The sequence below is a fragment of the Vreelandella arcis genome (assembly GCF_900103865.1).
Taxonomy (GTDB): Bacteria; Pseudomonadota; Gammaproteobacteria; order Pseudomonadales; family Halomonadaceae; genus Vreelandella; species Vreelandella arcis.
This window is the reverse complement of record NZ_FNII01000013.1, coordinates 1-114,950: the sequence shown is the minus strand read 5'-3', so window position 1 is coordinate 114,950 and position 114,950 is coordinate 1. Positions and strand designations below refer to the sequence as shown.

Genomic DNA, 114,950 nt, shown 5'->3' with positions numbered 1-114,950 from the left:
GGCTATCAAGTGGCTTGATGACGTTGAAGTAGGCCGGTACCGGCAATCCCGCGGTTCAACACCCCCATTCGGCTTCCTGATGAATGAGGCGGGATTATTACTCATTAACGGAGCACTTAATTATTCCTGAGTGTTTGTGCGTGGCTAAATCCAGCTGGGAAGAACTCTCAGAAGAAGATCAGGAGATTATTCGTGAGGTAGCTCAAGAGGCTTCTGAACGTCAGCGTGAACTGTGGGTAGAAAGCTCTGAGAAGAGTCGCCAAATCGTTCTCGACCATGGCGTTGAGATTAATGAAGTAAATGATAAAGCCGCCTTCCAAACGCTTATGGATCCGATGTATGAAGAGTTTATTGCCAATAACCCAGGCACAGGTGAGCTGATCGAGGAAATTCGCGCCGCCGAATAATGTTTTCACCCATACGCTCCCGGCAGTTAACCCCTGCCGGGAGTTGAAAAGGAAATGTGCCGTGAGTATCGAACTTGAATCGTCGGTCGATAAAGAAAACGTGGAACAAAGCGGCCCGCTGGATCGACTCTTAGATAGCGTCGCCAGCGTATGCATTCTGGTCGCGGGTATACTCTTAGTTGCCCTGATCGCTATATTTGGGTGGTTAGTCTTTGGCCGATATGTGCTAAATAACACGCCGACTTGGGTTGAGCAAGCCGCGTTATTAATGGTTGTTTATATTACCTGTTTAGGCGCAGCGGCAGGAGTTAGGCACCACAGCCATCTCAATATCGATTTTATTCGTGAGAGCTTTACCGGCCCTTTACGCGGTTTAATGTATCACCTTGCGGATCTTTTTATTCTATCGTTTGGTGGGTTTATGGCCTTCCAGGGTTGGATATTAGTGACCACAAACCTGAATAGAGCCATTCCCATGATAGGTATGTCAGAGAGTTGGCGTGCGGCCCCTCTTGTGATATGTGGTGTCTTAATTATGATTTTTTCAGCCGCTGATATAGCGCAGCGCTTAATGTCTCGAAAAGTTAAGAGGGTTTAAACGATGGGTCTTATTATTCTTTTCGGGATCTTTTTTCTAGGGCTTTTAGTCGGCACACCCGTGGCGTTTGCTGTTGGCTTGGCGGCGGTTGTTACCTTCCTTTATGAAGGTTTGCCACTGTTTGTTGCTTTCCAGCGTATTCTTTCCGGTGTTTCCGTTTTCTCATTGCTGGCTATTCCCTTCTTTATTTTTGCCGGGGAGTTAATGATGCACGGCGGCATCTCCAACCGCCTTGTGCGCTTGGCTTCGGCAATGGTGGGCAAAGTACGCGGTGGTTTGGGCATGGTGAATATTAGCTCTTCCATGCTGTTTGGGGGGATCTCCGGCTCTGCCGTGGCAGATACCTCGGCGCTAGGTTCTATCCTCATCCCGGTAATGAAAGAGAAAGGCTACGATGCCGACTATGCCGTCAACGTTACGGTCACCTCCTCGGTTGCCGGTGTGGTGATCCCCCCTAGTCATAATATGATTTTGTATGCGGTAGCGGCGGGTGGTGGTATCTCCGTTACCCAGTTGTTTATTGCCGGTATTGTTCCTGGCGTTTTAATGTGCCTTAGCTTAGCCGTTGCTGCCTATGTGGTAGCCGTAAAACGTGGCTATAAAGGCGAAGCATTCCCTGGCTGGTATGCCTTGATGATCAGCTTTTTCGCTTCTATACCAGGCCTAATGACCGCCGTGATTATTGTCGGCGGGGTGCTCTCGGGTATTTTAACCGTCACGGAGTCGGGTGCCTTCGGTGCGATCTACGCCATTGTGGTGACTGGTCTGGTTTACCGCGAATTGACCTGGGCCTCATTCAAAGCCGCTGTCGTTCAATCGGTAAAAACCACTTCATTGGTAATGATTTTGGTCGGGTGTGCATCGGCTTTTTCCTACCTGCTGGCGCTCTACAATGTTCCGGAAATGCTGACCACTGGGCTAATGGCTATTTCCGATAAGCCCGTGGTTATTTTCCTTATGCTTAATATCATTCTGTTGATTTTAGGCATGATTATGGACATGGCTGCGCTAATTCTTATCTGCACGCCTATTTTCCTGCCGGTTGCCATGCAGTTCGGTATGGATCCAATTCAATTTGGCATTATTCTGATGATGAACTTGGGGCTGGGCTTATGTACGCCCCCGGTAGGTGCCTGTCTGTTTGTTGGCTGCGTGATCGGAAAAATTAAAATCGAGGAAGCGGTGCGCACTATTTGGCCGTTCTTCTTAGCGCTGTTTGCAGCCTTAATGCTGGTGACTTACGTACCCGCTATTTCGTTAACGCTACCCAGCTTTTTCCAATAAGGGCGCTTTCAGTAAAGCCGCTAAAAGGGCAGATCGATTATGAAAGTCGTCGCTATAAACACCCATATCCTCGATTACCAACTTGATACGGCGTTTGAGAGTGCCTCAATGCACTTTTCGCGCCGCCAACACTGTCTGGTCGAAATCGTCTGCGACGATGGCACCATCGGCTGGGGCGAGTGCTTAGGACCTGCAAAGCCTAATGCTGCGATCGTTGAGGTCTACGCGCAATCGCTAATCGGTGAAGATCCGCTGCAGACGGAGAAAATCTGGCTAACCCTGTATAACCGGCTACGCGACCAAGGCCAGCGCGGGTTAACCGTGACGGCTTTGAGCGGGATTGATATTGCGCTTTGGGATATCAAAGGCAAGCACTTTGGCGTGCCGATCTCGACGCTGTTGGGCGGGCGCTTTCGCGAGAGTGTACGTGCTTACGCCACGGGTTCGTTCGCCCGGGCAGGGGTTGATCGGGTCACCGATATTGCCGCTGAAGTGGCGGGCTATCGTCGCGAAGGCTTTCACGCCGTCAAGATTAAAATCGGCTTCGACGTCGAAGAAGACCTGGCAGTGATTGCCGCCGTGCGCGATGCCATCGGTCCGGATATGCGCATGATGATCGATGCCAATCATGGTTATGACTACCTGGAAGCGATTGAGCTGGGGCATCGTGCATCGCCTTATGGTATCGACTGGTTTGAAGAGCCTGTGTTGCCGGAGCAAATTTCTACCTACGAAGCCGTTCGAGCCGGTCAGCCGATTCCCGTTGCCAGTGGTGAAAATTGGCACGGCCGTTATGCCATGCAGGAGCCGTTGGCTCGCCGTGTGGTAGATATTGTGCAACCGGATATTTGCGGCGTGGGTGGTTTTAGCGAAATGCGTCGGGTCGCTGATATGGCGGCCATGCACGGTGTGCGCTTGGTACCCCACGTATGGGGTACGGCAGTATGTTTGGCGGCAAGCCTGCAGTTTATGGCTGCTTTACCGCCCAACCCGCCACGTCGCAAGCCGATTGAGCCGATTATGGAGTTTGATCGTACCGAAAATCCTTTCCGTCAGGCTATCGTGCAAACACCTCTGGAGCATCACAAAGGCGTGATGACGATTCCCGATGGCCCAGGGTTGGGTATTGAAATTAACCGCGATGCGCTATCCACCTACGCACTCAGGGAGAAATAACGGTGTCTATCCCCGCTAACACACGCCCGCTAACCGGTTCGCCGCCACGCTTAAAAGCGCCGGCAGGGGCAACCGATTGCCATGTTCACCTATACCTACCTGGCTATGAAACGCAGCCAGGCGGCCCTAAAATTCCTGAACTGGCAACGGTCGCCGATTACCAAGCCCTTCAAAAGTGGCTCTCGCTAGAGCGCGTGGTGGTGACTCAGCCGAATGCCTACCAGTTTGATAACCGTGCGATTTTACAAGGCGTGGCAGAAATCGGCCAAGAGCACGCCCGGGCGATTGTGGTAGTGGCGCCGGATACGTCTGAATCAGAAATCGAAGCGATGCACACCCAAGGCGCGCGTGGGGCCAGGATTATGCAGCTACCCGGCGGCGCCGTGGGCATTGATAAGCTCGCTGAGGTTGAGGAACGTATACGTGCGTTTGGTTGGCACTTAATGGTGCAGTTTAATGGCCGTGAGTTAGACGACTACATGGCCACGCTAAAAGCGATCAAAACCGACTATATCATTGATCATATTGGCAAGTTTATGCCTCCCGTGGCTGCCGATGATGCCCGCGTTGATCAAATGCTGAGCTTGCTGGATCGTGGTAATGCGTGGATAAAAATCTGCGCGGGCTATGAAGCCAGCCTAAGCGGCGGGCCGGAGTATACCGATGTGGGGCCCATTGCCAAGCGGCTTATCCAACACGCCCCCGAGCGGGTTATCTGGGGAACGAACTGGCCCCATGTCGGCGTCCCACGTGAGCAGTACCCCGACGATGCCGAGCAGCTTGATGTGTTGCTGCATTGGGCGGACGAAAACACCCGTCAAAAGATTCTGGTGGATAACCCCGCTAAGCTCTATGGCTTTTAAATCGATGGTTTTCAAAACAGCTTGTTATGTTCGTTTTCACAGCGTGACGGTTGCCAACGTGGCTTTAAAAAGCACAGCTTTTATAAAATAGGAAGGAGTGAGTATGTTAAACCGTATTCTCGTTACCGGCGCTGCAGGTGGTTTGGGCAAAAGCCTGCGGCCTCATTTATCCAAACTCGCCAAACATGTTCGGCTTTCTGATATTGCTGATTTAGGCACGGCGGGTGAAGGAGAAGAGCTGGTTCAGGCCGATCTTAGCGATATGCAGGCCGTCGCTGATCTGGTGCGCGATTGCGACGGTATCGTTCATTTGGGCGGTATGTCGGTCGAGAGCCCCTGGGAGGCCATTTTGCAGGCCAATATCATGGGGACTTACCATCTTTATGAGGCGGCCCGGAAACAGGGTAAACCACGCATTGTGTTTGCCAGTTCCAACCACACCATCGGCTTTTATGAGCGTCATCAACGGATAGACTCTCAGGTAGTGCAAAAGCCGGACTCGCTGTATGGCGTGTCAAAGTGCTTTGGTGAAAACCTGGCTAGCTTTTATCACGACAAATTTGGCGTTGAGACGCTCAGCGTTAGAATTGGCTCCTGCTTCGATAAGCCTGCCGATACCCGCATGATGGCCACCTGGTTGAGTCTGGCGGATTTTGTCAGCCTGTTACAGCGTGCCTTTGTAACACCACGTTTAGGCTATACGGTGATCTACGGCGCGTCTGATAATGCGGAAAAATGGTGGGACAACTCCCATGCCGGTTTCTTGGGCTGGCGCCCGCAAGACAGCTCTGAGCCATGGCGGGAAGAGACCGAACAGCAGGATCGGGGCATTGATGGCAATGATTTAGCCGTACGCTATCAGGGCGGCAAGTTCACAAAAATAGGCCACCCTGACGACGTTTAATGGTACTCAAAAGCGCTAGGTTGTACGATATAATACAACTTAGACATTAAAAAAGGATTGCTTTCATGGCCAAAAACAGCGCAACGGCATCTGCCCTAAAACCGCTTCAAGTAAGTAAAGTGACGCAGCAGGGAAGCTTGTCCGTGCATGTGGCCGACCAATTGGAAGCGTTGATCACCCAGGGCAAGGTGGGGGTGGGGGAGAAACTGCCCACCGAGAACAGCCTGTGTGACTCTTTTGGGGTGAGTCGAACGGTGATCCGTGAGGCGATTACCCATCTTAAATCTCTGGGGCTGGTGGAGACCCGCCGTGGTGTCGGTACTTCGGTACTACGCTCTTCTACGGTAGAGGCCCGGCCTGCTGAGCGCATTAACCCCACCACGGTGGAAGATATCTTACACCTGCTGGAGCTTCGGTTAACCTTAGAGCCTGCGGCAGCTGAATTAGCTGCCTTACGCCATGATGATGAAGATCGTCAGCGGCTAGAGACTCAGCACCTTGCCTTCAGTAATGCGTTTGTCGCCAAAACCCAAGCTCGTGAAGAGGATTACCTGTTCCACTTTGCGATTGCCACCGCGACCAAAAACCCTTTCTTTCAATCTTTTTATAAGCAGTGGAGTCAAAGCGTGATCCCCCGCGCCAAACTGCTGAGTACTGATATTAACCCGATCTCCTCAGAGCGGTACTTAGAGCGAGTTCAGGAAGAGCACACCTATATTCTCGAGGCTATTCTTTCCCGCGATGCGCAAGCCGCCCGCGAAACGATGTTTCAGCACCTTAACCGGGCGCGCAACACCTATGCCCAGTATCGCGACCAGTGATATCACTGACCTATATGAGGAGCGATGTATGACGATTCGAGGCGAAATGCTGATCGGTCAGCAAACAGTGACCGGTACTCAAGCCAATATCCAAGCCGTTAACCCCGCTACCGGCGAAAAGCTAGACCCCATCTACGTCGGTGGCAGTCGAGCCCACGTTGAGCAGGCCACTGAGCTGGCTGAAACGGCGTATGCCACCTACCGCGAAACGTCGCTCGAAGAGCGCGCTACGTTTCTTGAAACTATCGCCAGCGAAATTGAAGCGATCGGCAGCGAGCTGGTTGAGCGTGCCATGGCCGAAACCGGGCTGCCCCAGGCGCGCATCGAGGGCGAGCGGGGCAGAACCTGCGGGCAACTGCGGCTATTCGCCTCTGTTGTGCGTGCCGGTGAGTGGTTAGATGTACGCATTGACCCGGCCATGCCGGATCGCCAGCCGATGCCCCGCGCCGATCTGCGCCAACGCCATATTGCGCTAGGCCCCGTAGCGGTGTTCGGTGCCAGCAACTTTCCGCTGGCGTTCTCAGTGGCGGGTGGCGATACCGCATCAGCCTTAGCGGCTGGCTGCCCGGTGGTGGTGAAAGGCCACTCTGCGCACCCAGGCACCTCTGAGTTGGTCGGTCAGGCGATTCAAAAAGCCGTGAAAGCTTGCCACTTGCCGGAAGGCGTTTTCTCACTGCTGTTTGGTGCCGGTAACGAAATCGGCCAGGCGCTGGTCGATGATCCGCGCATCCAGGCAGTTGGTTTCACTGGCTCACGCAGTGGCGGCATGGCGCTGATGAAAACCGCCCAGGCACGCCCGCAGCCGATCCCGGTCTACGCCGAGATGAGCAGCATTAACCCCGTTTTCATATTACCGGCGGCGCTCAAGGCGCGCGGTAAAGAGCTGGGCGAAGCCTTCGTCGGTTCGCTCAATATGGGCGCGGGCCAGTTCTGCACCAACCCAGGTCTTGTCATCGCGGTGAAAGGCCCTGAGCTTGACGCTTTCACAGAAGCTGCAAAAGGCGCAGTGGAAGCTAGCGGCGCGCAGACCATGCTAACGCCGGGTATCCACAGTGCTTATCAAGGTGGCGTCGCAAGCCTAAGCGGTGCCACCAAGGTGCGTGAAATCGCACGTGGCCAAACCGGCGGCGACTATCAATGCCAGACCGGCCTGTTTGCCGCCTCAGCGAGTGACTTCCTCGCATCAAAAGCACTGCAAGCGGAAGTGTTCGGCGCCAGCTCGCTGATTGTCGAGTGCGCAGATGCGGCGGAAGTAAAACGCGTGGCTGAGCAGCTAGAGGGCCAGCTCACCGCAACATTGCATATGGACGACGCTGACTTGGATGCTGCTAAAGCATTACTGCCGACGCTTGAGCGCAAAGCAGGACGTATTCTCGCCAATGGCTGGCCCACCGGTGTTGAGGTATGCCATGCCATGGTGCACGGCGGGCCGTTCCCAGCAACGTCTGATTCGCGCACGACTTCCGTTGGCTCGGCGGCCATTCACCGCTTCCTACGGCCGGTTTGTTACCAGGCTCTGCCTGAAGGCCTGTTGCCCGATGCGCTAAAAGAGGGTAACCCGCTGAAGGTGTCGCGGTTAGTCGACGGCAAACGCGAACTGTAAAAGATAACTGGCCCTATTGCAGTTCAAAAGCAGGCAGTCATTGCCTGCTTTTTTTAATGCTTATTTAAAATAAAATTAATAAATAACAGTTGGTTAAATAATGCTATGAGTGATGATATTACGATTTCTCTAGAAGAAGCCGAAGCGCTGAGTAACAAGGTGCTCACCCATAACGGCTTTAGCCAGAACCATGCTGACGCGATTACGCGCAGCGTCATGGCGGCCCAGTGTGATGAGTGCCATTCCCACGGCTTATACCGGCTGATTGGCTGTGTCCAAACCGCCTTAAATGGCGGCGTGGATACCCAAGCCGAGCCGACTATCACTGATCAGGCAGCGAGCGTCGTCAACGTTAACGCCAATAAGGGCTGCTCACTGCTATCGTTTGAAATGGGTAAGCCCCATCTGATCGAGAAAGCGAAACGCAGTGGGATAGCGGCGCTTGCCATTAATAACAGTTTCCACTTCTCAGCCTTGTGGCCCGAGGTTGAAGCGCTTTCAGCAGAGAGGCTGGTGGCGTTAGCGATGACGCCGAGCCACGCCTTTGTGGCCCCGGCAGGCGGTACTTCGCCCCTCTTGGGCACCAATCCCATCGCTTTTTCGTGGCCACGCCCTGATGGCACACCCTATACGTTTGACTTTGCCACCAGCGTGGTCGCCCGCGGCGAGATAGAGCTACATCGGCGTGCGGGTAAATCGATCCCCGAAGGGTGGGCGATGGATAGTGAGGGGAATTCGACCACTGACCCAGTGGCAGCTCTCGCTGGCGCTATGTTGCCGTTTGGCAGTTATAAAGGCTCAGCGCTTTCCACCATGGTGGAACTGCTGGCGGGCCCACTGATTGGCGACCTGTTCGGTCATGAAACCCAGGCAGCGAATGCAGAGAAAACCGGCAAGCCGTTTCATGGCGAGCTGATTATCGCGATGTCGCCAGAGGCGTTTTTAGGCAAGGACGCTGAGAGCCATCTCAACCACGCTGAAGTCCTTTTCGAAAATATTCTAGGCCAAGGTGCGCGCTTGCCTTCCCAGCGACGCTTTGAGGCAAGAGCACGAAGCCGGGTTAATGGCATTACTTTCCCCAAAGCACTTTATGACGAGCTTAACGCGCTGGTAACTCAATCACAGCGATAAAAAAACATGAGGCATCGTTGGTGAGAGGGGACAACCATGCTTGAAATATTAGCCATTACCACACCGATCTTTTTAGTTATCGGTATGGGCTATGTGGCTATGTGGCTATGCGCGTGAGGATCATCAGCCGGGCGCAGATGCAGGGGGTCGGCAATTTCGTGATGTACTTTGCGCTACCTGCTCTGGTGATTCGTGCCCTGACGCAAAATCCGCTCGAAGAGGTGTTTAACGTAGATTATTTATTGGCCTATGGATTGGGCTCGGTGATTATCTTCTTCTTGGCCTTGTGGCTAGCCATTTTCATCAAGAAAAATAACCTGCAAACCGGGGCGATGTTTGCCCTGGGGATGTCGGCTTCCAATAGCGCCTTCACCGGCTATCCGGTAGCGGCAATGGTGATAGGGCCGCCGGCGGTCACCTTTCTGACCTTAAGTATGATTGTTGAGAATCTGCTGATCATACCCGCCGCATTGATACTGGCGGAGGTGGGGCGACAGTCGGGCAGTGGGCTTTCTAGTACTCTTAAGCAAACGGCTAGCCAGCTGATAAAAAATCCTGTCTTGATGGCCATTTTCATCGGTGTCGTGATCGCCATATCGGGGGTTAGCTTGCCGGGCCCAGTGACCAAGGCGATTGATATGGTGGCGAACGCGGCAGGGCCCGCGGCACTCTTTGCCATAGGGGGAACGCTCTACGGCCTTCATGTGCGCGGCGTAGTTATGGATGTTAGCCAAATCGTGGTGGGTAAACTCATTCTCCATCCGCTGGCGATCGTGCTGGCTTTTTTAATTATGCCCAAGTCAGATCCACTACTGCTAGTAGGCGCGATACTCTTTGCCGCTGCTCCCATGGCGAGTATCTATCCGCTGTTGGGCCAGCGTTACGGTATGGCAGACATTGCCGCAGGCGCCTTGATGGCCGCCATTCTGACGTCGTTTGTGACGTTCAGTATGGTGATAGGGCTGATGACCTATTTCGGATTGCTCTCCTAAGCTTTGTCTGAAAACCTGAATTTGCTAATGTTTTCTATGCAGCAGTTGCATAGGTAATGTATGGCATGACGTTACGAAATCTCTGACCAGGGCTGGGAGCTCATCAAAGATCTAGTGGTATCTCCAGCGAAAACGACTGGCCGTCCCCGTCGTGATGATCGCCAAATGTTAAACGGCATTTTTTGGATTCTTTGTTCTGGGGCAAAATGGCGGGATTTACCCGACCGCTATGGCTCTTGGGAAACGGTTTATGACCGATTCCGGCAATGGCGCGATGATGGCACTTTTAAAACGGTTTTAGCGCGCTTGCAGCTACGATTGCGAGAAGACGGTTTGATGGATCTAGATACATGGGTGATCGACTCAACATCAATTCGTGCCACACGCGCCGCCTTGGGAGGCGGCAAAAAGGGGGCCAGCAAGAATCCATAGATCATGCATTGGAACGTAGCCGAGGCGGCTAAACGACCAAAATTCATATGGTCTGTGATCGAAACGGCTGGCCTTTGGCATTTACGCTATCACCCGGACAGCATTCGGATACACAGCGCTTCATTTCCACTCTGGAATGTATACGTTTGCCCGGTTTCTCAAGGCGTCTTCGAAAACGCTGCCGGTTTCTCGTGGGCGATAAGGGCTACGACAGTGATTTTCTTCGCCGTTACTGTGATAGACGCGGGATAAAGCCCATCATTGCAAGCCGTAACATGCAGCGTAAGTCGCGCCCTGGACTGCCACGCGGCTTTGATAAGCCCAAATATCGAGAAAGAAATATCATTGAGCGCTGCATTGGGTGGGTGAAAGAACTGCGCCATATGATCCGCCCCGCTGATTCTGGACACCGCGTTAAGCTAGTACAATCACTTAACGAGGTGAACCGTTATGACCAAGCAACAACGCAACCGCTACTCCGACGAATTCAAGGCTGAGGCTCTCAAGCTGGCCGAGAATACCAGCGTGGCCAGTGCCGCCAGGAACTGGGGCTACACGAGTCGCAGATCTATGGCTTGCGCTCTGCCGCCAGGAAAAAGGCCCATTCTTCAAGTCGTGAAGCCGAGTTGGCCACTGAAAACGACCGGCTCAAGCGACAGCTATCGGAGCAGACAGAGGAGCTGGCCATCTTAAAAAAAGCGGCCACCTACTTCGCGGAAAACCAAAGATAGCGCGTTACCACTTCATGCACGAGCACAGTCAACGGTTTGCAGTCCTGCGGATGGCGGTTGTGCTCGGTGTGTCGCGAAGTGGGCTTTATCGTTGGCAGCAAATGCGCCACAACCCCAGCCTTGCCGCTCAGTCTCGGCAACGTCTGGGCGAGCAGGTCTTGCACACGTTTAAATTCAGCAAACAGCGCGATGGCGCTCGTCGCGTTCAGGCCGAATTGGCGTCTCCAGGCGAGCGCCACGACGTTAAAACGATTGGAGCCAGTATGCAGCGCCAGTCTCTGGTGCCGAAGGCGGCACGCAAGTTCAAAGTCACCACCGACAGCAATCACAGCTTGCCGGTATCGTCCAATCTGCTGGAGTAGAACTTAGAAGCTGCCGGGCCGAATGAGAAGTGGGCCGGCGACATCACTTATCTGATGACCAGTGAAGGCTGGCTTTACTTGGCAGTAATGATGGACCTGCATTCACGCACGGTGATCGGTTGGTCGATGTCCACCAGGATGACCGCGGGGCTGGTCTGTGACGCCCTGGAGATGGCGTTGTGGTGGCGGTCATCGTTCACAGCGACCGTGGCAGCCTACTGCTCTCATCGCTACCGCTATCTGATCCAGAAACACGCCTTACGCCAGAGCATGAGCCGCAGAGGCAGCTGTTGGGACAACGCCTGCGTGGAGAGCTTCTTCCATTCCATGAAAGTAGAGGTGATGCAGTACGAACCGCCCAGGCCCCGGATCGAGCTCCGACAACATCTGTTCGAATACATTGAAGTTGATTACAACCGCCAGAGGCGGCACAGTTCCTTGGGCTATCTCAGCCCCATGGATTATGAACAGGCAATCAGTGCTTAACTCAGTGTCCGTTATTGGTGGTGCAGATCAATATTTGCACGCGCTACGATAATCTCGAAAGCAGCTTCAAGGCCATGGTATGCCTAGATCGCTGCTTACGAGCTAACTTTTCAGACAAAGCCTAACTCTAAGAAGCTTCAAGAGAGGAAGAGTTACTTTCATTAAGGTCTGGCATCCTTTTGAGATGCCAGCCATGTTATCCATTGAGGTGTTTAGAGCAAGAACAAGGAGAGGCTCGGCATGTATGTGATCAGTAGCAGACCAATCAATGAAACTAACAGAAAGGGCAGTACGCCCAGGGCGATCTTGCCTAGTGGCAACTGGGTAATATTGGCGGCGACAAATAGGTTGATACCTACTGGGGGAGTAATCAGGCCGATTGATAAAGCCGTCATCAAAGCGACGCCGAACCAGGTCGGATCAAGACCTAGGCTGTCAATTACAGGTAGGAATATCGGCAGAGTAATGAACATGATGGTGATGGCATCCATGAACATTCCCGTCAGCAGCAAGATCAGCATCATTACCAGTACGATCATCCAAGTGCTGTCGCTTATGCCTAGCAGTGCATCTGAGTAATTGCTGACTAAACCATCGACAACTACCACCCAGCCGAACAGGCTGGCGAAGGCAACCACCAGCATGACTACCGCCGAAGAACCTGCCGAGTCAACTACACTGGTGAAAAGCGCCCTGAAGCTTAGAGATCGATAGACAACAAATCCCACGAACATAGCGTAAACGGTAGCGACTATCGCCGCTTCAGTGGGAGTAAACACTCCACCATAGATACCGCCGAGGATCACCACTGGCGTTAGCAGACCCCAAAATGCATCCTTGAAGGCGTATGCCAAGCGTTTACCGTAGGAGATGGTGTTGTCAGCCTCGGAGTCCCCGTACAGGTTCAAAGCTTCTTCGCTGGTGGGGTCTGCGTCGGTGAGAGGTGATAACTTGGCAAATGGCAGGGCGCATAGCATCAGACAGCCTAGCATCAGGCCGGGAACGATCGAAGCCAGGAAGAGGTCAGAGATCGAAGTTTGGGCAAGAATCCCGTAGATGACCAGGCCGATAGACGGCGGGATGATAAGGGATAAGGCTGCTCCAGTGCAGACTAGGCCGGCAGCAAATGGCCGTGAGTAGCCATCGGCTACCATGCCTCGTATTATCAGCGGGCCGATAGCTGCCACCGAGGCTGGGCCGGAACCGCTTACTGCCCCCCAGAATAGGCACACCACTGTTCCTACCACCCCCATGCCCCCAGGCAAACTACCCACTAGGATGCGAAAAAAATTGATCATTTTGCCAGCAATTCCGGTGATTCCCATGATGTTGCCGGCTAGGATAAAGAAAGGAATTGCTAGTAGTGAGTACTTGGCGATCCCCGAGATGATTAAATCGCCTACCATGTCCAACCCAAAGTCCATCTGATACATGGCATACATTGCCGACAATGCAAGACTGAAGGCGACAGGGACACGCAGCAGTACGAACACAAAGAAAAGCACAATCATCTGTGTTCCGGACGTTAGCTCCATCATCATTGGCTTGCCCCCAGTTGTTGGAACTCGACCACCGCCAGCTCAATCTGGCGGATAAGGAGCATCACGAACCCGAAGGGTACGATCAGTGTGTAGTGCCATTGAGGAATCTGTAGGGCGCTGGAAACGACGCCGCTATCGTACTGATTAGCGAGCAGGTTGTAAGTGAACCAGCTGCACAGCACTAGGGTAACAATGACCAGTAGCGTCGATATTAGCACCAAAGTTCGCTTGAAGGCGCGAGGTACATTCTCGTAGAGCACGGTCACCGCCAAGTGTTGGCCGTGCTTGGCGGCGATCGCAGCACCGAAAACAGTTAGTACCACCATGCCATTGATTACTAGCTCTTGGGTCGAAGCCAGCGAAAAGTTGGTAAGAGTGCGCACCACCACATTAACAAAGCCCAAGAGAGTCATGCATAGAAAGACGATTCCACAGATGACCTCCTCGAAGTGGCGCCAGAGTATCTTTGTCATTGTAATTCTCCTCTCCTGGGCTGTCAGCGGTTACTGCTCTTGCTTGACAGCATCCTCAAATGTCTGCACAAGGTCTTGGCCCACCTTCTTGGCCCAACTTTCGTAGACTGGCTGAGTAGCATCACGGAAAGCCTGCAGCTGTTCCTCGGAGAGGGTAGTGATTTGCATGCCGTGCTCCTTAAGCGTTTGAATACCCGATTTTGTCTTTTCGCGAGAGATATCGACCTGGTATTGCATAGCCTGGTCAGCTGCTTCCTGAACTGTAGTGCGAGTATCTTCGCTCCAGCTCTCCCAGAGCTGCTCACTTACGCCAACAAAGATAGGATCATATGAGTAATGCCACTCGGTCAGGTAATCCTGCACCTCATAGATACGTTGGGGCACAATGATGGATCCTACAGGATTCTCCTGAGCGTCAACGACACCCTGTTGCAATGCAGAGAAAGTTTCGGTCCATTGGATCTGCTGTGGGTTCGCGCCTAGGGCATTGAACACATCAATGTACATCGGAGCAGCGACGCGAACCTTCATCCCGTTAAGATCCTCGGGAGTCTCGACGGGGTGAACACTGTTGGACAGTTCACGAAAACCATTTTCCCCCCAAGCTAGGATTTTGATGCCTTTCTTTTCAGCAATTTCCTTCATCTTGTTGCCTGCCTCGCCTTGCACGGCAGCATCAACTTGATCATAGCTGGAGAAGAGATAAGGTAGAGAAAATGCTGCCATTTCGGGAATCAAAGGGGTGACATTGATCGCAGAAGTGATCACGAAATCAATGTCACCACGTCCAACCATCTCGGACTGCTTCATCTGGTCTCCACCAGCCAGAACTGCATTAGGAAAGACTTTAACGTTAACTTCGCCATCCGTTTTTTCATTCAGGATTTCACTGAATTTATCGGCACCCTGCTGCCAGGTCGTATTATTGGAAGTGTTATGAGTTAGCCGATAGGTCTCAGCATGGGACGTGGCTGCAAAGGCCAGGGAAGTGATAGAGAAAACTATTGGGAGTAACTGCTTCGGATGCATGGTGTACCTCACACAGAGTGATGGGCTGATTTTTGTTCTGCAATGTGGAAAGCATTTTGAATGCTTATTGGCGAGAGTGGCTCATAGGGCATGCGCTGACCATAAGACAAAGGTTGTAGAAATAGGAGGAAGCTAGAAATAAATTTATTATTTTTTTAATAAATTATATATATAACAGTAAGTTGTTATTTTTATTTAGTGAATGGTAATTTATGTTGCATGCTTTTGGGTGGCATAGACAAATGTTTCTAAAGTAAAAATTAGTTTTTATTTATTCCATAATGTGGATTGTTATTCTTTAGTTGCATTGTTCTGCTAATTGATGAGGACCACAATTGCTAGTGTCATCGCGTTTTCGCGGTTTTGACCATAATGTAGTTTCGATAAAACACAAAAATACAAAGGTGACGTATGGTGATTAATAAAAGAGTAACCGCTCCCATAATGGCGTGTTTGTGTGTATCCATTGCGGTAGCGGAGGTGGCGCAGGCAGAAACACTTAGGCTTTCTAGCGAAACAAGTGATTCAACAAGCCGTAATAAAGGCGCCGAACGATTTGCCGAGTTGGTTGAAAAGGCCACTGATGGTGAAAAGAAGGTTAAGGTGTTTGCGAATGCGGTACTGGCCGGTGGTGATCAGTTGAAACAGGCAGAGATGGTTGGGCGAGGGGATATTGATTTTCTTCTTTCGTCGGCGATTTCTGTATCACCGCTGATTCCAGAGATGTCGGTTTTCTCGCTGCCTTATCTCTATAACAACTACGATGAGGTTGATGCAACTCTGAATGGTGAGCCGGCGAAGGAGATGGAAGCCATTATGTCCGATCAGGGGCTTGTCGTCCTCGGCTGGGGTGAGAGTGGCTTTCGTGAGCTGACCAATAGCGTTCATCCCGTTAAGACACCAGCCGATCTGAGTGGCCTTAAAATTCGTGTCGCTGGGCCCATGTTTATTGATATTCTGGATGATCTCGGCGCTAATCCGCAGCAAATCCAGTGGACCGAGACCTTTTCAGCTCTGCAGCAGGGCGTTGTTGACGGCCAGGAGAATCCCATCGGTGCGGTTATTATTCCTCAGCGCATCTATGAAGTGCAGGATTACCTGACTGAGTGGCACTATTCATACGACCCAGCATTTTTGGCAGTCAGTAAGAAGCGCTGGGAATCTTGGGGCGAAGAGACCCAGGCGACGATGAAGCAGGCGGCCGAAGAGGCAATGGCCTATCAGAAACAACTCACTAGGGAGCAGACTGCCGAGGGTGTCGATCTGCTCAAGGAAAAAGGAATGGAAATTTATAGTCCTAGTGAAGAAGAGCTTCAGGCATTTCGCAATGCGACCCAAAGTGCCTTTGATACTTGGTCTCAAAAGGTCGGAGAGCCATTAGTAGAAACATTCCAGGCAAATATCGAGCAGTCAAGGCAATCACAATAAAGCCGGTCTGAACTTATCATCCAGCTTGGGCGATGTCGGCAAATAGAATGTCGGCATCGCAAGGAGACTTTAATGAAAGCCTTGATGCAAGATAGGCGCGTAGTAGTGGTCGGTGCTGGCTCCTGCGGCGAAGGGTGGGGTAACGGGAAGGCGGCTGCCGTACTCTATGCCCGGGAGGGTGCTCAAGTACTGGCCGTTGATCGTGATCCCATTGCTGCTGAGGAAACGCAGCGTATTATTCGTGAAGAGGGTGGCTCTTGTGATGTGGTCTCCGCTGACATTACGCGTGAAGAGGACGTAGTACGTCTAGTAGAGGCGGCTATGGATTATTATGGTGGCATTGATGTATTACACAATAATGTCGGCATCTCTATGACTGGTGGGCCTGAAGAAACTAGTGAAGAGGAATGGGAACGGTTAATTCGCATTAACCTGACCGGGGTGTTTTTGACCTGTAAGCAAGTGCTACCAATAATGAAGCTTCAGGGTAGTGGCAGCATTATTAATATTTCTTCAATTGCCGCGCTGCGTTGGATAGGCTTTCCCTACTCAGCGTATACTACATCCAAGGCTGCCATGTTGGCATTTACCGAAAACTTGGCTGCGCAGTACGCAATTTATGGTATACGGGCTAACTGCATCCTGCCGGGCCTGATGGATACACCAATGATCTACTCGCCGCTAACCAGCGCCTATGGCGGTGAAGTAGAGCAGATGCGTGAGAAGCGCAGCCGCCAGTGTCCTATGGGGTTCATGGGGGACGCTTGGGATATAGCCAATGCCTCGTTATTCCTAGCCTCCGACATGTCGCGTTACGTTACCGGGACACGGCTAGTGGTTGATGGTGGTCTGTCTTTAGGTGCCGTCAATCCTTGGTCGTGAGTTGAGTGGTGCGCCTCAGCGGCGCATCCGCTGTGCCTCGCAAATCTTTTCTTCTAGTGCTGCTGCCTCCTGCATCAGGAGCGGCCCTAGCTCTTGCTGACGGTCTGGCTGCAGGCGACTCGCGATGGCGGCGATAGTTAATGCACCCAGCACACATTTCTTGTCGTCGCGTACAACTGCACCAATCCCCCATGAGTCAGCGACTACCGATCCTCGGTTGATGCCGTAGCCGAGTGTACGGCACTCAGCTACGCGTGCCAGTTGGTCGGCGCGTTCGTCACCAGGAAAATGCTTGGCACGTTCCTCGGCATTTGCTGCCAGGCTCTTTTCAATCTCATTGTCATCAAGTGCTGCGAGCATGGCTATGCCTCCCCCACCTACTCCCAATGGTAGGCGCGTGCCGGGCTGCAGCACGTGTGTCTTGATCGGGTAATCACCATCCTCGCGGATAAGGCAGAGGGTGTGCCACTCACTGCGGATCGAGAAGAAGGCGCTATCGCCGCATTTGGCGGCGATTCGTGCCACCGTTCCTGAGGCGATCTGACTCAGACCATACCGTTGGTCGGCGATTACGCCGAGCATGTAGCACTCTGGGCCTAGTAAATAGCCCTCGTTATCAGACTTCTCCACCATCCCTTCAGCGACTAGGGCCTGCAATATTCGGTGGGCTGTTGGTTTGGTGAGTCCGGTTCGCAGGGTGATGTAAGAGAGTGTTGCTCCGAAGCCCTGTTTGCCAGCAATGGCGCGCAGCACTTGCATAGTGCGAGAGATGGCTTGAGCTCCTTTTACTGAAGACATTGAAAGGCCTCGTACTGTTCCATAATGTGGCCTGATACATTAGTCGACATTTCATTTTCTCGTGTTGAATCGCCTGTAATACGGGGATAGATTGATTAATAGGTTTTAAAGTTCATTCCATAATACGGAACATAGGTTTAGTATGTCAAATAAAGCCATGATAGTAGGTTGGTCGCATCTCCCCTTTGGAAAGCGTGAGGAGGCTGATACCGAGGCGATGATTTCTCAAGTTACGAGCAATGCCCTCGATCATGCTGGGGTGCCCGCTAGCGACGTGGACGGTATCTATTTAGGGGTGATGAATAACGGCTTTTCTAAACAGGACTTTCAGGCTGGCTTGGTTGCGTTGGTCGATCCTGCCCTTACCCATACACCGGCAACCCGTATAGAGAATGCCTGCGCCACTGGCTCAGCGGCGCTGCACGCAGCAATGGACTTCATCGAAGCTGGTCGTGGCCGCATCGCCCTGGTAGTAGGAGCAGAAAAAATGACCGGGTTACCTGCCCGTGAAGTAGGCGACGTACTGCTGGGAGCTAGCTACCGCAAAGAGGAGGTGACTGAGACCGGTTTTCCCGGCGTCTTCGGACGCATTGCCGAGGAGTACTTTGTCCGTTACGGCGATCGCCGAGAAGAACTGGCTCTGATCGCCGCCAAGAACCATAGGAACGGTGTGGCCAATCCTTACGCCCATGTGCGTAAGGATCTGGGGTTTGATTTTTGTAACACTGTTGGTGACAAGAACCCTCTGGTCGCTGGCCCGCTGCGGCGTACCGATTGTTCAATGATCTCCGATGGTGCTGCTGCGCTGGTGCTTACCGATGAGGCGACTGCACGCAGTATGGAGCGTGCTATTGCGTTCCGGGCTCGCACGCATGTCAATGACATACTGCCGCTCAGCCGCCGCGATCCACTCGCTTTTGCTGGTGCTGGCCGTGCCTGGCGTATGGCACTAGAGACGGCTGGCGTAAATCTTGATGACCTTGATCTCGTAGAAACCCATGACTGCTTCACCATCGCCGAGTTGATCGAGTATGAGGCGATGGGGTTGGTGCCACCAGGCGAGGGTTATCGAGTGCTTCGGGAAGGCTGGTCCTACAAGGGCGGCCGTCTGCCGATCAACCCCTCCGGCGGCCTCAAGGCTAAGGGGCATCCTGTCGGTGCCACCGGAGTGTCCATGCATGTCATGGCCTGCCTGCAACTTATGGGCGAAGCAGGCGACATGCAGATCCCCGGGGCTAATCTGGCAGGCGTGTTTAATATGGGGGGAGCTGCGGTCGCCAACTACGTCAGCATCATGGAGCGTAGCCAATGAGTCGGCACGTACAAGCCCCAGCCGGAGGAGTTATTCCGGCCAGCAAGCGAGTTATGAACCTTGCCTACTTCCTGACTCAGGCAGCGCGCCGCTTCCCGCATGGTGAAGCTTTGGTCATGGGTGACAACATCCTCACATGGGAAGAACTCGACCGCCGGGTTAATGCATTGGCATTGGCACTTCGCGCCCGAGGGGTTGAAAAGGGTGATCGTCTCCTCGTGCATAGCCGTAACGGCTTTGAAATGGTCGAGACTCAACTTGCTGCCTTTCGTCTGGGTGCCATATGGGCGCCGGCCAACTTTCGTATTTCGCCTGATGAGGCGGTATGGTTGGCGGAGTTGACTAGCGCTCGGGTAGTGATTATCGGTAGTGAGTTCGAAGCACACTACAAGACGCTGCGTGAAGCCAGCGATGACTTGAAACTTACTGTGCGCATTGGTGAAGGCGAGTTCGGTGATGTCGATTATGAAAGTTTTCTGCGTGAGTATGACGGGCAGTCATGCCGTAACACCGATGTAGAGCATGACGATCCTTGCTGGTTTTTCTTTACCTCGGGCACCACCGGGCGCTCCAAGGCTGCAGTGCTAACTCACGGTCAGATGGGGTTCATTACTACAAACCATCTCTGTGACTTGATGCCGGGCACTGAACATACGACCGATGCCAGCCTGGTAGTAGCGCCGCTCTCTCACGGATCAGGAATCCATTATCTGACGCAACTTGCCCGTGGTGTCAAAACCGTGCTGCCTAGCGGGGCAGGCTTCGATGCCGAAGAGATCTGGGCATTGATAGAGCGTCACAATATTACCAACGTGTTTACTGTGCCGACCATCGTCAAGATGCTAGTCGAGGATCCGGCTGTTAACCGTTACGATCATTCATCGCTGCGTTACGTTATCTACGCTGGCGCGCCGATGTACCGCGCCGACCAGAAGGTCGCCCTTGAGAAACTTGGCAAGGTCTTGGTGCAATACTACGGGTTGGGCGAGGTAACCGGCAACATCACCGTGCTGCCGCCGGGCCTGCATAGCGCTAATGACGAGGATATGAAGGTCGGTACCTGTGGCTATGACCGCACTGCTATGCAGGTTTCAATTCAAGATGAGGCGGGTAATGAGCTGACCCCTTTTGAGAGCGGGGAGATCTGCGTTTGTGGGCTAGGAGTGTTCGCTGGCTACTATGCTAACCCCGACGCCAACGAGAAGTCGTTCCGCAATGGCTGGTTCCTCACTGGCGACCTAGGCCATATTGATGATGAAGGCTGCCTTTATATTACTGGGCGTGCCTCCGATATGTTCATTTCTGGTGGCTCCAATATTTACCCCCGCGAGATCGAGGAGAAAATGCTGTCACACCCTGATATCAGTGAGGTGGCTGTGGTCGGCATGCCTGACGATCAGTGGGGCGAGATCGGTGTTGCTGCCGTGGTGCCCGGTGAGGGCAAAACACTTGATGCTGAGACACTGCGGGAGTGGGTCAAAACTAGGGTATCGAGCTACAAGGTACCGCGCCGATACCATTTCTTCGACGCTTTACCCAAGTCTAACTACGGCAAGATCACTAAAAAAATCATCAAGCAGGCAATTGAGGAACGGGAGAAGGCGTAATGACCCGTACTATTAAAACCGGCTATCACCATCCACGAATGCTTCGCCACGCAGGAAGCTTCAACCCAGTGCGCATCCAGAGTATGCACTACCAGAGCGGGCGCCATATCCGCCTGGAACTCACTCCTGGCCGTACTTTATATGATGCTCTAGTCGAGCCGCTTTACAAAATTGGCGTAACCAGTGCCTCGACGACAATCCTTGGTGGTTACTTCGATCACTTGGAGTACTGTGTGGCGCCCCCTGACTCCTCTGGAAAAGCGGTGATTGCTTACTCCAGCCCAATCGACGCTGGCGAAGCTTTTATGGTGTTTGGCAATGCCACTTTTGGTAAGGATATGGAGGGTCGTCCTCTGGTTCACTGCCATGCCACGTTGCGCACCGAAACTGGGCAGGTCAAGGGGGGCCACATCGTACCCCAGGCGTCTGTGATCGGCCCTACGCCACTGTCGGTGCTAGTGACGGCCATTGAGGGCTTCGAACTACGTCAGGCATTTGATGAGGAAACCAACATCCCGCTACTGAAGCCCCATAGGGAGTCATGATATGACAGCTGATAATCCGACACGACAGGCCCCCAGTCAAGTGGTAACCACAGAAACTGGACGTATGGGCCGCGTAGCTTATGCACGCATCGCACCAAATGAGGATCTAGTTCAGGGCATAGAGAAAATGTGTCTTGCCGAGGGTTTTGAGAATGCCTTTGTACGCGGTGGGCTGGGCAGTCTGGTCGACGCGTGCTTGGGTACTCTTGATGGTGGCTATCAGCAAGTTACTGGTCCTGCCGTTGAGGTAGTGAGTATGGCCGGCGAGGTGCGTTCTACTGAGAGTGGCACGCCGGTTGCTTCACTAGCCGGGATCGTTGCTGACACTGACGGCAACGTTTACGGCGGCCCTTTTTTGGCTGGCTGGAATCCGGTTTGCATGACCTTCGAGGTAACCCTAGAAGAATGGCTGCCAGATAATCCCGATACAGCCTGAGGTCACCCCTGCCGTCATGGGGCGGTGGGCTCCAATCCCAATAAGAGCTCTAGCTATGAATACAGTTTCCCGACCCGCAGTGGTTATCACCGGTGGCGCCTCTGGTATTGGTTTTGCCATAGCGCGTGCCCAGACGGCACGTGGTATTCCTGTATGTTTACTTGATTTATCTGCCGAAAAACTTGCCGAGGCGTGTCGAAAACTGGATCTCGATGCTGAGGACGGCCAAGTGTGCGATGTGACCAATGAGGATTCGGTGGAGGCCGCGATACGAGCAGCTGCCGCTCGCTATAAGATCGGCGGTGTGGTCAATTGCGCCGGCATTGGTATGGACTGTTTGACAGTTGAAACTGAGGTAGCAGCCTTCCGGAAGATCCTTGAAGTTAATGTGATTGGAACCTTCATCGTATCTCGTACCTTAGCGCGCCACTGGCTACTTGAAGGCCAACCGGGATGTATTGTCAACATCTCCTCAGTATCGGGACTATGCGGCAACAAGGGGCGCAGTGCCTACGGTGCCTCCAAGGCTGGGCAGAATGCTCTTACCTTGGTGATGGCCAACGAGCTGGGTGCCGCCGACATCCGCGTTAATGCGGTTGCACCGGGGCCTATTGACACGCCGTTAGCGCAGGAAATGCACACTCCAGAAGTACGCGAGCAATGGCACGCCCGAGTACCGATGAAGCGCTACGGTACGTCCGAAGAAGTTGCCTCGGCAGTAACTTTTCTACTTTCCGAGGAGTCGGGGTACATCAACGGTCAAGTGCTGGCTGTTGATGGCGGTTTTATCAATTCTGGACTGTTTAGCTGATATAGGTGCAAAAAATCCTATGATTTATACATTAGGTGAGCGAGTCCCCAATATTGATATTAATAGTTGGGTCGCGCCGACCGCTAGTGTAATCGGTAGTGTTCGCATCAATGCCCGGGCGAGTATCTGGTTTCAGGCGGTATTGCGAGGCGATAATGAGTGGATCACGGTTGGTCCACATAGTAATGTTCAGGATAGCGCTGTGTTACATACTGATCCGGGGCATCCGCTGATCCTGGGCAAAGGAGTAACAGTCGGCCATCAGGCGATGCTGCACGGCTGCGAGGTGGGGGATTATAGTCTGATTGGCATTCAAGCAGTGGTGCTTAATGGTGCTCGTATAGGAAGCTATTGTATCGTTGGTGCCAATGCCCTCGTCACTGAGGGGCAGGAGATACCAGATGGCTCGCTAGTGGTTGGCTCTCCAGCGCGGGTTGTTCGACAAGTAAGTGAGACGGAAAAGTGTGAGATGCTCGAAGCTAATGCCGCAGAATATGTTGAAAAGGCAGCCCACTACCACATTAAACTGAGTGAGTTTTGATGGTCTCAGTGTGTTGGTGTTGGAAGAGATAGCTTTGAATCGTGATTAGGGTCTGTTGATGTTTAACATGGGTAGCAAAAAAAGCCGCATGCCAATGAACTGCCCAACTATTGGGGTCAGTTCATTTTATGGAGGGTTTTTGTTTGAGTGGTGTGCCAAGCATGGCGCAAAGCACCTGACCGGCGCTGTTATGTGCTTCAGTTTTTGTAATAGCAATATGTGCAGGAGGTGTTTGACTCAACGCTTTGCCCTCATAAGTGCCTAGCCTAAAGTTTTCGGGCAATATCCATGCCAGGACTTCTGACACTGACGGAACTATGGAAAAACGCTTTGGCTGCCCCTCTCACTGAATCTGAACAACAGACGCTGGCCTCCGCCTATCACCTTGGCGAGAAGCGTGCTCTCCGTCGTCGGGCGCATGCCATTCTACTGAGTGACCAAGGCCACACTTATTAACCAAATCAGTGAGATACTGCAGGTTCGACGTCACCCCATCTTCAGTAACATCCGGGTTTAGAGTCAGAAATAACTCTATCGTGTTTTACCACCAGTTGATCAGCATAGTCTGAAGGTGTCAGCCCTCCAAGACTCCTCTTCGGTCTTTCTTCGTTGTACTCCCGTCGCCATGCCTCGATGACAACCTGGGTGTGCTGAAGGCTGGTGAACCAATGCTCATTTAGGTATTCATCTCGAAAGCGCCCATTGAACGGTTCGATGTAGGCGTTCTGGTGGGGGTTCCAGGTTCAATTAAAAATAGTGCAACGCCACGTAGATGAGCCCATGACAGCATGGCGCGCCCTCAGAATTCATTTCCATTATCCGTACGAATGGCGCTAGGTAGGCCACGGTGTAAAGCCAGGTGATCCAGAAGAGTACGTGTTAAAAACAGTCCGCCCATGGCACGTTCAGGCACGATAGCCACGGCTTCATGGGGAGCGTCATCGACAACAGTGAAGCTCTTTATCACTCGCCCGTCTGCTGTACGGTCAAACACAAAATCCATTGACCAGACCTGATTGGCGGCACCAGGGCGACCAAGTGGCTTTCGCTCAGACATGGGAACCTTCTTGCGCTTGCGACGCTTCACCTGCAAGCGAGCTTCGGATATAGACGAACACGCTTGTGATTGACCGGCTCTCCGGGCTGACGAAGCTTCAGATAGATCATGCCCGCCCCATAGCGACGGTGCCGATACGCGAGCGCCAGGATGCGTTCGCGTAAGCCCTGGTTGCGGTCCGGCATTCGCTGATAGCGTAACGTGCTGGCACTCATACGGATGACACGCATTGCTCAGCGCTCACTCAGGCCACGTGACACCATAAAGCGCACCACGTCTCGACGTGCAGGGGCGCTCACCACTTTTTTCTCAGCGCCTCGCGAGTGACCTCCATTTCCAGTAGCGACTCAGCGAGCAGCTTTTTCAAACGCACATTTTCAGCCTCGAGTTCTTTGATTCGCTTGGCATCGGGTACGCTCATGCCCCCAAACTTGCTCCGCCATAGATAGTAACTGCTTCTGAGAAGCCGTGCCGACGGCATAGCTCCTTGATGGGCAGTCCCGCTTCTGCTTCGCCCAGGAAACCAATGATCTGTTCTTCGCTGAAACGCTTCTTCATGTCCAATCTCCTTACGCATAGGATCGGACTCTAAAGTGTAGCGCCACTCAATCTGGGGGTGACGTCGGTTTTAATGCGCTTTATTTGGGCCTAGTTGAAAAACTGTCTAAAATCGTTGGATTGGCATCGCTGTTTAGGCGGGCTGACTCAGCACACCGGAATAGGGCACTGTTCTGGCTTTTTTAGGAACCCGAGTGTGAACAAAGAGCAAACTGGAGAGCATTCCCATGGAGACCCTCGAATTACTCATAGCCCCGCTGCGCGATGGTCTTTACGCCATCATGATGCCCGTCAGTAACTTTATCTGGAGCTACATTCTTGTTTATTTGCTGCTAGGCGCTGGCTTGCTGTTTACCATCATGACCCGAGGTATGCAGTTCCGGTTGTTTCGGCATATGGCCTACGTCACCTTCACTGCTCGGGGCGCCGGGGAAGGTGTTAGCGGCTTCCAGGCATTCGCCACGTCAATGGCGGCGAGGGTCGGCACTGGGAATCTAGCGGGGGTGGCGCTGGCGCTGTGGATTGGCGGCCCGGGGGCGATTTTCTGGATGTGGGTCACCGCGTTGCTTGGCTTTGCCACTGCTTTTATCGAGTCGACCCTAGCCCAGGTTTATAAGCATCGAAATGAAGATGGCGTATTCCGCGGCGGGCCTGCTTACTATATCGAGCGCTGCCTGGGATGGCGCTGGCTAGGCGCGCTGTTTGCAGTGTTCCTGGTTATTGCTTACGGCTTAGCGTTTAACGCGGCGCAATCGAATACCATTGCTCAAGGTATGAATGGCGCCTTTGGCATACCCAATTGGCTCACCGGCGTGGTGATTGCCATCTTGTCAGGCTTTGTCATTTATGGCGGCCTCAAATCGGTGGCGCGAACCGCTGAAAAAATTGTGCCAGCCATGGCAATTGCTTATCTGCTAGTGGCGCTATGGATCCTGGTGAATAACCTTTCTGCCGTGCCCGACATGCTCTCGCTGATTGTAATGAGTGCCTTTGGCCTTGGCCCTGCGGTGGGCGGTGCTGCCGGTTATGCTATCAAAGCGGCGATGGAAAATGGCGTCAAGCGCGGTCTATTTTCCAATGAGGCGGGTATGGGCTCAACGCCTAACGCAGCCGCCCAGGCGACAGTCAAACACCCGGCGGCCCAGGGGTTAGTGCAGTCATTTGGGGTGTTCGTGGATACCGTTGTGATCTGTAGCTGCACGGCCGTGGTGATTCTGCTTTCCGGCGTTTATGAACGCCTGCTATCCGAATCAGCGGGAGATAGTATCGAAGGCATTCAGCTGACGCAGGATGCCATGGTGGATCACCTGGGCAGTTTCGGTGAAATCTTTATTGCGCTGGCTATCCTGTTTTTTGCCTTCACCTCCATTTTAGCCAACTTCTCTTTCTCGTCGGTTAATATCGAATACCTATTCCGTCGTCATGCTAAAAAAGCGGTCAGTGTGTTTCGTGTGATTGTTTTGGCCATGGTGCTACTTGGCTCTGTGGCGGAACTCAGCGTGGTATGGGACTTTGCTGATCTGGCCATGGGGCTAATGGCCACCACCAACCTGTTTGCGATTCTAATCATGGGGCCGATCGCCGTATCAGTGCTGAAAGATTACGAGCGCCAACGCCGTGAGGGTATTAAGGAGCCGTTATTTGACCCTGCTATTCTCAAGCGCCCTGAGTTGGTCGACGACGATGTATGGCCTGTTAAAGAGGGATAAAGAAGAGTAGGGGGAGCTACCTACTATTCCGGCATGCTGGTTGGTTTTAACTTGCCGCCTCAAGAAACGCCTTCGCCCTGGCATCCTGCATATAAGCAACATTAAGGCGCAGCCAGGGCGTCGGTTGATGATCGGCAAAGAATAAATGCCCTGCTGATAGCGTGATTTCCCACTGGTTAGCTAGCTCGCTCAGTGTTTCGGGCGAGATGGCCTCTGGTGGCTTTGCCCACACGAACATGCCGCCCACCGGTTCGTTGAATATTTCCCACCCCGCCTGTTTTAGCATGCTTAGCGCTATGGCCATTTGGTCGGAAAGCTTGATTCTCAACCGCTCGGTTAGCTTTCGGTAACTGCCGTTTTGCAGCATGGTAGTGACCACCTGCTCTGCAAATCGCGAAGCAGAGATACTGGTCAACATCTTGATATCCACTAGGCGCTGTACCCAAGCTACTGGCGCGGCGATAAATCCCACGCGTAGCGAAGAAGAGAGGCTTTTGGAAAAACTGCCCAGGTAGATAACTCGGTCGAGCCCATCTAGTGCCGCCAGCCGAGTGGTGGGTGTGTGCTGAAAGTCAGCATAAATATCATCTTCGACAATCTGAATATCGTATTGATTGGCTAGTTGTAAAATACGGTGTGCAATGCCAGGGGTTATGGTGCTTCCCGTCGGGTTGTGAAACACACTATTGATAAAAAATAGCTTAGGACGGTGCTGGGCTAACAACGCCTCCAGGCGCTCGATGTCGGGCCCATCGGCTAATCGCGGTACGCCAATCACGCGGACTCGCTGCAAGTGCAGCAGGCCGAAAAGGTTGTAATAGCCCGGCGATTCCACAAAGACCACATCGCCGGGCTCAAGCAGCATCCGCACCAGTAAATCCAGCGAATGGCTGCCGCCACCGGTCATCACTATCTGCTGAGCGTCCGCGGCAATCGCTAATGGGCGTAAGCGTTCTTGTATCAAACCGCGCAAATCCAGCGGCCCTTGGGGAGTGCTGTACTCAAAAATGCCTGAACGGCTTTTGCGGGCGACTTGGCGGATGGCGTGAGTAAGGTCATCGCCTTCACGCCAATGGCTGGGTAGCCAACCGCAGCCCAGCTTGAGGGTGTGTTCCTCAGCGCTGAACAGTCCCCACATCCCGCTGGTGACGTCCTCCAGGGCTTGGGTCGCTGAAGGTTGTGATGCCAGGGATGCTGCATGATCAGCCACATAGAAACCTGAGCCGGGTTTTGAGCGTACTAATCCCGCTGCGACCAGTCGTTCGTAGGCTTCAATGACGGCGTTGCGGCTGATGCCATTTGTGGCTGCCAAACGACGTATAGACGGTAAACGTCGGCCACCGCCTGCGCCATGGTCCTGGATCCAATCGCGGATACCCTCTTCAAGCTGTTGGGTTATAGAGGTAGCAGCACGCCGGTCAACGTGTAGTTTCATAAAAGGCCCTGTTGCCCTCAACCGTTCGCAAAAAAAGCGGAACAGTGTCGCAATAATGATCGACAAGTGTACCTTACCCATCACTTATATGGATGCGAGCGTAACGGTTCAATCAGTCATTTCCAGGGACAGATCCATGAACCGATATAGCGCCGTCCGTTTATCGTTTGCACTATGCATGATCACCACCGCCGTTAATTTACAGGCGCCTCTTTACGATGTAATCGCAACGCGCGACGGCTTGGGTGTTGGGGCGAGTACTATTGCTTTCGCTTGCTATGTGGCGGGTATCATGCCGGTGTTGCTGGGCTTAAATGGATTAGCCGAAAGGGTAGGTCGCAAGCCCTTAATCATTACGGCATTGTTACTTAGTTTTTTAGCCACCGCGCTTACCCTAATCGCGCCGAGCCTGTTGGCGTTAGGCGTTGCGCGCTTTTTACTGGGTATTGGAACGGCGCTGATGTCAGCGGTCGCCCCCATTTATATGCAAATGTTGTTGAGCGGCGAAGATAAGCGTATTGCCACGAACTATGTCACGGCCAGCACGGCACTCGGGTTTGGTTTAGGAGCCGCCATTACCAGCCTGTTTATGCTCCAGGCAACCAGTGTGGCCCCACCTAGCCTATGGCTTTACCTGTGTGCTGCTGCGCTGGCGATTGTAATGGTTGCCACGCTTCCAGATCACACCGTTAAAACTTCCCAAGGTGCCATGTTACGTTTGCCGCGCTATCCCCATGGTGCCTTATATTACGGTTTAGCGATTATGCTGGCGTGGGCAGTGGTGGGGTTGGTAATAGCGATTCTTCCTTCGGCGTTGGATCAGCATGGTCTAGCCGCTTGGAGCGGATTTGCCACCTTTGGTATTTGCAGCTGCGGTGTGTTGTTTCAGCCCTGGGCGAGAAGGTTGTCACCCCGCAACGCCACCATAATGGGATTGCTTATTCTGCCTTTGGCGTATGCGCTAATTACATGGGGTGCGCTGCAAGGTCAATTAACAGCGGTACTACTCGGAACGTTTGCCGCTAGCAGTGCCTGCTATGGGTTTATTTACTTAGGTGGATTAAGTGGCGTGCTGGGTATTTCGGAGTCACTTTCCACACAGGCCAGCGCTGGGTATTTTTTAATGGCCTATCTAGGTTTCAGCCTTCCCGTGATAACAACGGGGTTACTGATTGATGCCGTGGGGCATACGGCGGCATTAACGCTGTTTGGGGCCGCGCTACTGATTGGTGTCATCATGGTCATCGGCTTGCTGTTAAAAACCAGCGTATACAGCGAAAGTAACGTCTGATGATAACTAACCTGTGGCCTAGCGCTGTTTTTCCACCAACTCGCCACAGGACGGTGCGGCCCAGCGTTTGTCAGCGGTGAAGACCACATCGCAGACCACTGGCGAGTAGCATTGGCGAATGTGTTGATCCAGTTGAGTGCGCAGGGCATCCAGGCCCACTACGCTGTTAAGCGAAGTGTTACTGGGTAACACCACGTGCACGATGACATACAGCATGCGGCCTGGGCGCACCATGCGTACGCGCACTTCTTCGGTTTCGACATCGGCCAGAGCTTGTTCGATGGCGTGATGAATGGGCCCGGTAAGCGCAGAGGGTGGGGTTTTGTTGAGCAGTTCGTGCAGCGCTTGAGTGGCCATGCGCACCGGCACGCCCATACACAGGAGCACAACGCCGATGACCAGCAGCGGATCGACGTAGGGCAGCACGGTGTGCCAGCCAAACGTGTCAAATAACAGCACCAGGCAGAACGCCGTCAATACCGACGCCGAAATCACGCTGTTGACGACCCAGTTCGATTTGTCGGCTTCTACCAGCGGGCTTTTGACAAAGCGCAAGCTGCGGTGCATCACCCAGGCGGTGAGCGAACAGGCGACCGTGGCAAATAGCGCATAGATGACCGCCACCCCGGCGGCAATGTCGCGCCCGCCGGTGAGCAGCGCGGCAATCGCATCGACCAAGGCGAATATCGACACGCCGAAAATCAGCAGGCCTTTGCATAGGTTGACCAGCGACTCAAAGTAGCTGTAGCCAAACGGGTAAGCCTCGCTATCCGGACGGCTGGCAAGGCGGCTGACCTTGATGGTGACCAGCGCCACGCCGAAATAGATCAGATTGAATAGCCCGTCCAGCAAGATGGCTTGCGAGTTAGAGGCAAGTGTAGCGGCAATGCCTGCACAGCCAATCAGCAACGCCATGAAGGCGGAAAACGCTAAGGTTCTGGATTCTGTCTTCACGAACGTGTTGCTCCCTGGCCAGTACCGGTGAAATAGCCAGCTAGGATAGCAAGTTTATTCGCGATATCGCTATTTTGTCGATATGGACGACTGGCCGCTCAGCGGCCATTGCTTTAAGTGTGGCTAGGAGCGCAGCTTAGCCCTCTACCCACACCTCATCCCCTTTAAATTCGATCTTCCAGGTACGCAGCTTGACGTCTTCATCCTCCAGGCACTGGCCGTCTTCGAGGCGGAAGTGCTGTTTGTAGATGGGCGAGGCGACCACCGCCGCGCCCTTAAGGTCGCCCACAATCCCACGGGCAATCACGTTGGCGTTGGAGAAAGGATCGTGATGATCCAGCGCGAAAAGCTCATTACCCTGGCCGGGAAGATAAAAGATCGCCACTTGCGCGGGGCCGTCGGCGGTTTCAAGCCAGGCGGCGACGCCGGAGAATTCCACAAGATCGACTTTGGTACAGACTTTTTGCCACGCCATCGTATCCATCTCTTTTTTCATTGCCGTTGCGGTCATAAGGTACCTCGTTTTTATTCAGAGTCAGTTAACGCGCCGATCAAGCAGGCCGTAGCTGGCCGCGCTCGCTGGTCATAATGATCGACGGATCCGGGCGGTCGTCGTTGACGAAGCTGCGGAAGCGCTTGAGTTTCTCCGGGTCGCTGATGGCGTCGGCCCATTCGCACTGGTAGGTATCCACTACGGTCTGCATCTGACGCTCCAGCTCGTCGTTGATGCCCAGGCTGTCTTCCAGGATGACTTCCTTGAGGTAGTCCAAACCGCCGTCGAGGTTTTCGCGCCATACAGAGGTGCGCTGGAGACGGTCGGCGGTGCGCACGTAGAACATCAGAAAGCGGTCAATGGTGCGGTACAGCTGCTCGTCGTCCAGATCGGTGGCGAACAGTTCGGCGTGACGCGGGCGCATGCCGCCGTTGCCGCAGACATACAGGTTCCAGCCGTTTTCGGTGGCGATAATGCCGATATCCTTGCTTTGCGCCTCGGCACACTCGCGGGTGCAGCCGGATACGCCAAACTTGATCTTGTGCGGCGAGCGCAGCCCCTTGTAGCGATTCTCCAGTTGGATCGCCATGCCGACGCTGTCCTGCACGCCGTAACGACACCAGGTGCTGCCCACGCAAGATTTAACGGTGCGCAGCGACTTGCCGTAGGCGTGGCCGGTTTCAAAGCCGGCTTCGATCAGCTCGCCCCAGATATCCGGCAGGTCTTCCAGGCGCGCGCCGAACAGGTCGATGCGCTGACCGCCGGTCACTTTGGAGTAGAGGTCGTATTTCTTGGCGACCTCACCGAGCACGATCAGCTTGTCGGGGGTAATTTCACCACCGGCGACACGCGGCACCACTGAATAAGTGCCGTTTTTCTGCATGTTAGCCATGAAGGTATCGTTGGTGTCCTGCAGAGGCACGTGGGCAGCATCGGTGATTGGTTCGTTAAAGCAGGAGGCGAGAATCGAGGCCACGGCGGGTTTGCAGATATCACAGCCCAGGCAATGGGTGTCCTGTTTGCCGTGCTTGCCAATCAGCTCGCTGAAGGTCTTGATACCTTCTACACGCACGATGTCGTAAAGCTCCTGGCGGGTGAAGGCGAAGTGTTCGCAGATCGATTTGTCGACCTCGACGCCCCGTGCTTCCAGCTCGTGGTCAACCACGCTTTTCAGCAGTGCCGTACAACCACCGCAGCCGGTACTGGCTTTAGTAACGTCTTTGACGCCGCCAAGGTCGACGGCGCCGTCATCGATGGTGGCGCAAATATCGCCCTTGGTGACGTTGTGGCACGAGCAGATGGTGGCGGTTTCCGGCAGTGCACCGGGGCCGAGCGTGGGCGCGGCGCCACTGCTTTGGGGCAGAATCAGCGAGGCCGGTTCGTCGGGCAGTTCAATGCGGTTGGCGTAATACTGCAGCAGGGTGTCGTAGGCGCTGTTATCGCCCACCAGCATGGCGCCCAGCAGCTTCTTGCCGTCGCTGGATACCACCATCTTGCGGTATACCTGGGTCAACGGGTCGAGGTAGCGAAACATCCGTGCGCCCGGGTTCTGGTTGCCGTGGGCATCGCCAATCGAACCAACATCCACACCGAGCAGTTTGAGCTTGGTACTCATGTCCGCGCCGCCAAAGCGGGTGTCGCCGTCGGTCAGCGTGGCGAGCGCCGCCTTGGCCATTTGATAGCCGGGGGCGACCAGGCCGAAAATACTCTGGTTCCACAGCGCTACTTCGCCAATCGCTAGGATGGCGGGGTCGCTGGTGCGGCACTGGTCATCGACCACCACGCCGCCGCGTTCGCCGATCTCCAGGTCGCAGTCCCGGGCCAACTGGTCGCGAGGGCGAATCCCGGCGGAAAACACGATCAGGTCGGTTTCCAGCACTTTGTCGTCCTGGAAGACCATGCGGTGATGACTGTTGTCGCCGTCCTCAATGCGCTGGGTGGCACGCTCGGTGAGCACCTGCACGCCCAGCGCTTCGATTTTTTCGCGCAGCAGCTCGCCGCCTTCGTTATCCACCTGCATCGGCATCAGCCGCGAGGCAAACTCCACCACGGCGGTGTCGAGGTTCAAGCCGCGCAGCGCATTGGCAGCCTCAAGGCCCAGTAGGCCGCCACCGACAACTACGCCGTTGGTAGCGTTTTCGGCGGCGGCTTGGATGGCATCAAGATCATCCAGGGTGCGATATACCAGGCAGCCCTCGCGGTCGTTACCGGGAATCGGCGGCACAAACGGGAAGGAACCGGTGGCCAGTACGATGCGGTCATAGGGGTAGCGGCCCTGATCGGTGACCACTTCGTGAGCGCTGCGGTCGATCTCGATGACGGCTTCGCCAGTGCGCAGTTCCACACCACTGGTGGCGTAGTAATCCGCCTCGCAAAGCGCCAGCGAATCGGCATCTCGGCCGCTGAAGTATTCTGACAGGTGCACCCGGTCGTAGGCCCGGTGGCGCTCTTCGCCAAACACGGTGACCTGATAACGCTCGAGGGCGCCGTTATCGACTAACTGCTCGACCAAGTGGTGGCCGACCATGCCGTTACCAATAATAATAAGCTGTTCGGGATTCTTGGAAGACATCATTATGCCGCCTCTGAGGTCGATAAATGGGGGGTGTCGTTCTGCTGATCTTTGAGCACTTCTACATCGGCTGCGCCAAACAACAGAGCCTGGCGGTAAGGGGTTAGATCGGTGCCCGCCAGCGCTTGCTCGAAGTACCAGGTGCCATGCCGGGTATCGCCGTAAAGTACGGCCCCTTCAATGCGTCCATCGCGCAGCAGTAGGCGGCGGTAGTCGCCGCTTTGGGGATCCTGGTAGCGCAGTTCGTCGTGCTCTGGTTCTGGGTCGGTGGGGCCGAACGCATAAAGCGCCACGCCGCTTACCTTGAGCTTGGTGGCGGTGGGGGCTTCGCGGTAGCCGTCGTTTGCTTCACCGCTGAGGATCGCCGCTAGCACGTCAACCTGGTGCCAAATAGGCTCGACCAAGCCATAGGTATGCTGCTCAAACTGGCAGCATTCGCCGAGGGCAAAAATAGCCGGATCAGAAGTGGTTAGATAACGATCGACCATCACCGCGCGGTCGGTGTTGAGCCCAGCCTCACGGCCCAGTTCGGCATTAGGGGTGATACCGGCGGCGATAATCACGCTGTCGGTGGGCAGTCGCCGCCCATCATTAAGTACCGCTGCACACACGTGGCCGTTGGCGTCGCCTTCAAGCTTGGCGAGTTGGGCGTGGGTGAGAATGTTGAGCTCGCGCTTTACCAGCGCCTGCTTGAGTAAACCAGCGGCAGTGGCGTCCAACTGGCGATTCATTAGCCGACCGCTGCGCTGAAGCACGCTGACACTAAGCCTGTTGCCGCGCTTGCGCAGTCCTTCAGCGGCTTCCAGGCCGAGCAGGCCACCACCAATCACCAGCGCATGGCCGCCGCGTTGGGCAATTGCCTCCAGTTCGGCAACGTCGTGGAAGTCGCGAAACCCATGAACGCCGTTAAGATCGATGCCGGGAACTTGGGGTAGCGTCGGGCGCGAGCCGGTAGCCAGTACCAGCCGGTCATAGCGAATGGTATGGCCACCGTCGGTTTCCAGAGTGCGGTTCTCACGGTCAATGGTCTCAACCCGCTCACCCAGGCACAGCGTCACGCCGTTGTCTGCGTACCAGTCGGCGTCGCGCAGGGTCAGTGCGTCGTGTTGCATGTCGCCTGCCAGCAACGGCGAGAGCAGAATCCGGTTGTAGGCGGGTACCGATTCCGCTCCGATGACGGTAATCGCCCTGGGGCGTTGCGGCTGGTTGATCAGTATTTCCACCAAACGGTGGCTGGCCATGCCGTTACCAATAATCACTAGATGGTCATCAGATGAGCACCGGGAAGTAGTTTCCATTGGTGGCTCCTTTCTATCGTGCGTGGTGGCCATGCGTCATGGCGTGCTTGGCACCCAACAAAAACGCCCCCGACACAGCGTGCCCCCTAGCAATTAGGAAACACGAGGTCAGGGGCGTCGTTGCCCGGTAGCGTCTAATTAACGCGCGACAGCCGCCATTGGCTGCCAACAAGTTATCTATGGCTAGTAACAAGCAAGTCGGCGGCCAATCCAGGGTTATTTATTTTTTTTACTTTATTTTCATTGTCTTGAATGAATGGGCAAAAAACACGAGTGAATGCGCTGACCGACTGTATGCACACTGTTGGTGCGTATAGAGGGGTGAGTTGCACTCTCAGCACACAAACTTTGAGCGGTGGCGGGGTAGTGGATGGCCGCGATGGGCGTGTGGTTTGTAATCAAAAACATGTTTTTTAAAGATTTTTTAACAAAATGCTAGGTGACGGCTTGGTGTTTGCAGCTAATTAGGCATAAGGAACAATCGCGCATTGTATTGCGTTCATGAAAACCAATGGCAGCGAACAACCCCAATAAAGTCGTTAAAAAATAAGTAACCATTAAAAAATACGTTTGGCACCTTTGACGGTGCTCGCTGTGGCAACGACGTCCAGCCTGCTGATCGACCTTGCGCGTTTTGCGCAACAGGGTTAGCGGCCTGGACGTTTTTTTATGGACGTTTTTATGGACATCGTTGCAAAGCTTTCGAGGAGTCACCATGCACCAAGCCAAAACCACCTGCCCCTACTGTGGCGTCGGCTGTGGCGTAACGGCCACCGTTGACGACGCGGGTACGCTGAGCGCGGTGGAAGGCGACCGCGAACACCCCGCTAATTTCGGCCGGCTGTGCGTGAAAGGCTCAGCGTTGCACGAAACGCTGGGCGAGCAGGGTCGCCTGACCCGTCCGCGAGTGGATGGCGTTGAGGTCTCCTGGGAGGCCGCGCTGAGCACCATTGCCGAACGCTTAAACACGCTGCGGGCCGAGCATGGCAACCACAGCGTGGCGGCGTATCTTTCTGGGCAGTTGTTAACTGAAGATTACTACGTCGCCAATAAGCTATTTAAAGGCTTTTTGGGCACGCCGCATTTAGATACCAACTCGCGGCTGTGCATGGCCTCGGCGGTGGCGGGTTACAAACGCGCCTTCGGTGCAGATGCGGTGCCGTGCAACTACGAGGATCTGGAAGACGCGGAGCTGATCGTGCTAGTGGGCTCGAACCTGGCCTGGAATCACCCGGTGCTTTACCAGCGCATCAAAGTCGCCAAAGAGCGCAACCCGCTGATGCGTGTGGTGGTGGTCGACCCACGGGTGACAGATAGCTGCGAAATCGCGGATCTTTACCTAGGCATCAAGCCCGGTAGCGACGCGGTATTGTTCAACGGGCTGCTGGCGCAGATGGCGGCCAAGCGCAAACTCGATCACATTTACCTTGAGCGTCACACCCAAGGCCTCGACGAAGCGTTAAGTGCTGCCCAGCAAACGGCGGGTAGTGTCGCCGAGGTGGCGGCAGCCTGCGAGGTGGATGCCGAGCGCCTGGAAACCTTCTATTACTGGTTCGCAAGCCAGCTACACGTGGTGACGCTATATTCTCAAGGCGTCAATCAGTCTTCCAGTGGCACGGATAAGTGCAACGCGATCATCAATTGCCATTTGGCGGGCGGTAAAATTGGCCTGCCCGGGGCAGGGCCGTTCTCGATCACCGGCCAGCCCAATGCCATGGGTGGGCGCGAGGTGGGTGGTCTGGCCAACCAGCTTGCTGCACACATGGATTACGACACCCCCGGTGCGCAGGATCTAGTCAGTCGCTTTTGGGCCACTGACAATCTGGAGCCCTCGTTGCCGAACGGCCCCGGTTACAAAGCCGTTGAGCTGTTTGATGCCATCGAGCGTGGCGAAATTAAAGCGCTGTGGATAATGGCGACCAACCCGGCCATCAGCCTGCCCGATACTGCCCGCATCAGGGCCGCGCTAGAAAAATGCCCGTTGGTGATTGTCTCGGAGTGTGCCGCCGATACCGACCTACTGCCCTACGCCGATATCGTGCTGCCCGCTTCCGGTTGGTCCGAGAAAGACGGTACCGTGACCAATTCCGAGCGGCGCATCTCGCGCCAGCGCGGCATGCTGCCGCCGCCCGGCGAGGCGAAACACGACTGGCAGATTATCTGCGAACTCGCCAAACGGCTGGGCTTTAATGAGGCGTTCGATTATGCTCATCCCCACGAGATTTTTGACGAACATGCGCGGCTTTCCGGCTTTGAAAATAGCGGTGTGACTCAACGGCTGTTCGATATTTCGGGCCTGGTCGGGCTGGGTCTCGATGGCTACGACGCGCTTGCGCCAATTCAGTGGCCGGTCACAGCGGCTGCCCCGCATGGCACTGCTCGACTGTTTGAGGATGGCGAATTTGCCACTCTCGATGGCCGGGCCAGGCTGTTGCCGATTACCCCGCGTGGGCCGGAGAAAGCCCTTAGCGAGGCGTACCCACTGCGGCTTAATACCGGTCGGATTCGTGATCAGTGGCACACCATGACGCGCACCGCGCGCGCGCCTAGGTTGATGAACCATCGTGCTGAGCCCTTTATGGAAGTGCATCCGGAAGATGCCGCTCAGGCAGGCGTTAACGATCAGGCGCTTGGCGTCTTGACCGCTGCCACCGGCGAGTATCGCGCTAGGGTACGGGTATCCAATGCCCAGCGGCGCGGGGAAGTGTTCGTACCGATACACTGGACCGACCGCTTTACCGGCAACGCGCGCAGCAGCGCGCTGATCGAACGTATCACCGACCCTGTGTCAGGCCAGCCCGAAGCCAAACATGGCGCCGTGGCGCTCGCCCCCCTGGCAACCGCCTGGCAGGCGACACTCCTTGTCGCCGACGCCGCCATTGCCTCGTTACCTGCAATGCCCGACTGGTGCGAAAGCGACTATTGGGCGCGGATTCCGATGCGCGGCTGCCAGCGCTGGCAACTGGCCGATTGTGCTACCGTTAGCGACTGGTTTGCGCCGCTTGCCGAGTGGCTACCTGCCCCGGCATCGCTATGGAGTGAAGATGCCGCCACGGGCCGTCTGCGCGCGGCCGGTGTGGAAAACGGTCGGCTTACGTGGTGGTTGATGGTGGGGCCGCCCAATGAGCTCCCGGGGCTTGCCTGGTTGGAGGCGCGATTTAACGAAACCGCGATCAGCGATACTCATCGCCGTCGGTTGCTGGCCGGGTGCGACGACGGCGCGGTGGACAGCGGCCCAGTGGTTTGTAGTTGCCATCAAGTCGGCCAAACGGCGATTGTCGACGCCATCCTGCAGGGCGATACCAGCGTTGAGGCGCTCGGCGCACGCCTTGCTTGCGGCACCCAGTGCGGTAGCTGCATTCCCGAATTGAAATCGTTACTTGAAGAGGAGCGCCCCCATGCGCGCGCTAAGCAAATTCCAGCTTCTGAAGTGGTGTAATCCCCTGGCGCGGTTGGCAAGTTGGTTTGAGCTAACCAGGAATGCCAGCAGTGGCGTAGCCGCTCGTATTCCGCTGCGCGGCGACTGTCAGCGCGGCCACGTGTATCTGGTGGGGGCCGGCAGCGGCGATGCAGAGTTACTCACCCTCAAGGCTGCGCGTCTACTGCAACAGGCGGATGCCGTGGTGTACGACCGGCTGGTAGGCGACGACGTGCTGGCGATGATCCCCGCAGGCTGCGAGCGCTATTATGTAGGTAAGGCGAAAGGGCACCATAGCGTTCCCCAGGATGAGATCGGCGCGCTGATGGTGCGCCTTGTTCGCCAGGGAAAATCGATAGTGCGTCTCAAAGGCGGCGACCCCGGTATTTTCGGCCGCATGGGTGAAGAACTGGATGCGCTGGCGGCCGCGCAGATACCGGTCACCATCGTGCCTGGCATTACGGCCGCGTCATCTGCGGCGGCCTGCATGGGCATTCCGTTAACCGACCGTGGCCACGCCCAGCAGTTGCGCTTTGTCACCGCGCAGCTGTGCCGTGAAGACGGCACACCCGACTGGGCGGCCTTGGCGCGCCGCGACGAAACCCTGGTGTTTTACATGGGGCTTTCCAAGGTGGCGGCGATTTGCGCTGGCCTGCGCGAGGCGGGGCTGCCCGATGACTGGCCGATCATGCTGGTCGCCAACGCCAGCCAACCCGATCAGCAGTCGCTTGTCGGCAGTTTGGTCGATATGCCCCAGCGGTTGGCCGCTGAGCCGCTACCCTCGCCCTGCGTCATTATGGTGGGTAGCGTAGTGCAGCGCGTCGCGACAAGCCCGGCATCCACCGAGAACCAGGTGCACTATGCATGCCAGCACTGAACATTTCCCTGGGCCAATGCTCCGATAAAGGCCGTAAACCGAGCAATCAGGATTTTTATGGAGCTTATTTGCCCAGTGATGCCCAGCGACGTCACAAAGGCATCGCCGTTGCCCTGGCCGATGGCATCAGCAGCAGTGCGGTGAGCCGCGATGCAAGCGAAGCGGCAGTGGGCGGCTTCCTGTCTGATTACTACGCCACGCCGTCCACCTGGAGCGTGAAAAGCTCGGCGCAGCGGGTGCTGCAGGCCACCAATGCCTGGCTGTATGCGCAAACGCGGCAAAGCCAGTATCGCTACGACATGGATCGTGGCTATGTGTGTACCCTGAGCGCGATGATTATTAAATCGGCGACGGCTCACTTGTTCCATGTAGGCGACTGCCGCATCTACCAACTGGCAGGAAATACGCTTGAGCCACTGACCGAGGATCATCGCTTTTGGGCTTCGCGAGAAGTCAGCCACCTGAGCCGTGCGATGGGCGCAAGCCAACACCTGGAGCTGGATTATCGCGCCGTCTCGCTCAGCGAAGGCGATGTGTTTTTGCTGGCCAGCGACGGTGTTTACGAGTGGCTTTCCCCCCACGCTATGACGGCGCTTATCCAGGATAATACTGGTGACCTGGACGCGGCGGCAAAGGCATTAGTGGACGCCGCGCTAGCAAATGGCAGCGATGATAATCTGACCGCGCAACTGGTGCGTATTGAGACGTTGCCCGAGCGTGAGGCTGACGAGCTTTTCGATGCGCTGGGCACCTTGCCTCCACCGCCCGAGATGCGCGCGAATAGCGAGCTGGATGGTCTGCGGATTATCCGGCCGCTCCATGCCAGCGCCCGCAGCCACGTTTATTTGGCGCACGATCCGCAAACCAACCGGCATGTGGTGGTGAAAACCCTATCAACCGAGCTGGCCGAGGACCGTGCAAGCGTCGAGCGTTTTGTGCGAGAAGAGTGGATCGCTCGACGGCTTGATAATGCCCATGTGCTATCCGCGCCTGAGCAGCGAGGATCGCGGCGTTATCTGTATACCGTATGGGCGTATATTGAAGGTCAGACGTTGACTCAGTGGATGCGTGACCATCCTGACCCTGATTTGGCCGAAGTGCGCGGCATTATCGAGCAGGTGGCCAAAGGGCTGCGCGCCTTTCATCGGCTGGAAATGCTCCATCAGGACGTGCGTCCGGACAACATCATGATCGACCGTCACGGCACGGTCAGGCTGATTGATTTTGGCGCCACACGAATCGCGGGGATTGCCGAGGCCGCGGATGCTTCCGGCGAGGCTGACCCGATACTCGGCACCGCCCAATACACGGCACCGGAATATTTTCTGGGCGAGGGCGGCACTGAGCAGTCCGACTTGTACTCGCTGGCGGTGATTGCCTATCAGATGCTGGCCGGGACGCTGCCCTACGGCACCGAGGTGGCCAAAACCCGCACCCGAGCGGCCCAGCGCAAGCTTGCCTACCGCTCCGCGCTGAGCGAAAACCGTGAACTGCCCGTATGGGTGGATGAGGTGCTCAAAAAGGCGCTGCATCCCAACCCACAACAGCGCTATCCAGTGCTTTCAGAATTTATCTTCGAGCTGCGTACGCCAAGCCCGGGAACCCTGAAACAGTCGCGACCGCCGCTTTTAGAGCGCGATCCGGTGCGGTTTTGGCAATGGTTGTGCGTCCTGCTCGGCGTCATTATCGTGGCGCTGCTGACCAACATGTCTCAATAATACAGATTGCAACGCCATAGTGGGCGACTGCGGAACCATCAACGGTATCCCTCAGCCTGCAGTTGAAACAGCGTCGCATAGCGGCCTTTCGCCGCGAGCAGTTCGTCGTGGGTGCCGCGTTCAATGATCTTGCCCTGATCAATCACCAGGATAAGATCAGCGCTACGCACAGTGGAGAAACGGTGGGAGATTAATATGGCCATCTTGTCGCGACTGTGCTCGCGGAAGCGGGCGAAGACCGCGGCCTCTGCGGCGGCATCCATGGCGGCTGTAGGCTCGTCCAGCACGATGATATCGGCGTTCTCGCGCATATAGGCGCGGGAAAGGGCTATTTTTTGCCACTGGCCGCCGGAGAGTTCCTGGCCGTTTTTAAACCAGCGGCCAAGCTGGGTTTGATAGCCGCTTGCCATTCCCGCGATGAAGTCATCTGCCATGCCGTGACGCGCCGCCTGTTGCCAGCGCTGCTCGTCGTCGAACGCATGGGTATCACCCACCCCCAGATTTTCCCCCACCTGCAATTGGTAGCGTACGAAGTCCTGAAAAATCACTCCCGTGCGTTCGCGCAGCGCCTGTGTATCCCAATCACGCAGGTCGCTACCATCCAATAGGATTCGCCCTTGGGTGGGGTGGTAGAGCCGTGTTAATAGCTTGATCAGGGTTGTTTTACCTGAACCGTTTTCGCCCACCAAGGCCAGGCTTTGGCCGGGGGAAAGGTGCAACGAAATATCGTGCAGGACATCTTCGCCACCTGGGTAGGCAAAGCTAACGTGCTCAAAGCGCAGGCCATCACCGGGCAGTGCACCCTGGGTCAGCGTGCCGGTGTCAGCCTCAACTGGCTGTTCCAAGTATTCATACAGATTGGACAGGTAGAGGTTGTCTTCGTACATACCGCTAATCGCGGTCAGGCTGGCGGACAGCGCGGCCTGGCCCTGTTTGAAGACCATCAGATACATGGTCATTTGGCCCAGGGTGAGCGCCCCGGCAATGGTTTCAATCACCACCCAGGCGTAGGCAGCGTAAAAGGTCAAGGTGCCCAGCAACCCAAGTACGAAACCCCAGCTTTCGCGGCGCAGCGTGAGGCGACGTTCCTCGGCAAATAGCCGGGTGAAAATATCGCGATAGCGCTTAAGAAAGAGTCCTTCGAGGCCAAATAGCTTGACCTCTTTAATGCTGTCCTCCCGGGCGAGCACCGTTTCAAGGTATATCTGCATGCGCGTTTGCGGCGAACGCCAGCGAAACAGCCGGAATGCATCACCCGAGAATTTGGCTTCCGAGAGAAACACCGGCAGGGCACCGGCCACCAAAATCAGCAGCGCCCAGGGGGAAAACTGCACCAGCAGCACCCCGAAACTACCTAAAGAGATAGCGTTTTGCAGTAGCCCAAAGGTTTTATTAACCAACGCAAGCGGGCGCGTGGACGCTTCGCGTCGCGCTCGAGTAAGCTGGTCGTAAAGCTCAGAGTCTTCAAACTGGCTGAGCGACAGCTGGCCGGCTTTTTCCAGGATCATTACGTTGACCTTATGCCCCAGCAGCGCACGGAGTAACGCCTGCTGAGCCGAAAGGCCGCGCTGGGCGAGCGCAATAAGCGCGATAATCAACGCCTCAAAAGCGACGAGTTTTAATACAGGGAGGATAGTGGTGAGTAAGTCGGGGTTGCTGGCTTCGCGGTGGGTTTGCATCGCACTCACCACACCATCGACAATCAGTTGGCCAACCCAAGCCGCCACGGCGGGGAGCACCCCGGCGACCAGTGTGCATAATGCTAAGCCCAGCATCATCCAGCGTGAAGTTTCCCACACCAAGCTAAGCGCGCGGCGACTATAACGAAATACACCCAAAAAACCGCTTAGCGGTGAAGAAGAAGTCGTCTTAGACGATGGTGTTGATTCAGATGATGATGGCATAACTGGACAGGCGATAAACTAGCAAAAGAGGATCGCCATGATGCGGGGATTCACCGTGGATAGCCAGTTCAGCCAAGAAATACTCCACCATACACCAAGGCCCCGATGACCACAAAGGCGGGGTGCGTTTTGAAGCGAATCAGTGCAATAGCGGCAGCGGTACCGATAATTAAGGTGTGAATGGCGCCGCTGGAGTCGAGGCTCTCGAGTAAAAAACCTAAGGTGAGCCAAGCCATCATCATGGCGATCACCGGGCGTACCCATTGGCTCATGCGTTTAACGCGTGGGGACTCGCGGTGGCGGTATAAAAGCCCTAGCGCGCCCAGCATTAATAGCAAGGTCGGGATCACGGTAGCGGCTACCGCCACGCAAGCGCCGCCGATGCCGGCGACATCGTAGCCGATATACCCGGCCATTTTGGTCGCGATAGGGCTGGGCAAGGCGTTACCTAGCGCTAACGTTTCAGCGAAAGTTTGCGCGGTCATCCAGCCATAGCGACCCACTACTTCGGCCTCGATCAGCGGAATAATCGCCGGACCACCGCCGTAACCGATAATATTGGGGATAAAAAACGCGAGGAAAAGATCCCAATAGATCATACAGGCCCCTCAGCTTTTTTAGTGCCTGTGGGGCGTAATAGGGCAGTGACTAGAATGGCACCAATGACCCAACCCGGATGAACGCCGAGCCAGTAAATAAGACCGGCGGCGGCGATTGCCATGACGGCACTGGTCAGCCAGCCCAATACGGCTTTCGATTTATCAAAAAAGTCCCAGGTGAGTTGTGCCATCATCACCATGACAACAGGCACCACCGCTTGACCCATGCCGCGAATCCAGGCGACATCGCGGTAGCGGCTGAAGAGGCTTAACATGGCAATCATGGCGACGATCATGGGTAAGATGATGGCGATGACGGCGGCGATGCAGCCGGTTACTCCGCCCACCCGGTAACCGATGTAGCCGGGCATTTTGGTGGCGATGGGGCCGGGTAACGTATTGCCAATCGCCAGCACGTCGGCGAACTCCTCATCGGTGAGCCAGCGGTGGCGGGTAACGACCTCGGCACGTACTAGGGGGATCATGGCGGGACCGCCCCCGAACCCTAAAATGCCGACGCGGAAAAAAGCCCAGAACAGTTGCCAAGAGACAGCCGAGGGCTTCATGGGCGAGAGTCCCGTAGAGTCGGAAATGTGATACAGCGCATACCGGGCCCTTATTTATCGGTTGTTGGTTAAAAAATCGATTATTTTATATAAAATAGAATATAGGCGAGTGCCTCCCTGAGCGTCAACTCGAGCGAACGAAGGTAGGGGGCCAAGATGCAAAAAGGAACTGATATGAATCACCATGTTCAGCCAGTGATCGGTACGGCGTCCAGCCGGATTTACGAGACGTTGCGGCGAGATCTGGTGGGTGGGCAGTTTGTGGCCGGCGAGAAGCTGGCGATCAACGCCCTCAAAGAGCGTTATCATGTTGGCTTGAGCCCGCTGCGCGAGGCGTTGAACAAGCTGGCGGCCTACGGGCTGTTAGTCCAGGAAAATCAGCGGGGTTTCAGGGTGCCGAAGCTATCCCGCAGTGAGCTGGATGACATCGCCAATATGCGCCTTGAACTGGAAGGAATGGCGTTTGAACGTGCCATTCAGCACGGCGATGACGTCTGGGAAGCCGAGCTGCTTGCGGCGGCCCACCGCCTTAAACGCGCCGACACGACGCTGGATAAAGGCGAGGAGTGGGAGTCTTTGCACAGTCAGTTTCACCGCACACTCGTGGCCCCCTGCGGCTCCGTTTGGCTATTGCGCTTTATCGAGCAGCTGCACGATCAATTTGATCGCTATCGTCGCCTGGGCCCCAAAATGCCCACGGTAAGACAAACCCTCGATGAGCAACATCACGAACTGGTGGCGCTTGCCTTAAAACGGGATAGCAAAGCCGCCCGTGCGCTTATGGATGACCACATTCAAAAATCTTATCAGCTGGCGCTAAAGCGGTATCAGGAACACGCTTAATCCGCATGACGTGTAAACTGTCGGGCTGTCGGCGGTGATGGGCATCGGCGAACTACACGAGTGGCTTGGGAGCAGGCATGCAAGACGCAGATAAAACGGTCATCGCACAGACGCTGAATTGGGTAAGCCGCTTTATCGTGGCACACGATATATGCCCGTTTGCGGGTCGAGAAATGGCTCGGGAGACGGTGCGCGTTGAGGTCGTGCGCTCTAAAAAAATCGAGGTTGCACTCGAAGAGTTGATGGTCGAGGTTCATTGGTTAGACGAGCATCCCGAAACCGAAACCACGCTACTGGTGTTTCCCACGCTGTTTAAAAGCTTTGACCATTACCTGGATTTTGTTGAGCTGGCAGAAAGCATCTTGGTGGATCAAGGGTATGAAGGGATCTATCAGCTAGCTACATTTCATCCAGATTACTGCTTTGAAGACGCTGAACCCGCTAATTACACCAACCGCTCGCCCCACGCCATGGTGCATCTGCTGCGTGAGGAGAGCGTCGCTCAGGCGATTGACCATTATGGCGATACCGCGGCGATCCCCGAGCGCAATGTGGCCATGCTAAACGCCATGGGTAGTGAAGCCGTGGAACACTTGTGGCAACGCTGCTGTACTGTTGACGATTAAGGTTGATGAATGACGAGCCGGTGTTTGCCCTTTTCCTTAGCGGTATAAAGGGCCGCGTCGGCAAGTCGCATGACCTCTTCAATGTCTTGGCTATGCTCTGGCCACCAAGCCGCGCCCAGGCTACAGCTGACCGTGACCGCAGGATGTTCGGGTAGTGCCACCGGCTGAGTAATGGCCGTGATGACCCGCTGGCTAACATCGTGGGTCAGAGCCTCCAGCAGATGAGTAGGCGCTTGTAAGACCATGGCAAATTCATCACCGCCCCAACGAACGACCAAATCGTCAACCCTCAAAACGTCCTGCAGGCGCTGGGTAATATCAATCAGCAGCAGGTCGCCCGCGTGGTGACCTAACTCATCGTTTACCTGTTTAAAACCGTCCAAGTCGATATACACCAACGCGATACTCTGTTGTTGGCGTTGTGCCTCGGGCAAGGCATTTAATAGGTAGTGGTTAAGAAATGTGCGATTGGGTAGCCCCGTCAATGGATCGCTATTGGCGAGATCCTCCAGGTGGCGAATGGTGCGGTTTTGATCAAGCAAGCGTCCCACCATGTTGCGCATTGACGTGGAAAGGCGCTTTAGCTCGGGGGAGCCGGTTTCGAGAGGAATATCGCTGGGCGTTTGAGTAGTGTCATGGATGTTGTCCGCCGCGTGAGACAGCCGGGTCAACGGTGCCGTCAGCCGAGACGCCATCACCCAGCCGATCACCGCAAATATCAAGGCTAACAACACGCCGACACCGATGATGACGTATTGCAGGCGCTCCACCGGAGCAAACGCCTGCTCAATTGGCTGTCGGCTGACGGCCACCCAACCTAACCCAGGAAAATCCTCGTAGCCTTGGCTACGCGCCACGCCGGTCACGTAGCGCTGACCATCTGGCCACCGCTCAATTGTCCAGGTTGGCGAAGCGGTGGCTGACGTAACGAGTGGCGTGAGAGCGTTAATCGGTTGGCCGAGCATGTCATCGGGGCCTAGTAATACAGTACCGTCGGCTGATAACAGGAAGAGTTCGGTTCCTTGTCGACGTTGAGCGGGCGAGAACATTGCGCGTTGAATATAGGCGGCCCATTCCCAACTGAGGTGAACGGCGAGCACACCAAGGAACGTATCATCCTGGGTGTAAACGGGGGTGGCTATATCGACAAACTGTAGCGCTTCGCCGTAGGGGTTGGGAAGGCGCTGAGAAAGCAGGACGGCGTCATGGACATCGCCTATCCACATACCCTCGCGGCCGTTTTGAAATACGGGGCGTTCCGCAATCGATGCGCCTTCCAAAATGCCACCCGACGCGGCTTGGACTACTCCGTTAGGGTCGGTAAAGCCAATCCACGACACCACGTTATAGTTGTCCTGCAGTGTTTCCAACTGGGTTCGGAGTTGATTGTTATCGATGCCGGTGGTCAGTGCTTCAATGCCTAATAGCAGCTTTACCTCTTTTATGCGGGCATCCATGCTGCGGTCGAGTTTATCGACCATTTGATAGGCGGATTCTGCTGTGGATGCGCCGATATTGGCTTCTAGCTGGTCAGCTGAATGCCGGGCTGCCACCCAGCTAAGCAGCAGGGTGATGCCAAACACCAGCGCGACCGCCAGCAGGGTAAAGCGCGTGCGAAGTGAAATACGGCTAAGCCGCAACACGTGATCAGTCATCACCAACATCTCATTGAAGGGACGGGAATTATCCAGAATTGGTGACGTATACAACCACGATGGCAACCGGTGGGCAACCCAAGGCGAGGCTATTGACGCCGATAAGTTAAACGCTCGAAATTTAAAGGGCTTTATACATGACGTGGGTATCTACGTCGCCGTACTGAGCGTGACGGTATGCTCCCGGCACCGTGCCGACAATGGCAAACCCCAGCCGCTGCCAAAGTGCCACCGCCACGTCGTTAGTGCTCACGACGGCGTTGAACTGCATGGCGCAGAACCCCAGTTCGCGGGCTTGCTGCTGGGAGTGTTCGCACATTGCACGGGCCACGCCTTTTCCTCGAGCCGCATCTGCCACCATGTAGCCGCAGTTGCAGACATGATCACCGGGGCCGGCAGCGTTGGCCTTTAGATAATAGGTGCCGAGTATCCCCCCGGTTGCATCCTTAACTACGAAAGTCGTGCGGGGCGATATAAACCACAGGCGGTAGGCGTCGTCGCGGGTTATGTCCGGCTCAATCGCGTAGGTTTCCTGAGCGGCGACGATTTGCTGAAACGCTGGCCAAAACGTCTTAAAGTCAGCGTATGACATCGGGGTAAAAGTGAACGCAGACATCGTCTTGATTTCCTGGTGTGGCAGGTGAGCTAAACGGCAATAAAAGCGATAAGCCAATGCGGGGCTGCCTCAGGAGCCCCGCTGTGCTATGGCTGGCGATAATCTTATCTGATCACTTAGCCGCGTCGGCGACAATTTGGTAACTTCTCAGCCGGTCTTGATGGTCGTAGAAATCGCTGTTAATCATGAGCTCGTTGGCGCCTGTGCGCGCCTGGAAATCGGCTAGCTTGGCTTTTACCGTCTCGGGGCCGCCGATAATCGCCGCACCTAAAAACTGTTCAACTTGAGCGCGCTCCATGGGTGACCAATCTAACTGTTCCACTGGGGGCAGCGAGACCGTCGGCTTGCCGCGGATCAGATTGAGGAATTTCTGTTGGGCTGTGGTCGCCAAGTACTCGGCCATGGCGTCGCTTTCCGCGGCTATCACCGGCAACCCTACCGTGGCATGAGGGGCGTCCAAGTGGGCAGAGGGCTGGAAATTGTCACGGTACAGGCGTAACGCCTCAAACAGGTAGCCGGGCGCGAACTGGGCGGCAAAGGCAAACGGCAGGCCAAGCTTGGCGGCTAACTGCGCGCTAAAGCCACTCGATCCCAGCAGCCAAATAGGCACATGGGTTCCTTGGCCAGGAACGGCTTTTACCCGCTGGTGTGGTGTGGCCTCGGCAAGATAGCCGCGCAGCTCGTCTAACTGGGCGGGAAAGTCGTCCACCCCGGCACGGGCGTGGCGGCGCATGGCCTGCATCGTCGCGCCGTCTGAGCCCGGTGCCCGTCCAAGTCCCAGGTCGATGCGTCCTGGGTAGAGTGTTTCCAGCGTGCCAAATTGTTCGGCGACTACCAGCGGTGGATGATTGGGCAACATGATGCCGCCGCTACCCACGCGAATGTGCGAGGTTTGCCCCGCAATATGACCGATCAGCACTGCCGTGGCAGCGCTCGCGATGCCTTCAATGTTGTGGTGTTCGGCCAGCCAATAGCGGTGGTAGCCCAATTTTTCGGTAAACTGGGCAAGTGAAACGCTGTCTTGAAAGGTCTCCGCAGCGCTGCCGCCCTGACGAATAGGGGCGAGATCGAGTACGGATAGCGTGGTGGACGCGAGGTCGCTCATGCATCACCTGTTTAGCTGGAAAGTGAACGAGCTAAAGCGGCTGTGTGCCGCTTAAAATCATTAGCACGCTTGTTAATCATTTGATATGCGGCCAGCATTGATTAATTACAAGGCGGTGAGTCAGCCAAAACGCGTTATTCCAGCGGTGGGGTCGGGCGTATCAGAATTTCGTTAACGTCGACATTGGCCGGTTGCGCCAGCGCGTACACGACGGCATTGGCAATGTCGCGGTCTTGCAGCGCATGTTCGGGTGGTTCGTCGAAGAACGGTGTGTCGACCATGCCAGGTTCGATTAACGTCACCCGCATACCGGTGCCACGCAGTTCTTCGCGTAAGTTATAACCGATACCGGTCACCGCCCACTTAGTGGCACTGTACATAGAGCCGGGAATGGTCGCGCGTCCCGCCGCAGAGCCGGTGAGGAGCACATGGCCTTTGCTGCGTTTGAGTGCGGGTAAGCAGGCTTGAAGGGTAAGCCCTACGCCGTAAACATTGGTCAGAATCATGTCTTTCCAACGTTCGTGGTCGGCCTCACTAAAGCCCCCTGGTGTGCCGCCGCATCCAGCGTTGGCAAATACCGCATCAATGCGGCCAAAGGTTTCCAGCGCTTCATCGACCATGGCGCGCTGGTCTTCCATGCGGGTGACGTCCAACGCGCAGGTCAGCACATTCTCCGGCCCTAACTCATGGGCAAGCGCGGTGAGTTTGTCCGTTGAGCGAGCAGCCAATACAAGCTTATAACCTTCTGTGGACGCGGCACGAGCCGTGGCAGCACCGATCCCGCTCGAGGCCCCCGTGATAAGTAATACGCGATTATGCATCGTTTGCGCTTCCTGCCGATAACCATAAATGACCCCTTAGCATGGCTAACTGAGCGCAGTTATGCAAATCGTAAGCCTGCGAACGATTTGTGCGGGAGCGTTATTGGTTGGTTTCTTTACGTTTGAGTATGGGGGACAGGTCAAGAATCGACTGCGCCATGTCGGCCATGCTTTTGCTTTGATTCATCGAGGTGGTGCGCAGAAAGCGATAAGCTTCTTCTTCTGTCATTTCTTGGTGGGCCATGATCAGGCCTTTGGCCCGCTCGATCAGTTTGCGTTCGCGCAGCGCTTTACGGGTATTTTCCAGCTCGTCGCTAAGCCCCTGCAGGCGGCTTGATTGTGCCTGGGCAAGTTCTATCAGCGACCGACCCAGTGGCGAGTCAAGCGCATTGGCGGTCAAATCACCCAGTGGTTCGGTACTGCTCAACGCCAGCAGTTGCGCGCAAGGCGACAAGGCGTTGGCGCAGGGGTCGGCCTTGGCTTTTTCCAGTGCGGCATGGGCCTGATTAATCTTGCAATGGCAAAGCGCGGTGAGTTGATCGTTGAGCGCATCCTCCACGCGTTTAATGCTGTCGATGCGCAATGTGGTCAGCTCATACCAGGTTTCACCCAATGAATCCGACGTATCCGGGTGCGTGGCCCGCTGACAGGCAATATCCCGTAATTGGCCGATACCCGAGAGCGTGCGTGGCGACAACTCTTGCTCCCAGCGCTGCTGGGCTTCCGATGGGGCAAATTCCACAAAGGTATCAAAGCAGCGTTGCTGGTCGGTGATCAGTTGGGTAAGCAGCGAGCTGTGAGCATTGTCAAAATGCCCTTGGGTAAAGCCGAAGGCACCACAGGCGCGCTCCTGACCGGCCAGTTCCTTACCTTGCATCAAATGGAAAATGGCTACCAGAGTGCGGGTGATATCCGGATCGATGGCCGTATCGGCGGCTTCAAATACAATCGCCAGCAAGCCACTGGTTAATCGATTAAACGCTTGGGTGGCGGCGTCTGGTGTAATGGCGAACGTATCAATGGCGTGACGTAGCGCGCTAAGCTCGTCGAGCGCGTACCATACGTTGGCAATACGGCGTAGCAGGCGTGCGGCGGCCTGGGGGCGCGCTTCTTCGCCTAACGCTTCCAGGCGGCGGCGCATTAGCGCTTCGGCATCTTGGCTATGCTGCTGATACGTGGCGCGGCGTTGTTTGAAGCGGACGCCCTGAGACACTAAGAAAATCGTCGACGCCCCCCGCTCACGCTGCAACATGTGAATAAAGTGACTAATATCGCCGACAATTTCACAGGTGGTCGCGAGGTGGGTCAGGTTGTCGATATCGCATCGTTTGGCGGTTAACAGTAGCTGTTGAGCTGAAGACATAATGCGTTCCTTATGGCTCACCGCCGTATATTGCGCACGTCCAGGGACGTGCGCAGCAGGCGTCATTTAACGTAACGATAGGGCACCGGCCCCGGTATCGTCCCCCACCGCATCGCGATAGGCGATGGCCTCTTCGGCTTCCTGGGCATCGCTGAAGCGCACCAGCAAGACGCAGGAGGCCAGCGCCAGTACGGCAAGACCAAGGTAGAACAAACCCTGCTGATACGTCAGGCTTTCGCTACGGAACAGGAAGGCAGCGGACACCGCGCCGACGTTGCCGCCCGCGCCGACGATACCGGCCACCGCCCCCATGGCCTTTTTATTGATGAATGGAACCACGCCGTAGGTCGCCCCCTCGGCCATCTGCACAAACAGGCTAAAGACGAGCATGATACCAATGGCCAGGCTCAGAACGTGCATCTGTGAAAAGGCAATCAGTGCGATCCCTTCGCAAATCAGCGCCACCAATAGCCAGCGCACACGTCCCTTCAGGCCCCCCTGTTTGGCAAACAGATCGGAAAACATGCCGCCGAGGGTGCGCGCAAAAATATTCATCAGCCCAAACAGCCCGGCAATCAGACCGGCGGTGGCCAGCGTCAGCTCAAAATTATCGAAAAAGTAGATAGCGGCGATGTTATTGATCGTCAGCTCTACGCCAAAACAAATGCCATACACGACAAACAGAGCCCACACGCGAATATCTTTTGCCGCCACGGTAAAGCTTTGTAGAGCGCCGTGTTCGCCACTGGCGGGCGGTAGCTCGCCGCGAGCACGAAGCTCGTCAAAGTTGCCATCGGGGGCGTCTTGGGTAAACAGCCAATAGGCGATGCCGGTAAAGAACAGTACGACGCCCGGCACGACCATGGCCAACCGCCAGCCCAGCGCCTCGTTGACGCCGAGCATCAGCATACCGGCAAAGATCAGCGGCATCACGATCTGGGTGGTACCCCCGCCCAGGTTGCCCCAGCCCGCGCTGGTGGCGTTGGCCGTGCCGACCACGTTGGGCGCAAACATGATGGAAGTGTGGTACTGGGTAATCACGAACGACGCACCGATGGCGCCGATCGCCAGCCGCGCCATGAGGAAGGTCTCGAAGCTATCGGCCAGGCCAATGGCCATGACCGGGATCGAGCCGAGCAGCAGCAGCCCCGAATAGGTTTTGCGCGGCCCCAGGCGGTCACATAATACGCCAATCACCAGGCGCACGATGACGGTGATGGCGACCGAGGCAATGATCGTGTTGCCGATTTGCGTCTGGGTAAGCGCTAAGTCTTCACGCACCACCGCCATAAGCGGGGCAATGCCGAACCAGCCAAAGAAGCAGAGGTGGAAAGCAAACCAAGAAAAGTGAAACGCACGCATTTGCGGCGTGGAGAAATTGAGCAACCGAATGCGGTTGGCTTTGTTGCGAATATCCATGGGATGGCCTCACGGGTCTTGTTACGAGTTCAATACCCTGCGCAGCAATCACGCAGTGTCATCAGTTCACGAGAACATGCCTTCGTCATTGAAGGTCAGGTTCGACGCACTCGTACCCGGTTGGGCCTGGTCCACGCCTACTACCACTGGTTATGATTATGCAAAGTGGTTGCCATGGAAGACTTTTTTTATTTTTATCAGGTAATTACTTATAGGTGAGTGTTGGGTGCAGGTTTTTATGCAACGCCAATGCTGCATTGTTGGGCATTGGCGAACCCGGTTTGACTTATATTGGTGCTGAAGAAGGCGCCGGGCTGTCGTCCATGTAGACATCCTCGATATCCAGCGTGGAGTGCTCCCCCAATGCTGCAATGTTTTGCTCAAGCCAACGGTCGGTGGCAGCGCGTCCCTGTTCAAACAAATGGCACAGGAAGGGCCACTCGGCGTTAAGCTTGCTGGATACCGAAAGTTCTTGTAATGCCTTTTCGCCGCTGATGCGATGGAAGAGTGCCTGCGAGTAGCAGTTTTCGATGCCTTGGGCATCAAGCACCTGCTTGAGCATGGCGATCATGCGTACTTCTTTAATCAGCGCCGAGTTAAACGTGATCTCGTTGAGGCGGTTCATGATGGCCGACGCCGTGGTGGGGAGAGTGTCGCGACGAATGGGGTTGATCTGAACGAGTAGGATATCGCGTGCGCTACATTCTTCCATCAGCGGGAACAGGGCCGGGTTACCCATATAGCCGCCATCCCAATAAGCCTCTCCGTCAATTTCGACGGCTTGAAACACAAACGGCAGGCAGGCAGAGGCCATGACGGCATCAATACTCATCTCGTGGCGGCGAAACACGCGCTGTTTACCGGTGCGTACGTTGGTAGCCGTCACGAACAGCTTGAGCTGTTCGCAGCGACGCACTCGGTCAAAGTCGATCCGCTCGGCGACAATCTCACGCAGCGGGTTCACGTTGAGTGGATTGAACTGATAAGGCGAGACCAGACGGCTCATCAGATCCATGGCGATATAGCCCGGTGAGTGCTCAAGACTCCAGTTGCCGACCAGCTTATCCAGTGGCGTACGGCGGATTGGGCTTGCCATTCCTGCACGGCTAACGGCTTGCCAGAAATCGTGCAATGCCTGCCGGGCGGTTTCTTTATCGCCACGGGTTAGGGCATCGGCCATCACCACGCCGTTCATGGCGCCGGCACTGGTGCCGCTGATGCCCTCAATTTCGACCCTTGAGTCCGCTAGTAAACGGTCGATGACGCCCCAGGTGTAGGCGCCGTGAGAGCCGCCGCCCTGTAATGCTAAGTCTAACGATTTGGGTTGAACCATCGGTTTGCCTCCGTGCGGTTGGCGGTCAACAAACAGCCAAGTGGCTACCAGCATGGCACATTGGGGGCTGGAACCGTTATCTACCGGGCGATTCAGCTGTCATCCGGCCTACCACCCAACTAGTGACGCTGGGCGAGCGACGGCGCATTCGGGCAGTTAATCACCTGTGAGGTAGCTAACCACTCCTGGTCAGGGTAATACGCGAACACGTATTGGTCGTCTTTCAGGCTGTCGATCAAGGGGTAGGTCACGGCTTCGCGAACCGCCGGGCAGCCGTGGCTGCGCCCCAGCCGTCCCGTCTGGTCAATAAAGTCTTCGCTCACGTAGTCGGCACCGTGAATCACGATGGCCCGCTCAAAGGCGTTGTCGTTTACGTTGGCTTCTAATCCTTCCAGGCGCAGCGAGTAGCCATTGCGGCCGTAGTAACTATTCATTGTTTTAAACAGCCCAATGCTTGATTGGTGGCTGTTGGGAATGTTGGAAAAGGTCTCTGCTTTTGCATCCCCTGAGCCTTGCCCGTGAGACACTAACTCACGAAACATTAGTTCGTGCTGGGCTAGGTCAAATACCCACAGGCGGGGTTCTGTTGACGGCAGTGAATAATCAATGACCGCTAAGCGTTCGGCGTAAGGGTCGCGGCAGCTGAGCGCTTGGGCGGCGAGACGTAGCGCGTCGGGGCTGGCGCTAGGGGCTAGCTGGAGCAGTTGATGGTGTAACGGCAGAACGCCGTTAGGCGGTGTCGAATCAACGTGGCTAAAAAAGCTGTTGGCGTGGATCGGAAATGACAATAACGTCGCGGGTAGGCAAATAAGCCAAGCACGAAGCGAAAAAAGTGGCACCATATAAGTCCATCCTGACAAGTAGAACGCGGTGAAGCAGTCGCTAACCGACTACGATAACAAGGATGTACGCAGCATCATCGGAGCGACATAGTAACGCAAGGAGAGGGCAATGAACGAGCGGCAGCCATTAAGACGATGGGCGATAGGGGTGGCGCTTTGCCTGAGCGTGGGCATGGTTAGTAGCAGTGGGGCGGATACATCGCCACCGTTGCGGGAGGCGCTTCAGGCACGTTTGGCGGCAAGCGACCAGTCGTTGCCGATTGAGCGCTTCTACCAGCACCGTAACCATCAGCCTATATGGACTACCTCGGCGAGCGTGGAAGCGCTAGTGGAGGGGCTTAAGGAGCTTGAGCAAGACGGGATAAACCACGAAAATTATGCAGCGGCATCGCTAATGGAGTCGTTTGAACGTAGCCGGGCTGGGGGCGTTGCTGCACAGGCCGCGTTTGAGGCCCAGGCGAGTCAAACACTGTTGCAAGCGCTGGAGCATTTGAATCGCGGTCAGGTAAATCCTCGTCAGCTAACCGCTCAGTGGGATTCTGAGCGGCCTGCTCGCGGCTATTCCATGGCGCGGGTGGTCGACGCGATTAATCGGTTGGATATTTCGGCGGCGCTTGAGCAGGCGCGGCCTGACTCTTCGGCATATCGTCAGTTAAAGGCCGCGCTTGCCGATTTTCAATCGCGTGCGTCACAGTCAAGCGTGCCCGATTTAGTCAGTCGCAAGCAGTTGCTACGCCCCGGGGATCAGGATGATGATGTGCTAACACTTCGTCAGCGGCTAACCCGCTGGGGTGAACCGCATCTGTTGGCTGCCAATCCCGAGGCATATCCGCACATAGACGTTGAGGCGCCGGATCAACGCCAGTTTGACGCTCAGCTCGCGGCGGCCGTCAAACGTTTTCAGCGGCGTCATTTGCTTGAGGAAGATGGTGTGGTTGGCGATCAGACGCGTCGTGCGCTGAATGTTCCGCTCTCATCGCGGGTCGAACAGCTCAAGGTGAATCTTGAGCGTGCCCGGTGGATGGGGGCTCAGGGGGAGAATGCGCCGAGCGTGTGGGTAGACCTGGCCGGCTACCGGTTACATTACACTCGGCCTAGTGGAGAACACTGGCAGACTCGCGTGGTGGTGGGGACGCCGCGGCGGGCAACGCCGGTTATCGAGTCGGCAATTACCCATTTTACGTTAAACCCGAGCTGGACCATTCCGCCCACCATATTGCGCGAAGACGTGTTGCCTCGTGTCCGCGAGGATATTGGCTACCTTGCCGAGGAAAATATCCAGGTCATTGATTTTGATGGCAACCCTGTGGCGGCCGAAGACGTCGATTGGCAGCGCCCAGGCAGCATCATGTTGCGTCAGGTGGCGGGAAGCGCCAATCCCTTGGGTCGATTAGTGGTGCGTTTTCCCAACAGCCACATGATCTATCTACACGATACCCCGGCCAAGGGGCTCTTTCAGCGACCCCAGAGAGCGCTGAGTTCCGGCTGTATACGAGTGGAAGGCGTTACCCAGTTTGCTCAGCTGCTGCTTCAGGATACCGGCAGCTCTGCGCCGTTAATGCGGTTAATCGCCAGCGAGCAAAGTGATCGGCAATTGAGTTTGCCTCAGCGCGTACCGATAGCCTTGCATTATTTAACCGCGTGGCCAAACGCGGAGGGTGACGTTGAGTTTCGGCCGGACATCTATGGTTACGACCCGGATGTGGAAGCGGCGCTGCGTCAACCCGAGCGGCTGTCGGGTTAGCTGGCGGGCGGTGACTGAAGCAAAAAAGCGCCACACGAAGTGGCGCTTTTTTGGATCGCGACTGTTTGGGTTATTGGCTATCAGCTTCTGATGCGTAGCCGACCAAGCTAATGGTACCTGTTTCGCCGCTATCAAGTGCTGCCAGCATCGGCGCCGCTTGGCGTTGGAAGGCGATTAACGTATCGCCATCTAGGCTGGTGTTCTCGGGCAGCTCAACGGTCATAGCGTTAACCGGCGAATTGTTCACAATGACCTCGTAATGAAGGTGCGGGCCGGTGCTGCGACCGGTGTTGCCCGAGAGTGCAATGCGCTCGCCCATTTCGACACGATCTCCCTGACTGACCAGCGGCTTGGACAGATGCAAATAACGCGTGCGGTAGCCGTTATCGTGACGAATGACAATGTAGCGTCCGGCAGCGTAGTGGTTGGCGACACGTTCAACCTGACCGTTGGCAGGTGCCGTAACCGGTGAGCCAATCGGCATGGCAAAGTCAGTGCCGTTATGCGGGCTTATGCGCCCGGTCACCGGGTGTTTGCGGCGAGGGTTGAAGCTAGAGCTCAGGCGGTAATTGCCTTCGAAGGGGCGCCGTGCAAAAGCCGGATCCAAACTACTGCCTTCAGGGGTGTAAAAGTTATTGTCGGTAGCGTTGCGCACTAGCGTCAGCGCCATCCGCTCACCCTGGTATTTGACTGCCAGTACGCGAGAATCGAGTGTTTCGCCTTCAATCATGTCGGATTCGACCAGTACTTGAAAACGATCGCCGCGACGGCTGTCGCGGCGAAAATCGAGTTTTTTCTGGAGCAGGCGTGTTAACTCTGTGACGGCTCCGCTATTCAAGCCCGTTGACTGGGCTGAGCGGGCAAAGCTACCGCTCACGGTGCCGGCGTAAAGGCGCTGAACCGGCTCGCCGATACGCTCAATGCTGGTAATGGCAAACTGATCGGCCTCGCGCTCAATTAAAACGCCCTCGCGCGTGTTTTTCATCATGCGTAGCGACAGCAATCGGCCTTCTTCATCTAATTGATAGTCGAAACTGTGGCCTGCTCGCCAGTGGGTCAGCATTTTGGGGTCGGGTACGTCGTCAAGCAGCCTCAGCACTTCGCTATAACCCATTCCAAACTGGTTTTGAGCCAATATGGCGAAGGTTTCGCCGGGTTCGACAATATGGGTTTCCCACTCAGGCACAAACGGCTCTTCGGCGGCAAGCTCCATATCGAGGAAAGATATATCGCTAAAAAGGTCAACGCCATAATCTTCATAGGAGGTCGCGTCGGCAATCTCAGTGGCGACATCGTTGTCGACGTCCAGCATCCCGCTGGTCAGCGTGCCCACTACCACGGCCATGTGCAGCGCGCCATCATTCAGTGTTGGTATGTCGGACGCGATGGCAAACGCTGAGGACTCAGGCGTTATCTCGCTCGTGGGTTGTACGTTGATGTCGGCTTCTGCGCCTTCAATGACGTCCAGGTCAACAATTTCGGTAGCCTTTAAGTCGCTCAGCGGGATGTTGTCGCGAGTGGCATCCAGGGCCCGAGAGGCGCGGCCGATGGCATCGGCAACGGGCGTACGTTCATTGTGAAGCGACGGTACGCCCGGTGTGGAATTACTTGGAAGCGGAACCAACACACTCTCCATGGGAGTGTCAGGTTGGTTTAAGTCATGATAGGTCGTTAATAATTTTTGTGTGCCCAGCACCGTAACCATGGTGGCTACCGGTAACAATAACAATTTATGCGTGCGGGGCAGCGAATGAAGGATTCGCAACATGAGTAAATGGACCGCCGAGTTCGTGATTTATAAGTAACAAAAGCGAATAAACAGATGAACCATAACCCATGATAGCGGGGGTGCCTAGACTGTACATCCATACATAAAATGAACTTGCGTCTAATTAAGCAAGAACTATGCAAATCATACTATTTTTTGAACACTGTTTGCTAATAAATGTAACGGCGGGTCGTCGTCATCTTTGTAAAATTCAGCATTGACCCTAATGCTTAGTACACGTCCGTGTTTTGAACCCTAAGGATAGATGTAATTTGCGTTTTGTAAAGCTGTTATATAAGTCGTGTCTAACATTTCCTGCGTTTAAGGATTGCTGAGATGTTGGTTTACAGGCGGGGACGGGTGAATAAATTGGATGATCATGCAGAATAGTTTGTTCGGGATACGGTAATCAATGGCATTTACTGGCATTCTAGAGGGGTTTTTTCGAAGATTAAGCCGATTGTTTCGCTATTTTGCATCGAGGAAATCGAAATGTCTCGGGTAACACTTGCACAGTGGCAGATGCTCGCTGCCGTGGTTGATTATGGAGGGTTTGCTCGGGCTGCTGAGGCCGTGCATAAAAGCCCTTCAACGCTGAACCACGCGGTACATAAATTAGAAGAGCAGTTGGGAGTTCAGGTGCTTGAACCTGTGGGTCGCCAGGTTCGTTTGACCGAGGCGGGAGAATTGCTGCTGCGCCGGGCCCGGCAGTTGATTGAAAGTGCCGAGTCACTGGAAGATGTGGCATCGCGACTGGCGGCTGGGCTCGAGGCGGAAGTGGTGCTTGCCATTGATCAAGTGTTTCCTGCTGCCGCTCAGGCCAAAGCCCTGGAGTGGTTTTCTGAAACTTACCCACAAGTCCGCGTTCAGCTGTTTGAAAGCGTGTTAAATGGCGGCATTGAAATGCTCTACGATAGCCGCGCCGATTTGGTGATATCGGGCATTGAAGCGCAGGGCTTTCTTGGCGAGCCGTTGGTGATGGTGAAGTTTGTCGCCGTTGCCCATCCGAGTCATGAACTTCATCGGTTGGGAAGGTCGTTGGATTTACGCGATCTTGCTCAGTACCGTCAGCTAGTGGTGAGGGATTCCGCACTTCGACAATCCACTAATGCCGGATGGCTAAAAGCTGAGCAGCGCTGGACAGTCAGTCATCTGAATACGTCGCTCGATATGCTTAAGCGAGGCCTGGGCTTTGCCTGGATGCCCGAAACGCGAATTAAACAAGAGCTTCGTGAGGGGCAGCTCAAGCCGCTCCCGCTAGCGGCGGGCAGCATTCGGGAGGTTCCCATTCAACTAATTTTTAGAGATCAGGATCAGGCGGGGCCGGCCGCGCATGCAATGGCGGCGGCGTTGCGCCAAGCCGTCCGCGAGTGCGCCTTGCAGGATTCGATTGTGTCGAATGAATAGCGCTAAAACATCCGCTTGAGTCGCCCAACCCCAAGCGTATGCTAGCCATACGCTAACGCATTAAGGAGATGGACGATGGGGTTGCTTATTGATGGTGAATGGCACGATCAGTGGTACGACACAAAGAAGCACGGCGGTGAATTTGTTCGTGAATCGGCCCAACTGCGCGACTGGGTTGGCGATAACCCTAATGCTCAGGGCGATGGCTATCCAGCTGAATTGAACCGTTATCATCTTTATGTATCGCTTGCCTGCCCTTGGGCGCATCGCACGCTCATTATGCGAAAGCTAAAGGGGCTTGAGTCGGTCATCGGCACGTCGCATGTTAGCCCACTCATGCTTGATCAGGGCTGGACTTATCACCAAGACGAAGGCGCAAGCGGTGACCCCATTAATGGAGTTGAGTACCACCGCGAACTTTACACCATGACGGATCCCACCTATACGGGACGCGTAACAGTTCCCGTGTTGTGGGATAAAAAGCGCAACGCCATCGTCAATAACGAATCCGCCGATCTGGTGCGTATACTCAACGACGCCTTTGATGAGCTAACCGGTAACGACTTGGATTTCTATCCCGAAGATTTGCGCGGTGTTATTGATGAGGTCAATGCTGATGTGTACGACCACATTAATAACGGTGTATACAAGTCAGGCTTTGCCACCGAGCAGCACGTTTATGAAAAACATGTGCATGCGTTATTCGAAGCCTTGGAGCGTATGGAAAAGCGCTTAGAAGAGCATCGCTACTTGGCGGGAGAGTGGCTGACTGAAGCGGATGTTCGGCTTTTTACGACCTTGATACGCTTCGATGCGGTTTATTACGGCCACTTTAAGTGCAACGTTAAGCGTATCGACGATTTCCCCAACTTGGCTAACTATGTGCGTGAGCTTTATCAATGGCCTGGGGTGGCAGAGACAGTCAATATGGATCACATCAAACGCCATTATTACTATAGCCACGATACGATCAACCCAACGCGCATTGTGCCGGTAGGGCCGCAGTTAGATCTCGATCGCCCCCACGACCGCGAGCGGTTGTCGGGGCGGGGCGTGCGCCGCAAAAACTAGTTAATCGGCAGACACAAAAAGCCACCTTGCGGTGGCTTTTTTGGCATTACGCTTGATGTGCGTAAGCGATGACAACGAGACGTTTATTGTTCGTCGACGTTATCGTCGGGTGCGATGGCTTCACGTGTGTATTGCCAAGCGCTTTCAATGCTTTCCTCTGTGGTTTCCCAAGCATCGCGGGCATTCGCTTTTGTCTGTTCCCACCATTCGCGATTATAAGTAGGGAACGCTTTAACTTCGTCCTCAGACGCGCTAATCAAGACGCGATGTTCGGTGTCATCACCGTCGGTATAAGTTTCAAGGCTGAAATAATCAGCGTTGACGACGATTTCACGCCCGCCAAGACCTAATACCGAGCCGCTTTCGACGACGAGGGAGCTAACCTTCATCTCTTCATTCAACAGAATGTCATCGACATCGCCAACTTCTTCGTTGGGGTTGCCTTCGAGATAGACATCAGCATCCATAATGTCGTCAGCCGAGTACATGCCTTGAGGCTCACTGGAGGCTGCGTTGGCACTAAAGGCAACGCCGCTCAATAGGGCTGCACTAACGGCAGTAGTAATGATTGATTTACGCATAGCATCTCTCCTTGTGGCTACGAAACTCAATAGCGGTTACCCCGCTGGATTAGCGATGATAGGGGCTATTGAGGAAATTACAAATTGCGAGGGGGTAGGTACGGAAGGGTTAAAGAGAACTTGCCCACTCATCCGCTTTACGCTCAGCTTCATCCTTCGCCAAGCCGTACTTGTGTTGTAACTTACCCACGAGCTGTTCGCGTTTGCCGCCGATTTGATCCAGTTCATCGTCGGTAAGCTCACCCCAACTGGCGCGTGCTTTGCCTTTCATTTCGATCCATCTTCCTTCGATTTGATCCCAATTCATCGAATCACTCCTTGAGGTGCCATGAAATTGATAAGGCATCTTTCAGGTTAGACTAAATGAGCCACGCTGCAAGGCGGGTGCTCGAAAAAAGGCGCATGAAAAAACTGGTCAGACGTTAGTAGCAGTGTTAGTATGCGCGCTCCTCGCATGTGTTGACCCCTCCATCACGACGATAAGCGTTTGCCTGCGTAGTTATGAGCCGTTAGCTAGAAAGAGCTCGCTGCAAAGCAACGTTTGCTGGAACATCTCGCTAAAGGCCGATGTTCGCTGCTGTGAAGATGGCGCGCCTCCAGCATTTCACCAAACGGGTGAAATCGGCGCAGTAAGGTCGCCACGGCGGATTGCCCCACTAATTTGTGGTCAATCCGGATGCTAGGTGCGACCGGCGTCTCCGACTCCACTGATGACGATATCCGCTTTGCGGACCGATGTTCTTTGATGCTGCTTGTTGGTGCGCATCATTAACAGAGTCAGAGACGCTTACGATGATTTTTGCCGGAACAACCGGCCTACCAAGGTGTGATTAATGACCTCGACTTCTGTCGCCTCGCCGAGCTTCGGCGATCTGGCTCTATTGCCTGCCGTTATGTCTGCTGTTGAAGAACAGGGCTACAAAATTCCCTCGCCGATCCAGGCGCAGACGATTCCTGCGTTGCTGGAAGGCCGCGATATGCTGGGCCAAGCACAAACCGGTACCGGCAAAACCGCAGCGTTTGCATTACCGTTATTGTCACGTTTAGAGCTGACCCGCCGCGAACCTCAGGTGCTGGTCATGGCACCGACCCGCGAGCTTGCTCAGCAGGTTTCCGCCTCGTTCAGTAAGTATGGCCAAAACCTTAAAGGCCTCGAAGTGGCCACACTGTGTGGCGGCCAAGAATACCGCGAGCAACTAGGCGCGCTGAAGCGTGGTGCCCAGGTCATCGTCGGTACCCCCGGTCGTATTATCGATCACCTCGACCGCGGCAGTCTGAAACTCGATGGCCTCTCGGCGCTGGTATTGGATGAAGCTGACGAAATGCTGCGCATGGGCTTTATCGACGACGTGAAACGCGTGGTTGCCGATACCCCAAAAGCAGCTCAGCGCGTGTTCTTCTCGGCTACCTTGCCGGCTGAAATCGAGCGCATTGTTAACCGCTACTTGGTCGACCCGGTGAAGGTGGCGATTGAGTCGGGCACCACCACCGGTGAAAACATTGAGCAGCGTATTGTGCGCGTTGACGGCGGCGCTAAGCTGGAAGCCGTGGCACGTATTCTCGAAGTTGAGCCGGTCGATGGGGCCATTGTCTTTGTGCGTACCCGTGCGGCCTGTACCACCCTGGTCGAGCAGTTAACGGCCCGTGGTGTCAACGCCGCAGGTCTGTCGGGTGATCTGGACCAGAGCCTGCGTGAGCGTACCATTACGCGTTTGAAGCGTGGCAAAGTTGATGTGCTGATTGCTACCGACGTCGCCGCGCGTGGTCTCGATGTGCCGCGTATCACGCACGTGATTAACTACGACCTGCCCCAGGATGCCGAAGCCTATACCCACCGCATCGGCCGTACCGGCCGTGCCGGACGTAGCGGTATCGCGATTACCTTTGCCGGTTTCCGTGAAGGCCGTAAAGTGGGTTGGATGGAGCAGGCGACCGGTCAGAAAATGACCGAAATGCCGCTGCCTGACGAAGCCGCTATTCGTGCGCACCGCGACGAAGTCTTCCATCTCCGTGTGGTGGCGGCACTGACCAAGGGCGCCGACGAGCAGCGTGCGCTGGTAGAGCGCCTGGTAGAAGAAGGCCACGACCCCATTGAGCTGGCCTGTGCGTTTGCCGCCATGGCCCGCGCTGATGAAGCACCGATTGGTCGCCTGCAAGCGCCGCGCAAAGAGAAGCCCTCGCGTGATGGTGCGTCTGGCGGTAAGCCGCCGGGTGCCCGCCGTGAACGCTCAAGCGCTCCTAGCGAAGGCATGACCCGCTATCGCGTTTCCGTTGGCCATAAAGACGGCGTTAAGCCTGGCCAACTGGTCGGCGCACTGGCCAACGAAGGGGGAATCGAAGGGGCACGTATTGGCCGTATCGATATTCGCAATGCCTTCTCGGTAGTTGAACTGCCGAACGGTTTGCCAGCAACCATATTGACTAAAATGGCTCGCGCCCGGGTTGCCGGTCGTCCGCTGGAAATCAGCGAAGACAGCGCGCCTGAGCGAGCGCCACGCCGCCGTGACAACGGTGACGCGCCGATTCGCCGTCGCGAACGCGCCTAAGGACTAACCGGCTGCCGCCAGGCGGCAACGGAGTAGATCCCAACGCCCCCGTGCCTTTCCAGGCGCGGGGGCGTTTTTTTGCTACCTTGTTCACCTGGATGACGGTAGATCAGGGAGGAACCATGTCGACACCACTCCACCCGTGGAACCTGGCGCCCAAAGAGGCCATTGCGCTGCAGACCCAGCTGGCGAAGCGGCTGGTGCTTAGCGACCGTATTGACCCGGTGCGTTATATTGCCGGGGTTGATATTGGCTTTGAAGACCAGGGCGCCACCACCCGGGCGGCGGTGGTGGTTTTACAATGGATCCCGTCGAGCGCGCCAAACTTTAGCGTGGTAGAGCAGGTGGTGCATCGTGAGCCAACACGCATGGCCTATATTCCCGGGCTACTGTCGTTTCGCGAGATCCCCGCCGCGCTGGGCGCCTTCGCAAAATTGAGCACCAAGCCCGAGTTGGTGATGGTCGATGGGCAGGGCATCGCCCATCCGCGTCGGCTAGGCGTTGCCGCTCATTTAGGGCTATGGCTGGAGTTGCCGACCATTGGTATTGCCAAATCTCGATTGACGGGCACACACGCGGAGGTGGGCGAGGAGCGTGGCGACTGGGAGCCACTTTACGCAGGTACAGAGATCATTGGAGCCGTCTTGCGCTCCCGCGCTAGGGTTAAGCCCGTGTATGTGTCCCCAGGGCATCGCCTTACGTTGGAGACTTCGCTTAAGTGGGTGATGCGTTGCCTGGGGCGTACCAAACTGCCCGAGCCGACGCGCTTGGCGGATCGGCTGGCCTCACGGCGTGATCAAAAACGGCGTTCGTTAGATAAACGCTAGAAAGCGCTGTAACAGGCCCGTTGCCTCTGGGGTATCGCGAACCGCGCTGATTAATGCCTCGGGATCTTCGCCTTGATCACGCAGCGCTGCCCGCTGGCGCGCAATGTAGGCCTGCATGATAGGGACGGTAAATTCCGGGTGAAACTGCACGCTCCATTGGCGAGGTCCATAGCGCAGCGCCTGGTAGGCGTCGTGGTGGTTATGCGCAAGTACCGTTGTGTTGGGCGGCAACTGCATGACCGATTGGGCATGGGTAAGGTGGGCCGGGAAACAGGTAGGCAATTGGCTAAATAAGGGGTCTTGCTGGCCTGCCTGGGTGAGCCGTACTTGACGGGTACCGGACTCCCGCCCAGCCGGATGGAAGTCGCTAATGCCGTCAAACGCGGCGGCCATTAGCTGGTGGCCGTAACACACGCCGAGCATCGGCACGTCCTCTGCCAGCGCTTGCTGGAGCCAGGGTTTTAGCGCCTCGCTCCACGGCGGCGCTTCACTGACCATGCTGTGCGAGCCGGTGATGATGACGCCGGCAAACGATGAAGGCGCTGGAGCCGGCGTCTGATCCCGTGCATCCCAAACGGTTATCGTTAAAGGAGCCGGTAGCGCCTCGCGGAGCTGCTGTATAAAAAGCTGCTCAAAATCACCGTGCTGGTCGACGACTTCCGGGAAGGCATCACCGGTTTTGATAATCACTAAAGAGGACATCTGACGTTTTATCCTGACGCTGCGCGAGAACGTTGTGTGGTGTTCAGCGGAGTGACTAAACGGAAACAATAGCCTACCGGGTTGATTACCATGATAAGGTGCATTGGTTACCCCATACAACGTTTAGGAGACTGATATGCAACAGATAACCCGTGCTGGTGAACCCATGGATGTCGCCGGTAGCTTGCCTACCCCAGGGCAAGTAGCGCCCGCCATGACGCTCACCAATAGCGAGCTTCAGGATGTCACCCTGGCGTCCTATCAAGGCAAACGCAAAGTGCTCAATATCATTCCCAGTGTCGATACACCGACCTGCGCAATGTCGACCCGGCAGTTTAACGCGCTTGCTTCTAAGCTTGAGAACACGGTAGTGCTGGTGGTGTCCGCCGACCTTCCCTTCGCGGCGAAGCGCTTTTGCGGCGCAGAAGGGCTGGATGAGGTTGAAACGCTATCCACCTTCCGCCATCGCGAGTTTCAGGAAGCTTGGGGCGTGGCGCTGTGCAATAGCGCGATGGAAGGGCTATGCGCCCGCGCAGTCGTGGTCTTGGATGCCGACAACCGCGTGATACACAGCGAGCTGGTGAGCGAACTGAAAAACGAGCCGGATTACGACGCAGCACTCGCGGTGCTCAACGCGTAATGCCCGCTTGATGACGCTCCGCCGCCGCCACCAGCGCGCGGATCAAGCGCTGTTGGGGGCGGTTGAAAATGAGCCATTCAGGGTGCCATTGCACGCCAATCAGAAAATCGTGATCCCGCGATTCAATCCCCTGAACCAAACCGTCGCGGTCGCGGGCGACAATGTCGATACCCTGGCCGGCTTGGTTAACGGCTTGATGGTGCAGGCTGTTAACCCGACACCAAGTCACGCCAAGTAAGCGGTGAAGCTGGCTGGCCCCGACAATATCCACCGTTTTACGCGGCAGCACTGTACGCCGACGCTTCAATCCCTCATGGGTGGTGTAAATATCCGGATCCAGGGTGCCGCCTAGGTGTATGTTAATCAGTTGGGCGCCACGGCATATTCCCAGTACCGGGGTATTCAGAGGAATGAAATGCTCTAGCAGGTTGAGCTCCAATTCATCCCGGGCAGGATCCAGGCGCACGTCCAGTTGCACCTCCCCACCATATAGAGACGCTTCAATATCATCGCCACCGCCGATAATCAGCCCATCCAGGTGGTCGGGCTTGGGCCTGGCGGGAGACAAACGCAGTGGTCGCCCGCCGTGACGCCAAACGGCGAACCAGTCGAACCACCAGGCGAGCTGGCTTTTTGCATCAGAGGTGGTAATGCCAATTAACGGGCGAGCCATGCAACGGCACTCTTTAGTCAAGGTGAATGTTAGTCAAGATGAATGAGTAAAGGTGAAAATGTCGGTGTTATGTTGAAGAGCGGCCGGCCCACCAACGTTTGACGCGGCTTGTCAGTCGCGTGAAAAAAGGCCGATTTTGCTTGGCAATGTAGTCGGCACAGCGAGCAGCAAGCGTTTCTCGGGAGGCGGCCAGGTGCTCAACAGCGACCCAGCGATTCCATTCGGTGACGGCCCCCCAGTCAGGTTCTGAAAGCTGTGCGTTGGGCAGTCGATAGTGAAACGTTGGACGCGCTTTGACCAGCTCGGTATGCAGCAGCTTGTGAGGGTGATCCGGCCGTAGATAGGCAAATAACGGCAGTAGGTCCAGCTCCCGGTTACGCGTGGGATTGTAATCGAGATAGTCGTCAATCAGCGTATCGATATCGGGCGAGTACTGGTTATCTAAAACCTTGAGCGCGTAGTCTTTCGGAAAGGGGTTCGCGTGGGGGAGCACCTCCCGGGTGATATCCACCTTGATCTCATCGCGAAGCCAGCTGGCCAAAAGCAGGTAGGCGCGCAGCATTGCCAGCACGTAATCCACGTCGCTACGCTCAATTTCAGGGTTGAGGTGTAATCCAAAGCCGTAGAGCAAGCTGGCATCCGTGCCTTTGGCACCATGAGAACGCAATGATTCAAACAGCGTGTCTAAATCGGCTAGCTCGTCCCACGGCACCGGCGGGCAAACGATTTCAGTAGGCACCAGGCCGGTCACCATGTCGCCGATCAACTCGCGTGTTTTGCGGTGGAATTCCAGGCGATGTTGGTGCTGTTGGCGCGCCCATTCGCCGTCCTGCTCATGGCTCTCTTCGATCAGCGCTTTGTCAGGGTGGGCATATTGGGTATCCAGCTCGATGCCAAATTCGCCCCAGCGAGTGTTCTCAACGAGTAGCCGGTGGGGGCTGACCACGTTAAGCTCGCCGCCAAACAGCTCACGCACAATCAGTGCGGTGTCGCGGGGCGGTATGCCGGCAAATTCAATTTCGACACCGACATGCCGAGTATTGCCTTTCGTATTCCGTCCGTTAGGTGGCGCATCCAACGTCATCTCGGCATCCTTTGAGGTGAACGATTCATGCGCTCAGCCTATCATAGTCACGCACGCGGGCTGAGAATATTCGCTTAGCGAGTCCTTCGCTGGGATAATCATGCGTCGATGTCCTTTCACGCCTTGGTTCAGGAGTAATATGTGCGAACGCACTGGCTAATTAACACTGTCTTAAGCCTTGTTTTCATTGTGCTGATGGGGGGCGTGGCATCCCAGGTTCAGGCGCAATCAATCTCGCTGCCCAGTCTGACCAGCGGCGGTTCAGAAGAGCAGAACGACGTTAGCAGTGAGGATTTTCAAGGCTCGCTGAACGACGTGATCTCGATGCTCGAAGACGAAGAACGGCGCAGCGAATTAGTCAATTCGCTGCGCGAACTGCAAACTGCGTCACAAGAGGCGAGCGGAGACGAAGGTTTGGTTCACCAGGGGCTGCTGGGCGCCTTAGCGGATACCCTTAACGACATTGGTGAGCAGGCCCAGGCGGGTGGATCACCCATTGATGAGTGGCAACGCCAACTGGTTCACGGGGGCGAAGAGCTGAGAGCGGTCGTCAGTAGCGCGAGTCGGGGCGAAACGATCCGCGCGGTGGCCGAAGGGGCAGTCCTCGCGGTGATATGGGGCGTGCTGCTGGTGGCAATGATCGGTGCTGGCCGGGTGATTGCCAATCGCCGTGACTGGCCGTTGGATTTGCCGCGCGACCCCAAAGGCTGGCTGATGGTCGTGCATAGTTTGCGTCGCATGCTGCCTTGGATATTGGCGTTTGCAATTACCCTGGGGATTGGTCAACTGATGCCCTACAGCCCTGGCCGTACCATGGTGCTGGTGGTGGCGTATATCTGCGTTTGTGGCCGGTTGCTGTCGGTGGTGTTCGAAACGGTCGTTGCGTTCTTCAGCCGTGGGCATCGCTTCGTCGCCGTGCAGCTGTTGCACCAGCAAGCGCTGCGGGGGCTGTTTGTGATTGGCGCGCTGATTGCGCTGGGTGACGCGGTGAACTCCAGCCGCATTGTCGAAATGCTGGGCAACGAGCTGTCGAGTCTGGTCTCGGTGCTTGCCAACATGTTGGCGGCAGTGATCTCGGCACGCTTTGTGCTCAAGTTCAAGCGGCCAGTGCGCCATCTGATATGTAACCGTCCCTACAAGCAACGCCGCGATGCCAGCGCTGCGGTAGAAATGATTCGCGCCCTCGGCGGGTTATGGCATATTCCCGCGCTGCTGTTAGTCGGCGGTTCGCTGCTAGCGATCTTTATTACCGTCGGCGACGTGGGCACGGCCCTGGCCCGGTCGATTATTTCCGCTAGCCTGCTGGTGTTAACGTTGGTCGTCACTGGCTTGCTACGTCGTCAAGCCGAGCGTTTGAGCAAGCATCGCCGTCGCCGTCGTCGGCACAGCCATTATCGTAAACGGCTGGAGCGCTTTGGGTTTGTACTGGGGCACATTTGCGCCTGGGTGGTATTCGCTGAACTGTCGATGCAGGTCTGGGGCAGTTCAATGTTTGGTTTAGGTCAACGCGGTTTAGCGGGGGCGCGGATTGGTCCTGCGTTGGTAAGCTTAGGCGCCACGGTGCTGCTGGCCTGGCTGGTCTGGATTTTTGCCGATACCGCCATTCAGCGGGCGTTGATTTCATCGACGCGCTCGCGAGGGCGGCGAGTCAACCAGGCCCGCGCGCAAACCATCACGCCGATGATTCGCAACGTGATCTTTATCACCATCCTAATAATCGCGGTCATCGCCGGGCTCGCCAACTTAGGGGTGAACGTGACGCCGCTCTTGGCGGGTGCCGGTGTTATTGGTCTGGCGATTGGCTTTGGTGCGCAAACCTTGGTGCAGGATTTGATCACGGGGATTTTTATCCTGATCGAAGATTCCCTAGCGGTGGACGATTTCGTCGAAATCAACGGCCATATGGGCACGGTCGAAGGTCTAACCCTGCGTACGGTCAGGCTTCGCGACCTTGATGGCATCGTGCATATCATCACCTTTAGCCGCATCGAATCGATCCACAACATGTCGCGCCAGTTCGGTATCGCGCTGATGCGTATCCGCATTCCGCATGATATGAAAATCGATGATGCCATCCATCTAATGCAGGAAACCGCCCAGGAACTGCGCAAAGATCCGATGATGCGCCACTATATTTGGTCGCCGTTGGAGATGCAGGGTATCGACAGCTTTGACGATGGCGGTGCCATGTTGCGCATGCGTTTTCGTACCGCACCGGAAATGCAGTGGGACGTAGCGCGAGCTTTTAACTTGATGCTGAAACAGCGCATGGAAGCCGATGGCGTTGATCTTGGCGTGCCACGCTTGAGTGTTAGCATGGAAGGTCAGGTGGGTGGCCCCATGGTGCCGGACGGCAGTGTGGATATGAAGTTGGAAAGCAATAGCGACGCGGTCGAGGACAGCCAAGCGACTGAGGAGGCCGCCGAGGAAAAAGAGCCGCCGACGCCGCCAAAACCCGCACCGAAGCCGACCCAAGCCGAAATCAAAAAGGATGAACGGCAGCGCAGGGGGAACAAACAAGACAAAGGGTTACCCGGCCGCAAGTCCCAAACGAAGGGCAAACCCTATCACGATGCCGATACCGGCCCCGGTGGCGAACATGGCGATCAGTAGCCATGGGCCACGCCAACGCCGCCAACGGTTATAAAGTGAGACCGCGCTGCTAACGCGGTCAACGAGTTCATCGTGGCGTGAAATGGCATTGTCGGGGGGCATTGAAAAATCATTGGCCACATCGCCTTGCCAATGCGCGCCGTGGGTTAAGCCTAACCGCGCGCGCAAGCAGCCAATGTCACTTAGCGTATGGTGCAGCGTGTCATACGTATCACGATGCACGTTAACCGTGAGTACCGTCTCGGCATCTTGGCGCAGCGCGCTATTTTGACAGCCCGTTACAGCGTGCTGTATTTCCTGCTCGGATGCCTTGGATGAAAGCGATAGGCGTTGATACAAATCGCGCATAATGGTTTTATTATTCCGTGGTCTTCGCCATGTTGGTTTAGTAGGTTTGCATCAGGTAATCATACGCGTTTTTGATGCGCTGAAAACGGGCGGACGCTAGCGCTACTTTATGCTCGCTCTCGGTGTAGAAGCGGTCTGGGTGATGCAATTGAGCCATGCGCCGGTAGGCGATGCGCACGTCGCTACGGCTGGCACCCGGCGGTAACCCAAGCACGGCTAAGGCGCGTGACGTTCGGTCGGGGGGTAGAGAAGTGCGCTGCCACTGGCGACGTTCACCCTGAGCACGCTCACGACGCGCCTGGTCGTGCTTGGCCTGCTCACCCCGCGCCCGTTCGCGGCGTTGCTGCTCGTCGCGCTGTTGCTTTCGGGCACGCTCTTGGCGCGTATTTTCCTGACGTGCCTGGGCTTCTTCCTGCTGGCGCTGCTTTTCTTGTTGTTTACGTTGTTTTTTCTGTTCGCGCTGTTGGGCTTTCTGGCGGGCTTGTTCTTCAGCGTCTTCACGGGCTTGCTGCTCAGCGGCGGCCTCGCGCGCTTTTTGGGTAAAATAATCAGGATTGTGCTGCTCCCAGTAGACATGGCGACTGGGGTCTTCTGGCGTTGAAAATGGTCTGCCGGTTAATTCATAAAACAGTGTGCTTAGCGTAGTCGGGGTGACGTTGAGTAAATCCGCAAGAAAACGCAGGATATAATGGTTTGCCATCGATAGTTCGCCGTCGTCGGTGGCGACGGCAATCGACTGGTGTATGACGCTTAAACTCCGCTCCGGCGAGCACTCTTTGCGGAGAATTTCGGCAGCCAACTGAATGGCTTGAAGATTCTGACTGTGGGCAATGCCCATAACCGGGCCTAATTCATGCCCATGACGAAACTGCGCCGTGACCTGAGCCAAGCGGCGACGTCGCTGACCTTCAGATACGTGCTGGCGGTGTACCAGCACCCAGGCCAGCAATAACAGCGTTGCCGTATCCACTTGGCTGCGGCTATTTATTAGCACCAGCTCAAAGGGTGAAAAACGGGCCATGGACATTCCCAGGCTCCCAATACGAAAAGGTGAACAGCGGGCAATAGTGGCGGCAGGCGTCCGTTAAGGCAAGTCCTTCACCTACCTGAGACAATGTCATGGTATCGCATCGCCATATCCAGGGAAGTAGGAGATTGGTTAGTTGATCAATGTTGAGCGTAAAAATAGTTATCAGCTGCGTATTTCGCGGCGATTAAAAGAAGAGACCTCCCACACGTTGGATGTCTATTTGTTTATACCAGGTGAGCTAGGCCTTTCGACTCAATTGATTTCAGAGGAAGCGTTTTATCACTCGGCTATTCACGTGTCGCGCACTTACTACAGCGACGAATATCACCTGCCATTGGTGCACAGCAGGCTGGTAAGCCGTAACCAGGCAGATAGTGAATCGTACCGATTGAGCCTTAGCCTCTATGCCTACCAATACGTGGGAGGCATGGAACTTTCCACCCACTCGATGTTGGCCACGGCGCGGGACATACGCCGTAGCGAAGCCAAAGACAAGAACCAAGCTGACAACACAAACGTCGCCAGTCTGCTTAATCAGTTAGAAGAACTGAGCGACTTAAGCGAGGGGTTCTTGAAACGCTTGCGCCGCAATCCGCCGCAAGACGAACGGCTGTATAAATATTTCGCCAATATTGATAATTACCTGTCGTGGTTTACCGAACAGCAGTTATTGGCTTTGGTTGCCCATATGCCTAGGGGCGGCGAGTTTACCCCTATCCGTCACCGTTTTGTGGCGATTTGCCAGCGTGAAGCCGATTATCGGCGTGAACAGCATTACAATTCCGAACGGGTAATGGAAGACCCCACCCGCATGTCGAATAAGATGCGCTTATTACGCCGTTTAATAGAGTATCCCATCACCCTTAAACAGCGTTCCCAAGAGCTTGGCGGCGGTGAGCAAAAAGCCGTCAAAGCCTTGGCCACCGCCGTGGTCATGGCGTTTGTGTCGTTTGGCGTACTGCGACTACGCGATACGCTGGGCGATATCACGGCGCTATTTGTTATCGCCATGGCCGTGCTATACGCCATGCGCGAAGTTTTTAAAGACGACCTACGCAACACGCTATGGCGCTGGCTACGCCGTGGGCGGCCCAAGTGGCGGCGGCAATATGTGGATCCCAACCGGAACGTGCTCGTCGGGCATCAACTCGAGTGGTTCGATTATAAGCGCTACGCCTCCCTGGACAGTGAAATTCAGCAGATGCGCCGTCGAACGGTGGCTCAGCGCGAAGAAATGGTGCTGCATTACCGCTCGCGTTCACGAATGTCGCCGACCCGTTTTTTAAGTGGCTATGAACATACCCAGGAAAGTTTGACGCTGGATATCTCCATGCTGACGCGACTGATGAGTAAAGGAAAGCATGACATATACCGCTTGAAGGAAGGTCAGGCCGTGCGTGAAAGCGTCGAGCGTCGCCACCTGTTTAGCCTGGTGATTCGCGAAACCGGCAGCGAAGACGAGCCCCATTTGGCACGCTGGAAAGTGGTGGTCAGCCGGTCAGGGATTGTTTCGGTGGAAAAAGTCCAGGTGAGCAGTACCGCAAAGGTGGGTGAATAAACTGCGCTAGATCAAGAAAGCGCCAACCCTATGGGGTCAGCATGGGCAAATTAGCAGCAGCAAACTAGTCTTAAAGAAAGGGCGGGGTCATCGATATTAATGATGACAACGCAAAGGCCAGTTGTAAGGAGGATAACCATGCAAGCAATCGACATTATGACGCCTAAAGTGGTGAGTGTGGCTCCCGACACGAACGTAAGTGAAGTTGCCGAGTTGCTGCTTAGCCACCGTATTAGTGCTGTTCCCGTGGTGGATGATGAGCACAAAGTGATCGGGATTATCAGCGAAGGTGATTTGATGCGTCGGCTAAAAGACGACAATGGCCAAGAACACTCGGGGTGGTTATCTCTCTTCAGCGCGGGGAAAAATTCGGGCGAGTATGTGAAATCGCACGGACGTAAAGCCCATGAGGTTATGACACCCAACCCGCTGACCGTTGAGGAGAATACCCCGCTACATAGCATTGCGCGATTGCTGGAAAAGCATCATATCAAGCGCGTGCCAGTGTTGCGTGATGGCAAACTGGTGGGGATCGTTAGCCGCGCTAATTTGCTGCAAGGGATCGCCAATGTTGCGGTGGGGCCGACTCAATCTCCTTCAGATGATCGGCAAATTCGACAAGCCATTCTTGATGAAGTTGAACATAACACCGACGTGCGAACCGAGAATCTCAGTGTGATCGTGGATGGTGGCGTCGTGGAAGTATGGGGGTTGGTCGAGTCACGCGATCAGAAGCAGGCGGTGACCGTCGCGGCGGAAAATATTTCGGGGGTTACGCGAGTCGAAAACAACCTGGGCATGATGCCGCGCGGCGTAGGGTATATGTAACGCTAGCCTGCGTATCGCTGACAGGGCGGGAAGACAGCGAAAAATGCCCGCTATTGGCTAGCAGGCATTTCTGGTTTAAATAATCGACGTAATTGCCTGCTCAAGATTATCGACGCTGCGCTGAGTGTGGTGAAGCTTATCCAGACCAAACAAACCAATCCGGAAGGTTTGGAAGTTGTCGCCTTCATCGCACATCAGCGGTACCCCACCAGCGACTTGTATGCCCGCCTGGGCGAGCTTGCCGACGAGGCCGCCGTCATCGGTGTAACACACCACGACGCCCGGCGCGTCGAACCCATCCGCCGCGACGCTGACAAAACCGTGGCGTTTCAGCATAGCGCGTACCTCGCGACCAATCTCACGCTGTTCTTCTTTCACCTTGGTAAAGCCGTAACTTTTGGTTTCCTGCATGATGTCGCGAAGCTTGCGCAACGCATCGGTGGGCATGGTCGCGTGGTAGGCATGCCCGCCGTTTTCGTAGGCCTGCATTATGCTATGCCACTTGCCCAGGTCGCAGGCAAAGCTGTTGCTTTGTGTCTCAGAAAGGCGCTGGGTTGCCCGTTCAGAAAGCATCACCATGGCGCAGCAGGGCGAGCCGCTCCAGCCTTTTTGCGGCGCGCTGACCACTACGTCGACACCTAACGCCTGCATGTCCACCCATAAGGTGCCCGCGGCGATGGCATCGAGTACAAAGAGCCCGCCCACCTCTCGGGTCGCCTGGGCAACGGTGCGAATGTAGTCATCCGGCAGCAGCAGGCCGGCCGAGGTTTCCACCTGGGGGGCAAACACCACAGCGGGCTTTTCAGCGCGAATGCGCTCGGCCACCTCGTCGGCGGGCAACGGGGCGAAGGGGCTATGGGCATCGCTGGGGTCGAGTCGCCGTGCCTTTAACACTGTGTGCTGGTCGGTTAAACGGCCCATTTCAATGATTTGCGTCCAGCGATAGCTAAACCAGCCATTGCGGATCACCAGCGTCTTTTGATCAACGGCAAACTGGCGCGCGACCGCTTCCATGCCGAAGGTGCCGCTACCAGGCACAATGACGCTGGCATGGGCGTTATAAACGTCTTTCAGCGTGGCGGAAATATCCCGCATTACGCCCTGAAACTGCTGCGACATATGGTTCAGCGAGCGGTCGGTGTAAACCACTGAGTATTCCAGTAAGCCGTCCGGGTCGACGTTGGGCAGTAAGCCAGCCATAGCGTTCTCCAAAGAGGGGATGCGCTCTTATCGGCGCACTTGGTCGTCAACAAATATTGTTCTTAAGAGTACGAGTAATCAACGTACAAAACCAGCCCACGGGGAGCTGGTCTGTAGCGCAATAACGGTAGGTTTAACGCGGCGGCAATTGCTCGGGTCCGAAGGCGTCGGGCAGCAGCGTTTCCATGGTGTAGGTTTTCAGCACTTCGCCTTCGCGAGAAAGCACCAGGATCTGGGTGTCGGGCGTGGCAAACTCGCGGATGCGCTGGCGACAATCGCCGCAGGGCGTACACAGGTGCTCGCCTGGCCCCATCACATAGACCTTGGCAAGCTCGCGCTGCCCGGCGGTCGCCATGGCGGAAATCGCCGATGCTTCGGCGCACACCCCCTTGTAGTGGGCAACCTCCACGTTGGCGCCGGCAAACTGCTGCCCGTCGGGCGTCTCCATCACCGATGCCACCGGGTGGTGGGAGTAGGGCGCATAGGCATTGCCCAGCGTTTTGAGTAGCGTTTCAACCAGTACGGGGCCGACTTGGCTCATGGCGATTTCCTATGTGTTGTCCGCTCAGGCGTGCGCGGCGTCGTCGCGCAGCACCGTATCCAGCGCAATGATCATCATGTCGTCGAAGGTGGTCTGACGGTCGGCGCTCGAGAGCGAATCGCCTTTTAGAATGTGATCCGACACGGTGCAGATGGTCAGCGCCCGGGCGCCGAATTCCGCCGCTACGCCGTAGAGGCCTGCGGCTTCCATCTCGACGCCGACAATGCCGTAGCGCTTGAGCAACTCGGCCATCTCGGTTTGCGGGTTGTAGAACAGATCCGCCGAGAAGATGTTGCCCACCTTGACCGGCACGTTCTGTGCGTTGGCGGCGGCCACCGCGTGCTGAGTCAGGTCGAAGTCGGCAATCGCGGCAAAGTCGTGGTCGTTAAAGCGCATGCGGTTCACTTTTGAATCGGTACACGCGCCCATGCCGATTACTACGTCGCGGACGTTAACGTCGTCGCGCACGGCACCGCAGGAGCCAACGCGGATAATCGACTTAACGCCATAATCGGTAATCAACTCTTTAGCGTAAATCGACACTGATGGGATGCCCATGCCGTGACCCATCACGGAAATTTCGCGGCCTTTGTAGGTGCCGGTATAGCCCGACATGCTACGCACGTCGTTTACTTGGCGAACATTTTCCAGGTAATTATCGGCGATAAACTTGGCACGCAGCGGATCACCGGGCATCAGCACGGTATCGGCAAAATCGCCGGGGGCAGCGTTAATGTGAGGGGTTGCCATCTAGAATCTCCAAAAAACGATGATCAATCAGCGGCGTGATTTACGCGGCGTTAGATAAAAAGCTGTCGCCGTCGGCCATGGCCTCGAGCGTGAAAAAATCCGCCAGGGTTTGGCCAATATCGGCAAAGGTGCCGCGCTCGCCCAACGGGCCAGGGGCGAAGCCAGCGCCGCGCACCATGACCGGCACGTATTCGCGGGTGTGCTCGGTGCCTTCCCAACTGGGGTCGCAGCCGTGGTCGGCGGTGAGCAGTAGCAGGTCGTCGTCGTTGAGCGCGGCGAACAGCTCGGGCAGGCGGGCATCAAAGTGTTCCAAGGCGGCGGCATAGCCTGGCACGTCGCGGCGGTGGCCGTAGACCGAATCAAAATCGACAAAGTTGGTCATGATCATGGTCGGGCGGTCGCTGGTTTCCCTGGCGGTGCGCTCAACCTCGGCAAGCGTGGCCTCCATCAGCGCATCGTGGCCGCTGGCTTTGACCTTGTGGGTAATCCCGCAGTGGGCGTAGATATCGGCAATTTTGCCGATCGACACCACTTCGCCGCCGGCCTCGGCGAGCTTTTGCAGCACCGTGGGCGTCGGCGGCTCGACGCTGTAGTCGCGGCGGTTACCGGTGCGGGCAAAGTCAGCGCGGTTGTTGCCGACAAAGGGTCGGGCAATCACGCGGCCAATGTTGTAAGGCTCAAGCAGCCCGCGCACGGTTTCGCACAGCTCATAAAGCCGCTCAAGGCCAAAGTGCTCTTCGTGGGCGGCAATCTGGAACACGGAATCCGCCGAGGTATACACAATCGGCTTGCCCGTTGCGACATGCTCTTCCCCTAAGCGGGCAATGATCTCGGTACCCGATGCGTGGCAGTTGCCGATCACGTCGGGCAACCCTGCTTCTTTAACCACTTTTTCGAGCAGCTCGGTAGGGAAGCTGTCGGTTTTGTCGAGAAAATAACCCCAGTCAAAGCGAACCGGCACGCCGGCAATTTCCCAGTGGCCGGATGGCGTATCCTTGCCGCTGGAAATCTCTTTGGCGTGGGCGTAGGCGCCTGCCAGCGTGCCCGGAAGGTCAACGCCCTCGGCCACGCTGCCGGTGGCATCGCGGTGGGCGTGGAACAGCCCCAGCGCGGCCATGTTGGGCAGCCTCACCGGCCCTGAACGTTCGGCGGTATCGGCCTCGCCGCGCGCGCAAGCGGCGGCAATATGCCCTAGGGTGTCAGCTCCCGCATCGCCGAATTTCTCGGCATCCGGGGCGCTGCCGATGCCGAAAGAATCAAGCACAACAACAATCGCACGGCGCATTAGGCTTCTCCTCGGAAGGTGTCTTGCAGTAGCGTGTCGGCGGTCACGGCGTCTTCACCCAGCGTGATGGCGGCGCGTAGCTGGGAAGCGGCGCGTGCGGCGGCGTCTTCGTCGCGGGCGTGAACCATGGCCAGCGGGCGCTGACTGTCGACCCGGTCACCCACTTCGGCAATCTCGCTAAAGCCAACGCTGTGGTCAACGCTGGCGTCGTTGCGCAGGCGGCCACCGCCCAGTTCCACCACGCTCATGCCCACGGCGCGGGTATCGATGCGCTGGAGGATGCCACTTTGCTCTGGGTAGACCGCCTGGATGACCGGGGCGGTGGCTAAATAGCTATCCGAGCGCTCCATAAAGTCGGCAGGGCCGCCGAGTTCGTGCACCATGCGGGCGAATACTTCGGCCGCGGCACCCGAGGTCAGCGCTTTATCCAGTTGGGCAAGAGCGTCTTCGCGAGAACCTGCCAACTTGCCCGCCATCAACATTTCCACCGCGAGCTCGCGGGTCACCTGCATCACGCGGCTGTTGGGTCGTTCACCGCGTAATAGTGCCAGCGTTTCGACGATCTCGACCGCGTTACCGGCGCAGGGCGCCAGCGGCTGGCTCATGTCGGTGAGCAGCGCGGTAGTGGGCGTGCCGGCTTGGGTCGCAACGTTGGCAATACTCTTGGCCAATTCGCGGGATTTTTCCGGCGTCGGCATGAAAGCACCACTGCCGACTTTCACGTCCATCACCAGGGCGTCCAGGCCGGAGGCCAGCTTTTTACCCAAAATCGAGGCGGTAATCAGCGGAATGGATTCCACCGTGGCGGTGACGTCGCGTACCCCGTAGATGCGTTTATCCGCCGGGGCGAGGTTGCCGGTTTGGCCGATAATCGCCACGCCGGTGGATTTCACAACGTCGCCGAAGCGTTCCGGGGCGGGGTAGGGGTTATAGCCGGGGATAGACTCGAGCTTATCCAGCGTGCCACCGGTGTGGCCCAGGCCGCGCCCAGAGATCATCGGCACGAACGCGCCGCAGGCGGCGACCCAGGGGCCGAGCACCAGCGAGACCAGATCGCCTACGCCGCCAGTGGAGTGCTTGTCGACGATTGGCCCTGGCAGGTTGAGCGAATCCCACTGCATTACATGGCCGGAGTCGCGCGTTGCTGTGGTTAGGGCGACGACTTCTTCGCGGCTCATGCCGTTTAAAAACACTGCCATGGTGAACGCGCCAATCTGGGCGTCGCTGATGCGATCATCGGCAATGCCTTGCACAAAGGCTTTGATTTCGTCCGCCGGTAGCGGCTGGCCGTCGCGCTTCAGACGAATAAGCTCCTGGGGAAGCAGCGCGTGGTGAGATGCATTTGAAACCATTAATAGCCTCCTTGTGACGCATCCTGATCCGTACCGTTAAGGGTGGCCAGTAAATTGCCCAACAGGCTCGATGCGCCAAAGCGGAAGTGTTGGGCGGAAATCCACTGATTGCCCATGATGTTAGCTGCCAGGGCTAAATATTCGGAGGCATCCTGTGCGGTTTTTACACCGCCGGCGGCTTTAAAGCCGACATCTTTGCCGCTGGCCTTGATCGCCTTGAGCATGATCTCGGCGGCTTCCAGCGTGGCATTGACATCCACTTTGCCAGTTGAGGTTTTGATAAAGTCTGCGCCGCCTTCAATGGCTAACTCGCTCGCCCGTTTGATCAGCGCAGGTTCTTTGAGTTCGCCAGTCTCAAGGATGACTTTTAATATTGCCTGCCCACCACAGGCTGCGTGGCACATTTCCACCAACTCACGGCCAGTGTCTTCGTCGCCTGCCATGAGTGCGCGATAGGGAAATACCACATCGACTTCGTCTGCCCCGGAGGCTACGGCTTCGCGGGTTTCGCGCGCGGCCCCCATGATGTCGTCACCGCCATGCGGGAAGTTGGTCACGGTGGCGATTTTGACCTCGCCGTTAAGTTTGTGGGCAGTCAGAGCCCGGCGTGCGGTGACCACAAACTGCGGGTAGATGCACACGGCGGCGGGATGGCCGTAAGGGGTTTTCGCCTGTTGGCAAAGCGATTCGATAGTGGCATCGGTATCGCTATCGTTGAGGCTGGTTAAGTCCATCAGTGAAAGCGCCTGGCGCGCGGCTAAAGTCTCGTTAATCGAAGCGTTCATGGGCATCTCGCACAGTGTTAGGGTTAATCATGATCTGAAAAAAACGGGCACTGCCGTATGTGACAGCAGCGCCCGAGAAACAATCGTAGGTTGCGTTAGGAGGCGGTGCTGCCCAGGGCAATAAAGAAGCCCGCAATGGAGGCCGACATCAAGTTAGACAGTGTGCCAGCCAATACGGCTTTGACACCAAACCGAGCAATTTCTTTGCGGCGTGTCGGTGCGATGCTGCCCAAGCCTCCCAGCAAAATCGCAATCGACGATAAATTCGCAAAGCCGCACAGAGCAAAGGAGAGAATCGCCATGGTATGCGGTGTCATCACTTGGCCAGTGGCCGCTACCACCTGCTCACCCTCAATATAGGGCGCAAGATTGATATAGGCGACGAATTCATTGACCACCAATTTTTGGCCGATGAACGAACCGGCCAGGGTGGCTTCTTCCCAGGGTACACCCAGTAAAAACGCCAGCGGGGCAAACAGCCAGCCCAAAATCCACTCAAGGCTTAATGACTCAAAGCCCACCCAGCCGCCAACGCCGCCGAGGATGCCGTTGATCAGGGCGATCAGCGCGATGAAGGCCAGCAGCATCGCGCCCACGTTGGCCGCCAGCATCAGACCTGAGGTTGCGCCCGTCGCCGCAGCGTCGAGAACGTTGCTTGGCTTGTCCGACTGCTCGTCAAGCTCTTCCTCTACTTTGGAAACGCTGTCGGCATCCTTGGGATCCTGAGTTTCCGGCATGATCAGTTTAGCAAACAGCAAGCCACCGGGTGCGGCCATAAAGGAGGCGGCCACCAGGTACTCCATGGGGATCCCCAGCGCCGCGTAGCCGGCCAATACCGACCCGGCCACCGATGCCAAGCCACCACACATCACGGCAAATAGCTGAGAAGGCGTCATGCGGGCGATAAACGGACGCACCACCAAGGGCGCTTCGGTTTGGCCCACGAAAATATTCGCTGTGGCAGAGAGAGACTCGGTACGCGAAGTGCCCAGTGCTTTTTGCAGCGCGCCACCCAGAATGCGGATGACCCACTGCATAATGCCAAGATAATACAGCACCGCGATCAATGAAGAGAAAAAGATGATGACCGGTAATACCTTAATGGCAAATACAAAGCCCACCTCGTCGGCATCGGCCAGGCCGCCAAACAGGAAGCTAATGCCATCGTCGGCATAGACAAGAATTTGGCTTACGCCTGCGGAAATGGTCTGCAACACCGTCTGGCCAAAGGGAACATAGAGTACAAAAGCCCCAATGCCCGCTTGAATGCCGAACGCGCCGAGCACCGTGCGTAAGCGAATCGACTTGCGGTCGTAAGAAAAGATCAGGGCGATGGTCACCAAGGTGACCATGCCGACCAAGCTCATCAGGAGTGTCATAAGGAGATCCTTCGCATCGCGTTAGGCGTTGTTACAGCAGGTTGAGCTTTACGGTGTAAATCATCGCATTCTGATAGTTGTTAGGCGTACCCAACTTCTCATCAGAGTAGCGGTATTGGATACCGGTGGTGATTAGTTCTGATGGGTGCCACCACAGGCTAACGGCCCCGTTGGTGCCCACGCTGTCTGCTTTACCACCAACGTAGTTCTGTTCAAGGTACTCGTCGTCGCGGCCAAAGGTCTGCTCGTGCCAGTTGGTGACGCCAAACTGCTGCCCGAACGCATTGAAATCATAACCGGCGACCCAGCCGGCCATAAAGCCGTTCGAGCCGGTGTAGCCGTTACTTTGCACTCGCGCAGCACCTAGAAACGGCTTGAACCACAGGCCGTTATCAAAATTGGCTAAATACCCCAGGCCGAGGATTTGGTCTTGCTCGCGGATGTCAAAGCCGTAGTCGCGGAAATCATACAGATGGGCATAAAACGACAGCGGGCTATCGCCCAGATAGATATGTGAGGTCAGCTTGCCCGCCGTGCGGAAATTGTCGGCACCACCGCTGGCTTCGTCGAACTGGTCGTTGGTCGGGTTCTCGAAATCAAAGAAACCGTAGAACTCACCCCATTCATAGCCGACGCCGCCTTCAATTTCGAGAAACATGAAATCGCTTTTACCGCTGCGGTCTTCGGTGCCGTCGGACCAGTCAAGGTAGTTGACCGATACATTGGCAAAGGACCAGATGGGGTCAAAGGTATCCGCGTTGGCGGTACTGGCGGCACCGGCCATTAATACGCCAGCGCTCAATGCTGTAAGCGACGCGCGCGAGAGAAGCGCAGTGGTAAAATAAGTACGAGCAGTCATGGAAGCCTCAACAGGTTTGTTAATTGCAGTTTTGATCCGCCTCTACGACGGACGTGAGGGCTGGCGTTTACCCGAGTCAGCGGGTTTGTTGAATTGTAATGTTAAAATTATAACATTTAGTGTTGTTTTTCTAACGCCAATTTGCAACTTTTATCACGCCAACGGTTTTTAAATGAAAAAAGGCTGACATGCGTCTTGGAATCCGTTAGTGGAATGGTAATTCCGTGAGCGCTCGCTCAGCATAGGGGAAGATATTCAACGGCAAGAATGAAAGCCCTCAGCGTTAACCTAGGCCCACCCAACAAATAACAGGCCGTTACCAGGAGAAGCTGTCAATGAAAGACCGTAGCGCGTTGCGCTTAGCAACGTTGCAGGAGGCGCTAGCCAGCGGCGGCACATTGCATTTACGCGATGCGGCTGAGCTGTGCGGCGTGTCTGAAATGACTATTCGTCGCGATGTTAACGCTCACCCGCAAGTCATCAGTTTACTGGGTGGCCGATTAGTGATGGCACATACGCCGGGTGTCACACCGGTGTACGACCTAACCGAGCAGCAAGCCAGTCACTACCAGGCCAAAAGCCGCCTTTGCCAGCGAGCGCGGCGATTCATTGAGGAGGGTGACACGCTGTTCATTGACTGCGGCTCTACCTTAATGCCGCTAATGAACCAGTTGAGTGAGTTTCGTGAGCTGACCGTGATTACCTATGCGCTGAATGTGGCAAATGCCGTGGCGGTGTTGCCTAACGTGCGGCTGGTGATGCTCGGCGGACTTTTTTACCCGACCTCCCAGTCCTTTGCCAGCGATACCATGGCCGAGTCGATTGAGCGACTGGGTATTAATAAAGCGTTTATCTCGGCGGCAGGCGTGGATCTTCAACGCGGGGTAAGCTGTTTCCATTTTCATGAAGTGGTGCCTAAGCAGGCGGCGATGGCGGCGGCCATGCAGCGTCTATTGGTCGTAGATGCGAGTAAATTCGGGGTGGTTCGTCCGGCGTATTTTGCCTCGGTCAATGAGTTTGATGTGGTGGTGACCGACGACGACGACGCGCCTGCGTTGCTACGCGATGAGCACAGCGGACAACCGACGATCACGGCTCCGTAGCGTTTTTTGATTAAAATAGCCAAGTTACCTTTAAGCGGCGGGTCATTCGTGGCAAAATCCGCCGCGTTTACCTGCGGCAAATCGTCTCTTCTCTTCTGCGTCATTGATGCGAGAATAGCCGGCGACTGCGGTAATTGTGTTTGGCGTTAGCCTGCCAAACGATCCTCTCTCGCGATCAGATGCTGACGATAAGCGGTTGTTTATCGGCTGCGTTTGCTCAAGAGACTTTGTTAGCTTGCTACTTAGCAGCTTGTTCACAATGTTTGCCTCCCAGCCCTGACGAGGTCGTAACATGAGAAAAAACCTCTACGCCAAAGCGGCAGGTCTTCTACTGTTGCTTTCTTTATTTTTATTGCTGGGTGGTTGTAGCTCAGCGCTGATGGATCCTAAGGGTCAGATCGGCGAAGAGCAACGCACCCTGATACTGACAGCGTTCGGCATCATGCAGATCGTCGTTATTCCCGTTATCGGGATGACGTTGTTCTTTGCATGGCGCTACCGTCGTGGCAACCATAATGCTGCCTACACGCCTGATTGGGCGCACAACACCTGGGTAGAAGTGGTGGTGTGGCTGATTCCTTGCGTTATCGTTCTCTTCCTCGCAGGTTTGACGTGGTATACCTCGAATAGCTTGGATCCACACAAGCCCATTGCGGAAGATGGCGAAGAAACGATGGAAATTCAGGCCGTGTCGATGGATTGGAAATGGCTGTTTATCTATCCCGAGCAAGGCATTGCCACGGTTAATGAGTTGGCCTTCCCTGCGGATACACCGGTACGTTTCAAGGTGAGCTCTGCATCGGTGATGAACTCATTCTTCATCCCTGATCTCGGCAGCCAGATTTATGCCATGGCGGGTATGGATAACGACGTCCATCTGATTGCTGATGAGGAAGGCACTTACCCAGGTCGCTCTACCAACTACAGTGGTTCGGGCTTCTCGGGCATGACTTTTGACGCCCATGTAACATCTGAAGATGGCTTCGATGAGTGGGTGGCAGAAGTTAAAGAGTCCTCCAAATCGATAAGCTTCGACGATGGCTATCGCGAGCTGTTAAAGCCAAGCCGTAATCATCCGGTCGAGTACTTCTCTGAAGTATCGCCAACCCTCTATGACGACATCCTGAACGTTTACCACAGCGGTGAGCCTGTTGAGGTGTTGCCTGATGAGACCGGATACAAACATGCCAGTAGCGATCATCAAGAGCAGGACGGCGATATGGCGATGAACGCGGAGGCAGCGGAGTAAACTATGTTTGGAAAACTCGGTTTAGACTCGATCCCCTTTTACGATCCCATCATCGTATCGCTGATGATCATGACCGCCTTGGGCGGAGCCGTAGTGTTAGGGGGTGTTACCTACTACCGTAAGTGGGGCTACCTGTGGAGCGAGTGGGTGACCTCGGTCGACCACAAGAAAATCGGGATCATGTACTTTATCGTGGCCCTGGTGATGCTGGTTCGCGGTATTGGTGAAGCCCTGATGATGCGTGCGCAGCTAGCGATTGCATCCGGCGGGGCAGAAGGCTTCCTGCCGCCGGAGCACTACGACCAGCTGTTCACGACTCACGGCGTCATCATGATCTTCTTCGTGGCCATGCCCATGGTCATCGGCTTGATGAACCTGATCGTGCCGCTTCAGATCGGTGCCCGCGACGTTGCCTACCCGTTCCTGAACAACCTCAGCTTTTGGTTGTTTGTATCCGGTGCGATGATCGTCAACCTATCTCTGTTTATCGGTGAGTTTGGTACCACCGGCTGGTTGGCCTATGCGCCTCTCTCGGGGATTGAGTACAGTCCCGGGGTAGGGGTCGATTACTGGATATGGGCGTTGCAGATATCTGGGGTAGGGACCACGTTGACAGGTATCAACTTCTTCGTGACGATCCTGAAAATGCGTGCGCCGGGCATGAAAATGTTCCGCATGCCGATCTTCACCTGGACGTCGCTGTGCGCCAACGTGCTGATCATCGCGTCGTTCCCGATTCTGACCGCGACGATTGCGCTGCTGACCCTTGATCGCTACCTGGGGATGAACTTCTTCACCAACGATCTTGGCGGCAACGTGATGATGTACGTCAACCTCATCTGGGCCTGGGGCCATCCTGAGGTGTACATCTTGATTCTGCCGGCCTTCGGGGTGTTCTCCGAGGTCGTGGCGACGTACGCCCGCAAACGGCTGTTCGGCTACCACACCATGGTATGGGCCACCGTCGCGATTACGATTCTGTCGTTTGTCGTATGGCTGCACCACTTCTTCACCATGGGTGCGGGGGCCAACGTCAATGCCTTCTTCGGCATCATGACGATGATCATCGCCATCCCCACGGGTGTGAAGGTGTTCAACTGGCTGTTCACCATGTACCGCGGCAGTATTGAAATGTCAGTGCCCATGCTGTGGCTCATCGGCTTCATCATCGTCTTTACCATCGGTGGTATGACCGGTGTCATGCTGTCGGTGCCGGCGGCCAACTTCGTGCTGCATAACAGCCTGTTCGTTATCGCCCACTTCCACAACGTGATTATCGGCGGCGTGGTCTTCGGGATGATGGCGGGAATGTACTACTGGTTCCCGAAGGCGTTTGGCTTCAAGCTCGACGAAAAGTGGGGCAAGCGCAGCTTCTGGTGCTGGTTGATCGGCTTTCTCATGGCCTTTATGCCGCTCTATGTGCTCAGCTTCGATGGGGCCGTGCGTCGCATGTCCTCCTACGGGCCCACCGAGTGGCAGCCGATGATGATCGTCGCCTTTATCGGCGCCTGTATTATCCTGATGGGTATCTTATCGACATTGATCATGGTAGCGGTCAGCATCAAGAACCGTCATAGCATGAAGTATGCCGACATGAGCGGTGACCCTTGGGATGGCCGTACCCTGGAGTGGGCAACGTCCTCTCCTGCGCCTTTCTACAACTTTGCGCACCTGCCAAAAATCAGTGGTATCGATGATTTCTGGCGTCAGAAGCAAGAAGGGCGTGAAGCAATTGGCACTGGGCCTTACCAAGACATCCATATGCCGCGCAACACCATTGCTGGACCGGTGATCAGCCTGTTCTCGTTGATCTTTGGTTTTGCCCTGGTATGGCATATCTGGTGGCTGGCGATTGTCGGTGGTATCGGTATGTTTGTTGCCTTTATCGCCCGCGTAGCCAATGACGACATTGATTACTACGTGCCGGCGGCTGAAGTCGAACGTATTGAGAATGAGCACAAGCAGCGCCTCGAAGAGTATCGGGAGTGGGTCAAGCAGCATCCCGAAGAAGCGTCTCATCTACAGGTTCGGATGCAGGGGTAACCATGGCGAGCGAAGCAGTAAGTAACCACGACGATCACGCGCATCCAGAAACGCATGATCACCACGATACCGGCAGCATCAAGGTGTTCGGTTTCTGGGTTTACCTAATGAGCGACTTGGTGATCTTCGGAACACTATTCGCTACCTTCGCCGTGCTCCTTCGGGGCACGGCCGGTGGACCCGACGGCTCCGAGATCTTTGATCTACCGCTGATTTTGGCCGGTACATTTGCACTGTTGATTAGTAGTTTTACCTACGGCATGGCGGTGCTGGCAATGACCGCCGAGAAGGTCGACAAAGTCAAGAAATGGCTTTGGATCACCTTCGTGCTGGGGGCAGCCTTTATTGCCATGGAGATTTATGAGTTTCAGCATCTCATTCATCTCGGCTACGGGCCTGATCGCAGCGCCTTTTTATCTGCCTTCTTTACATTGGTTGGCACACACGGTCTGCACGTAACCTTCGGGCTGGTCTGGATCCTGGTGGTACTCTATCAGTTGCGTACCAAGGGTCTTAACGATATGACACGCCCGCGCATTTTGTGCCTCAGTTTGTTCTGGCACTTCCTGGATATCGTGTGGATTTGCGTATTTTCGTTCGTCTACCTGATGGGGGCTCTGTAATATGAAAGACTCACCCACTGCACACGGCAGCGTTAAGTCTTATGTGACGGGGCTGGTTCTGTCCATTGTGCTGACCATTATCCCCTTCGCGGCGGTAATGAGCGGCGCGCTGAGCTTGAATGCCACCGTTTGGACGATCGTAATTACCGCTGTTGCTCAGATATTGGTACAGCTGGTGATGTTCATGCACATGGACACCAAGCAAGAGGAAGGCTGGAATTTCATGTCCTTTGTCTTTACCTTGATTATTCTCGGCCTGGTTGTTGGAGGTTCGTTGTGGATCATGCATCACCTGCACCTCAATCTGAGCATCGGGTAACGCGTATGGCTAAAATGGGCGATTATTTCGCCCTCACCAAACCGGGCATCATTGGTGGTAATACGATTTCGGTCATGGGCGGCTATTTCTTAGCCGCCCGCGGCGATTTTGATTTGCTACTGTTTATGAGCGCGGTGGTGGGCCTGGCGTTAGTAATTGCGTCAGGCTGTGCCTTCAATAATGTGATTGATCGCGATATCGACGCGGTGATGAGCCGCACGCGTACGCGGGCTCTGGTACAGGGCCGCATTACGCCGTTTGCGGCACTTTGCTTTGCAACGTTGCTGGGTATTGTAGGTTTTACCGTGTTGGCACTGGGTACCAATGGTTTGACGGTTGCCCTGGCAGGCTTTGGCTATGCCATTTATGTAGGGGCCTATAGCCTTTACATGAAGCGCCACTCAGAGTTCGGAACCTTGGTTGGCAGTCTTTCAGGTGCAATACCGCCGGTGGTGGGTTACTGCGCTGTGACTAACCAACTGGACGCTGGAGCGCTGACGCTACTGTTAATCTTCTGTCTTTGGCAAATGCCGCATTCCTATGCGATTGCGATTTTCCGGATGGATGATTATCGCGCCGCTTCGATTCCGGTTCTGCCGGTCGTACGCGGTATTGCTTCGGCCCGCCGCTATATCCTTGGCTATATTGTCGCGTTTATTGCTGCGTCGCTTGCTTTGGCGCTGGCCGGTTACGCGGGTATTGGTTACCTGATTGTCGCGTTGGTCATGGGGAGCTATTGGCTTTACCAAGCCGTGCAGGGTTATCACGGAAGCGATGAAGTCCGCTGGGCCAGGCGCGTATTCGGCGTCTCGATTCTGGCGATTACAGCGCTCAGTGTTGCCATGTCGTTGGATGCCAGCCTGCTGTCGTTGCCACCGTTGTTAAACCGTTGGTTATGAAGTACGTCAGAAATTAGGCAGGAGTGCAATGCTCCTGTCTATACTGTCTGTAAGCCCGATTTGGGCTTGACCGGCTATACTGTCGGTTAGAATAATAAGGACAGTAGGAGACGTACCCATGCTGACACACGTCTGGGGCTTAATGGCCCATCCTCAGCGCGAATGGAAACAGATGCACGATGAGCACGAAACGGTGTTTCACCTTTATGCTCATCACGTGCTTATTCTAAGCGCAGTACCCGTTGTTTGTTCCTTCATTGGTACCACGCAATTTGGCTGGGGGCTCGGCGCCGAGCGCACCATTCAGCTTAGTATGCTGGATGCCTTTTATGCGGGCATCGTGTTCTACCTGGTCATCCTGGCGGCCGTGTTGTTCATGGGCAACGTTATTCACTGGATGGCCCAACGTTTTGTTGATCCCCCGAATCGTCGGCGCTGCGTAAAGTTTGCAGGTTACGTCGCTACCCCAATGTTACTCAGCGGCATTGTCGCCCTATATCCCATCGTCTGGCTCTGCCTGCTGGCCGGTGTGATTGGACTCTGTTGGTCGGGTTATCTGCTTTACGTCGGGATACCGAATTTCCTGGATATTTCTGATGAGCAGGGTTTCATCGTTTCCAGTGCTACGCTGGCGATCGGCGTGCTGGTGCTCGAGATGTTGTTGGCCGCGACGGTGCTGCTGTGGGGCTACGGCGAGCAGATTATCCTGAGCATCCTTCAGTAACCTCTAAAGCCATCTTCGCTACGCCTACTTGGCAATTGACTGCCCACCGCCTCAGTCGGTCACGATGGGGCGGCGATGGCGTCTCGACGCTATGAGTCTGCCGTGGCTGTGCGCTGACTGGCCTGAATGGCCGTCAGGGCGATGGTATAGACAATGTCGTCGACCATCGCACCGCGGGACAGGTCGTTTACCGGCTTATTCAAACCCTGCAGCATGGGGCCGACACTGACCACGCGGGCACTACGCTGCACTGCCTTGTAGGTGGTGTTACCCGTGTTGAGGTCGGGGAACACAAACACCGTTGCGTTACCGGCCACCGGTGAATCGGGCGCTTTTTGCTTACCAACACTCTCAATCGCAGCGGCGTCGTATTGCAGCGGCCCGTCGATGAGCAAATCGGGCGCACGCTGTTTGGCGATGCGCGTGGCCTCCCGCACTTTATCGACATCGGCGCCGGTACCCGAATCACCCGTTGAGTAGCTGATCATGGCCACGCGCGGCTCTATGCCAAATGCCTGCGCCGAGTGGGCACTTTGCAAGGCGATTTCGGCCAGTGTTTCGGCGTCGGGGTCGGGGTTAACGGCACAATCACCGTAGACCACCACTTGCTCGGGCAGCAGCATAAAGAATATCGACGACACCTGATGGTAGCCCGGCGCGGTCTTGATCAACTGGAAGGCGGGTCGCACGGTGTTCGCCGTGGTGTGAATCGCTCCGGATACCAGGCCGTCCACCTCATCCAACTGCAGCATCATGGTGCCCAGCACCACGTTATCTTGCAGCTGCGCTTCGGCGGTTAGCGCGTTGAGCTTGCCGCGACGACGTTCAACCATGGAGCCTATATAATTGGCGCGAGTGCTTTCGGGATCAATAATCGTTAGCTCTTCGGGAATGGTAAGCCCGCGGTTACGCGCCACGCTTTCAATGTCATCGCGTTTACCCAGCAGCACGCAGTTGGCGATGCCACGCCGCTGGCAAACAATCGCGGCTTCAATGGTCCGGGGCTCATCGCCTTCGGGTAGCACAATGCGCTTATTCGCTTGCTGGGCAAGCTTAACCAACTGGTGCCGAAACGCAGAAGGCGATAGCCGGTGTGTGTAGCCACGGCTGAGGTTGGCTTTTAACCAGTCCAGATCGATATGCGCGGCGACATAGCGGGCCACTTGTTCGGCGCGTTCGAAGTCGTCCATGGGGATTTCGCTGCTCAACTGGCTTAAATGTTGAGCGGTGGTCAGGCTGTCGGTGTCGACGGCGAGTACCGGTAGGCCGGTTTTTAGCGCGGGCCGACACATCTCAATCATGTCGTCGTTAGGCATGAACCCGTTGGTAAGCAAGACGCCCGCGAGCCGGGTACCGTTCATTGTGGCGAGCGCGGAGGCCAGCACCACATCATCGCGGTCGCCGGAGGCTACCACCAAGCTGCCAGGCGTAAAGATGTGCAGCGCATTCGCCGCGCTCCGCGCGCATAAACTAGTAGAAAGTACCCGACGGCTGGCGGCATCGCCTTCATTAAGCAATTTAGCATTAAGCGCCCGGGCGACGTCCAGTGTGCGCGGGGCACTTAGCGTTCTGCTGTAGGGGACGACGCCTATCAGGTGAAACTTATCGGTGGCAAGCGACGGCGAATAACGCCGTAGTTCGTCGAGTAGCGGTGCTTCAAGCTGGGGTTTGATGGTGCCCGGCGCGGCGGAAAGATCATCCTCCTGCGCATAGGGTAAGTTTTTCATGCGCATTAAGATACCGCCCAGCGTGCGGCTGGAGCTAATCCCGCCGAAGCTTCTGGCGTGCATATCCAACTGCTCGGCGAGCTGCTGGGGGTCATCCAAGTCACCAGTACCCACCAAAATAATGCGTGCGTTAAGCGCATGGGCGAGCTGAACGTTGGTCTGGGTCGCGTAGGTGGTGAGTTGGGTGGGCACGACGCCTTCAACGACCACTAAATCCAGCGGGCTGCCATCGCGGTAGGCTTGATGAGCGACCTGATCGTAAAGCTCAATGACGTTTTCCATCAGCTCGTCGGTTTGGTTGTCGCGCAGCAAACGCTCTAACCTAGCCTGGGAAATCGGCGAGGGCGGGCGCTGGTTTAAGGTGCGTGAGACCAGCGCCGTTGAGCGGTCAAGTCCCGGACCGTTCAACTCGTTTTGCATGAACGGTTTTAAAAAGCCCGCTTTAAGGCCAATGGTGTCGAGAGCTTGGATCAAACCCAAACAGGCGGAGGTTAGCCCTGCGCCCTGGCTGGTAGGTACCAATAAAATGGCCTGCGGTGCGTCAGCGGGGGTGTTCATGCGTGGGCCTCCAAGCAGTGGCGGGTTTCCATGGCAATGCGGCCTTCCTCGTCGGTGGGGATCACCCATAGTTCGGGGCCCGTGTGGTGGGCGCTGTCCAACTTACCTTCTTTACCCCGAATGAGCGCCGCGTTGCGAGCCTCGTCCAGCGCAAAGCCAAAGTGGGGTAATAGGCTGACCACCCGGCGGCGCACCTGCGGCGAGTTTTCCCCGATGCCGCCGGTGAAGATGACCCCGTCCAACTGGGGCAGGGCGCAGGACAGTCCGGCGAGAGACTTAGCGATTCGGTAACAAAACACATCTAACGCCAGGGCGGCACCGGCATGTCCTTGTTCGGCGGCCTGTTCGATTTCGCGCATATCGTTGGTCAGGCCAGATAGGCCCAGCAGCCCGCTCTGCTTATTGAGGACGTTATCGATCTCATCCAGCGACCAGCCAAGTTGGTGGTGAAGGTGGGCGTGAAGCCCTGGGTCAACATCGCCACTGCGGGTGCCCATAACCAGCCCTTCCAAAGGCGTTAAGCCCATACTGGTATCCAGGCTCTGGTTATGCCAAACGGCACTGGTGGAACAGCCGTTGCCCAAATGCGCGGTCAGCCAGCCGCCTGCGCCACGGCTACTCAGTTCGCCCGCCCGCTGGCTAACGTAAGCGTGGCTGGTGCCATGAAAGCCGTAACGGCGAATGCCGTGGTCAGTATACAGCGCTTCCGGCAGCGCGTAGCGGTAGGCGTGCGGTGGCAGCGTTTGGTGAAAGGCGGTATCGAAAACCGCAACCTGGGGAAGGTTGGGAAACACCTTTTGGGTAGCGGCAATGCCTGCCAGGTTCGCTGGGTTATGCAGCGGTGCCAGGGCGGCGGTCGCTTGAATGGCCGAGATGACATGCGCGTCGATCAAGGCTGCTTGGGTAAAATGCTCGCCGCCATGCACGATGCGGTGGCCAACGGCCGTGGGTTCACGGCCTTCCAAACTCGTTAGAATAGCGCTGAGTGCCTGGGTATGATCAGCCGACGGTAACGGTTTGGTAAAAGACTCGCCGTTGCTATCGTTGCCTTTTAAACGTGCATCGGCGCTTCCCAAACGCTCGGCGATACCGCCAAGCCGTGGTGCCTGCGGGTCTGCCTCAATCAAGGCGTATTTGATCGAGGAAGAGCCACAGTTTATGACCAATACCGATGCGTTCATAGATGCCTTTTGCTACTCAGAGTAGTAATGTGGTTTAGACTTTAGTTTAACATGCGGCGTTGGCGATGATCAGCTTATAAATGTGGTTAGCCTTCTAGCTAAAATCGCGGCATGCTAGGTTTTGTCGTGACCGTACTTCATCATCAGAAAAAAGAGCCCGCCGTTACTATGCAACCCCCTTCGCTGCCGTCTTTTCTTCCCCGCCATCTGGCTATCCTATTATTAATGACAGTGGCTACCATGTTTGCGGCCAACCATGTCTCGGCAAGACTGGCGTTCGATAATGGTACTGGGCTTCTTCTTGCAGTGCTGACCCGTTCCGGGGTCGCCTGTTTGATCTTACTCGGCCTGGTTCTGGCGCAAAAAAAACGCCTTTGGTTACCGCCCGGCACCTGGCGGTGGCAACTGGCCGTTGGGCTATGCATCACGGTGCAAAGCGTGTGCCTATACTCAGCCGTGGCGCGGTTGCCCGTGGTTATCGCTTTACTGCTGGTGAACACCTTCCCGATACAGCTGGCCCTGCTTAGCTGGGCATTGGGCGGCCCCCGCCCGACACTGCGCAGCTGCATCATTATGGGCACGATTTTGATCGGCCTTCTGGTGGTGCTTGATATCCCCGCTTGGTTTGCCAGCGCCGAGGGCATGGGCCCAGGCTGGCTGGCAGGCATCGGTTTTGGCTTAACGGCGGCGTTTGCCTTCGCCTGCGCACTGTGGACGACCGAGCATCGTTTGGCGCGGGTGGGGAGTACGCTGCGCAGTTTATTGACCATGCAAACCGTGTTTATCGCCATGATCATCGGCGGCATCGCCGGTGTGGTGCCAGAGGGCATGAGTTTGCCTGATAACAATACTGGCTGGTTAGGCCTCGCGTTACTGGGGGTGCTTTATGGCTCGGCGTTTTCGACGCTGTTCATTTTTGTTCCCCGCCTGGATATGGCGCGCAATGCGCCGGTAATGAACATTGAGCCGGTGGCTTCGTTAGTGATTGGTTACTTCGTCTTGGGGCAAATGCTCAGCCCTAGTCAGCTAGTCGGTGGTGCGGTGGTTGTTGGGGGAATTATGGTGCTGAGTTTGTCTCGTCGCCGCTAGCTTGCGCATGGCATACTTGCCAAGCATGTCACTTTATTTTCGCCGCATTTCTGAGTATGAGCACATTTTTTCGGAGTTTGAGCCAAATTCCCCGCTCGACAAACTGCTAGGGTGTAAGTCAATAATTATTACTAGCAGCCAGCGAACAACCAAAAACCTTCTTGAAAAGGGGAATTACCATGTACAAGAAAAGCAAAATTGCACTAGCTATTGGGCTAAGCGTGGGATTGGCTACTACCGCTGGTGCTGCTGAGACTAACTGGCGCATGGCGACACCATGGAGCGGCGGCCCTTGGCTTGAACGTGATGCCCAAATGTTTGCCGACCACGTTAATGATCTTTCAGGCGGGGAAATCGAAATTGAAATATTTCCCGGAGGAACACTCGGCAGTGCTCTCAAAGTGACGAACTCGGTAAAATCCGGTGTCGCGGATATCAGTCATAATTACATTAATTATGATTATGGCACTGACCCTACTACAGCACTCTTGGCAGGACATTCCAGTGGACTAACTCCTGAAGAGTTCATGATGTGGATGTATCAAGGGGGCGGTGTGGAGCTCTACGAAGAGTATCGCCGAGACATGTTCGATGTTGTTGCCTTCCCTTGTGCAATTCTTGGCACCGAAATTTTCCTCCACTCCAACAAGCGGGTTGAAACACTCGAAGACTTCCAGGGCCTACGGTTGCGCACGTCCGGGGCATGGTCGGAACTGGCCTCACGCCTTGGGGCGTCTACCGTCGTCATGTCAGGCGGTGATATTTACAGTGCCCTAGAGCGCGGCGTGATTGATGCGGCTGAGTGGGGTAGCCCGGAGATGAATCGTCCCACTGGTTTTCAAGAAGTTGCCCAGTACGTGATCGTCCCGGGTGTTCACCAGTCAGGTGGCTTTTTAGAGTGCCAGGTGAATGAAGAGGTCTGGACCGGCCTTAGTGAAGACGAGCAGGATAACCTTCGCTTAGCAGGCAAGCTTAGTGTCTTTGAGTCTTGGCTTGCGAGTTCATATGATGATCTAGATGCCTACGAAGAACTTGTTAGTGGCGAGAATGAAATCGTCCATCTTGATCAAGACTTTATTGATACGATTTATGAAGAAACCGCTAAATGGGAAGACGAGTACGCTGAAGATAATGAATGGTTTGCTCGTGTTCTAGAATCACAGAGAGATTTTAAAGAAACTATGAGCGCTTGGCCGGAATATCGCCTGCCGATTGGTACCATGGGACGATAAACACCACACTAAGTAAAAGAGAGGCCCGAGGCCTCTCTTTTATGCGTTTATACTTTCTGTTTTTCGGATCGATGGATACCCACTATGAAGCTTATTCATGCGATTGAATCAATAACCCGATGGTCGGGGTGGCTAGGCGCTGTTTTGATATTTCCCTTGATAGGGGCCTTGGTGTATGAAGTTTTCAGTCGCTATGTGATGGGGCGTCCAACCTTATGGGCGTTTGAAATCAGTTACATGGTAATGGGTGCAATCTTTATGCTAGGCATGTCGAATGCCTTGCGCGTGCGACAGCATGTCAGTGTCGATATTGTTTCAATGCAATTGAGTGAACGCGTAAAAGCCATTATCAACGCGATCGGTTATTTTCTGTTTCTTCCGCTACTTATTTGGCTTGTATGGGAGCTTTCGGCTTACGCTCTTCAAGCTTTTGAAACCAATGAGCGGTCAGGGCGATCCGCCTGGAATCCTGTTGTTTGGCCTATCTATACGGTGTGGTTTGTTGGCTTTTTGTTTTTAGCATTACAGGTGTTAGCTGAATTAATCAGGTCAGTCATGACTGCTTTTGGCCATCAGCAGGTTGAGGAGAATGGCTCATGAGTAGTTATCTTGCGTTGCTGATGTTTCCTGCGTTGATGGCGTTTATCATTGCTGGCTTCCCCATTGCCTTTTCAATGATCTTGATTGCCAGCGGGTTCGGTATTATTCAGTTCGGTGACGTGGCGGCGTATCAGTTGCTCACCAAAATTGAAGATACGGCTTCCAACTCTATTCTGGCAGCGGTTCCCCTGTTTATTTTTATGGGGGCGATGTTGGAACGCTCGGGTATTGCTGAACGTTTATTTGAAGCGATCCATATATGGACACGGCGCTTACCCGGTGGCTTAGGGGTTGGTGCGATTATTATGGGAACCCTGTTTGCCGCCTCTAGCGGTGTGGTCGGTGCAACAGAAGCGGTTATCGGGATGCTTGCTATTCCCGTCATGCTCAAGCATCACTACAGCAAAAGCCTTATGTCAGGCACCATTTGTGCCAGTGGTTCGTTAGGTACTGCTATTCCGCCCTCTATTACCGTGGTGGTGCTTGGCCCCGTTGCCGGAGTTTCAGTTGGGTCGCTTTTCAGTGGCTTGCTAATACCCGGCTTTTTGATGGCGGTGATGTTTTTGGTATACATCATTGGTGTTTCCTATTTCAGGCCGGAAATGGCACCCCGCGTCGAGCAAAACGAGTCTGACATTAGCTGGCAAGAAAAAATGCGCATCACGCTGGTCGCGTTGTTGCCGACCATGCTGCTGATATTCACCGTATTGGGCACCATTTTAATGGGTCTTGCTACACCCACGGAAGCGGCCGCCTGCGGCGCGCTTGGCTCCGTTATTCTAGCGCTTGCCTATCGTAACTTGACACGAGACGTACTATGGCAGTCTGCCATCAAGACGATGAATATTTCGGCGATGATCTTATTGATCGTCTTGGGCGGTAGTATGTTCGCTGGTGTGTTTTTCGCCTCTGGGGGTATGGCAACCGTCCAGTCGTTGTTGATGGATACTGGACTAAACCCATGGATGATCTTGGGATTAATCCTGCTGATTGCTTTTATTGCCGGTTTTGTACTGGATCTTATTTCTGTCGTGCTTATCATCATTCCGGTGGCGATGCCCATTGTGCGGATGTTGGGTTTTGACGAAATTTGGTTTTGCGTTGCCTTCCTTGTGGTACTGCAAACCAGTTATCTGACGCCGCCCTTGGCACCCGCGATTTTCTATTTGCGTGCTATAACGCCTCCAGAGGTCACGCTCAAGCATATGTATAAAGGGGTAGTGCCGTTTATCATCGCGCAACTGGTCGTCCTTGCCTTGGTACTTGCCTTCCCAGCAATTGCGCTTTGGCTGCCCGATGCGATGAGTGGGCCCTCCTGGTAATGAAGCACAGGTAACTAAATGCCGCCCATCACGGGCGGCATTTTTGTATCAGGCATTACTGTCAATATTGTTAGCGCGCTAATTAAATGCTAGGCTAGCGTTGTAATTAACACGCTAACGAGCTTCGCATGTCCCCTGAACAACGATTTACCCGCTGGGTAAAGGTGGTACTCGCCGCCTTTGTGGTTTTATTTGTGTATTTTTTAATCGCCGACAGTTTTATGCCGCTCACGCCCGAAGCACGGGTGCTGCGCCCGGTGGCGCGTATCGCCCCCGAGTTGAGTGCACCGGTCAGCGAAGTGGTGGTGAAAGATCATCAGCGGGTCGCTAAAGGTGACGTGTTGTTTCGGCTGGACGCGGAACCGTTTCAACTAGCGCTGGCAGAGGCCGAGTTACAGCGCGAACAAGCCAGGCAAGACAATGCTCGCCTGGCGGCGGAACTGGCAGCGGCGCGGGCAGAGCTAGCCTCGGCTAAAGCCACCGCCGATGAAAAGCGTGGCGAACGCGAGCGCGCTGAAGCCCTTGTCGCCCGGCAGGGCGTGTCGCGTCAGCAGTTCGAGCAGCGCGTCGCCGCCGCGCAAACCGCTCAGGCGGCGGTGGCGGCGGCCGAGGCGCGCACCCACAGTCTGGAAGTTCAGCTTGGCGAAGAAGGCGAGGCGAATCTGCGTTTGCGCCAGGCCAGCAATGCGGTCGCCCAGGCCGAGCTGGATCTGGCGCATACCCAGGTGCGCGCCGACGCGCCCGGTGTGGTGACCAACCTGCAATTGCAGCCGGGTGACTACGTTCAGGCCGGTCAGCCTGTGCTCGCGCTGGTCGCCGAGAACATCGACATCATTGCCGATTTCCGCGAAAAAAGCCTGCGCCATGTAAACCCAGGCGATAGCGCCAAGGTGGTGCTGGATGCCTGGCCGGGGAAGGTATTTGAGGGTCGCGTCAGCGCCTTTGATGCTGGCGTGCGTGAAGGCCAGTTGGCGGCGGACGGTCAACTGGCCGATATTCCGACCACCGACCGTTGGGTACGCGATGCTCAGCGGTTGAGGCTCCACGTGTCGCTCGATGAATCCCTCGAAGCGCTACCTGCCAGTGGTGCACGCGCCAGCGTACAGCTGGTGCCGGGTGACCATCTCCTCGCCAGGCCGTTCGCCGCGCTGCAGGCGCATCTGGTGAGCTGGCTACATGCGGTGTATTGAGCATGGCCTTTAATAGCGGACTAAAGCGCAATCGTTTGGCGACCCGCGATGCGGCAGTTGCCAAGCACCCCGCGCTAACTGAGAACGGCTTGCGCCAGTGCCTTCGTGTAGCGGGTGGGGGCACGCTGGGGTTTGTGGTTAGTCAACTGATGGGCTGGAATTACGGCGTGTTCTTCACCGTGTTCCCAATGTTCTTGCTGGGCATGGTGCCTATCTTAAATGGCCATATTGTGCGTCAGTTTCTGGCCAACGTATCGATCAATGTGCTCGAAGTGAGTTTGGTGGTGGGCTTGCTCAAGCATATGCCAGTAGTGATGACGCTGGTGGTGTTGGGCATGTTTTTATTTCGATTTAACCTGATGGCGAAAGGGCCGCTGTTTCTGTTCGGAGCCAATGGCGTGCTAACGCTGAGCATTCTGCTGCACTTTGCCAGCTATCCCAGTGTGGACTTAAGCGATCTATTGGCCTGCAATCTCGCCGCTAGTCTATTGGCGGTATTTATTGCCATGCTGATGCATGCGCTGTTTCCCGACGTTGAGCCGCGTAAGCCGCCGCCCCGAGTCGAAAAGCCCGCCGCGCAGATTCGCCACGAAACCCTAATGGGCGGGATTACCGCTACGTTATCGTTCGTGGTCTTCCAACTGTTCGATTTGCAGGGCTCGCTTTCGGCGCAGATGGCCACCATTCTGGTGTTGTTCGCCCTGGGTTACTCTGGCGCGCGCGTATCGGCCGGTAAGCGCGCGGTAGGAACTCTGTTGGGCTGTAATCTGGCGCTGGCCATGCAGCTTTTGCTGTATACCCAAAGCCATCATTTTTTGCTGGTGATACTGCTTTATTGGCTGGGACTAATGCTGTTTGCCCGCGAGCATATATTAGAAGGCGCCGGCTCGGGCATTGGTTTTGGCGGCCTAACCACGCTCGGCATTTTATTCGGCCAGTCGCTGGGGCCCGAGCAAGACCTTGTTTACAGTGCGCTATATCGTTTTTCCTCGATGAGCTTGGCGCTGTTGGTCACGTTACTGGTTATGGCCTGCCTGCACGCGTTACTCAATCGCTGGGCGCCGACACGGCTACTCAGTTCTTCCTCTGAAACGAGTTGAGGCAACTTTGCCAATACCGGCTACGCTGATGACTGAGTCGTGCATGAAGTAAGTATTTACTAGTGCACGATATCATCTCCACTAACGGATTAGAGGTGTTCATCATGGCAAGTGGCAAACAAGATAAAGCGAAAGGCGCTGCCCATAAGGCTGCCGGCAAGGTGAAGGAAGCGGCGGGCAAGGTTGCCGGTAGCGGCAAAACCGAAGCCAAAGGTAAGGCTCAGCAAGCGAAAGGTGGAGTTCAAAAAGGCGCAGGTGAGGCCAAGGATAGCCATAAGAAACAGCGCTAATTAGTTATACAGATACCCACAGGGGGCTTCGGCCCCCTGTTGGTGTTTAAGCGGCGTAAAACTATCGTCTCGCATTATCATCGTTGAAGCATTTGAGAGCACCTCAGTAATGGCCTAGCAGTTTCCACCACAAGCCGCCAACGATTACCCAAATAATGAGGTTCACCACACTCATAATGAAGCCTGCTTTCCACCATTCGCCTAACGTTAGGTAGCCCGAGCCAAAGATGACAGGGGAGGTGCCCGTGGCATAATGGGTTAAGGTCATCATGATGGAAGACGTGGCAGCCATGATAAGCACAAACGGCATGGGCGGCGCGCCAAGGCTTAAACCAACGGTGAGAAAGGCGGCCATCATGGCGGTGATATGCGCGGTGGTACTGGCAAAGAAGTAATGGGTGTAGAGGAAGGTCAACACCAGCAGAGCAGACGCTCCCAGCCAGCCGATGCCCATCATGGTGATCCAGTCCTGCATATTGGTGGAAAACCAGTCGATCAAGCCCGTCTGGTTGAGCTGGGTCGCCATCATGATCAGAGCGCCGAACCAAAGTAGGGTGTCCCAGGCGTTCTTTTCTGCCAACACATCATCCCAGGTTAATACGCCGGTCAGCAGTAGTATCGATAGCCCAATAAACGCAGAGGTGGTGGTGTTGAGGGTGACGGAATCGCCCAGAAATAGCGCCGGGATATCCGCCCAAAGCAGCAGCAGCACCAGAAAGACAAACAGCATAATGCTTTCGTCTCGTTTGATCTTACCCAGCTCGGCAAGCTTATCGCGGGCCATTTGCGTGGCATGGGGAGTCTGTTTAATGTCCGGCGGATAAAGCAGATAAAGAATTAAAGGCATGGCCAGGATAGCGGCGAGGCCAGGCAGTAGCATGGCGACTGCCCAGGTCATCCAGCTCAGTTGGATTTCCGCCCCGGTGGCGACTGAAACCAGTTCTACGGTCAATGGGTTGGGAGCGGTTGCGGTGACGAACATCGCTGAGGTAATGGGATTGCTGTGATAATTTACTAAAGCCAGGTATTTGCCGATTTTGCTCGAAGTGCCGTCTTCTGGGCGTGAGTCAAAGCCTTTCGCAATAGAGCGCATGATGGGGTGCATTATGCCGCCACCGCGGGCGGTATTACTGGGCGTGACGGGGGCAATAGAGAGTTCTGAAAAGGCTAAGCTATAACCGATTCCCAGCGTCTTCTTGCCGAAGATGGAAATGAAGTAGTAGCCGATGCGAGCCCCTAGCCCCGTCTTAATCAGCCCCCGTGAAATCATAATCGAGATGGCAATTAACCAGATCAGCGAGTTGGAGTAGCTGCTTAATGCATCGTTAATGGCGGTGCCCGGATTGTCGCTGGTCACGCCACTCGCTGCCACGACCGAAATGGCAATGATTGAGATAGCGCCGATGGGCATTGCCTTGCCGATAATCGCGGCGATGGTTCCTACGAAAATGGCCAGCATCAGCCAAGCATCTGAGGTCAGGCCTTCCGGTAAGGGAATAGCCAGCCAAATCAGCAGGGTCACAGCCACCGCAATAACGGTCGGCCAGGGTTTGAAAGGTAGCGTCGGCATATGGTGGCCTATTTAAAGTAGATTTAAGAGACACGCTTACAGGCAATCGAGTAGCGCATCAGTCTTAACTAAAGTCTATATCGGGTAGGTTCTTGCCGACTTGCCCCACGTCAATTCGAAGCATGATCTAGCGCAATGTTACGTGCCGGAAGCTATGACTTAATGGTGAAGCGTCATGAATCCCCTGATAGAGGAAACGCCCTATGCCTGCCATGATGAAAGCGGCCATCTTTGTCGAGCCCGGCCGCATCGAAATCGACGACAAACCCATCCCCGAAATCGGCCCCAACGACGCTCTGATGCGCGTGACCACCACCACGATCTGCGGCACCGATATCCATATCCTCAAAGGCGAGTACCCGGTGGAGCGCGGCTTGACTATCGGTCACGAGCCGGTGGGGATCATCGAAAAGCTGGGTGCCAACGTTCAGGGTTACCAGGAAGGCCAACGGGTGATTGCCGGGGCGATCTGCCCCAGCTTTACCTCCTATGGTTGCCAGGACGGTTGCTCCTCCCAGGATGGCGGTCACCATAGCCACGGCTACAAGCCGATGGGCGGCTGGCGGTTTGGCAATACCATCGACGGCGCTCAGGCAGAGTATTTGTTGGTGCCCGATGCTCAGGCGAATCTCTCGCCGGTGCCTGACGGCTTGACCGATGAACAAGTGCTGATGTGCCCGGACATTATGTCGACCGGCTTTGCCGGGGCCGAAGCCGGGGGTATCAAGATCGGTGACACCGTGGTGGTATTCGCCCAGGGACCGATTGGTCTGTGCGCCACGGCGGGCGCAAGGCTGCGCGGCGCGGGCATGATCATCGCCGTTGACGGCGTGGATGAACGCCTGACCATGGCCAAGCAGATGGGCGCTGACGTCACCCTGGATTTCCGCAAGGTCGACGTGGTGGATGAAGTCCTCAAGCTCACCGGCGGGCGCGGCGTGGACGTGGCTATCGAAGCGCTCGGCCTGCAGCAGACGTTCGAGTCTGCCCTGCGCGTCTTGAAACCCGGTGGAACACTATCCAGCCTCGGTGTCTACTCCGAAAACCTGACGATTCCGCTGGGCGCGTTCTGCGCGGGCCTGGGCGACCACAAGATCATTACCTCGCTGTGCCCCGGCGGCAAGGAGCGCATGCGCAGATTGATGAGCATTATCGCCGCCGGTCGGTTGGATCTGGGCCCTATGGTCACCCACCGCTTCGCGCTGGAGAACATCGTCGATGCCTACGACCTGTTTTCCCACCAGCGCGACGGCGTATTGAAAGTAGCGCTCGAGGTCTCCTGAGTTTCAGTCGCCCAGTTCAACAATGAGCCAAAAACGAAAAACCCGCTAACGGTCGCTATCCAGCCGTCAGCGGGTTTTTTGCAGGCGGCAATAGCCGCCAGGCCTTAGTTGAGTTCCAGCGAGAGGTTCATTTCAACGCCGGCATCGCCCACGCTGACCCCGTACTCCATGTGCTTGTAGGTATCGCCATACTGCCGGAACATGTCAATATCGGACGCTTCCAGCGCGTCGGCAGGCGCCTGCTCCATGACATCGGCCAGCGAATGATAAAACTCACTCGCCAGGTGGCCATGAAGCAGTAAGTCCTGCTCTGATGCCGGGGCTTGAAGCGCTTCCTGCAGTGACGCTGGGTCGCTGATGTCTGCGCCCAGGGCAATCGCCGTATCCGACATGGCGGCATACAGCGGCGGTGTTTCGGGCGGCAGCAACATGCTGTCGATTTGCTTGGCGTCTCCGCCTGGCTCAAGCCCAAGCGCGCCCAGTTCAGGCAAGAAGGTGGCTGCGGTCGTCACCAGCCCCATCGGGTTTGGGGAAGCAAGGGTCAGGATGCCGCTGCCACTGGGTTCGCCGTCGATCATTGTCAGGCTGTCGATGCGCGCTCTCAGGCCGGATAGCGCTGACCCGATCATCATGGTGGCAGGGTTGTTCATCGCCATGTTGATCTCGCTCCAGGCGCTGTTCAGATCCTGCAATTCATCACAGCTGAAGGGGTTCTGACGAACCTCCCGGGCATATTTTTGAACCGTCTGAAGCAGTAACGGCAAATTAAGGCCCATGCCGACACTGGCGATACCCTCTGTGCTGCCAAGGCCTGGCACCTGAGTCGTCAGGGCGCGCAGGTCAGTGACAATCGCTTCATCGGTTTCCAGAATGACATTCATCTCCATGCGATCCTGGTTGTACTCGCGCATGCCCATCACAAGGCCGGGGAAGCGGCTGGTAATGCGATCAATATCGGCCTGGCAGGCCGACAGATCCAGTTGCTCAGCCTCAACGGCGTCCATCAATGCCTGAGTCCCCGAATGGGTGGGGGAGCTCAGTTCATTAAGCAGGCGTGAAAAGTCGACTTCCCCGGCACCGTAGGGGGTAAAGTCATGGCGCTGCTCAAGTTCTGCCAGCGCACCAGAGTCGCCAAGGCTGCTGTCAGGTAAATCGCTACCCAGCACCTGAGCAAGCAACGCGTCGCTGGCATCCTGGGGGACTACCGACATCAGCAACTGCTGATCTTCAATGACAAGAACCGCCTGGACGGGCGCCTCGGGGGTCAGAACCCAATAATCGGTGCCGTTGGTGGTGGCCGTGCGGGGATTGATCTCTGCCTTGGTCAGGAGACGCTTGAGCGTTTCGCGAAACGCCTCTTCATCCTGCAGCTGCATGCGAAATACAGGCAAGATACCCAGTCCATACAAGGCGGCCCGAGGGCTCGCCTTCAAGCCCAGCGCATGGAAGTCATCCAGGGATTCAACACCGTCGAGCTCTTCACCCATGGCGATCAGCAGCTTTATCATTGCCCGCGACACGTCATCGTCAGTATCGGCCAGCGTATCGCGCAGTTCATCCAGGTCAGACTCAAGGCTCGCCATGGGCTGCATGCGCTGGTAGAGGTCGAAGGCCTCTTGCTCAGGCATTGCCTCACTGGAGGCCATGAAGTAGGGCGCGTCAGCCGGAATATAATCCAGTATCGTCGCTGCGTCGGTTGATGCCTTGTCGTCGCTGCAGCCGCTGATCAGCCCCGCGCTGATCAGGGTAATCGCCAGGGAAAGCTTGGTTTTCATCGGATATTCGTTCCTTGAATGGTGTGGGTTTGCAATCAGTAAATGATAATCATACACAAAGTTTTCTTTATTATCTTCTGCTTAAGTAAAAAAGTGACCCTTGAGGTTTGCAACACTCAAGAGCCACCATACGCAGCCGCGTGGTTTCCCAGGCTGCTGCTTTAAACCTCCTGATACAGCTCGCTGCCTTTATCGCGAAACTTCTCCGCTTGTTCCTCCATGCCTTTCATGACGGCTTCCTGATCGCCGTTTAGCCCGTGCTCGTTGGCGTAATCTCGCACCTCCTGGCTGATCTTCATGGAGCAGAACTTCGGCCCGCACATGGAGCAGAAGTGCGCCACCTTGGCGGAGTCCTTGGGCAGGGTTTCGTCGTGGTATTCGCGGGCGGTATCCGGATCCAGCCCCAGGTTGAACTGGTCTTCCCAGCGGAACTCGAACCGCGCCTTGGAAAGCGCATTGTCGCGCCGCTGTGCGGCCGGGTGGCCTTTGGCCAAGTCAGCCGCATGGGCCGCAATCTTGTAGGTGATGATGCCGGTTTTGACGTCGTCTTTATTGGGCAGGCCCAGATGCTCCTTGGGGGTGACGTAGCAGAGCATCGCGCAGCCAAACCAGCCGATCATCGCCGCCCCAATGCCGGAAGTAATGTGGTCGTAGCCGGGGGCAATATCCGTTACCAGCGGCCCTAATGTATAGAAGGGCGCTTTGTCGCAGTACTCCAACTGTTTATCCATGTTCTCTTTCACTAGATGCATGGGCACGTGGCCGGGGCCTTCGATCATTACCTGCACATCGTGTTTCCAGGCGATATGGGTCAGCTCGCCGAGGGTTTTCAGCTCCGCCATTTGCGCTTCGTCGTTGGCATCTGCCACCGAGCCGGGGCGCAGGCCATCGCCGAGGGAGAACGCCACGTCATACTGCTTGCAGATCTCGCAGATGTCTTCGAAGTGGGTGTACAGGAAGCTCTCCTGGTGATGGTACAAACACCACTTGGCCATGATCGAGCCGCCGCGGCTAACAATGCCGGTGACACGCTTGGCGGTGAGCGGTACATAGCGTAGCAGTACGCCCGCGTGAATGGTGAAGTAGTCCACGCCCTGTTCGGCCTGCTCGATCAGCGTATCGCGGAAGACTTCCCAGGTGAGGTCTTCGGCCACGCCTTTGACCTTTTCCAGCGCCTGATAGATAGGCACTGTGCCAATCGGCACCGGCGAGTTGCGCAAAATCCACTCGCGGGTTTCGTGGATGTTCTGCCCAGTGGAGAGATCCATAATGGTGTCCGCGCCCCAGCGGATGCCCCAGGTCATCTTATCTACCTCTTCTTCGATAGAAGAAGTCACCGCTGAGTTACCCAGATTACCGTTAATTTTGACCAGGAAATTACGGCCAATAATCATTGGCTCGCTTTCTGGGTGGTTGATGTTATTGGGAATAATCGCCCGCCCTCTGGCGACGTCATCACGCACAAACTCAGGGGTGATTTCTTCCGGTAGGCTGGCGCCAAAGCTCTGGCCTTTGTGCTGATGGCCCAGAATGCGCTCTACTTCAGCGGTACCTAGCGCTTGCCGGCGCTGGTTTTCGCGCAAGGCGATAAACTCCATTTCCGGGGTGATAATGCCCTGGCGGGCGTAGTGCAGCTGGGTCACGTTCTTGCCCGGTTTTGCTCGGCGTGGTGTTCGGGTTAGATCAAAGCGCAGCTGGGCAAGCGTCGGGTCGTTGGCGCGGCGGTTGCCGTAATCAGACGTGGGGCCTGATAGAAATTCGGTATCGTCACGCTCTTCAATCCAGGCTCGGCGTAGTTCCGGCAGACCGCGGCGCAGGTCATTGTTAGCATCCGGATCGCTATAGGGGCCTGAAGTGTCGTAGACCAGCAGCGGCGGGTTCTGCTCGTCGTCGGCGGAGGTCTTGGTGGGCGAGAGGGTGATCTCACGAAACGGCACGCGAATATCCGGCCGCGAGCCTTCCACGTACACCTTCCGCGAGCCCGGCAGCGGCGCGATGGCGGCGGCATCCACCTGGGCGGTTTCGGCTAAAAAATGGCTAGTCTTGCTCATAGTAGCTTCCTTGTCGTTGTTGGCAGTCAGTCAGTGAGGTCGAGGCCCATCTGCCAAAAGTCGATTTCCAGGCGAGTGGCATCGCGGAAGATCTTGCTCAGCTCATTAAAGCGGGCAGGGGATACATCGGCAAGGCGGGCATTGAGCCATTCGAGCTCCGCCCGCATGGCGGACTGAAACTCTTCGCTCTCGTACATGCCAATCCAGGCGTCAAAGGGGTTTTGCGCGCCGCGCACCGTGGTGGGCTGGTCGTTAAGCCAGTTGGCGATTTCGCCGTAGCCGACCAGGCAGGGGGCCAGTGCCACGTGCAAATCGAGCAGGTCGCCGCGGCTGCCGGTATCCAATACATAGCGGGTGTAGGCAAGCGTCGCCCTGGCTTCCGGCAGCTCAGCCAGCTCCGCCTCGCGGATGCCCCATTCGTGGCAAAAGCCCACGTGCATGCCCAGCTCCACGTCCACGATGGCTTTCATGCCTTCATGGGCCTGGCGAAGATCCGCAAGGGTGGGGCTTTTATAGGCAGCCAGCGCATAGGCGCGGGCGAAGTGGATCAAAAACAGGTAGTCCTGCTTCAGGTAGTGACGAAACGATGCCTCAGGCAGCGTCGCCGTGCCCAGCTGGCGCACAAAGTCGTGCTCGATATAGGCGCGCCATTCATCGTGACAAGCGTTAGTGAGATCGGTAAAGCAGTAGCCCATGATGCCTCCGGTGGTAATGATCCGGAGGGCAGGCGAGAGATCGAGGAAATGGCGCGGAAAGGTGGCGTGAAATGAAGCCATGGCCATCGCTTGATCCCTACGCCGGTACCCGCGCTGCAATTCAAATAGCAGCGCATTAGCCGGATCAGGTTCAGCGGGACCAGCGCTCGGCAGCAAAAAAATGCTAGCCCTGCGCCATCTCAGCCGGATATCACCGGCACCCCGTCAAGCTGTTCGTTGGTGGAGTGTAGGAGGCGGGTGGGGGAGATGCAAGGGGACGCACAAGTACTCGAATTTTGGATATGCTGCCAAAATTGGCTTTGCCATTAGAAGATTCGGTGGGTAGGGTTAAGTGGGCAGCTACAAAATCTCAATCAACGCGCTATGGCGTTCATTGAGGTTTTGTAGCGTGGTGTAGAATTATTGCTAGCGATGTGAGAAGCCATGATCGATTTACCAAACTTACCAACAGATAGTCTTTACAAGTTTCTGGCGCTATCGGGGCTTATGGTAATTTTTGCCAGTGGCTTTCTTTATACTAAGTTAAGGCGGGAACTAAACGATAAAATGTATGACGTTGAATGTTCTCAGGTTAAGAATGAGGCGCAACTTAATTTTTTGGAAGCTCAGGAATGCCCCGACCAAGAGCATGTTTATGAGCTACGTGCCCTCACAAATGTTAATCAACTTGGAACGAAAGAAGCTCGGCGCCTCTTGAATGAATTCCAAGCTTTTCGTTATGTTTTCTACTCATCTGTTATTGTGGGGCTAGTGATGGCTGGAGGAGGGTTCTGTCTTTGGTATCATAAAGTACAAGTGCACCAAGACCTGTTCCTTCAACTTCAGGTAGAGGAAATGTGTCAAAGCGCTAACCCAACGGCCAACTGTACGCCATAACCTCTGAATTCAACGGCGGTCTCAAGATAAGCATAAACTTGTTATTGTTATGCCTGGGTCAGCTGCCGGTATCCCATGCTCTGCTACACTTTGGTCGGTAAAGTCGAGAGGGTACCGGCGCTGGCCCTTCTTCCTCTACGGTGTGATCCAAAGTGCTGCGGTTATTCTATGAATCCAGGTTCTAAGGAATTGCCGCACTTCATTGCCCGCCATATTGGCAGGATGCCGCATTTTGTGGAAACGAATGAAAAAGCGAATCCAGTAGCAATAGGTTTTCTCAGTACGAAAGCTATAGTGCTTGACTCTGAGGGCAGCCTTCACCCTCTCCATAAGGTTCATAGGTTGCACCCATGCAGCTTTGGTTGCTGATTTTGTATACAGTATTGTTGAGAATAGCAAATCGCGCAAGCACGCAAATTTTGGATATGCTGCCAAAATTGGCTTTGCTATCAAGGGAATCAATGGGGTAGATTTAATCTGGTAGCTGCATAACCTCAATGAACGCGCCGACACGTTCATTGAGGTTATGCAGCAGGGCGTATAATTACTGTTAGAGACAAGAAAATGAGAGAGATATCGATACCACCGCTGAGCTTTAGTCGATGGACTCCATGGGAGAGCCGTTTCGACATTTCAGGCCGAGAGTATCCAGGCGTATATGTCATTGCAATTTCAGACGACGATCTAGCCGGGCATGCCGTTCGATGGCGCGATGTTGTTTATGTAGGAATGACTAAATCCAAAGGTGGCCTGACTCAAAGATGGTCGCAGTTTCAGAATTCGATCCGCGGTCGTGATGGCCACAGTGGTGGTTGGACTATCTTTAAGGCTATCGGGAGCTTTGACGACTGGACTTCGAATCTTTTTGTGGCCGCGATGCCGGTCAGGTGTAACCCTGCTGATCCTAATCCGACTGATCTTCGGCGGTTAGGTTGGGTGGCTTATCTTGAATACGAGGCACTTTCAAAATTTTCGAGACAAGTTCCGGATCAAAAAAAGCCTATATACAACACGCTGTGATGGGTCGCTCTAACAAGTGGCTGTTGTCGGACGTACCTACGCTAGCGCTTCGGTACGCCGCAAAGCCAAGCGTTAAATCAGTAGTGATACCGGAGCTGGGCAATAAGCAAAGCCTCATCCGTGACTTTATATTTCAGTCAGTGTTCATGGTTGATTCGCCAAGACCAATAACCGGCAATGCTCCCAATATTGATGAACCGTTTTCGGCTCTGGGTCGATGACCGAAGCGCCTTTACCTTCCCGGTAGAGGCACTTTTATGCAACAAAAGTTTACCTGCCGTAACTGAAGCCTCCTTGTTATCGAACAGTGTTCTGCCTATGTTTGATACGTGTGAATCAAACGACTGTCACATTGCGTGAATCAAGGCAGGACAGCCTTTCAATACCATGACGATTCATAGAATCGTTCACAGCAAGTCGTCACAAGGAGAATACACGTGAAACTCAGAACCCTACTTACCGCCTCGTTTGCCTCTACCGCTCTGCTCGCCACGGCACCGTCGGCATTCGCTGCACCCAATGCTGATGGACTCTATCTGGGTATCGGTACCGGTTTCAGCTCGCTGGAGAACGACGACGACGATGTCGACGATTTCATCTCCGATGGCGCTGAAGACTTTGAACTGGATGATGACGAAGACAACGTCTTTAAAGGTTTCGTCGGCTACGAATTCAATCCTTACTTCGCTACCGAAATCTTCTATGCCGATCTTGGTCGTACGCGCCTAGAGGGTAACAGTGGCGCCAATACCGATTTGGAATCCGACGCCTACGGGGCGAGTCTGGTCGGTCAATTGCCCATCACCTCCTGGTTTACCGCCTTCGCCAAGGCCGGTGTGGCCAAGTGGGAAACCGACGTCGACGGTAACCTTGGCGGTGCTAACGTTGACCTTGAAGATCAGGACGGCACCGATCCGGTCTACGGTGTCGGCGCGCAGTTCAACTTCGACCCCTTCCTGGTTCGTGCCGAATACGAGCGCTACGACTTCGACAGCGACTATCAGATCGACACCTTTACCGCGTCAGCCGGTTTCCGCTTCTAAACGTCAATTTGTTTTGCCATGTACGATATAAGCGCCGGGGCTCGCCCCGGCGCTGCCGTTTTCAACAAGTTTTTTTTGCTGACCACCATCTTGCTCCAGCTCGATAACGGATTCCAGCAAACGACGGGCGCTCTTAGTGCGCGCAGGAGATAGACTGTCTCTTGTAGCGCCTCATAGTCTTCGAGAGAGATCATTACCACAGGCCTTGTTGCGGGTGATGATTATTGGTGAATGGTCTTCACAGACCTGCTCCATGGTTTTTGCTAGATTGGTTCTAACGGACGTGTAGCTAATGGCATCCATAAGGCTGATCCCACGCGTTAAACGGTAAGATGTTGATGAACCAAAACCTTGCAGACGAGCTAGTCATGATGATGCGCGAAGACCAGCACATGTTGCAGCAGCTCTTCGATGCTGGCGAACTGCCCGCTGAGTCCTACCATCCCCGAATGAAAGCCTTGCACGAGCAAAATACTGCCCGTCTGAAAGAAATCATTAGCGTCCACGGTTGGCCTGGTATCCCGCACGTTGGTGAAGAAGCGGCCAAAGCGGCCTGGCTGGTCGCTCAGCATTCTGTATCAGATCTTGATTTTATGGCGGAGTGTGCCGGCCTGCTGGAAGAGGCGGTTGCCAGAGAAGAGGGAGCGGGGTGGCAGTTGGCATTTCTGCAGGATCGGGTGCGTACCTTATCTGGTAAGCCTCAGGTCTATGGTACCCAGTTCGATGTTGATGAAAAAGGGTGGCCAACACCGTTTCCTATCGAAGATGCGGCGACGGTGAATGAACGCCGTGTCCGCCTCGGGCTGAACTCCCTTGAGGAGCGTCAGGAGCAAATGGTTGAGCAAGAGCGTAAGCGCCGCTCAAATATCGAACAAACCCGTTAACTAAGCGCGGTACGCAGCCGATTTGCCTCCGTGTCAACGGCATCGGTGCTGAGCCGCTATCGCTTGGACGCGATGCTTTTCCAAACCAGCCCAACAAGCGCAATCGCCAATACGGCGAACAGCACAACGGCGCCCGACGAATCCAGCACTTGCAACGTTAGGCCTGACACGACCAGCCAGAGCGCTGGGATTATGGCGGCGATCCATAGCGCGAAACCCCGGAGCATGATAAGCACCAGGCCAAGCGTGGTCACCGCTGTGGGGTCGGCATGAATGCCGTACACTTCCGCCTGGAACCAGGGGCCGCCGCTCAGCGGCGCCATCAGTGGCATTATGATCAGGCCGAAGAGGGTGATGGCTATACCTATAGCAACTGGTGGGTTTGTTGCGCGTGGCGCGTTATCCATTCCCCATCCCGTTAGCGCCATCACTACCAGCAGCACGGCCTGGACGATGAAAGCGTCTCCAACATAGCCTCCGGCCCAGTTGAGCGCTGCATAGCGCTGAAAGAAAAACGCGACGGCGACAAAGGCCCAGAAAGGGGCGGGGAGCAGGCAGGCAATTCGCGTGCGCTGTGTCAGCGCCAGCACAAGGGTCGCGGCGCCCAGCGCGAGGGTCAGCAGATGCAGCGGCCAGAAGGTTTCGCCCATGCGCTCCAGCAGGCGAAAGTAAACCTCCGCGGTGAAGGGAATAAAGTCCTGCAGCTGGTAGCTTGTCCACGCGTTCATAGCGACTCGATAGTGGCGGCCATCCGCTGCCGGGCGTCGGGCGAGGGCATGGGGGCGTGGCCGGCGCGCATATTCTCGCGCATGTGTTCGACCTGGGTGGTGGCGGGTATCGCGCAGGTGATCGCCGGGTGGCTGACGATAAACTTCAGCAGGAAGTCCGCCCAGGTGGTGCAGCCGCATTCCGCTTCTGCCCACTCGGGCAGTGGCGCGTTACGGCGCTTGAGGTTCTTGATCAGGCTGCCGCCATCGTAAGGGCGGTTGGCTATCACGCCGATGCCCCGTTCTTCTGCCAGGGGCAGTAACCTGTTTTCAGCCTCGCGGTGGGTGATGTTGTAGGTGAGCTGAACGAAGTCGATATCCTCTGACGTCATGATCTGCTCGATCTCGCTGTGGCGGCGCCCGTGCGAGGTGGTGATGCCGACATGGCTGATGGTGCCTTCGGCTTTCATCTCCTGCAGCGCTGCCAAGTGCTCGCGCCAGTCGGTTAGGTTGTGTACCTGTACCAGATCGAACTGCTCCACCTGCCAGCGGTCTTCAAGCTCGGCTACCTGCTCGCGGGCTGAACCACCGGCGGGGCTCCAGACCTTCTCTGCGGAAAACAGGCTCTCGGGCGTGCCGAGCTGCTGCAAGGCATAGCCCATCACATCCGGCGCCGAGCCATACATGGGCGAAGAGTCGATCAGGCCGCCACCATGCTCGAAGAATGCCTTAACCACCTCGGTACGGGCATCGAGCAACTCGGGGTCGTTGCCAACGTTGAACGTGCGCCAGGTGCCCATGCCGATAATGGGCAGCGTTTTGCCCGTGCCCGCAAAGGTCTTCTGTTGCATCCCGCCCGTGTTGGCAAGAAGCGATGCGGTTGGAAGTGTCACGGCGGCGAGCGTGGCGCCGATGAGCGTAAGGCTTTGTCTGCGCGTGATGCGATGCTTGATGTGATGCTTCATAGCGGTCGCTCCTTCAGGTTTTTTTGAATCGGCACCGTGGAGGCCAACACCAGCACAAAGCATGTCAGTACAAACACCTTATTCACAAACCAGTTGGTGCGCCAGATCGACCATTCAGGGTCGGCGAGAAAACGGGCGAACAGGGTACAGATGATGAGGATTTCAATGACGGACATGCCCACCGCCAATGCACGCGTATAGCGAGGCCGTTCGAGCAGCGCCCAGCCGAGCCAGACGTGCGTCAGTGGCCATAGATCCCAATAGATATAGCGTGCCCAGGGCTCGCCGTATGCCAACGCGTAACCTATGGGAAACAGGTATTTGATGAACAACGTCCACGCGGCGAGGATAAACAGCAGGTGGGCGAGGAAGCTAATCCAGCCATTGGGTTGTGGGGCGGGCAGTGACATGACAGCGCTCCTGTCCTAGTCCGTTAATCCTGATCCGTTAATGGCGCGTCCTCATACCATCTGCAAAGACTGCTTGCGCGTTGGCCGAGGATAGGCGGCGTCGATCTGTGCCAGATCCTCTTCATCGAGTCTGACGTTATCTGCCCCGGCGTTCTGTTTGAGGTGATCCAGATTCACGGCTTTAGGAATAGCAATCACACCGGGGTAGCGCAGTGCCCAGGCGAGGGCGACTTGCGCGGTGGTGGCGCTGTGTTTGTCGGCGATGCGTTGCAGGGTGGCGTCATGCAATAGCGCGCCGCCTTGCCCGATCGGGCAGTAGGCCATGAGCGGCATGTTGTGTTGTGCTTGCCAGGGCAGCAGGTCGTATTCAATGCCGCGTGCTTCGGGGTTGTAGAGCACCTGGTTGGTGGCGCAAGCGGGTGCGTCGAGCTCTGCTAAGTCGTCACTGTCAAAGTTCGACACGCCCCAGCGCAGGATCTTGCCCTGCTCGCGCAGCCGCTCAAAAGCTTCCACTGTTTCGCTCAGCGGGTACTGGCCGCGCCAGTGCAGCAGGTACAGGTCGATAGTGTCGGTGCCCAACCGGCGCAGGCTGCGCTCGCAGGCGGCTTGAACACCCTTGGTGCTGGCGTTGTGTGGGTAGACCTTGCTGACCAGATACACCTCATCGCGCCGGTCACGGATCGCTTGGCCAACGATCTCTTCAGCGCCGCCCTCGGCATACATCTCGGCGGTATCGATCAGCGTCATGCCCAGATCCAGGCCTTCACGCAGGGCTCTGACCTCAGCCTGCCGCTGCCCGGCATTCTCGCCCATATGCCAGGTGCCCTGGCCTATACGGGGTACGCTTTCTCCGCCTAGCTCAATCATCTGCATATCGCTGTCTCCTACTGTATCTCCTGCTGTGATGCTGTTCTGACTGCCCGCCGCCATCGCCGTTCATGGATCAAAACCAGCACCTTGCGCAATCGAAAGCCGCCTCCATTTGAGAAGCTCATCGGTGATCTTGCAGGTGCTTATTTACGTCGGATTAATATCCAGCATCGCTTGGTCTCTTTGATTAGCTTGTGAATTTGGTTAAGAACCTTCTTGTCAGTTTTCTGCCAGTATAGATAGTCTTCCCAGGCGTTGGGCTTACTAGGGAGATTTACCGTGCATAATCTCGGGGCATTCGCAGTTATTTTGGACGATTCGTCTTAGCGATGAAGCCGACGATATTCGGCATTTCCACAGAAGCGAGCTTCCCCCGAAGACACTGCCTCGTCATGTTGAGCGTATTGAAGATGCGTTCAACGTAAGTGGCGGTGCGTCGTTGCGTATACAAGCCCAATAAGTGCTGGCGGCGGATGGCCCGTGCGCTACGCGCTCGCGCCATCGCTGAGGCCAGTCGTTAGGCAATAAAACGTAGCGCCTCTCACGTCCGTTGGCTGAGAGACACTACGAGAGTTGCAACTATCACTTCAAGTCGGCGAGGCTTGCACCGAAGTTGATATGAAACGGCTCACCGTCCAGAACTAGCGCGGGCACCGACTTGACACCAGCCGCTTCAGCTTCTGAAACGCGGGATTTGTCGTTGCCAAGATGAACGATTTCCACGTCGTAACGAGTAGGATCTATTGCCTTTGCAACGTTGTCCTCCGCGGCCACACATACCGGGCATCCCGCATGGTAAAAGATTGCTTTATTGCTCATATTAAGACTCCTGTTGTATGTAATTGTGCTGTGCGCACATGCCAACAGTGGCGCCTTAACGGGTACGAAAAAAGCGGGAACCCTCAGGTGTCGTAGGCACTTTTCGGTGTAAATTAGCGAGAATTAAGGAGAAAAAATATTAGCTCACGCACTCCTAGCTCTTACCGCAAACTCGAAGAGGTCGTCGGCTGCAAGTGGTCGGTTTCGGTGCTACTTTCTGTCGACGAAGGCGTTAACCGGCCGGGCGCTCTTGAACGGCATATTGATGGTATTTCTACAAAGGTCTTGAGTGAACGGCTTCGTAAACTGACATCCTATGGTCTTCTCAAGAAGAAGAGTTTTCCGGAGGTTCCGCCGCGAACGGAATATTCGCTAACGCCTTCGGGTAAAAAGCTCATCATGATAATTAAACAAATTCATACTCTTGATACAGAGCTTGGCTATCAAGAAACCAAATAATGAGATAAGCATTGTTGGCTAACAATCGGCGGTACAGCGACCGCTCATCCGCTGCGTTACAGCTCCAGGGCGGCGCCTGAGCACGGTCGTTAGCACCTTACTAGCCTGGATTTCTCATAGCACCTCAGCCAGTACCGCACTCAGGCTGTAACACCGTTAAATACCTACTGGTTCGACTTACATCGGCTACTTTTTAACCACTTTCCGTCGTTCAGACACACCTCCCCCTTTCCCCCATTGCGTCGGGCCGGGGGCGCCCGAGCAGTCAGTTCGGCACCAACCGCCTGACGAGATCGGATAGCGCCGTTTTATAGGGGTAGCTGTCACTCATGAGTACGCGGATTCGACGCGTATTGCGGATGATGACCGCGCCTACCTTGATGAGCTTGAGCCTCAGGTTGCTAGGACTCATGCGCG

General features: G+C 55.6%; 103 protein-coding genes, 5 pseudogenes and 1 riboswitch. Of the genes and pseudogenes, 56 read left to right on the top strand and 52 right to left on the bottom strand.

Features of this window, described 5'->3' with window-relative positions; all coding sequences use genetic code 11:
- Positions 1-83 precede the first annotated feature (83 nt).
- From BLR97_RS15325 to BLR97_RS15265, 12 genes and pseudogenes are all read left to right on the top strand, one after another.
- Positions 84-407 (top strand): type 2 periplasmic-binding domain-containing protein, encoded by a 324-nt coding sequence (locus tag BLR97_RS15325; protein WP_280140201.1) that lies wholly within the window; start codon positions 84-86, stop codon positions 405-407.
- A 61-nt stretch (positions 408-468) separates the two neighbouring features.
- Complete coding sequence (locus BLR97_RS15320) at positions 469-1,005, top strand: TRAP transporter small permease (RefSeq protein WP_089707391.1); 537 nt, start codon at positions 469-471, stop codon at positions 1,003-1,005.
- 3 nt (positions 1,006-1,008) lie between these two features.
- Positions 1,009-2,289 carry a TRAP transporter large permease gene (locus BLR97_RS15315; RefSeq protein WP_089707390.1) on the top strand — a complete coding sequence of 427 codons (1,281 nt, stop codon included), beginning with the start codon at positions 1,009-1,011 and terminating at the stop codon, positions 2,287-2,289.
- Positions 2,290-2,328: 39 nt separating this feature from the next.
- Entirely contained in the window at positions 2,329-3,465 is a 1,137-nt protein-coding gene (locus BLR97_RS15310; protein WP_089707389.1) for a mandelate racemase/muconate lactonizing enzyme family protein, read from the top strand.
- Positions 3,466-3,467: 2 nt separating this feature from the next.
- A complete protein-coding gene (locus BLR97_RS15305) occupies positions 3,468-4,328 on the top strand; it encodes an amidohydrolase family protein (RefSeq protein WP_244511326.1) in 861 nt (286 codons plus the stop codon).
- 103 nt (positions 4,329-4,431) lie between these two features.
- Entirely contained in the window at positions 4,432-5,232 is an 801-nt protein-coding gene (locus BLR97_RS15300) for an NAD-dependent epimerase/dehydratase family protein (protein ID WP_089707387.1), read from the top strand.
- A gap of 65 nt (positions 5,233-5,297) precedes the next feature.
- Positions 5,298-6,053 carry a FadR/GntR family transcriptional regulator gene (locus BLR97_RS15295; RefSeq protein ID WP_170833042.1) on the top strand — a complete coding sequence of 252 codons (756 nt, stop codon included), beginning with the start codon at positions 5,298-5,300 and terminating at the stop codon, positions 6,051-6,053.
- A 28-nt stretch (positions 6,054-6,081) separates the two neighbouring features.
- Positions 6,082-7,656 carry an aldehyde dehydrogenase (NADP(+)) gene (locus BLR97_RS15290; protein ID WP_089707386.1) on the top strand — a complete coding sequence of 525 codons (1,575 nt, stop codon included), beginning with the start codon at positions 6,082-6,084 and terminating at the stop codon, positions 7,654-7,656.
- 105 nt (positions 7,657-7,761) lie between these two features.
- Positions 7,762-8,787 (top strand): Ldh family oxidoreductase, encoded by a 1,026-nt coding sequence (locus BLR97_RS15285; RefSeq protein ID WP_089707385.1) that lies wholly within the window; start codon positions 7,762-7,764, stop codon positions 8,785-8,787.
- 107 nt (positions 8,788-8,894) lie between these two features.
- On the top strand, positions 8,895-9,779 hold the full coding sequence (locus tag BLR97_RS15280) for an AEC family transporter (RefSeq protein WP_340147943.1): 885 nt from the start codon (positions 8,895-8,897) through the stop codon (positions 9,777-9,779).
- A 78-nt stretch (positions 9,780-9,857) separates the two neighbouring features.
- Positions 9,858-10,597 (top strand): annotated as a pseudogene (locus BLR97_RS19985) (IS5 family transposase); the annotation flags it as partial.
- 64 nt (positions 10,598-10,661) lie between these two features.
- A pseudogene (locus BLR97_RS15265) lies at positions 10,662-11,790 on the top strand (IS3 family transposase).
- Between the two features lie 212 nt (positions 11,791-12,002).
- On the opposite strand, the gene BLR97_RS15260 reads toward BLR97_RS15265, so the two are convergent.
- The 3 genes from BLR97_RS15260 to BLR97_RS15250 are packed head-to-tail and all read right to left on the bottom strand — an operon-like array spanning position 12,003 to position 14,833.
- A complete protein-coding gene (locus BLR97_RS15260; protein ID WP_211605166.1) occupies positions 12,003-13,331 on the bottom strand; it encodes a TRAP transporter large permease in 1,329 nt (442 codons plus the stop codon).
- Positions 13,328-13,804, bottom strand: coding sequence for a TRAP transporter small permease (locus BLR97_RS15255; protein ID WP_089707382.1), 477 nt, complete (start codon positions 13,802-13,804; stop codon positions 13,328-13,330). Before BLR97_RS15255 ends, BLR97_RS15260 begins: the two co-directional genes overlap by 4 nt.
- Before the next feature lie 30 nt (positions 13,805-13,834).
- Positions 13,835-14,833, bottom strand: coding sequence for a DctP family TRAP transporter solute-binding subunit (locus BLR97_RS15250; RefSeq protein ID WP_089707381.1), 999 nt, complete (start codon positions 14,831-14,833; stop codon positions 13,835-13,837).
- Positions 14,834-15,244: 411 nt separating this feature from the next.
- Between BLR97_RS15250 and BLR97_RS15245 the strand changes: the two genes are divergently transcribed.
- Both BLR97_RS15245 and BLR97_RS15240 read left to right on the top strand, forming a co-directional pair.
- Positions 15,245-16,261: a DctP family TRAP transporter solute-binding subunit gene (locus BLR97_RS15245; protein ID WP_089707380.1), complete on the top strand. Its 1,017-nt coding sequence runs from the start codon at positions 15,245-15,247 to the stop codon at positions 16,259-16,261.
- A gap of 72 nt (positions 16,262-16,333) precedes the next feature.
- Positions 16,334-17,143 carry an SDR family NAD(P)-dependent oxidoreductase gene (locus BLR97_RS15240; RefSeq protein ID WP_089707379.1) on the top strand — a complete coding sequence of 270 codons (810 nt, stop codon included), beginning with the start codon at positions 16,334-16,336 and terminating at the stop codon, positions 17,141-17,143.
- 15 nt (positions 17,144-17,158) lie between these two features.
- Here BLR97_RS15240 and BLR97_RS15235 read toward each other — a convergent pair whose 3' ends face one another.
- The gene (locus tag BLR97_RS15235; protein ID WP_089707378.1) at positions 17,159-17,941 is read right to left on the bottom strand and encodes an IclR family transcriptional regulator; all 783 of its coding nucleotides are present in this window, start codon (positions 17,939-17,941) and stop codon (positions 17,159-17,161) included.
- A gap of 142 nt (positions 17,942-18,083) precedes the next feature.
- On the opposite strand from BLR97_RS15235, the gene BLR97_RS15230 reads away from it, so the two are divergent.
- From BLR97_RS15230 to BLR97_RS15200, 7 genes and pseudogenes are all read left to right on the top strand, one after another.
- Positions 18,084-19,253: an acetyl-CoA acetyltransferase gene (locus BLR97_RS15230; RefSeq protein WP_089707377.1), complete on the top strand. Its 1,170-nt coding sequence runs from the start codon at positions 18,084-18,086 to the stop codon at positions 19,251-19,253.
- Complete coding sequence (locus tag BLR97_RS15225; RefSeq protein WP_089707376.1) at positions 19,250-20,860, top strand: acyl-CoA synthetase; 1,611 nt, start codon at positions 19,250-19,252, stop codon at positions 20,858-20,860. The genes BLR97_RS15230 and BLR97_RS15225 overlap by 4 nt, the downstream gene beginning before the upstream one ends.
- Entirely contained in the window at positions 20,860-21,405 is a 546-nt protein-coding gene (locus tag BLR97_RS15220) for a PPC domain-containing DNA-binding protein (protein WP_089707375.1), read from the top strand. The genes BLR97_RS15225 and BLR97_RS15220 overlap by 1 nt, the downstream gene beginning before the upstream one ends.
- 1 nt (position 21,406) lies before the next feature.
- Positions 21,407-21,841: a PCC domain-containing protein gene (locus BLR97_RS15215; RefSeq protein WP_211605165.1), complete on the top strand. Its 435-nt coding sequence runs from the start codon at positions 21,407-21,409 to the stop codon at positions 21,839-21,841.
- A 55-nt stretch (positions 21,842-21,896) separates the two neighbouring features.
- A complete protein-coding gene (locus tag BLR97_RS15210) occupies positions 21,897-22,652 on the top strand; it encodes an SDR family NAD(P)-dependent oxidoreductase (RefSeq protein WP_089707374.1) in 756 nt (251 codons plus the stop codon).
- Positions 22,618-23,193, top strand: coding sequence for a gamma carbonic anhydrase family protein (locus BLR97_RS15205; protein WP_479694209.1), 576 nt, complete (start codon positions 22,618-22,620; stop codon positions 23,191-23,193). Before BLR97_RS15210 ends, BLR97_RS15205 begins: the two co-directional genes overlap by 35 nt.
- 288 nt (positions 23,194-23,481) lie before the next feature.
- Positions 23,482-23,689: pseudogene (locus tag BLR97_RS15200) on the top strand (hypothetical protein); the annotation flags it as partial.
- 1 nt (position 23,690) lies between these two features.
- Here the strand turns inward: BLR97_RS15200 and BLR97_RS15195 are convergent.
- Positions 23,691-24,808: pseudogene (locus BLR97_RS15195) on the bottom strand (IS3 family transposase).
- A 227-nt stretch (positions 24,809-25,035) separates the two neighbouring features.
- Here BLR97_RS15195 and BLR97_RS15190 point away from each other — a divergent pair.
- The gene (locus tag BLR97_RS15190; protein WP_089707372.1) at positions 25,036-26,517 is read left to right on the top strand and encodes an alanine/glycine:cation symporter family protein; all 1,482 of its coding nucleotides are present in this window, start codon (positions 25,036-25,038) and stop codon (positions 26,515-26,517) included.
- 46 nt (positions 26,518-26,563) lie between these two features.
- Here BLR97_RS15190 and BLR97_RS15185 read toward each other — a convergent pair whose 3' ends face one another.
- Positions 26,564-27,952 carry an aminotransferase-like domain-containing protein gene (locus BLR97_RS15185; RefSeq protein WP_089707371.1) on the bottom strand — a complete coding sequence of 463 codons (1,389 nt, stop codon included), beginning with the start codon at positions 27,950-27,952 and terminating at the stop codon, positions 26,564-26,566.
- A 136-nt stretch (positions 27,953-28,088) separates the two neighbouring features.
- Here BLR97_RS15185 and BLR97_RS15180 point away from each other — a divergent pair, with 136 nt between their 5' ends.
- Positions 28,089-29,243 (top strand): MFS transporter, encoded by a 1,155-nt coding sequence (locus BLR97_RS15180; RefSeq protein ID WP_089707370.1) that lies wholly within the window; start codon positions 28,089-28,091, stop codon positions 29,241-29,243.
- An 18-nt stretch (positions 29,244-29,261) separates the two neighbouring features.
- Here the strand turns inward: BLR97_RS15180 and BLR97_RS15175 are convergent, their stop codons facing one another.
- The 4 genes from BLR97_RS15175 to BLR97_RS15160 all read right to left on the bottom strand — a co-directional run bounded on the left by BLR97_RS15175 (position 29,262) and on the right by BLR97_RS15160 (position 34,560).
- On the bottom strand, positions 29,262-30,197 hold the full coding sequence (locus BLR97_RS15175; RefSeq protein ID WP_089707369.1) for a cation diffusion facilitator family transporter: 936 nt from the start codon (positions 30,195-30,197) through the stop codon (positions 29,262-29,264).
- 136 nt (positions 30,198-30,333) lie between these two features.
- Entirely contained in the window at positions 30,334-30,708 is a 375-nt protein-coding gene (gene nirD, locus BLR97_RS15170; protein ID WP_089707368.1) for a nitrite reductase small subunit NirD, read from the bottom strand.
- A 40-nt stretch (positions 30,709-30,748) separates the two neighbouring features.
- Positions 30,749-33,265 carry a nitrite reductase large subunit NirB gene (nirB, locus tag BLR97_RS15165; protein WP_422821929.1) on the bottom strand — a complete coding sequence of 839 codons (2,517 nt, stop codon included), beginning with the start codon at positions 33,263-33,265 and terminating at the stop codon, positions 30,749-30,751.
- Entirely contained in the window at positions 33,265-34,560 is a 1,296-nt protein-coding gene (locus BLR97_RS15160) for an NAD(P)/FAD-dependent oxidoreductase (protein ID WP_089707367.1), read from the bottom strand. Before BLR97_RS15160 ends, nirB begins: the two co-directional genes overlap by 1 nt.
- Positions 34,561-35,275: 715 nt before the next feature.
- Here BLR97_RS15160 and BLR97_RS15155 point away from each other — a divergent pair.
- The 3 genes from BLR97_RS15155 to BLR97_RS15145 are packed head-to-tail and all read left to right on the top strand — an operon-like array spanning position 35,276 to position 40,573.
- On the top strand, positions 35,276-37,999 hold the full coding sequence (locus BLR97_RS15155) for a nitrate reductase (RefSeq protein WP_089707366.1): 2,724 nt from the start codon (positions 35,276-35,278) through the stop codon (positions 37,997-37,999).
- The gene (gene cobA / locus BLR97_RS15150; RefSeq protein WP_089707365.1) at positions 37,959-38,855 is read left to right on the top strand and encodes a uroporphyrinogen-III C-methyltransferase; all 897 of its coding nucleotides are present in this window, start codon (positions 37,959-37,961) and stop codon (positions 38,853-38,855) included. The genes BLR97_RS15155 and cobA overlap by 41 nt, the downstream gene beginning before the upstream one ends.
- Positions 38,843-40,573, top strand: coding sequence for a bifunctional protein-serine/threonine kinase/phosphatase (locus BLR97_RS15145; RefSeq protein ID WP_089707364.1), 1,731 nt, complete (start codon positions 38,843-38,845; stop codon positions 40,571-40,573). Before cobA ends, BLR97_RS15145 begins: the two co-directional genes overlap by 13 nt.
- A 38-nt stretch (positions 40,574-40,611) precedes the next feature.
- Here the strand turns inward: BLR97_RS15145 and BLR97_RS15140 are convergent, their stop codons facing one another.
- From BLR97_RS15140 to BLR97_RS15130, 3 genes are all read right to left on the bottom strand, one after another.
- Positions 40,612-42,477, bottom strand: a complete 1,866-nt coding sequence (locus BLR97_RS15140; protein ID WP_089707363.1) for an ABC transporter ATP-binding protein — start codon at positions 42,475-42,477, stop codon at positions 40,612-40,614.
- A gap of 68 nt (positions 42,478-42,545) precedes the next feature.
- Positions 42,546-43,076 (bottom strand): chromate transporter, encoded by a 531-nt coding sequence (locus tag BLR97_RS15135; RefSeq protein ID WP_089707362.1) that lies wholly within the window; start codon positions 43,074-43,076, stop codon positions 42,546-42,548.
- Entirely contained in the window at positions 43,073-43,642 is a 570-nt protein-coding gene (locus tag BLR97_RS15130; protein WP_089707361.1) for a chromate transporter, read from the bottom strand. The genes BLR97_RS15135 and BLR97_RS15130 overlap by 4 nt, the downstream gene beginning before the upstream one ends.
- Before the next feature lie 174 nt (positions 43,643-43,816).
- Here BLR97_RS15130 and BLR97_RS15125 point away from each other — a divergent pair, with 174 nt between their 5' ends.
- Together BLR97_RS15125 and BLR97_RS15120 are read left to right on the top strand one after the other, a co-directional pair.
- A complete protein-coding gene (locus BLR97_RS15125; RefSeq protein WP_089707360.1) occupies positions 43,817-44,485 on the top strand; it encodes a GntR family transcriptional regulator in 669 nt (222 codons plus the stop codon).
- A gap of 77 nt (positions 44,486-44,562) precedes the next feature.
- Complete coding sequence (locus BLR97_RS15120) at positions 44,563-45,111, top strand: DUF1415 domain-containing protein (protein WP_089707359.1); 549 nt, start codon at positions 44,563-44,565, stop codon at positions 45,109-45,111.
- Here the strand turns inward: BLR97_RS15120 and BLR97_RS15115 are convergent.
- The 8 genes from BLR97_RS15115 to BLR97_RS15080 all read right to left on the bottom strand — a co-directional run bounded on the left by BLR97_RS15115 (position 45,108) and on the right by BLR97_RS15080 (position 54,265).
- Positions 45,108-46,766 carry a sensor domain-containing diguanylate cyclase gene (locus BLR97_RS15115; RefSeq protein ID WP_089707358.1) on the bottom strand — a complete coding sequence of 553 codons (1,659 nt, stop codon included), beginning with the start codon at positions 46,764-46,766 and terminating at the stop codon, positions 45,108-45,110. The genes BLR97_RS15120 and BLR97_RS15115 overlap by 4 nt on opposite strands.
- 121 nt (positions 46,767-46,887) lie before the next feature.
- Complete coding sequence (locus BLR97_RS15110) at positions 46,888-47,382, bottom strand: GNAT family N-acetyltransferase (protein ID WP_089707357.1); 495 nt, start codon at positions 47,380-47,382, stop codon at positions 46,888-46,890.
- A gap of 112 nt (positions 47,383-47,494) precedes the next feature.
- On the bottom strand, positions 47,495-48,487 hold the full coding sequence (locus BLR97_RS15105) for an LLM class flavin-dependent oxidoreductase (RefSeq protein ID WP_089707356.1): 993 nt from the start codon (positions 48,485-48,487) through the stop codon (positions 47,495-47,497).
- A gap of 134 nt (positions 48,488-48,621) precedes the next feature.
- The gene (locus tag BLR97_RS15100) at positions 48,622-49,308 is read right to left on the bottom strand and encodes an SDR family oxidoreductase (protein ID WP_089707355.1); all 687 of its coding nucleotides are present in this window, start codon (positions 49,306-49,308) and stop codon (positions 48,622-48,624) included.
- 100 nt (positions 49,309-49,408) lie between these two features.
- The gene (locus tag BLR97_RS15095) at positions 49,409-50,671 is read right to left on the bottom strand and encodes a nitrate regulatory protein (RefSeq protein ID WP_089707354.1); all 1,263 of its coding nucleotides are present in this window, start codon (positions 50,669-50,671) and stop codon (positions 49,409-49,411) included.
- Positions 50,672-50,737: 66 nt separating this feature from the next.
- Positions 50,738-52,090 (bottom strand): NarK family nitrate/nitrite MFS transporter, encoded by a 1,353-nt coding sequence (locus BLR97_RS15090; RefSeq protein WP_089707353.1) that lies wholly within the window; start codon positions 52,088-52,090, stop codon positions 50,738-50,740.
- Positions 52,091-52,376: 286 nt separating this feature from the next.
- The gene (locus tag BLR97_RS15085; RefSeq protein WP_089707352.1) at positions 52,377-53,423 is read right to left on the bottom strand and encodes a patatin-like phospholipase family protein; all 1,047 of its coding nucleotides are present in this window, start codon (positions 53,421-53,423) and stop codon (positions 52,377-52,379) included.
- A gap of 119 nt (positions 53,424-53,542) precedes the next feature.
- Complete coding sequence (locus tag BLR97_RS15080) at positions 53,543-54,265, bottom strand: murein L,D-transpeptidase catalytic domain family protein (protein ID WP_089707351.1); 723 nt, start codon at positions 54,263-54,265, stop codon at positions 53,543-53,545.
- Between the two features lie 109 nt (positions 54,266-54,374).
- Between BLR97_RS15080 and BLR97_RS15075 the strand changes: the two genes are divergently transcribed.
- Entirely contained in the window at positions 54,375-56,009 is a 1,635-nt protein-coding gene (locus tag BLR97_RS15075) for a L,D-transpeptidase family protein (RefSeq protein ID WP_089707350.1), read from the top strand.
- Between the two features lie 70 nt (positions 56,010-56,079).
- On the opposite strand, the gene BLR97_RS15070 is transcribed toward BLR97_RS15075, so the two are convergent.
- Positions 56,080-57,777 carry a peptidoglycan DD-metalloendopeptidase family protein gene (locus BLR97_RS15070; protein WP_089707349.1) on the bottom strand — a complete coding sequence of 566 codons (1,698 nt, stop codon included), beginning with the start codon at positions 57,775-57,777 and terminating at the stop codon, positions 56,080-56,082.
- A gap of 492 nt (positions 57,778-58,269) precedes the next feature.
- Here BLR97_RS15070 and BLR97_RS15065 point away from each other — a divergent pair, with 492 nt between their 5' ends.
- Together BLR97_RS15065 and BLR97_RS15060 are read left to right on the top strand one after the other, a co-directional pair.
- Positions 58,270-59,184, top strand: coding sequence for a LysR family transcriptional regulator (locus BLR97_RS15065; protein ID WP_089707348.1), 915 nt, complete (start codon positions 58,270-58,272; stop codon positions 59,182-59,184).
- Positions 59,185-59,259: 75 nt separating this feature from the next.
- Positions 59,260-60,255 (top strand): glutathione S-transferase family protein, encoded by a 996-nt coding sequence (locus BLR97_RS15060; protein WP_089707347.1) that lies wholly within the window; start codon positions 59,260-59,262, stop codon positions 60,253-60,255.
- Positions 60,256-60,338: 83 nt separating this feature from the next.
- On the opposite strand, the gene BLR97_RS15055 is transcribed toward BLR97_RS15060, so the two are convergent.
- Positions 60,339-60,836, bottom strand: a complete 498-nt coding sequence (locus BLR97_RS15055) for a PRC-barrel domain-containing protein (RefSeq protein WP_089707346.1) — start codon at positions 60,834-60,836, stop codon at positions 60,339-60,341.
- 109 nt (positions 60,837-60,945) lie between these two features.
- Complete coding sequence (locus BLR97_RS15050; protein ID WP_089707345.1) at positions 60,946-61,143, bottom strand: CsbD family protein; 198 nt, start codon at positions 61,141-61,143, stop codon at positions 60,946-60,948.
- A 526-nt stretch (positions 61,144-61,669) separates the two neighbouring features.
- Here BLR97_RS15050 and BLR97_RS15040 point away from each other — a divergent pair.
- A complete protein-coding gene (locus BLR97_RS15040; RefSeq protein WP_089707344.1) occupies positions 61,670-63,382 on the top strand; it encodes a DEAD/DEAH box helicase in 1,713 nt (570 codons plus the stop codon).
- A 122-nt stretch (positions 63,383-63,504) separates the two neighbouring features.
- Complete coding sequence (nfi, locus tag BLR97_RS15035; RefSeq protein ID WP_089707343.1) at positions 63,505-64,209, top strand: deoxyribonuclease V; 705 nt, start codon at positions 63,505-63,507, stop codon at positions 64,207-64,209.
- On the opposite strand, the gene BLR97_RS15030 is transcribed toward nfi, so the two are convergent.
- Positions 64,195-64,911, bottom strand: a complete 717-nt coding sequence (locus BLR97_RS15030) for a glutamine amidotransferase (protein ID WP_089707342.1) — start codon at positions 64,909-64,911, stop codon at positions 64,195-64,197. The two genes, nfi and BLR97_RS15030, sit on opposite strands and share 15 nt — an antisense overlap.
- 136 nt (positions 64,912-65,047) lie before the next feature.
- On the opposite strand from BLR97_RS15030, the gene tpx reads away from it, so the two are divergent.
- Positions 65,048-65,551 (top strand): thiol peroxidase, encoded by a 504-nt coding sequence (gene tpx / locus BLR97_RS15025; protein WP_089707341.1) that lies wholly within the window; start codon positions 65,048-65,050, stop codon positions 65,549-65,551.
- Here the strand turns inward: tpx and BLR97_RS15020 are convergent.
- Positions 65,541-66,224, bottom strand: a complete 684-nt coding sequence (locus tag BLR97_RS15020; RefSeq protein WP_089707340.1) for a gamma-glutamyl-gamma-aminobutyrate hydrolase family protein — start codon at positions 66,222-66,224, stop codon at positions 65,541-65,543. The two genes, tpx and BLR97_RS15020, sit on opposite strands and share 11 nt — an antisense overlap.
- A gap of 67 nt (positions 66,225-66,291) precedes the next feature.
- Positions 66,292-67,308: an amidoligase family protein gene (locus BLR97_RS15015; RefSeq protein ID WP_089707339.1), complete on the bottom strand. Its 1,017-nt coding sequence runs from the start codon at positions 67,306-67,308 to the stop codon at positions 66,292-66,294.
- Between the two features lie 141 nt (positions 67,309-67,449).
- Here BLR97_RS15015 and BLR97_RS15010 point away from each other — a divergent pair, with 141 nt between their 5' ends.
- Positions 67,450-69,921: a mechanosensitive ion channel family protein gene (locus BLR97_RS15010; RefSeq protein ID WP_089707338.1), complete on the top strand. Its 2,472-nt coding sequence runs from the start codon at positions 67,450-67,452 to the stop codon at positions 69,919-69,921.
- Here BLR97_RS15010 and BLR97_RS15005 read toward each other — a convergent pair.
- Positions 69,838-70,269, bottom strand: a complete 432-nt coding sequence (locus BLR97_RS15005; RefSeq protein WP_089707337.1) for a hypothetical protein — start codon at positions 70,267-70,269, stop codon at positions 69,838-69,840. The two genes, BLR97_RS15010 and BLR97_RS15005, sit on opposite strands and share 84 nt — an antisense overlap.
- A gap of 37 nt (positions 70,270-70,306) precedes the next feature.
- Positions 70,307-71,296: a J domain-containing protein gene (locus BLR97_RS15000; RefSeq protein ID WP_089707336.1), complete on the bottom strand. Its 990-nt coding sequence runs from the start codon at positions 71,294-71,296 to the stop codon at positions 70,307-70,309.
- Positions 71,297-71,432: 136 nt separating this feature from the next.
- Here BLR97_RS15000 and BLR97_RS14995 point away from each other — a divergent pair, with 136 nt between their 5' ends.
- Together BLR97_RS14995 and BLR97_RS14990 are read left to right on the top strand one after the other, a co-directional pair.
- Positions 71,433-72,857 carry a hypothetical protein gene (locus BLR97_RS14995; RefSeq protein WP_089707335.1) on the top strand — a complete coding sequence of 475 codons (1,425 nt, stop codon included), beginning with the start codon at positions 71,433-71,435 and terminating at the stop codon, positions 72,855-72,857.
- A 138-nt stretch (positions 72,858-72,995) separates the two neighbouring features.
- Positions 72,996-73,685 (top strand): CBS domain-containing protein, encoded by a 690-nt coding sequence (locus BLR97_RS14990; protein WP_089707334.1) that lies wholly within the window; start codon positions 72,996-72,998, stop codon positions 73,683-73,685.
- Positions 73,686-73,760: 75 nt separating this feature from the next.
- On the opposite strand, the gene BLR97_RS14985 is transcribed toward BLR97_RS14990, so the two are convergent.
- From BLR97_RS14985 to BLR97_RS14950, 8 genes are all read right to left on the bottom strand, one after another.
- On the bottom strand, positions 73,761-74,885 hold the full coding sequence (locus tag BLR97_RS14985; RefSeq protein WP_089707333.1) for an aminotransferase class V-fold PLP-dependent enzyme: 1,125 nt from the start codon (positions 74,883-74,885) through the stop codon (positions 73,761-73,763).
- 133 nt (positions 74,886-75,018) lie between these two features.
- Positions 75,019-75,426, bottom strand: a complete 408-nt coding sequence (cdd, locus tag BLR97_RS14980; RefSeq protein WP_089707332.1) for a cytidine deaminase — start codon at positions 75,424-75,426, stop codon at positions 75,019-75,021.
- A 24-nt stretch (positions 75,427-75,450) separates the two neighbouring features.
- The gene (gene deoD, locus BLR97_RS14975) at positions 75,451-76,176 is read right to left on the bottom strand and encodes a purine-nucleoside phosphorylase (RefSeq protein WP_089707331.1); all 726 of its coding nucleotides are present in this window, start codon (positions 76,174-76,176) and stop codon (positions 75,451-75,453) included.
- 40 nt (positions 76,177-76,216) lie between these two features.
- Positions 76,217-77,461, bottom strand: a complete 1,245-nt coding sequence (locus BLR97_RS14970) for a phosphopentomutase (RefSeq protein ID WP_089707330.1) — start codon at positions 77,459-77,461, stop codon at positions 76,217-76,219.
- A complete protein-coding gene (gene deoA / locus BLR97_RS14965) occupies positions 77,461-78,813 on the bottom strand; it encodes a thymidine phosphorylase (RefSeq protein WP_089707329.1) in 1,353 nt (450 codons plus the stop codon). Before deoA ends, BLR97_RS14970 begins: the two co-directional genes overlap by 1 nt.
- A complete protein-coding gene (gene deoC, locus BLR97_RS14960; RefSeq protein WP_422821928.1) occupies positions 78,813-79,604 on the bottom strand; it encodes a deoxyribose-phosphate aldolase in 792 nt (263 codons plus the stop codon). Before deoC ends, deoA begins: the two co-directional genes overlap by 1 nt.
- A gap of 89 nt (positions 79,605-79,693) precedes the next feature.
- A complete protein-coding gene (locus BLR97_RS14955; RefSeq protein WP_089707327.1) occupies positions 79,694-80,977 on the bottom strand; it encodes a NupC/NupG family nucleoside CNT transporter in 1,284 nt (427 codons plus the stop codon).
- 31 nt (positions 80,978-81,008) lie between these two features.
- Positions 81,009-81,836, bottom strand: coding sequence for an outer membrane protein OmpK (locus BLR97_RS14950; protein WP_089707326.1), 828 nt, complete (start codon positions 81,834-81,836; stop codon positions 81,009-81,011).
- A gap of 335 nt (positions 81,837-82,171) precedes the next feature.
- On the opposite strand from BLR97_RS14950, the gene BLR97_RS14945 reads away from it, so the two are divergent.
- The 7 genes from BLR97_RS14945 (at position 82,172) to BLR97_RS14915 (ending at position 88,796) form a co-directional block, all read left to right on the top strand.
- Positions 82,172-82,939, top strand: coding sequence for a DeoR/GlpR family DNA-binding transcription regulator (locus BLR97_RS14945; RefSeq protein ID WP_089707325.1), 768 nt, complete (start codon positions 82,172-82,174; stop codon positions 82,937-82,939).
- A gap of 292 nt (positions 82,940-83,231) precedes the next feature.
- Positions 83,232-84,188, top strand: coding sequence for a ubiquinol oxidase subunit II (gene cyoA / locus BLR97_RS14940; protein WP_089707324.1), 957 nt, complete (start codon positions 83,232-83,234; stop codon positions 84,186-84,188).
- Positions 84,189-84,191: 3 nt separating this feature from the next.
- On the top strand, positions 84,192-86,231 hold the full coding sequence (gene cyoB, locus BLR97_RS14935) for a cytochrome o ubiquinol oxidase subunit I (protein WP_089707323.1): 2,040 nt from the start codon (positions 84,192-84,194) through the stop codon (positions 86,229-86,231).
- A gap of 2 nt (positions 86,232-86,233) precedes the next feature.
- On the top strand, positions 86,234-86,854 hold the full coding sequence (cyoC, locus tag BLR97_RS14930) for a cytochrome o ubiquinol oxidase subunit III (protein ID WP_089707322.1): 621 nt from the start codon (positions 86,234-86,236) through the stop codon (positions 86,852-86,854).
- 1 nt (position 86,855) lies between these two features.
- Entirely contained in the window at positions 86,856-87,173 is a 318-nt protein-coding gene (cyoD, locus tag BLR97_RS14925) for a cytochrome o ubiquinol oxidase subunit IV (RefSeq protein WP_089707321.1), read from the top strand.
- Positions 87,131-88,072 carry a heme o synthase gene (cyoE, locus tag BLR97_RS14920; protein WP_170833040.1) on the top strand — a complete coding sequence of 314 codons (942 nt, stop codon included), beginning with the start codon at positions 87,131-87,133 and terminating at the stop codon, positions 88,070-88,072. The genes cyoD and cyoE overlap by 43 nt, the downstream gene beginning before the upstream one ends.
- A gap of 118 nt (positions 88,073-88,190) precedes the next feature.
- The gene (locus tag BLR97_RS14915; protein WP_089707319.1) at positions 88,191-88,796 is read left to right on the top strand and encodes a Yip1 family protein; all 606 of its coding nucleotides are present in this window, start codon (positions 88,191-88,193) and stop codon (positions 88,794-88,796) included.
- 89 nt (positions 88,797-88,885) lie between these two features.
- Here the strand turns inward: BLR97_RS14915 and pta are convergent, their stop codons facing one another.
- Positions 88,886-91,081 carry a phosphate acetyltransferase gene (gene pta, locus BLR97_RS14910; protein WP_089707318.1) on the bottom strand — a complete coding sequence of 732 codons (2,196 nt, stop codon included), beginning with the start codon at positions 91,079-91,081 and terminating at the stop codon, positions 88,886-88,888.
- Complete coding sequence (locus BLR97_RS14905; protein ID WP_089707317.1) at positions 91,078-92,262, bottom strand: acetate/propionate family kinase; 1,185 nt, start codon at positions 92,260-92,262, stop codon at positions 91,078-91,080. The genes pta and BLR97_RS14905 overlap by 4 nt, the downstream gene beginning before the upstream one ends.
- A 168-nt stretch (positions 92,263-92,430) precedes the next feature.
- Here BLR97_RS14905 and BLR97_RS14900 point away from each other — a divergent pair, with 168 nt between their 5' ends.
- From BLR97_RS14900 to BLR97_RS14870, 7 genes are all read left to right on the top strand, one after another.
- The gene (locus BLR97_RS14900; protein ID WP_089707316.1) at positions 92,431-93,351 is read left to right on the top strand and encodes an EamA family transporter; all 921 of its coding nucleotides are present in this window, start codon (positions 92,431-92,433) and stop codon (positions 93,349-93,351) included.
- A gap of 179 nt (positions 93,352-93,530) precedes the next feature.
- Positions 93,531-94,583, top strand: a complete 1,053-nt coding sequence (locus tag BLR97_RS14895) for a type 2 periplasmic-binding domain-containing protein (RefSeq protein ID WP_089707315.1) — start codon at positions 93,531-93,533, stop codon at positions 94,581-94,583.
- An 84-nt stretch (positions 94,584-94,667) separates the two neighbouring features.
- Complete coding sequence (locus BLR97_RS14890; protein WP_089707314.1) at positions 94,668-95,183, top strand: TRAP transporter small permease subunit; 516 nt, start codon at positions 94,668-94,670, stop codon at positions 95,181-95,183.
- Positions 95,180-96,505 carry a TRAP transporter large permease gene (locus BLR97_RS14885; RefSeq protein WP_089707313.1) on the top strand — a complete coding sequence of 442 codons (1,326 nt, stop codon included), beginning with the start codon at positions 95,180-95,182 and terminating at the stop codon, positions 96,503-96,505. Before BLR97_RS14890 ends, BLR97_RS14885 begins: the two co-directional genes overlap by 4 nt.
- 128 nt (positions 96,506-96,633) lie before the next feature.
- Positions 96,634-97,695, top strand: a complete 1,062-nt coding sequence (locus BLR97_RS14880) for an HlyD family secretion protein (protein WP_089707312.1) — start codon at positions 96,634-96,636, stop codon at positions 97,693-97,695.
- A gap of 2 nt (positions 97,696-97,697) precedes the next feature.
- Positions 97,698-98,795: a DUF2955 domain-containing protein gene (locus tag BLR97_RS14875; protein WP_244511325.1), complete on the top strand. Its 1,098-nt coding sequence runs from the start codon at positions 97,698-97,700 to the stop codon at positions 98,793-98,795.
- 62 nt (positions 98,796-98,857) lie between these two features.
- Entirely contained in the window at positions 98,858-99,085 is a 228-nt protein-coding gene (locus tag BLR97_RS14870; RefSeq protein WP_422821927.1) for a CsbD family protein, read from the top strand.
- A 103-nt stretch (positions 99,086-99,188) separates the two neighbouring features.
- On the opposite strand, the gene BLR97_RS14865 is transcribed toward BLR97_RS14870, so the two are convergent.
- Complete coding sequence (locus BLR97_RS14865) at positions 99,189-100,655, bottom strand: DASS family sodium-coupled anion symporter (protein WP_089707310.1); 1,467 nt, start codon at positions 100,653-100,655, stop codon at positions 99,189-99,191.
- A 203-nt stretch (positions 100,656-100,858) separates the two neighbouring features.
- On the opposite strand from BLR97_RS14865, the gene BLR97_RS14860 reads away from it, so the two are divergent.
- On the top strand, positions 100,859-101,938 hold the full coding sequence (locus tag BLR97_RS14860) for an NAD(P)-dependent alcohol dehydrogenase (protein WP_089707309.1): 1,080 nt from the start codon (positions 100,859-100,861) through the stop codon (positions 101,936-101,938).
- 104 nt (positions 101,939-102,042) lie between these two features.
- On the opposite strand, the gene BLR97_RS14855 is transcribed toward BLR97_RS14860, so the two are convergent.
- From BLR97_RS14855 to tenA, 3 genes are all read right to left on the bottom strand, one after another.
- The gene (locus BLR97_RS14855; protein WP_089707308.1) at positions 102,043-103,713 is read right to left on the bottom strand and encodes a hypothetical protein; all 1,671 of its coding nucleotides are present in this window, start codon (positions 103,711-103,713) and stop codon (positions 102,043-102,045) included.
- A gap of 161 nt (positions 103,714-103,874) precedes the next feature.
- A complete protein-coding gene (thiC, locus tag BLR97_RS14850) occupies positions 103,875-105,764 on the bottom strand; it encodes a phosphomethylpyrimidine synthase ThiC (RefSeq protein ID WP_089707307.1) in 1,890 nt (629 codons plus the stop codon).
- A gap of 26 nt (positions 105,765-105,790) precedes the next feature.
- Positions 105,791-106,459 carry a thiaminase II gene (gene tenA / locus BLR97_RS14845; protein ID WP_089707395.1) on the bottom strand — a complete coding sequence of 223 codons (669 nt, stop codon included), beginning with the start codon at positions 106,457-106,459 and terminating at the stop codon, positions 105,791-105,793.
- Positions 106,460-106,536: 77 nt separating this feature from the next.
- Positions 106,537-106,694, bottom strand: a riboswitch (TPP riboswitch).
- Positions 106,695-106,903: 209 nt separating this feature from the next.
- Here tenA and BLR97_RS14840 point away from each other — a divergent pair.
- A complete protein-coding gene (locus BLR97_RS14840; protein ID WP_089707306.1) occupies positions 106,904-107,356 on the top strand; it encodes a hypothetical protein in 453 nt (150 codons plus the stop codon).
- Between the two features lie 135 nt (positions 107,357-107,491).
- Here BLR97_RS14840 and BLR97_RS14835 read toward each other — a convergent pair whose 3' ends face one another.
- Positions 107,492-107,686: a phage integrase N-terminal SAM-like domain-containing protein gene (locus BLR97_RS14835; RefSeq protein WP_244511328.1), complete on the bottom strand. Its 195-nt coding sequence runs from the start codon at positions 107,684-107,686 to the stop codon at positions 107,492-107,494.
- A gap of 1,127 nt (positions 107,687-108,813) precedes the next feature.
- Between BLR97_RS14835 and BLR97_RS14830 the strand changes: the two genes are divergently transcribed.
- A complete protein-coding gene (locus tag BLR97_RS14830; RefSeq protein WP_089707304.1) occupies positions 108,814-109,419 on the top strand; it encodes a porin family protein in 606 nt (201 codons plus the stop codon).
- Positions 109,420-109,590: 171 nt separating this feature from the next.
- Here BLR97_RS14830 and BLR97_RS19980 read toward each other — a convergent pair whose 3' ends face one another.
- On the bottom strand, positions 109,591-109,722 hold the full coding sequence (locus BLR97_RS19980; RefSeq protein WP_244511324.1) for a type II toxin-antitoxin system Phd/YefM family antitoxin: 132 nt from the start codon (positions 109,720-109,722) through the stop codon (positions 109,591-109,593).
- 35 nt (positions 109,723-109,757) lie between these two features.
- Here BLR97_RS19980 and BLR97_RS14820 point away from each other — a divergent pair, with 35 nt between their 5' ends.
- A complete protein-coding gene (locus BLR97_RS14820) occupies positions 109,758-110,303 on the top strand; it encodes a DUF6624 domain-containing protein (protein ID WP_089707394.1) in 546 nt (181 codons plus the stop codon).
- Between the two features lie 56 nt (positions 110,304-110,359).
- On the opposite strand, the gene BLR97_RS14815 is transcribed toward BLR97_RS14820, so the two are convergent.
- The 6 genes and pseudogenes from BLR97_RS14815 to BLR97_RS14790 all read right to left on the bottom strand — a co-directional run bounded on the left by BLR97_RS14815 (position 110,360) and on the right by BLR97_RS14790 (position 114,074).
- Complete coding sequence (locus BLR97_RS14815; RefSeq protein ID WP_089707303.1) at positions 110,360-111,031, bottom strand: MFS transporter permease; 672 nt, start codon at positions 111,029-111,031, stop codon at positions 110,360-110,362.
- Entirely contained in the window at positions 111,028-111,903 is an 876-nt protein-coding gene (locus BLR97_RS14810) for an aldo/keto reductase (RefSeq protein WP_244511323.1), read from the bottom strand. The genes BLR97_RS14815 and BLR97_RS14810 overlap by 4 nt, the downstream gene beginning before the upstream one ends.
- A 68-nt stretch (positions 111,904-111,971) precedes the next feature.
- The gene (locus BLR97_RS14805; protein ID WP_089707302.1) at positions 111,972-112,385 is read right to left on the bottom strand and encodes a hypothetical protein; all 414 of its coding nucleotides are present in this window, start codon (positions 112,383-112,385) and stop codon (positions 111,972-111,974) included.
- Positions 112,386-112,436: 51 nt separating this feature from the next.
- On the bottom strand, positions 112,437-113,258 hold the full coding sequence (locus BLR97_RS14800; protein ID WP_089707301.1) for an aldo/keto reductase: 822 nt from the start codon (positions 113,256-113,258) through the stop codon (positions 112,437-112,439).
- 167 nt (positions 113,259-113,425) lie between these two features.
- A pseudogene (locus tag BLR97_RS14795) lies at positions 113,426-113,563 on the bottom strand (type II toxin-antitoxin system YoeB family toxin); the annotation flags it as partial.
- A gap of 274 nt (positions 113,564-113,837) precedes the next feature.
- Positions 113,838-114,074, bottom strand: a complete 237-nt coding sequence (locus tag BLR97_RS14790; protein ID WP_089707300.1) for a thioredoxin family protein — start codon at positions 114,072-114,074, stop codon at positions 113,838-113,840.
- A 138-nt stretch (positions 114,075-114,212) separates the two neighbouring features.
- Here BLR97_RS14790 and BLR97_RS14785 point away from each other — a divergent pair, with 138 nt between their 5' ends.
- A complete protein-coding gene (locus BLR97_RS14785) occupies positions 114,213-114,533 on the top strand; it encodes a winged helix-turn-helix transcriptional regulator (protein ID WP_089707299.1) in 321 nt (106 codons plus the stop codon).
- 265 nt (positions 114,534-114,798) lie between these two features.
- On the opposite strand, the gene BLR97_RS14780 is transcribed toward BLR97_RS14785, so the two are convergent.
- Positions 114,799-114,950 (bottom strand): transposase (locus tag BLR97_RS14780; protein ID WP_211605167.1); only part of this gene is annotated, 152 nt, incomplete at its 5' end.

Bases quoted from the DNA above. Each gene is read 5' to 3' on its own strand.
- BLR97_RS15065 (WP_089707348.1), top strand. From the start codon at position 58,270: ATGTCTCGGGTAACACTTGCACAGTGGCAGATGCTCGCTGCCGTGGTT.
- cdd (WP_089707332.1), bottom strand. From the start codon at position 75,426: ATGAGCCAAGTCGGCCCCGTACTGGTTGAAACGCTACTCAAAACGCTG.
- BLR97_RS15185 (WP_089707371.1), bottom strand. From the start codon at position 27,952: ATGAAACTACACGTTGACCGGCGTGCTGCTACCTCTATAACCCAACAG.
- BLR97_RS14820 (WP_089707394.1), top strand. From the start codon at position 109,758: ATGAACCAAAACCTTGCAGACGAGCTAGTCATGATGATGCGCGAAGAC.
- BLR97_RS14890 (WP_089707314.1), top strand. From the start codon at position 94,668: ATGAAGCTTATTCATGCGATTGAATCAATAACCCGATGGTCGGGGTGG.
- BLR97_RS15020 (WP_089707340.1), bottom strand. From the start codon at position 66,224: ATGGCTCGCCCGTTAATTGGCATTACCACCTCTGATGCAAAAAGCCAG.
- BLR97_RS15230 (WP_089707377.1), top strand. From the start codon at position 18,084: ATGTCAAATAAAGCCATGATAGTAGGTTGGTCGCATCTCCCCTTTGGA.
- BLR97_RS14985 (WP_089707333.1), bottom strand. From the start codon at position 74,885: ATGGCTGGCTTACTGCCCAACGTCGACCCGGACGGCTTACTGGAATAC.
- BLR97_RS15115 (WP_089707358.1), bottom strand. From the start codon at position 46,766: ATGACTGATCACGTGTTGCGGCTTAGCCGTATTTCACTTCGCACGCGC.
- BLR97_RS14900 (WP_089707316.1), top strand. From the start codon at position 92,431: ATGCAACCCCCTTCGCTGCCGTCTTTTCTTCCCCGCCATCTGGCTATC.
- BLR97_RS15075 (WP_089707350.1), top strand. From the start codon at position 54,375: ATGAACGAGCGGCAGCCATTAAGACGATGGGCGATAGGGGTGGCGCTT.
- BLR97_RS15095 (WP_089707354.1), bottom strand. From the start codon at position 50,671: ATGTCTTCAGCTCAACAGCTACTGTTAACCGCCAAACGATGCGATATC.
- deoA (WP_089707329.1), bottom strand. From the start codon at position 78,813: ATGGTTTCAAATGCATCTCACCACGCGCTGCTTCCCCAGGAGCTTATT.
- nirD (WP_089707368.1), bottom strand. From the start codon at position 30,708: ATGACCGCAACGGCAATGAAAAAAGAGATGGATACGATGGCGTGGCAA.
- BLR97_RS15000 (WP_089707336.1), bottom strand. From the start codon at position 71,296: ATGTCCATGGCCCGTTTTTCACCCTTTGAGCTGGTGCTAATAAATAGC.
- BLR97_RS15030 (WP_089707342.1), bottom strand. From the start codon at position 64,911: ATGTCCTCTTTAGTGATTATCAAAACCGGTGATGCCTTCCCGGAAGTC.
- nirB (WP_422821929.1), bottom strand. From the start codon at position 33,265: ATGATGTCTTCCAAGAATCCCGAACAGCTTATTATTATTGGTAACGGC.
- BLR97_RS15145 (WP_089707364.1), top strand. From the start codon at position 38,843: ATGCCAGCACTGAACATTTCCCTGGGCCAATGCTCCGATAAAGGCCGT.
- BLR97_RS15085 (WP_089707352.1), bottom strand. From the start codon at position 53,423: ATGGTTCAACCCAAATCGTTAGACTTAGCATTACAGGGCGGCGGCTCT.
- BLR97_RS15280 (WP_340147943.1), top strand. From the start codon at position 8,895: ATGCGCGTGAGGATCATCAGCCGGGCGCAGATGCAGGGGGTCGGCAAT.
- cyoD (WP_089707321.1), top strand. From the start codon at position 86,856: ATGAAAGACTCACCCACTGCACACGGCAGCGTTAAGTCTTATGTGACG.
- BLR97_RS15285 (WP_089707385.1), top strand. From the start codon at position 7,762: ATGAGTGATGATATTACGATTTCTCTAGAAGAAGCCGAAGCGCTGAGT.
- BLR97_RS15070 (WP_089707349.1), bottom strand. From the start codon at position 57,777: ATGTTGCGAATCCTTCATTCGCTGCCCCGCACGCATAAATTGTTATTG.
- pta (WP_089707318.1), bottom strand. From the start codon at position 91,081: ATGAACACCCCCGCTGACGCACCGCAGGCCATTTTATTGGTACCTACC.
- BLR97_RS15295 (WP_170833042.1), top strand. From the start codon at position 5,298: ATGGCCAAAAACAGCGCAACGGCATCTGCCCTAAAACCGCTTCAAGTA.
- cobA (WP_089707365.1), top strand. From the start codon at position 37,959: ATGCGCGCGCTAAGCAAATTCCAGCTTCTGAAGTGGTGTAATCCCCTG.
- BLR97_RS14950 (WP_089707326.1), bottom strand. From the start codon at position 81,836: ATGACTGCTCGTACTTATTTTACCACTGCGCTTCTCTCGCGCGCGTCG.
- BLR97_RS15080 (WP_089707351.1), bottom strand. From the start codon at position 54,265: ATGGTGCCACTTTTTTCGCTTCGTGCTTGGCTTATTTGCCTACCCGCG.
- BLR97_RS15160 (WP_089707367.1), bottom strand. From the start codon at position 34,560: ATGGAAACTACTTCCCGGTGCTCATCTGATGACCATCTAGTGATTATT.
- BLR97_RS15130 (WP_089707361.1), bottom strand. From the start codon at position 43,642: ATGAAGCCCTCGGCTGTCTCTTGGCAACTGTTCTGGGCTTTTTTCCGC.
- BLR97_RS15105 (WP_089707356.1), bottom strand. From the start codon at position 48,487: ATGAGCGACCTCGCGTCCACCACGCTATCCGTACTCGATCTCGCCCCT.
- BLR97_RS15245 (WP_089707380.1), top strand. From the start codon at position 15,245: ATGGTGATTAATAAAAGAGTAACCGCTCCCATAATGGCGTGTTTGTGT.
- BLR97_RS15255 (WP_089707382.1), bottom strand. From the start codon at position 13,804: ATGACAAAGATACTCTGGCGCCACTTCGAGGAGGTCATCTGTGGAATC.
- BLR97_RS15110 (WP_089707357.1), bottom strand. From the start codon at position 47,382: ATGTCTGCGTTCACTTTTACCCCGATGTCATACGCTGACTTTAAGACG.
- thiC (WP_089707307.1), bottom strand. From the start codon at position 105,764: ATGAGCAAGACTAGCCATTTTTTAGCCGAAACCGCCCAGGTGGATGCC.
- BLR97_RS14970 (WP_089707330.1), bottom strand. From the start codon at position 77,461: ATGCGCCGTGCGATTGTTGTTGTGCTTGATTCTTTCGGCATCGGCAGC.
- BLR97_RS15205 (WP_479694209.1), top strand. From the start codon at position 22,618: ATGGCGGTTTTATCAATTCTGGACTGTTTAGCTGATATAGGTGCAAAA.
- BLR97_RS15210 (WP_089707374.1), top strand. From the start codon at position 21,897: ATGAATACAGTTTCCCGACCCGCAGTGGTTATCACCGGTGGCGCCTCT.
- BLR97_RS14865 (WP_089707310.1), bottom strand. From the start codon at position 100,655: ATGCCGACGCTACCTTTCAAACCCTGGCCGACCGTTATTGCGGTGGCT.
- BLR97_RS15125 (WP_089707360.1), top strand. From the start codon at position 43,817: ATGAATCACCATGTTCAGCCAGTGATCGGTACGGCGTCCAGCCGGATT.
- BLR97_RS14880 (WP_089707312.1), top strand. From the start codon at position 96,634: ATGTCCCCTGAACAACGATTTACCCGCTGGGTAAAGGTGGTACTCGCC.
- BLR97_RS14905 (WP_089707317.1), bottom strand. From the start codon at position 92,262: ATGAACGCATCGGTATTGGTCATAAACTGTGGCTCTTCCTCGATCAAA.
- BLR97_RS14915 (WP_089707319.1), top strand. From the start codon at position 88,191: ATGCTGACACACGTCTGGGGCTTAATGGCCCATCCTCAGCGCGAATGG.
- BLR97_RS14990 (WP_089707334.1), top strand. From the start codon at position 72,996: ATGCAAGCAATCGACATTATGACGCCTAAAGTGGTGAGTGTGGCTCCC.
- BLR97_RS14885 (WP_089707313.1), top strand. From the start codon at position 95,180: ATGAGTAGTTATCTTGCGTTGCTGATGTTTCCTGCGTTGATGGCGTTT.
- BLR97_RS15100 (WP_089707355.1), bottom strand. From the start codon at position 49,308: ATGCATAATCGCGTATTACTTATCACGGGGGCCTCGAGCGGGATCGGT.
- BLR97_RS15060 (WP_089707347.1), top strand. From the start codon at position 59,260: ATGGGGTTGCTTATTGATGGTGAATGGCACGATCAGTGGTACGACACA.
- BLR97_RS14790 (WP_089707300.1), bottom strand. From the start codon at position 114,074: ATGAGCAATAAAGCAATCTTTTACCATGCGGGATGCCCGGTATGTGTG.
- BLR97_RS15225 (WP_089707376.1), top strand. From the start codon at position 19,250: ATGAGTCGGCACGTACAAGCCCCAGCCGGAGGAGTTATTCCGGCCAGC.
- BLR97_RS15310 (WP_089707389.1), top strand. From the start codon at position 2,329: ATGAAAGTCGTCGCTATAAACACCCATATCCTCGATTACCAACTTGAT.
- BLR97_RS14855 (WP_089707308.1), bottom strand. From the start codon at position 103,713: ATGAAAACCAAGCTTTCCCTGGCGATTACCCTGATCAGCGCGGGGCTG.
- BLR97_RS14945 (WP_089707325.1), top strand. From the start codon at position 82,172: ATGAAAGACCGTAGCGCGTTGCGCTTAGCAACGTTGCAGGAGGCGCTA.
- BLR97_RS14875 (WP_244511325.1), top strand. From the start codon at position 97,698: ATGGCCTTTAATAGCGGACTAAAGCGCAATCGTTTGGCGACCCGCGAT.
- BLR97_RS14800 (WP_089707301.1), bottom strand. From the start codon at position 113,258: ATGCAGATGATTGAGCTAGGCGGAGAAAGCGTACCCCGTATAGGCCAG.
- BLR97_RS15040 (WP_089707344.1), top strand. From the start codon at position 61,670: ATGACCTCGACTTCTGTCGCCTCGCCGAGCTTCGGCGATCTGGCTCTA.
- BLR97_RS15050 (WP_089707345.1), bottom strand. From the start codon at position 61,143: ATGAATTGGGATCAAATCGAAGGAAGATGGATCGAAATGAAAGGCAAA.
- BLR97_RS15300 (WP_089707387.1), top strand. From the start codon at position 4,432: ATGTTAAACCGTATTCTCGTTACCGGCGCTGCAGGTGGTTTGGGCAAA.
- deoC (WP_422821928.1), bottom strand. From the start codon at position 79,604: ATGCCCATGAACGCTTCGATTAACGAGACTTTAGCCGCGCGCCAGGCG.
- BLR97_RS15290 (WP_089707386.1), top strand. From the start codon at position 6,082: ATGACGATTCGAGGCGAAATGCTGATCGGTCAGCAAACAGTGACCGGT.
- BLR97_RS15120 (WP_089707359.1), top strand. From the start codon at position 44,563: ATGCAAGACGCAGATAAAACGGTCATCGCACAGACGCTGAATTGGGTA.
- BLR97_RS15215 (WP_211605165.1), top strand. From the start codon at position 21,407: ATGACAGCTGATAATCCGACACGACAGGCCCCCAGTCAAGTGGTAACC.
- BLR97_RS15180 (WP_089707370.1), top strand. From the start codon at position 28,089: ATGAACCGATATAGCGCCGTCCGTTTATCGTTTGCACTATGCATGATC.
- BLR97_RS19980 (WP_244511324.1), bottom strand. From the start codon at position 109,722: ATGGATGCCATTAGCTACACGTCCGTTAGAACCAATCTAGCAAAAACC.
- BLR97_RS15235 (WP_089707378.1), bottom strand. From the start codon at position 17,941: ATGTCTTCAGTAAAAGGAGCTCAAGCCATCTCTCGCACTATGCAAGTG.
- BLR97_RS14895 (WP_089707315.1), top strand. From the start codon at position 93,531: ATGTACAAGAAAAGCAAAATTGCACTAGCTATTGGGCTAAGCGTGGGA.
- tenA (WP_089707395.1), bottom strand. From the start codon at position 106,459: ATGGGCTACTGCTTTACCGATCTCACTAACGCTTGTCACGATGAATGG.
- BLR97_RS15250 (WP_089707381.1), bottom strand. From the start codon at position 14,833: ATGCATCCGAAGCAGTTACTCCCAATAGTTTTCTCTATCACTTCCCTG.
- BLR97_RS15325 (WP_280140201.1), top strand. From the start codon at position 84: ATGAGGCGGGATTATTACTCATTAACGGAGCACTTAATTATTCCTGAG.
- BLR97_RS14815 (WP_089707303.1), bottom strand. From the start codon at position 111,031: ATGAACGCGTGGACAAGCTACCAGCTGCAGGACTTTATTCCCTTCACC.
- nfi (WP_089707343.1), top strand. From the start codon at position 63,505: ATGTCGACACCACTCCACCCGTGGAACCTGGCGCCCAAAGAGGCCATT.
- BLR97_RS15220 (WP_089707375.1), top strand. From the start codon at position 20,860: ATGACCCGTACTATTAAAACCGGCTATCACCATCCACGAATGCTTCGC.
- BLR97_RS14955 (WP_089707327.1), bottom strand. From the start codon at position 80,977: ATGACACTCCTGATGAGCTTGGTCGGCATGGTCACCTTGGTGACCATC.
- cyoA (WP_089707324.1), top strand. From the start codon at position 83,232: ATGAGAAAAAACCTCTACGCCAAAGCGGCAGGTCTTCTACTGTTGCTT.
- BLR97_RS15090 (WP_089707353.1), bottom strand. From the start codon at position 52,090: ATGGATATTCGCAACAAAGCCAACCGCATTCGGTTGCTCAATTTCTCC.
- BLR97_RS15135 (WP_089707362.1), bottom strand. From the start codon at position 43,076: ATGATCTATTGGGATCTTTTCCTCGCGTTTTTTATCCCCAATATTATC.
- cyoB (WP_089707323.1), top strand. From the start codon at position 84,192: ATGTTTGGAAAACTCGGTTTAGACTCGATCCCCTTTTACGATCCCATC.
- BLR97_RS15155 (WP_089707366.1), top strand. From the start codon at position 35,276: ATGCACCAAGCCAAAACCACCTGCCCCTACTGTGGCGTCGGCTGTGGC.
- BLR97_RS15190 (WP_089707372.1), top strand. From the start codon at position 25,036: ATGGAGACCCTCGAATTACTCATAGCCCCGCTGCGCGATGGTCTTTAC.
- BLR97_RS15140 (WP_089707363.1), bottom strand. From the start codon at position 42,477: ATGCCATCATCATCTGAATCAACACCATCGTCTAAGACGACTTCTTCT.
- tpx (WP_089707341.1), top strand. From the start codon at position 65,048: ATGCAACAGATAACCCGTGCTGGTGAACCCATGGATGTCGCCGGTAGC.
- BLR97_RS15005 (WP_089707337.1), bottom strand. From the start codon at position 70,269: ATGCGCGATTTGTATCAACGCCTATCGCTTTCATCCAAGGCATCCGAG.
- cyoC (WP_089707322.1), top strand. From the start codon at position 86,234: ATGGCGAGCGAAGCAGTAAGTAACCACGACGATCACGCGCATCCAGAA.
- BLR97_RS15015 (WP_089707339.1), bottom strand. From the start codon at position 67,308: ATGACGTTGGATGCGCCACCTAACGGACGGAATACGAAAGGCAATACT.
- BLR97_RS14860 (WP_089707309.1), top strand. From the start codon at position 100,859: ATGCCTGCCATGATGAAAGCGGCCATCTTTGTCGAGCCCGGCCGCATC.
- BLR97_RS14835 (WP_244511328.1), bottom strand. From the start codon at position 107,686: ATGGAGAGGGTGAAGGCTGCCCTCAGAGTCAAGCACTATAGCTTTCGT.
- BLR97_RS14840 (WP_089707306.1), top strand. From the start codon at position 106,904: ATGATCGATTTACCAAACTTACCAACAGATAGTCTTTACAAGTTTCTG.
- BLR97_RS15315 (WP_089707390.1), top strand. From the start codon at position 1,009: ATGGGTCTTATTATTCTTTTCGGGATCTTTTTTCTAGGGCTTTTAGTC.
- deoD (WP_089707331.1), bottom strand. From the start codon at position 76,176: ATGGCAACCCCTCACATTAACGCTGCCCCCGGCGATTTTGCCGATACC.
- BLR97_RS15240 (WP_089707379.1), top strand. From the start codon at position 16,334: ATGAAAGCCTTGATGCAAGATAGGCGCGTAGTAGTGGTCGGTGCTGGC.
- BLR97_RS15055 (WP_089707346.1), bottom strand. From the start codon at position 60,836: ATGCGTAAATCAATCATTACTACTGCCGTTAGTGCAGCCCTATTGAGC.
- BLR97_RS14805 (WP_089707302.1), bottom strand. From the start codon at position 112,385: ATGTCACTGCCCGCCCCACAACCCAATGGCTGGATTAGCTTCCTCGCC.
- BLR97_RS15260 (WP_211605166.1), bottom strand. From the start codon at position 13,331: ATGATGATGGAGCTAACGTCCGGAACACAGATGATTGTGCTTTTCTTT.